Raw genomic sequence first — 113,084 nt, forward strand, 5'->3', positions numbered from 1 at the left:
CGATCTCGCTGAGAGAGAGTTGGTCGCGCAGCCTCATGCGCCTGACCTTGCCAATCATGTCCATGGTGATCACCTTGAATCCCTGCTGAAATTCTCAGCAGGTCAGTGGAACACCCTGGTCAATATTGGATTGGCACTTTGCGGTTTAGCTGGTCAAGATTGCATCGGCACTAACACGTCACCGTTGAGCAGTTCATTGAGGTGCTCGACGACTACATCCGTTGGTACAACGAGAAGCCGATCAAGATCTCCCTGGGGGCCCTCAGCCCGATCGAATACCGGGTGAGCCTTGGACTTGCGGCATAAAACCAGTCCAAGTTTTTATCCGCCCCCCCCGCAGGTGATGGGCGAGTTTGAGGACAGCGCCTTGCTCAAGACCTTTGCCGCTGCGGGCATGGGGGTGTTTCCGATGGCGGGCCTGGTGCACGACGATCTGACGGCCCGGTATGGCGTGAAGCGGGTAGGGGCCTGCGACGGGGTGGAGGAGCATTTCTTTGCGATAGGCGCGCACAAAAAGGTGCTGCATCCGTTGGTGGAGCGGTGGTTGTCGGCCAGGCGGTAGCGGCTGGCGCTGGTTTGCACGGTGCAGGGCCCATGGATGCCCATTGCTGATGATCGCTATTAAATGTGTAGCAAATAATTGATATGGGTCGAGCGGAAAGGCCGTTTTTTCTTTGAATTCTTGGCGCTGCGGGCGGCACTGAGGCTCGCACGGCGGGTTCACGGCGCCGCTGGCCCCGGCCGGTGACAATAGCGCCCCGTCTGCGACATGGCCCCGAATACATGACACATCCCCCCGCCAGGAGCTGGAACAGCCAGTGGTTCGTGCCCACCGGCGAACAACAGCAGGTACTCCAATCCAACGCACCGGCCATCGTCATCAGTGCGCTGGCAGGCACGGGCAAGACCACCACCCTGTGCATGAAGGCCTGCCAGCTGCTGGCAGGCCTGGGCCCCGAGGGGCGCATTCTGGTGCTGGCCTATTCCCGCGCGGGGGTGACGGCGCTGCGCGACCGGTTGCTCAAGCTGCACGGCGCGGTGCCTGCAAGCTTGGAGATCCTGACCATCGAGCAGCTCAGCGAGCAGGTGTTGCGCGCCCAGGGCGATCCGGTGGTCAAGCTCGACGACCCGGTGCAGCGGCGCTTTTTGATCCTGCAGGCCCAGCAGGCGCTGCGCCAGGAGCTGGCGCGCAGCCCGGACCCGGATGCCGATGCCGTGATGGCGCACGATGTGGACATCGACGCGTTTCTCGCGTTCGAGGCCCTGGCCAAGAAGCGGCGGCTGGACCATCAACGCGACGGCGAAGAGGGGAGCTTGCGGGACTTTTGTGCAGCGCAGGACCTGGACTACAGCCTGTACCGCCTGCTGCACCAGTACGAGCGCATGCGCGTGGGCCTGAACCATGAACCCCGCTTCTATGCAGAGGGCGACTGCAGCTTCGAGCTGAGCCGCCAGCTGGACCTGCTGGGCTGGGACCAGCCTTGCGAGCCGCTACAAGGGCGCTATGGCGCTGTGCTGTTTGACGAGCTGCACGACCTGGACGAAGGTGCTCTCACGATTCTGCGCAAGCTGGTGCAGAGCGACAACGGCGTGTTTGTGGGTGCGGGCGACTTCAACCAGCACATCCACGAAGGCGCGTTCTCGGTGTTTGGCGGGGCGTTGCAGCACCTGCGGGACAGCCTGCCTGCAGGCATGGAAGTCCTGCACATCAACACCACGCGCCGGTTCGGTGCGGAGATATGCGCAGCCCTCAACCCCTTGTTCGGGGTGGAGTTTGCGTGTGCGCCGCAGAATTCAGACTCGTTCGTGCACCAACGCTACGACACGGATGCGCAGTGTGCGCAGCAGCTGGTGGAGTTGCACGCCCAGATCGTCCAGGGCTGGGGTGGCTTGCGCGCAGTCCAGACCGCCAAGACCGACAGGATCACGCACAGCGCGCTCAACGTGGTGCTGCGCAATCCGCAGGACAGCATCCTGCTGGAATGGGTGTTTGGGCACGAAGGAGTGCACTACGGCTGCCAGGGGATGGGTGCCTTCTACCTGCGCCGCGAGGTGGCCCTGGTGCTGTGCCTGCTGTGGGCGCTGCAGGGCGACAGTGCCGCTGGGCGGACCTTGACCCCCGGGATCGTGGCGGCCGGCATCCAGGGGCTGTTGCACTACAGCCGCCGCAATGCCCGGCCCGATGCCGTGGACCCCGATGTGCTGGCCCAGGGCGAGTTTGACGATGCAGGCTGGACGCTGGGGCCGGGTGCCAGCGAAAGCCAGCAACTCGCGGCAACCCTGCATGGCAATGCGCCGCAGATGCAGCGCTACATCGTGCACGGCACCCTGGACCGCCAGGCCCCGCCGCTGGCAGATGCCTGCGCCCAGGCCATGGCGCTGCCGCCTGGCCTGCTGGCCGATGCGGGGGCTTTTTTCCGCCATGCCGACGTGCGCCGCATTTTTGAGGATGCCGCCATCCATGGCGTAGAGCGACAGGCCTGCCTGGCCAGCCTGGAGCAACTGGCGGGGCTGGCACAGGGCATGCCCGCGAGCGAGTTTTTGGGGCGCCTGACGCTCATGGCGACCACCAGCATTGCGATGTACCAACGCAAGGAGCCGGTCACCCTGCGCCTGCTGAGCGTTGAGGCGTGCAAGGGGCGCGAGTTCATGTTTGTCGCCGTGCCGTTTGTGGAGCGCGGGCGGTTTCCGGGGCCTGCCGCGCAAGCAGAGGCCTACCGGGAGCGCAACATGCTGTATGTGGCCATGACCCGCGCGCGCACGGCGCTGTGGCTGCTGGAGAGCGCTGCGCGGCCCGTGAGCCCGGGGCCAGTGTAGCCGTCTGCGACGGCGGCGGTGGCCAGATGCAGGCTCAGGCCTTGGAGCGCCCCTTGCGCGCGGGCCGGGCGGCAGGTGGTGCAGCCCGGGTGCCCGCCTGGTCGAGCCACAGCAAGCTGTCTACCTGTGACATGAAGCGCCGCAGGTAGTCGGGCGACAGCGAGCGCATCAGGCTCAGCGTACGCAGCATGAGCTTGTGTGCGTTAAGCGGCCCTGCGTTTTCGGGCCCACGGTGCAGGGCCTGCACCACCTGCTGCTCGGCCGAGATCTTGGACCAGACCTCACCAAACTGCTGCACGCTTTTCATGTCTGGCAAGTGGGTGCCGCTGTGGGGCAGCAGATCCGCCTCGGCGGCAGCGGTGTCGGCCGATGCCCGGGCCCGCAGCTCGCGGTTGAGCCGGGTCAGCGGGGATTCCGCAGTGGCCTGCAGGCAAGCCTTGGCGCCGGGTTTAACACCGGCTCGCGGCGTGGGCTGCACCCGCAGGGCGTAGGCGGCCACGGCCTGTTGCAGGCGCTGCGCCAGCACCCGCTGCACGGCCTCGGGCTGGCCCGGCAGGCGCTGGGCCAGCACCTCCAGGTAGTGAAAGCGGGCCGGGTCGTGGTGGTGCGCGCCCTGGGCCCGCAACGCGTCGAGCGTGGGCTCTCCAGGCAGCTCACTCATGGCGCCGGGGTGAGGTGTTCGATGCCTTGGGCACCGGGGCCATTTCCACGCGCCGGTTCTGTGCGCGGCCTTTTTCATCGGCGTTGTCGGCCACGGGCTGTTCGGCGCCAAAAGCGGCGGCAAACACCTGCGACGAAGGCATGCCTTCGTCGATGAGGGCGCGGGCCACGGTAAGGGCCCGCTGGGCCGACAGTTCCAGGTTGTCCGCAAAGCGCTGGTGCGGGCCGCGCAGCAGTGTGGTGTTGTCGGTGAAGCCGCTCACCATCAGCATCTCGTCGCGCTCGCGCAGGTACACCTGCAGGGGCTGCACCAGGCTCTTGAGCAGCTGGCGGCCTTCGGGGCGCAGCTCGTCGGAGCCCGTGGCAAACAGCACGCTGCCACTGATGCCGATGCGGCCGTTGTTCACCGTGACACGGCCACTGGCCAGCGGGATGGCCAGGGCTTTCTCCAGCGCCATGCGGCGTTGCTCCTCCTGCTGGCGCTTTTCCACTTCCTGCTTGAGGCTGGCCACCAGGTCGATCTGCACCACCAGCACCCCGGCCAGGATCAGCACAAACGCGCCCAGCAAACCCGCCATGAGGTCGCCAAACACCGCCCACACGGGGGCGGTGGGTTCGGCGTGGTCATCCAGGGTGTCGTCCAGGCCGGTCACGCGGCAGCTCCCTCAGAGGTTGCAGCCAGGCTGGCAGATCGGCCTGCGTTGCCGTGCAACCTGCGCAGGTCTTCCACAATGCCTTGTTGCGCGCTGATGCTCAGGTCGATCACCTCGCGGGCCTGGGCCACGTAGTAGGCCAGTTGCTCGTCGCTGCGGTTCATCGACTGGCTTATCGCGCCCTCGATGGTTTGCAGGCCCTCCATCAGCTTTTCATTGCTGGCGCTGAACAGGCCCACACCGTGGCCGAAGGCCTCGCCGAGGCTGGACAACTCCACCGCACTGGCGGCCACATGGGCGGCCACCTCGTCCACCTTGCCAGCCTGTGCGCCCAGCGCCTGGGCAAACTGCTCGCCCGCCTGTTCCAGCACCTGGGCGGCCGAACCGACCAGGGCATCGATGGCGGCGCGTTGCTGCACGGCGGCATCGTTGACGGCATGCAGCAGGGTGCCCAGCTGTTCCAGCATGGCGGTGCGCTCGGCCAGCGCGGTGTTGTCGCGTTCGCTCAGGCGCGTCATCTCCTGGCGCAGCTGGGTGATGACTTCGGCCGCTGCCTGCGGCACGTCAGACGCGGTCTGCAGCAGGCGCGTGAGCGGTGCCTCCAGTGCCGACCCGAGCGTGGCCAGGTGCTGGGCCACGGCCGCCTGCAGCGTGTCCAGGCGCTCCACGGCGGCCTGGCCGCGCTGGGCCTCGGCATCGCGCAGGGCCTGCAGCTCGGTGCGCCACACGCCGGTGAGTTCGTCCATGCGCTGGCCCTGGGTCTGCACCCACTGGGCCTCGGTGGCAAGGCGGGTGCGCAGCAGTGCGTCTGACTGCTCCATCAGCGCTGCCGTGCTGCCCAGGGTGCGCTCCACCTGCTCGGTCATGCGTTCTGTGACCTGCGTGGCGGTGGCCTCCAGCGCCTGGCACACGCCCTGCTGCTGTGTCACGGCCTGCTCACCCACGCGCTGCCATTCGGCCGTGAGGGCGCTGGCCATGCCGTCCATGGAGCGGCTCCAGGCCTCCAGGCGCTGCTGGTCGGTGGCGAGCTGGGTGGTGTGCGATTGGGCCACCGTCTCGTTCAGGGCATTCAGCCAGGCGCTGGAGCGCTGGTCCAGTGCCTCGCTGGCGCTGTGCAGGGTGTGCCCGATCTGTGTGGCTGTGCTTTCCAGTGCCTGGCAGGCCGCCTGCTGCTGCGCCACAGTCTGCGCCCCCACACGCTGCCATTCGGCGCTGAGGGTGCTGGCCAGGCCTTCCATGGTGCTGCTCCAGTTTTCCACGCGCTGCTGATCGGCGGCCAGTTGGGCCGTGTGCGATTGCGCCACGGTGTCCTGCAGGGCGGCCAGCAAGGCGCCAGAGCGCTGGTCAAACGCCTGGGTGGCGCTTTGCAGGGTGTGGTCGATCTGTGCCGCCGCGCTCTCCAGCGCACGGCCCACGCCCTGCTGCTGCGCCACTGTCTGGGCGCTTGCCTGCTGCCATTCGGCGGCGAGAGATTGGGCCATGCCGTTCAGGCTGTCGCGCCAGCCTTCCAGGCGCTGTGCATCGGCGGCGGCCTGGGCCTGCTGCGATTGCGCGGCCGACGCCTGCAGCGATGCCAGCAGGGTGGTGGAGCGCTGGTCAAACGCCTGGGTCACGGTCTGCAGTGCCTGGTCGAGCTGGGTGACCAGGGTGGACTGGGCCTGGCCCTGGCTTTGCAGGGCGGTGGTCCAGGTGTCGGCCACCTGGCGTGCCGTGCCCTCCCACTGGCCCGACAGCGCCTGCATCTGCGCATCGGTGGTGGCGCGCAGGCGTTCGTGCGAGCGCTGTGCTTCCTGGGCCAGGGTCGCCATGGCCTGCTCGACCACGGGGCGGATGGCTTCTCCGGCCTGGCGCGCGCTGGCGCTCAGACTGTCTTGCAGCGAGGTGCCCACGGTGCTGGCCAGCTGGGTGTAGGCGGTGGCCGCTTCTTGGTGAAACCCTTGTTGCTGCGCCAGCAGCTGGTTGCCCAGCTGCTCGCTGCGCCGCTCCAGCCCCTCCATCAGGGTCTGCAGGCGCTCTGCGATCAGGGGCATGGCCTGGGCCTGTGTCTGCAGGGCGTGCAGCATTTCGTCGCGCCGGTGGGCGGGCGAGAAGGGGCGGAACAGGGTGGGGATCTGCGCGTCCAGCAGGCGCACGGCCGAGAGCCGCTCGCGGCGACTCAACGCCGACAACAGGCCCAGCATGGCCGATGCGGCCACGCCGGCCACCGAGGTGCCGAACGACAGGCCCAGCCCCTTGATGGGGGCCGACAACGCGGCCCGGATCGACTCCAGGCTCGACGAGGTCTCCAGCGCAGACATGGTGCCGCTGAAGGTGATCACCATGCCGAGAAAGGTGCCCAGCATGCCCAGCATGACCAGCAGACCCACCAGGTAGGGCGTGAGGGCCGGGCCCGGCAGTGCCACGCGTTCGCCTTCGATGCGCTGGCGCACGGGGTGGCGCAGTGCCGGCGCCAGGCGGCCCAGCCAGTCGTTCAGGTCTGGCAGCGGCGCGGACTGTGCAGAGCCGGTGGCCAGTGCACTGGTCAATGACTGGGTGGCAGCGCGGAATTGCCGCAATTCATAAGCCCCCAGCACGTAGACCGCGCCAATCACCGCCGTCATGGCCAGCGCCAGGGGGCTGCTTCCGACGAAGCCCCAGCCCACCCAGCCCACGGCCGCAAGGCCCACGGCAAAGATGGAGGGCATCACACTCTTGTTCATTCCTGTTGTCCTGTTTTCTCGTTGTGGGCTGCTTCCAGCAGCCCCGTGATCGGTAGCATCCGCACTTGCATCTCGGCAAGCAGCAGCGCATGCATGTCCTGTTCAAACGCCCACAGCCAGCCGCCAGGCTGGCGCCAGCGGGGCGGTTCGTCGGCCTGGCCCCGGGCTTGCAGCGCCTGCTGGTGCATCTGGTGGCGGTAGGCCAGGCGCCGCTCCAGGTGGCCGGGCAGCGATGCCCACAGCCGCTGCTCGCGCGCGCCCAGCATCTGTTCCATGACGGCGTCCAGTGCAGCCAGCTGCCGCAGGGCGGGGTTGCCCTTGGCGACGGCGTGGCGCACTTGGGCCCGCAGGGCCATCAGCCGCGTGTCCATCTGCTTTTGCCGGTCCAGGTAGCGGGGGCCATGGGCTGCAAAGTCTGCATCGGCCTCGGGATCGGGCATCTCCACGGGCGTGTTGTCGGCCCGCGCGCGCAAGGGCTTGGGTGTAGCCGCCGGGGCTGTGAGCAGTGTGGACAGGTCAACCTGGGCCTTCTGGACAAAACGGTCCAGCGCAGCCAGGTCCATGGCGGGCCCCGGCGCTGCCCCCGCGCGCCCTGTCGTTTCTTGCAAGGATTCGATGGCATGCAGCGCCCGGCTGAGCTGCACGGCATCGACCGTGCCCAGCCATTGGCTCAGCGTCTGTGCCACGTCCTGCTGGGGCGCAGGCGCAGTCCGCGCACCGTCCTCCCGCGCCCATTGCTGGAGCAGGACAACAAGGCGCGAGCTGTTGAGTCGGTGGTGCAGATACATCCCGTGGGGGCCATTCACTGTGCTGGCACTGCGCCCCCGGATCGCTCCGGGCGCGGGTGCATCAGGGAACGGGTCCCCAGTGGGCAAAGCCCGCTATTTTCGCAGGAACGCCGAACGGGCCCGCCCGGGCCGGGAGGGCGTTGCAGGTGTTACATGTCCCGAACCCCCTCGGCGGGAGGAAAATGCCGTGCAACCTGGTTGGTGCGACGGGCCGCAGGAAGCGCCCCGCACCCAGTGTGGGGTGTGTTGCGTCCCGGGATGGAACGGGGCGCCGGTGTGGTGGCCAGCCCCGTCGATATGCCGGGATTCAGTAGGTTTCCAGGTGCAGACGGCCTTCGCGCTGGAGGGTGGCGCCCACGGTGTCCCAGTCCAGCCCGGCCTCGCTGGCAATGTCGCGCAGGGCCATCACCACACCTTCTTCCATGCTTTTCAGGCCGCACACGTAGAAATGGCTGTTGCCGTCACGCAGCAGCGCTGCCAGGTCGGCGGCGCGTTCGCGCATCAGGTCCTGCACATAGCGCCGGGGCTGCCCGGCCGTGCGCGAGAACGCAAGGTTGATGTCAATGAAATCCTTGGGCAGGTTTTGCAAGGGGCCGAAGTAGGGCAGTTCTTGCTGCGTGCGTGCGCCAAAGAACAGCATGAGCTTGCCGCCCTCGAACTTCCCGCTGCTGCGCAAGCGCCGGCGCCATTCGGTCATCGCACGCATGGGGGCGCTGCCGGTGCCGGTGCAGATCATCACGATGTGCGAGCGCGGGTGGTTGGGCATGAGGAAGGAGCTGCCAAACGGCCCCACCACCTGCACCCTGTCGCCCACTTTCAGGTCGCAAATGTAGTTGGAGGCGATTCCCTGCACGGGAAGGCCGTCATAGTCCTGCGTCACGCGTTTCACCGTCAGGGCCAGGTTGTTGTACCCGGGCCGCTCGCCGTTGCGCGGGCTCGCAATCGAGTACTGGCGCGCGTGGTGCGCCTTGCCCATTGCGTCAGTGCCCGGCGGGATGATGCCGATGGACTGTCCCTCTAGCACCGGGAACGGCATGCTGCCGAAGTCCAGCACCACGTGGTGGGTCTCGCTCTCGAAGCCCGCCTCGGTGCAGTTGAAGTTGCCAACCACCGTGGCCGTGGTGGGGCTTTTGGGCGGGAACAGGTTGGTATAGGGATGCGCGGCCGACCAGGGCGGCAGGGTGGCACCGTACTGCGCAGATCGGAACACCTGCGTGCCAGGCTCCCCGGAGGGGATGGAGGGCGATGGCGCCTCGGTCCCTTCGGCCGAAGGGACTGCGCCCTCGGTAGCAAGATCCTCTTGCGATAGTTCGGGCGGCAGCTCTTCCCAGGTGAGCTGTTCCTCGATCGTGTACGCGCGTGCCAGGGGCATGGTGCGCCAGTTGTCGATGGATCCTGTGGGGCAGGGCGAGATACAGGCCATGCAGGCGTTGCACACATCCGCCCGGACCACATAGTTGTTGTCGTCGTGGGTGATGGCGCCCACCGGGCAGGTGGCTTCACAGGTATTGCAGCGGATGCAGATTTCGGGGTCGATCAGGTGCTGCTTGATCACCGAGTGTGCGACGGCCTGGTCCATGGGGTTCTCCAGATGTCCCCCTGGCCTGCGGGCGCAGGGGGCGGTTGCTTGTGATCAACCGAAACGTACGTATTCAAAGTCCACGGGTTGGCGGTTGATGCCCATGACCGGCGGCGCGATCCAGCCCGCAAACTTGCCGGGCTCGACCACGCGCCCCATCAGCGACGCCACAAAGGCGAAGTCTTCTGGTGTGGGCAGCCATTCGGCCTTGCGGGCCGTCCATTCCGCCTCGCTCACCACGCGGCCATCGGGCGACATCTTGATGCCCGCGAGGGCGCCGATCTGGCGGTTGAAGGCCTTGTGGGGCACCGACAGGCGCGTGGGGATGCCCGCTTTTTCCAGCACCTTGTTCCAGCGTCCCACACCGGCCATGGAGTCCTTGATGAAGTCGTCGCGCAGCACCTCGTTCAAGGCATTGAGCATGGGCACATCTTTCTCCTGCAACTGGCCGTTCACCACTTCCAGCACCTTGTAGGTCTGGCCCTTGAGGATGTGGTCGTCAACCCTCTTGCCCTCTTCGTAGCGGCCTTTGAGGCCCGAGCTGTAGAAGGTGGCTGCGTTGCTCGACTGGTCGGCGCCGAACAGGTCGATGGTCACGCTGTAGTGGAAGTTCAGGTAGCGCTGGATGGTCCCAAGGTCGATGGCGCCTGCCGCGCGCACCTTGGCCGGGTCGTCGGTCTTGAGGTCGTTCATCACCTGCGCGGTGCGCGAGAGCACACGCGAGACACCGCTCTCGCCCACAAACATGTGGTGGGCTTCCTCAGTCAGCATGAACTTGGTGGTGCGTGCCAGCGGGTCGAACGCGCTTTCGGCCAGCGCCGAGAGCTGGAATTTACCGTCGCGGTCGGTGAAGTAGGTGAACATGAAGAACGCCAGCCAGTCGGGCGTCTTCTCGTTGAAGGCGCCCAGGATGCGGGGGTTGTCCTGGTCGCCGGAGGTACGCTGCAGCAGGGCCTCGGCCTCCTCGCGGCCGTCGCGGCCGAAGTGCTTGTGCAGCAGGTAGACCATGGCCCAGAGGTGGCGGCCTTCTTCCACGTTGATCTGGAAGAGGTTGCGCAGGTCGTACATGCTGGGCGCCGTGAGGCCCAGGTGGCGCTGCTGCTCGACCGAGGCGGGCTCGGTATCGCCCTGGGTCACGATGATGCGGCGCAGGTTGGCGCGGTGTTCGCCGGGCACGTCCTGCCAGGCCTTCTCGCCCTTGTGGTCGCCGAAGTGGATCTCGCGGTTGGCGTCACCGGGGTTCAAAAAGATGCCCCAGCGGTAGTCGCGCATCTTTACGTGGCCGAACTGGGCCCAGCCGTTCGGGTCCACGCTCACCGCAGTGCGCAGGTAGACCTCATGGTTGGTCGAGCCTTCGGGGCCCACGTCGTCCCACCAGTTGATGAAGTTGGGTTGCCAGCCTTCGAGCGCACGCTGCAGCGTGCGGTCTTCGCTCAGGTTGACGTTGTTGGGGATCTTCTCGCTGTAGTTGATGGTGCTCATGGTCGCGTGCTCCTTGTCGTGTTCTGGCGTTTCGGACGATGGTGTGGTTCAGACTCTGTTCAGGTCAAAGCCCGCTTTCTGGCCCGTACCGTAGACCTTGAGCGCGCCCTTGTCGCCCACGGCGTTGGGGCGGTTGAAGATCCAGTTCTGCCAGGCGGTCAGGCGGCCGAAGATGCGCGTGTTCATGTTTTCCTTGCTGGCAAAGCGCAGGTTGGCTTCCAGCCCGGTGAGCGAGTCGGGCGACATGGCGGCGCGTTCCTCGATGGCGATGCGGATTTCGTCGTCCCAGTCGATGTCGTCGGGTGCGGCGGTGACCAGGCCCAGGGCCAGAGCGGCATCCGCATCCAGCGGCTTGCCAGCGGCGGAGCGGGCCGCCTCCAAGGGGGCAGTTTCTTCATAGAAGCGGCGCTGCAGGCGGCTCTGGTCGTTCACCAGCGGCAGCAGGCCGAAGTTGAACTCGTTGAGCGTGAGCTTGGGCGCGCGTTCGGCATCGTCGGGCAGGGCCAGCATGTAGGTGCGGTCGGCCGCAAAGGCCAGCTCGGCCAGCGAGCCCGCAAAGGCCGAGCCGGGTTCCACCAGCGCGAACAGGCTGCGTGACGACACATCGAGCCGCGCGAAGGTACGGCGCAGCGCGCCGATGGTCTCGCGCACCAGCCAGTGGCCTTGGTGCGCTATCAGCGTGGAATCACTGGCCAGCACCGCCTGTGCGTCGCCTTCGGTCTTGAGCAGCCAGGTGCCGATGTCGAGTTCATTGGTGCGCAGGTTCAGGATGGCATCGTCCAGCTGGCGCGCCAGGGCCAGGGGCCACCAGGCGGCCCCTGCGGCCTCGATACCGGCGATGTCCGTGGGTTGGGCGCCGGTGGGCGCCTTCACCGTGATGGTGGCTGTGCGGCGGGTACGGTCGATGTCCACGCTCACATGCGCGTAGCGCAGGCCATCGGCCGTTTCCTCGCGCTCCACCCGGGTCAGGGCTACGCCCTGGGCGTTGGCGGGGCGGTGGCTGCCTTCGGCCAGGCGTGCAGCGGTCTCACTCACGGCGGCCGCGAACTGTGCAGGCTTGGCAATGCGGTCCACCAGGCGCCAGTCCAGCGCACGCTGGCCGCGCACGCCTTCCACGCTCGTGCAGAAGATGTCGGCCAGGTCGTGGCGTACATGGCGCTTGTCGGTTACGCGGGTCAGACCGCCGGTGCCGGGCAGAACGCCCAAGAGAGGCACTTCGGGCAGCGACACGGCGGACGAGCGGTCGTCCACCAGCACGATCTCGTCGCAGGCCAGGGCCAGCTCGTAGCCGCCGCCTGCGCATGCGCCATTCACGGCGGCCACGAACTTCAGGCCCGAGTGTTTGGACGAATCCTCGATACCGTTGCGCGTCTCGTTGGTGAACTTGCAGAAATTCACCTTCCATGCGTGGCTGGAGACACCCAGCATGAAGATGTTGGCACCCGAGCAAAAGATGCGGTCCTTGGCACTGGTGACGATGACAGTGCGCACCGTGGGGTGCTCGAAGCGGATGCGGTTGAGTGCGTCGTGCAGCTCGATGTCCACACCCAGGTCATAGCTGTTGAGCTTGAGCTTGTAGCCGGGGCGGATACCGCCGTCTTCGGCAATGTCGAGCGACAGGCGGGCGACCGTGCCGTCCACCGCCAGCTTCCAGTGGCGGTACTGCGTGGGGTCGGTGCGGTAGTCCACACGGGACGGGGGCTGCACGGTCAGGGTCATGGCGTCTCCTTGGAATGGGTTTGTGCAAAATAATGCATGCTTTGCCTGTTGATGTGCATCATGATGCATATCAACAGGCAAGTCAATGCATGTTTGTGCTGTGACCCGTCAGGAGGGCGTGCAGAGAGGGGTGGCGCTGGTACGCAGGGTCGAGCCCCTTGCTGGGGCTGCGTACCGTGGGGTTGGGGGGGGGCTAGAGGGCTCAGGCCGCCCGGGCCATGGTCTTGTGTACGCCTGCATGCAGGGCGGCCAGGCTTTGTTCGGGTGTCTGCCCGGAGGTGTCGATGGTGATGTCGGCCTTGGAATAGAAGGCGGCGCGCCCGTCCAGGATGCGCTTGAGGTCGTCCATGGCTTCCTTGCTGGCAGCCATGGGGCGCATGTCGCCCTGGGCTACCACGCGACCCATGTGTTCTTCAGGTGCGGCGCGCAGCCAGACGGTGGTGCAGTGCGCCAGCAGTTCGTTGAAGGTGGCCGGGTCTGACACAATGCCACCCGGTGTGGCGATCACGACCTCGCTGTGGATCTGGATGGTTTCCTCCAGTGCCCTGCGCTCATAGCGGCGATAGGCCGTGGTGCCATACAGGTCGTGGATCTCGCGCACGCTGCAGCCTGCCAGGCTTTCGATCTCGCGGCTCAATTCGATAAAAGGCACATCGAGCGCACGCGCCAGCAGGGGGCCCAGGGTGGACTTGCCAGCACCCCGCAGGCCGACCAGGGCAATGCGCCCATGCCGGGCCGTGTCATTGCCGCCGCCGCTCAGCAGCTCATGCAGGGCCAGGCGCACGCGGCGCAGCTCGGGCTCGCTGCGGTGCTCCAGCAGTTCGCGGATCAGCAGCCATTCGGGCGAGCCTGTCGTGAAATCGCCGGTCAGTTCCGCCAGCGAGCAGTGCAAGGCGCCCGCCACCTGCTGCAGCACCAGGATGGACGCATTGCCCGTGCCGTACTCCAGGTTGGCCAGGTGCCGCTCCGATACGTCGGCTGCCACAGCCACGGCTTTGCGGGTCAACCCCCGCTGCGCGCGCAGGTTGCGCACCCGCTCCCCCAGCGCCACCAGCACGGGGTTCTTGGGCTCCTCGGCCACGGTTGTGGTCGTCGCTGGCAAACCCATCCCTGCCTCTTCTTGTTCGTTCATACCCATCCTCGTGCGCCCATTGCCGCCCTGGCGTCTGCTCAGGGAATATACCGAATATGCACTATAGTGCTTGACGTTGGTGTGATCAGCAATTATTGTTCATGTGACGCAACATACTGCATGTTTTGGGGTGGCGCAAGGACATGGATCAACCCATTGCCTTTGCGCTTTTGCCCCTGACGCCTTCACCTGAGACGCCCATGTCCACCAAAGCCGTATTTCACCAGACCCTTGCCACGTTGACGGAGCAGATTGCCGGACGACCGCTGGACGCGGCGCTGGCGGACTGGCTCAACCAGGCCCATGGCCCTGAGAGCGATCTGTACCAGTGCCTCATGGAGGCCTGCGTGGTGGGGGTGCGCGAAGGCTGGTTGTGCGAGCGCGAGGGCGGTGGCATTCGCTACGGCCGGGTGTTCAAGCCCGAGGACGCCTTGCACCGTTTCTCGGTGGATGTGGTGGACATGCAGGACCTGGCGGGCCCGCACCACAGCCACCCGGGTGGCGAGATCGATCTGATCATGCCACTCACGCAGGGCGCAACTTTTGATGGCCACCCTGCCGGCTGGTGCGTCTACCCGCCCGGCAGTGCCCACCATCCCACGGTGGCGCAGGGCCGGGCCCTCGTGCTCTACCTCCTGCCCGAGGGGCAGATCCACTTCACCCGGTAGGCGCCACAGCGGCCTGGCCACTCCTTTTTCCCTTATTGAAGAAAGCCCCGCATGACTGAACTGCTCCCCAATTTCGCCGCAGGGCGTTGGCAACATGGAACCGGGCCGGGCGCTGAGTTGTGGGACCCGGTGCTGGGCACGGCGCTGGTGCGGGTGGATGCGGCGGGGCTGGATTTGGCCGAGGCATTTGCGTTTGCGCGCGACACCGGTGGCGCGGCCTTGCGTGCGGCCACTTACCGCGAGCGTGCCGCCATGCTGGCGGCCGTGATGAAGGTGCTGCAGACCCACCGCGACAGCTACTACGAGATCGCCACGGCCAATGCTGGCACGGTCAAGAACGACTCGGCCGTGGATATCGACGGCGCCATCTTCACGCTGGGCCAATACGCCAAATGGGGTGATGCTCTGGGCGACGTGCGTGCCCTGCGCGACGGAGGCGCGGTGAAGCTGGGCAAGGAGCCTGTGTTCCAGTCGCAGCACCTGCAGGTGCCCCGGCAGGGTGTGGCGCTGTTCATCAATGCGTTCAACTTCCCGGCCTGGGGGCTGTGGGAGAAGGCCGCACCGGCCCTGCTCTCGGGTATGCCCGTCATTGTTAAGCCAGCCACGGCCACGGCCTGGCTCACCCAGCGCATGGTGTGCGACGTGGTGGAGGCGGGCGTGCTGCCTGTGGGCGCGCTGTCGGTCATCGCCGGAAGTTCTGCGGGTCTTCTGGATTCGCTTCAGCCGTTCGATGTGGTGTCGTTCACCGGCTCGGCCGAGACGGCGGGCATCATCCGCGCGCACCCCGCCATCACCCACCGGTCGGTGCGCTGCGGCATCGAGGCCGACAGCCTCAACTCCGCCCTGCTGCTGCCGGGCGAGGCCCCGGGCAGCGAGGCTTTCAACCTGCTGGTGCGCGAAGTGGTGCGCGAGATGACCGTGAAGTCCGGTCAGAAGTGCACGGCGATCCGACGCATTCTGGTGCCCACCGAGGTGTACGACGCGGCGGCAGAAGCCATTGGCGCCAAGCTCGCAGGCATCACGGTGGGAAACCCGCGCAACGACAGCGTGCGCATGGGCTCGCTGGTCAGCCGGGCCCAGCTGGCTTCGGTGCGCGAAGGCCTGGCCACGCTGCAGGCCCACGCCACCGTGCTGCACGACGGGCGCGATCGACCGCTGGTGGATGCTGACCCTTCCGTGGCCGCCTGCATCGGCCCGGTGCTGCTGGGCGCGCGCGACGCCGACGCAGCACAGCCGGTGCACGATGTGGAGGTTTTTGGCCCCGTGGCCACGCTGCTGCCCTACCGTGACAGCGCGCATGCCATTGCGCTGGCACAGCGCGGCCAGGGCTCGCTGGTGACCTCGCTGTATGGCAGTGACGAGGCTGCACTGGCGCGCACCGCGCTGGCGGTGGCTGCCAGCCACGGCCGCGTGCATGTGGTGACGCCCGACGTGGCGCAGGCCCACAGTGGCCACGGCAATGTAATGCCCATGTCGCAGCATGGCGGCCCGGGCCGCGCGGGTGGTGGTGCCGAGCTGGGCGGGCTGCGTGCGCTGGACTTCTACCACCAGCGCAGCGCCGTGCAGGCCAGCCCTGCGGTGCTGGCGGCGCTGGGTTTGCACGATCTGGCGTAGCACTTTTTTTTGCGCAGGCCCTTTCCCTACAAGAACCACGGAGACATCCCCATGACCAGCCTGCCGGAGCATTTCAACTTTGCGGAGCACCTGTTTGCGCTGAACCGCGCGCGCGGCGACCGCATTGCCTACATTGACGACCACGAAACCCTGAGCTACAGCGCGCTGGAAGACCGCGCGCGCCGCCTGGCTGCGGTGCTGGTGGGGGCTGGTGTGCGGCGCGAGGAGCGCGTGCTGCTGCTGATGCTCGACACCTGCGACTGGCCCGTGGCCTTTCTGGGCTGCCTGTACGCCGGGGTGTTGCCCGTGGCCGTCAACACCTTGCTCAAGCCGGAAGACTATGCCTACATGCTCTCGCACTGCCGCGCGCAGGCCGTGCTGGTGTCGGGGGCTCTGCTGCCGGTGCTCAACGAGGCGATGGATCGGCAGCCGCACGAGGTGGCCCTGCAGCTGGTGTCGCAGCCGCAGGGGCCGCTGCCCGATGGGGCGCTGGACCTGCGAGCCGCCATCGCCGCTGCGACACCCCTTGCGGCGCCTGCTGCCACGGGGCCTGATGCGCCCGGTTTCTGGCTCTATTCATCGGGCTCTACAGGCAAACCCAAAGGCACGGTCCACACCCACGGCAACCTGTGGTGGACGGCCGAGCTGTATGGCAAGCCGGTGCTGGGCCTCACGGAGCAGGACAGGTGCTTCTCGGCCGCCAAGCTCTACTTTGCCTACGGCCTGGGCAACAGCCTCACCTTCCCGTTGTCGGTGGGGGCCACGGTGGTGCTGATGGCCGAACGCCCCACGCCCGACGCCACCTTCGAGCGCTGGACGCGGCACCAGCCTACGGTGTTCTTCGGGGCGCCCACCGGTTTTGCCGGCATGCTGGCCTCTCCCCGCCTGCCGCCGCGCAGCGCGGTGTCGCTGCGCATGTGCTCGTCGGCGGGGGAGGCCCTGCCCGCAGAGATCGCTCAGCGCTTCGAGGCCCACTTTGGCTGCGACATCGTTGACGGCATTGGCTCCACCGAGATGCTGCACATCTTCCTGTCCAACCGCCCGGGAGATGTGCGCTACGGCACCACCGGCAAGCCCGTGCCAGGGTACGAGGTCTCGCTGCGCGGTGAAGACGGGCGCGAGGTGCCGGATGGCGAGATTGGCGACCTGTACATCCAGGGCCCCAGCGCCGCGCTGCTGTACTGGAACAACCGCGAGAAGACGCGCGAAACTTTCCAGGGCGCATGGACCAAGAGCGGCGACAAGTATGTGCGCGATGCGGAGGGTTACTACACCTACGCCGGGCGCAGCGACGACATGCTCAAGGTCAGTGGCATCTACGTCTCGCCGTTCGAGGTGGAGGCCACGCTGATGCAGCACCCCGCCGTGCTGGAGGCCGCCGTGATCGGCACGCAGGACGCCGATGGCCTGACCAAGACCAAGGCTTTTGTGGTGCTCAAGGACGGACAGGCCGCCACGCCAGAAGACCTCAAGGCCTTTGTGAAAGAGCGCCTGGCCCCCTACAAATACCCACGCCTCATCGCGTTTGTGCCCGAGCTGCCCAAGACCGCAACGGGCAAGATCCAGCGCTTTCGGCTGCGCGAGCGCGAACAGGGGCAGCAGCCATGACAGCCGTGGCCGGTGCCCCGCGCAAGGTCTCCGTCGCATGGCGGCAGCGCACCGTGGAGGTGGAGTACACATGGATCGCGCCCGAGCGCGCAGCGGCGCCGCTGGTGGTGTTCCTGCATGAAGGCCTGGGGTCGGTCGCCATGTGGAAGGATTTTCCGCAGCGGCTGTGCGAGGCGGGGGGATTCCGGGGGCTGGTCTTCTCGCGCCCCGGATATGGCCAGTCCTCCCCGCGCGCGGCGGACGAGGTGTGGGGCGTGGACTTCATGCATCAGCAGGCGCACGAGGTGGTGCCAGCCTTTCTGGATGCCCTGGGCGTGCAGGGTGCCCCCTGGCTGTTCGGCCACAGCGACGGCGCGTCCATCGCGCTGCTGTTCGCTGCGCGGTTCCCAGAACGCGCGCGGGGCCTGGTGGTGCTGGCCCCGCATCTCTTTGTGGAAGACGTGACGGTGGAGAACATCGAGCGTGCGAAGGATGCCTACCTGCACACCGATCTGGCGCACAAGCTGGGTCGCTACCACGGCGACCCCGACTCGGCCTTCTGGGGCTGGAACCGCATCTGGCTGGACCCCGCCTTCCGCACCTGGAACATCGAGGCCGAGATCGCCGCCATCCGCGCGCCGGCGCTGGCCATCCAGGGGCTGGACGACGAATACGGCACGCTGGCGCAGATTCGCGGCATTGCACAGCAGGTGCCGGGCACCCAGCTGCTGGAGCTGCCCGCCTGCGCGCATTCGCCGCACCGCGATCAGCCAGAGGCCGTGATCGCAGCCACCGTGGCCTTCATTGCGGCCTGCGATCAGTGAAGCGCATTCCCCACGGCAGGCCGTTATAGCGGCACGGCTACTCCACCCGAAGGCGCAGCCCCTCCAGGTTGGTGACCGTGATGCCGCCGTATTCGATCTCCAGCAGGCCGGCTGCCTGCAGGCGTTTCAACGCAGCGTTGCAGCGCTGGCGCGACACCCCCGAGAGGTTGGCGATTTCCTCTTGCGAGACTTGCAGGTGCGTGTCGCTGCCCGGGTGCAGCCAGGGGTGGAACAGGCCCGCCAGCGCCCGCGCTACCTGGCTGTCGGTGTCGAGCAGGTGGTGGGCTGTGAAGTTGCCCAGGAACCAGTGCATGCGCTCGTTGATCTGGCGCAGCAGAAAGTGGTCGAAGCTGCGCTCCGTAGCGTGCAGCCATTCAAAGGTCTCCACGGGCATCAGCGCAACCCGGCTGGGGCGCAGCGCAATGATGTCTGCCGTGCGCGGGCTGCCGCGCAGCAGCGTGCCTTCGCCAAACCAGCTGCCTGCCGACAGCCCGCCCAGCGTGACCGAGCGGCCATCGCCCGAGGTTACGGTCCACTTGAGCAGGCCTTCGATGGCGCCGTACCAGTGCACGGGCGTGTCGCCAGTTCTGCACAGTGCGCCCCCCTGGGGGATATCCACCTCGCGCAGCTCGTCGCGCACACGCGCCTGCGCGCCGCTGTCCAGCAGCGGAAACCAGGCCGATGCTGCCAGCAGATCGGCCATGGTAGGGGGAGCCAGTTTGACCAACATGGTGAAGCGTTCTCCTGTGTGCTGCGCCGTTCAAAAACCGACCCACGTATACCCTGAGTCCAAATGTCGTCGGGATGACTGAGTGGACCGGGCCGGGAAAAAATAATCTGCAGCATTAGCATTTTCCGCCAGGCACCGTGATGACCCAACGCAAAGTCAGAGACAACACGTTCCCCGCTTGGGGGTGTGGTCTATCAGCCACCACCACCGCGTTGGTTCACACCTGAGCCGCGCACCTCTTTTCATCACCACGACCAACAAACCAGCAGGAGACACAGGATGATGTACACACGCCGCCACTTCATGAACCAACTGGGCAGCGCCGCAGCGCTGACTGCCTTGTCGCCCCTGGCTGCCCAGGCCCAGGCGCTGGAGCAGGTCAAGGTCTTCTACGGCTTTCCGGCAGGCAGTGCGGGCGACAGCGTGGCGCGCCGGGTGGGCGAGAAGCTGGCAGGGTCGGCCTACACTCGCAACGCCGCAGTGGTCGAGAACAAGCCTGGTGCGGGCGGGCGCATTGCGCTGGAGTCGCTCAAGGGGGCCCCTGCGGACGGCACGGTGCTCACGCTCTCGCCGTTCTCTTGCACATCGATCTACCCCCACATCTACAGCAAGCTGAGCTACGACCCCGTGAAGGACTTTGTGCCGGTGTCGATTGCTGCGGTGATGCACCACGGGCTGGCCGTGGGGCCGCTGGTGCCTGCGTCGGTCAAGACGGTGAAGGATTTCCTGGCCTGGGCCAAGGCCAACCCGGGGCAGGCCAACTATGGGTCCCCCGCAGCAGGCTCCACGCCACACTTCATTGGCGCCCTGCTGGGGCTCAACAACGGGGTGGATCTCAAGCATGTGCCTTACCGGGGCTCCATCCCCGGCGTGACGGATGTGGTGGGCGGCCAGATTGCCTCCATGGTCACGCCCAGCGGTGACTTCATCCCCAACCACAAGGCCGGCAAACTGCGGCTGATTGCAACGTCGGGCCAGGCGCGGTCCCCGTTCTCGCCCGAGGTACCCACGTTTGCCGAGCAGGGTTTTCCGGAACTCACGACCGAGGAATGGTTTGGCTTCTACGCCCCGGCCCGCACGCCCGCTGCCGTGGTGGCGGCCGCCAATGCGACCATCAACGTTGCCATCAAGGAAAAGGCCGTCATCGACAGCCTGGCTGTCGTGGGACTCATCGCCAAGGGCTCAACGCCTGGCGAGATGCAGGCATCCCAGCAGGCCGAGTTTGAGCGCTGGGGCCCGCTCGTCAAGAAGGTCGGTTTCACGGCCGAGTCCTGACTTTTCAAGGAATCCGTCGCATGGATCAGACCGTGAAGCGCGTGGCCGTGGTGGCCACCGGTGTCATTGGCGCGAGCTGGGCTGCCTATTTTCTGGCGCGGGGACTGGACGTGGATGCCTGGGACCCGTCACCGGGCGCGCAGGAGCGCCTGCGCACTGCCGTGGCAGCGCACTGGGAGGCTTTGTCGCGCCAGGGGTTGGCGGACGGTGCCCACCTGGATCGCCTGCGCTGGCATGACCGGCTGGAGGACGCGCTGGCGCAGGCCGACTTCGTGCAGGAGAGCGGCCCCGAGCGACTGGACTTCAAGGTGGATCTGTTTCGCCGCATGGATGCAGCCGCTCCGGCGCATGCCATCCTGGCGTCCAGCACATCGGGCCTGGCCATCACCGACATACAGCAGGCCTGCACGCGGCCTGAGCGGGTGGTGCTGGGCCACCCATTCAACCCGCCGCACCTGATCCCGCTGGTGGAAGTGGGCGGCGGCCAGCGCACCGCGCCCGAGGCCGTGGCGCAGGCGATGGCGTTCTACACCCACATTGGCAAGCGCCCCATTCATGTAAGGCGGGAGATCAAGGGGCACATCGCCAACCGCCTGCAGGCCGCGCTCTGGCGCGAAGCCTTTCATCTGGTGAACGAAGGGGTGGCCAGCGTCAGCGACATTGACACCGCCATTGCCCAGGGCCCTGGCCTGCGGTGGGCGCTGATGGGGCCGTTCATGAACCTGCACCTCTCCGGCGGTGAAGGCGGCATTGAACACTTGCTGGCCCATCTGGGCGGGCCCATCGAGGACTGGTGGCGCGATCTGGGCGCACCGTCCATGGATGCGGCCCTGCGGCACCGGGTGACCGAGGGCGTGGCGCAGGCGCTGGGCGCGCGGCGGGCGGGGGAGCTGGCCCGTGCGCGCGATGCACTGCTGATCGACCTGCTGCGCGCCAAACAAGCATCGGGCGCGCTGGAGTGACCAGCTCTGCCGCCCCACAAAAAAATCTGCGAGACAACAAACACCATGCACCCCGTATTTCTTGACGATGAAGACCAGATTGCGCCACCGCGCACGCTGCGCATGTCTTTTGATGATGGCTCGTTCACGCTGCGCTCGCCCGAGGCCCTGCGCCCCTATGCCCGCTGCGTGGGCGAGTGGCTGGAGCGCTGGGCCCGCGAGACCCCTGACACGTTGGCCCTGGCCGAGCGCGATGCAGGTGGTGAGCAATGGCGGGGCCTGAGCTACGCACAACTGCGCCGTGACGTGGGTGCGGTAGCCCAGTCGCTGCTGGACCTGAAGCTGCCTGCCGGGCGTCCCATTGCCATCCTGTCCGACAACGCGGTGGACCACGCGGTGCTCATGCTGGCGGCCATGCACGTGGGCATCACGCCTTGTTCCATGTCCAGTGCCTATGCACGCTCTCAGGACCCCAGCCGCCTGCACAGCATGCTGGCGGTGCTGGGGCCCAGCCTGGTCTATGCCTCCGATGCACGCGTCTACGCGCCCGCCCTGGCGGGCTATCGCGGCGAGGTGGTGAAAGTCTTCAGCCGCCATGCCGACAGCTGTGCAGGCGCGCTGGCGTTTGAGCAATTGCAGCGCGGGCAGGAGACGCCTGCCGTGCGCGAGGCGTTTGAAGCGCTGGAGGCCGATGGCCATGCCAAGTACTTGCTGACCTCCGGCTCCACGGGGCGGCCCAAGGTGGTCATCAACACGCACCGCATGCTGTGCGCCAACCAGCAGATGATGGCCCAGACCTGGCGCTTTCTGGCCCATGAAAAGCCGGTGCTGGTCGATTGGCTGCCCTGGAGTCACACGTTTGGCGGCAACCACAACCTGCACATGGTGCTGTGCCATGGCGGCACGCTGTACATCGACGAAGGCCGGCCGGTGCCGGGAATGATCGAAAAAACCGTGCGAAACCTGCGCGACGTGCAGCCCACCATGCTTTTCAATGTGCCCCGGGGTTTCGACATGCTGCTGCCGTTCCTGGAGGCCGATGACGCCCTGGCAGCGCAGGTGCTGGCGCGGGTGCGCCTGGCCTTTTATGCGGCAGCCGCGCTGGCCCCCTCCACCTGGCAGCGGCTGGAGGCGCTGGCCCACCGGGTGCGCCCCGCAAAGCCGCTGTGGCTGACCACCTCGTGGGGCGCAACCGAGACCGCCCCCGCCGTGACCACCGCCCACTGGCGCCTGGAAGGCGCGGGCTGCATCGGGGCGCCACTGCCGGGGGTGGAACTCAAGCTGGTGCCCAATGGCGGCAAGCTGGAGATGCGGGTCAAAGGCGTTTCGGTGTTTGCGGGCTACCGCCACGCGCCCAGCGAGACAGCCGCCGCCTTCGACAGCGAGGGCTTCTACCGCATTGGCGACGCAGGCTATCTGGCCGACGCCGAGCGACCCGAGCGGGGTGTGGTGTTCAACGGGCGTGTGGCCGAGGATTTCAAGCTGTCCAGCGGCAGCTGGGTGTCGGTGGGCACGCTGCGGGTGGAGCTGGTTTCGCAGCTTGCGCCGCTGGTGCAGGACATCGTGCTCACGGGCCACAACCGGGACGAGGTCGGGATGCTGGTGTTTCCGTCGGCAGCGGGTATGGCCGATGGATCCAGGTTGGAAGAGGCCTTGCGCGCACTCATGCGTGCGCGGCGCAATGCAGGCGCGGGGTCTTCACAATGCCCCACGCGGGCGCTGGTGATGCGGGAGCCGCCCGATGCCGATGCGGGTGAGATCACCGACAAGGGCTATATCAATCAGGGGGCTGTGCTGTCACGCCGCGCAGCAGCGGTGGCTGCGCTCTACGCCGAACCCGCTGCTGCGGGAGTGATTACCGGCTGATCGCCCGGGGCGAGGGGCGGGGTGTGTGCATGGGGCTGATGGCCCCATGCACGCAGGCCGGTAGGGCCTGCGAGAACCCAAGGCCTTATCAGGCCGTTGCGTCCTTGAGCTTCTTCAGCGCACGGGTCTTGATCTTGACCGATGCGGGCTTGGCAGGGAACCAGCGCTCTTCACCGGTGAAGGGATCCTTGCCGAAGCGCTTCTTCTTAGCAGCGACTTGCTGCAGGCCAATCTTCAGCACGCCGGGCAGCGTGAATTCGCCAGAGCCCTTCTTGTGCACCGAGCCCAGGATGGCGGCTTCGAGTGCTGCCAGCACGGCCTTGGCAGCCTTGGGTTCCACGCCCGACTGCTCGGACAGGTGGGCCACCAGCGTCGTCTTGTTGAAGGCCGTCTTGATGGGCTTGAGCACTGCGGGTGCCGCAGCTGCGGGCTTGGCAGCGGGTGCTGCAGCCTTCTTGGCTGGGGCTGCCTTTTTGGCGGCGGGTGCAGCGGCCTTGACGGCGGCTTTCTTTGCGGGTGCTGGAGCTTTTTTTGCAGTTGCCATGATTGTTTCTTCGTTGGTTTGGATTGCGATCGGCCCTCTTCAATTTGTCGAGCGCCTGCGTGATTTTAGGTGCGAGAACGCTTCGGCCGATAGAGGGCATGCCCTGCCAACGCCTGAGGCTTCTGTGTGGCCCGTGCAGAGGGGCCAACGGACGGGTTGCTGTGGGTGTGGAGTTGCCGGTGCCAAGCTGCCTTCGGGATGCGCGCAGGCCACTGTTCCGAGGGCTGCGCTGGCATGAGCAGCCTGACCGCAAAGGCCGGGCAACCGGTCGCCAGACACGCCTTCATACAATCCCCGCAGGCCGCAGCGCGCAGGGGTGGCCCTTTTTTGTGCCGCCTGGTGTGGCCTTCTTTCTTGGGCCTGGTTTCTGCAAAGCGTTTGTTTGTTCATGCAACTCAGTCGAATGCTCCACCTGCTGGGGGCCCTTGTTCTTGTGGCAACGATGGTGCTGGTGGGGCGCATGGCCACCACCGAATGGCAATCCGTGCACAAGGCATCGGCAAGCCTGCGCTTGCTGGAGCAATTGCAGCGGGGGCTGGTGGTGGTGGAGATGGTGTCGCGCGAACGCGGGCCCACCAACGGCGCATTGGGCGATGCCCTGCCCATGGCCCAGCCGCGAGCCCAGGCACTGCAAGAGGCGCGCGAGCGCACCAACCAGGCGTTCGAGGCTTTGCTGCAGTCCGTGGCGGGCGCGCCCCGTTCCACGGCAGACGGCATTCATCTGGTGCAGAGCCTGCAGACCGCGCGCGGTGCGCTGGCGCAGGCCCGTGCGGGCGTGGACCGGGTGCTGGCGCTGCCGCAGCCACAACGCTCGGCAGAGGCCATCCGCGACGCTGTCTATGGCATGGTGGCCGTGGTGCCCCTGCTGTCGCCTGTGACCAATGCCCTGGCCAGTGCGGCGCAGCAGGCCTACCCCGCGCTGGGCGACGATGTGCAGGGCGCACGGCTGGCGGCGGCGCTGCGGGAGTACGCGGGCCTGCTGGGCTCGCACTTCACGGCCGCCGTGGTCAAGGGCCAGCCGTTTTCCCCGGCAGAGCGCCGCGCCATCGATGAGACGCGGGGGCGCATTGCGCAGCTGCGCTCGCTGGTGGAGCTTCGGCTGCAGCTGCCTGACGAAGCCCACGAAGTGGCGCAGGCGTGGAGCACTGTCGAGGCGCGGTACTTTGGCGTGGCGCAGGCGCTGCTGGCCAAGGTGCTGGAAGAGGGCGATGGCGGCGGCCACTATGGCCTGTCGGCGGCCGAGTTCGCGGCCTTGTATGTGCCTGAGATGAACCCGATTCTGGGGCTGCGCGACGCGCTGCTGGCCCAGGCCCGCGAACGCGCGCAGAAGGAGCACCAGCGCGCGCTGCGTGTGCTGGTCTGGGCGCTGGCGGGCTCGGGGGCGCTGCTGCTGGTGCTGAGCAGCGCGCTGTATGTGATCCAGCACCGCGTGCTGCAGCCATTGGCCCAGACCACGCGGGCACTGAAGGCGCTGGCCAGCAACGATCTGCAGGCGCCTTTGCCCGTGCCCCTGGCGGACGATGAAATGGCGGCCGTCATCGGCGCGGTGCGCGCGTTGCAAAGCCAGACCCGGCGGCGCCAGGACCTGGAGCGTGAACGCGACCTGCTGATCGAACAGCTCAGGGAACAGTCCGAAACCGACTACCTCACCGGCCTGCCCAACCGCCGGGCCTTCATCACGCAGGCGCGCACCGCCCTCGCGCAGGCCACGCGCTACGACATCGACATGGCCCTGCTGGTGCTGGATGTGGACTGGTTCAAGCAACTCAATGACAGCCTGGGCCATGCAGCGGGCGACAAGGCGCTGCTGGCGGTGGCCGATGTGGTGCGCAGCGAGCTGCGCGAGGGGGACCTGGCAGCGCGTTTTGGCGGGGAGGAATTCGTGCTGCTGCTCAGCCACTGCACCCGCGAGCAGGGCCTGCAGTTTGCCGAGCGCCTGCGTGAGAAGGTGGCTGGGGCGCAGGTGCTGGGCTCGGCCGACCCGGGCGTGCGTGTGACGGTGAGCCTGGGGATTGCGGACTCGGCCCATTGGGGCTGGGGGCTCGATGCCCTGATCTCCGCCGCCGATGCGGCGATGTACCAGGCCAAGAACGCGGGGCGCAACCGCGCGGTGGTGGCGTCAGCGTCGGCAGATTGAGCCTAGGCCCGGCCTGTTCAGTGGTGGTGAATGGCGGTCTGCTGCCGCTGGCGCCACTGCTGAAAGCGCGAACGCTGCAGCGCCAGCAGCTCCACCAGACCCCAGGCCAGGGCGCACACCAGCATGCCCCGGCCCACGGCCCAGCGGTAGGCCTCAGTCCTGCGCGGCGGCCGGGGCATCGTCACAGGCCCATTCGTGGGTGCGGGGCAGGTCAAAGCTCAGCCAGCCCCCTTCGTCAAACAGCTCATCCAGCAGCCGTTGCAATCCGAGCAATTTCCAGAGCATGGTGCGCCTCTCTCGTGGTGGGGTGAAGGGAGATCGTGGCGATCTGCCGGGCAAGGTACCGCCTTTGTGTGACGGTTTTGCGTCGGTTCGCATGAACCCAACAGGTGCACCACCGCGTGCTCTGTGGGCCCACCTGGGGGCGCTGGCGGGCGCTATCCTCGTGCGTCGAGACCCCGGCATTTCCTTACAACCCTCTCACTCACACGCCCCGCAACATGCTGCCCGAGCTTCTGGCGCTGGAAAAAATCCTGGAGCAGGGCGCGCCCCACCTTGATGTGCAGGTGGTGCGACAGGTGCAGGTGGCCTCGGGCGAGCGGTTTCCGGTCTACGCCATTGGCGTGGGCAACCCGGCGCTGGATGTGCCTGCCGTGGGCTTCTTTGGCGGTGTGCACGGGCTGGAGCGCATCGGGGCCGAGGTGGTCATTGCCTACCTGCAGAACGTGGTGATGCGCCTGCAGTGGGACACCACCCTGCACCGGCAACTGGAGCAGGTGCGCCTGGTCTTCATGCCCATCGTCAACCCCGGCGGCATGTGGTCGGCCACGCGGGCCAACCCGCGTGGTGTGGACCTGATGCGCAACGCCCCGGTGGACGCCGTGGACCGGGTGCCCCTGTGGGTTGGCGGGCAGCGGGTGAGCGCGGGCCTGCCCTGGTACCGGGGGCGCCTGGGCGACCCCATGGAGGCTGAGAGCCAGGCGCTGTGCGAGGTGGCCACGGCCCAGTTGCTGGCGCGGCCCTTCAGCATGGCGCTGGACTGCCATTCGGGGTTTGGTGTGAAGGATCGGCTGTGGTTTCCGTTTGCACACACGCGCAAGCCCATTGCGCACCTGGCCGAGCTGCATGCGCTGCAGGAGATCTTCTGGCAGGCCCACAGCCACCACCAGTACATCATCGAACCGCAAAGCGCGCAGTACCTCGCGCATGGCGACCTGTGGGACCACCTGTACCTGTTGGCCTGCCAGACCCGGCCCACGCACACCTTCCTGCCGCTCACGCTGGAGATGGGCTCGTGGCTGTGGATCAAGAAGAACCCCCGGCAGCTGTTCTCGCGCAACGGCATCTTCAACCCGCTCATCAACCATCGCCAGCAGCGCGTGTTGCGGCGGCACCTGTCGCTGCTCGACTTTCTGGCGCGCGCGGCCTGCAGCCATGCGCGCTGGGCGCCCGCACCCGATCAGCGCGTGCAGCGCCGGGCCGACGCGCTGGCGGCCTGGTACTGAAATGGAACACCCCCTGAGTTGCTTCGCGCCTTCACTCTCTCTCATATTGCTTCGCAATCTGGGAGGGGGCGCTGGCCTTGACCGCGCCAGTTTCATCCGCTGCGGGTGGTGCGCAGCGCTATGGATAACGGAGAAGAAAGAGAAAGGCCCCTAGCACCATGCGCCAATGGATCCTGCTGCGCGGCCTGACCCGCGAAACCGCCCACTGGGGCGGCCTGGTGGCCGACCTGCAGCAGGCGCTGCCCGGGGATGCCGTGCTGGCGGTGGACCTGCCCGGCAACGGCCATTGGCATCACCGGCCATCGCCCGCCACGGTGCAGGGCATGGTGCAGGCCTGTCGTGCCGATCTGGCCGCGCGGGGACTGGCCCCGCCTTACCACCTGCTGGCCATGTCCCTCGGGGCCATGGTGGCGGTGGAGTGGGCGCGCGCGGCCCCCGATGAAATTGCCAGCGGCGTGCTGGTCAACACCAGCCTGCGCCCGTTCAGCCCGTACTATCACCGGCTGCGCCCGCACAACTACAGCGCCCTGCTGCGCCTGGTGCTGTGGCCCCGCGCGCCCGAAGTGATGGAGCAGCAGGTGCTGGCCATGACCAGCAACCTGGCTGCAGAGCGCGCCCCGGTGCTGGCGCACTGGGCGGCTGTGCGCCAGCAACGGCCGGTGTCGGCCCTGAATGCGCTGCGCCAGCTGCTGGCCGCCGCGCGCTACCGGGCACCGGCCATGGCGCCCCGGCCACCCCTGCTGCTGCTGGCCAGCCGTGACGACCCATTGGTGTCCAGCGCCTGCTCGCAAGCGCTGGCCGCTGCGTGGAACCTGCCCCTGGTGCTGCACCCCTTTGCAGGCCACGACCTGCCGCTGGACGACCCGGCCTGGGTGGTGGCGCAGGTGCAGCAATGGGCAACACGCCCACCGCTGCCGTCGCCCGGCGCGCCGGTTATGGCTGCTTGAACACCACGGCGTCCAGGGCCATGGCGCGGATGCTCTCGGCTGCCGCATCGGCCTGCGCGCGGCTGTCGTAAGGGCCCACGCGCACGCGGATGCGCCGCCCCTTGGCGTTGTTCAGCTCCTGGCGGAAGGCGGGCAGGCCCTCGTTGAGCAGCCGCGCCTGGGTCTTGCGCGCATTGGCCTCTTCAGCAAACAGGCCCACGTTGATGTAGTAGCCCGCCGCCGTGCCCACGGTGGGGGCTGGCGTGTCGCTGGCCGCCGTGGCCGGTGCCTTGGGTTTGGCGGGGGCGCTGGCGCGGCTGGCTGCCTCGCGCCGTGGGGCGGGCGTGCTGGCGGCAGGGGCTGTGGGGCTGGCGGTGGCTGATGCGCGGCTGGATGGTGTGGATGAGGCTGCCTTGCCTGGTGTGGGGCTGGGTGCGGCCGCCTTGCTGGCGGCGGTAGACGCGGGCCGTGCCGCAGTGGTGGGCTCGGCCGGTGGCGGCGCCGCCTTGGACGGCGCTGGTGCCGAGGCCTTGGAGGCACTGGGCGCCTGGGCCGGTGCTGCAGCCGCCTGCGCCGCTGCAGGGGCGGGCGCCGGGCTGGGCCGCGATGCGGCCACCAGTGGCGCTGCGGGTGTGGAGGCTGCCACAGGGGTGGGTTCGGGGGCGGGGGTGGGCGAAGGCTCTTCGGTCGCCGCAGGTTCCACCTGGCCCGTGGCTTGTGGGTTGGCCTGCGGGGGCGCTGCCGGGGTGGCTGCCGACGACGCTGCCGTGGCCGCCGCGGTGGCCTGGGCCACGGTCACGGCGGGCTCCAGCGCCAGGGGCTTGGTGTCGGACGGCGACCAGACCAGGTAGGCGATCAATGCGGCCACGCCCAGCGCCCCATTGGCCAGCACCACCATCTGCAGGCGCTTGCGCGAGCTGGCCTGCTTCTCTAGCAGGGCGCAGGCCTCGGGCACGGTGCGCGAGGCGGCCAGCGCACGGGCAATGCGCTTGCGGATGTCGGTATACAGGATGGCGTTGCCATACAGCCCCGGCACAGCAAAGGCCAGCACCGCAAACGCGCCCAGCACGCCCAGCTCCACGCCGGGCGGCCAGTTCAGAAAAGACCGGCCGATGCCAAACACGATCAGGGCCAGCCCCTCGGCCGCCGCCACATACACCAGTGCGGCGCTCCAGAGCTGGCGGAACACCATCCAGTTCAGCGTGGCCAGGCAGGCGGCCCAGTTCCAGGTGGTGGTCGTGCGGCCGGTGCTGTCAAAACGCTCGAAGACCGCCAGGTAGTAGTCGGTGTTGACGGGCCCCAGCGCCAGCCGGGACAGCGCGGTCATGGCGTTGTCGGACGGGGAGTCGAGCGACATGGCCGGAATGATGGAGGCGACAGGGTCCGTGTGGTCGAGCATGGGCCGATTCTGTCACGCGCCGCCGAGCGTGCCACTGGGGTTGGGCGCAAGGCGCCACGCTGTTGCGGCGTCGCCGCACAGGGCGCCCGCCACCTTACGCTGCCCACCCCGGGCGGTGGGCGTGCAGTCAGGGATTTCTACCCCGTTTCAGCGCCGGAATATTGAAAAATAGGCCGTATCCGCGCATCCAGTATCGATTGTTTGCTATCGAAAATATAGTAATTCAGCCGCAGGCACGGCCCCGCTCAGCCGCCCCGCACCATGGCCATGACCTTGGCTGCGTCCAGCGTGGCGGCCTTCTGCTGGATCTGCGGCAGGTACTGCGACTGCATCTGCTTGGCGGGCCCCAGCAGGCTCTGGAAGGTATCGCGCAGCATGGCCGTGCTCATCACGCGGCCCCCGGCGTAGTAGCGCTTGGCCACCTGGCCCAGCGCATAGGTGGTGGCAAACGAAAACGCCATGCCCGTGGCGGCGCCGCCCAGCCCACCGACCGTCCGGCCCGCCACCTTGCCCAGCAGGCCGCCCAGCAGCTTGCGGCCAAACTGCTCCAGGTACTGCGATGTCATGCCCACGCCCGCAGCGGCGATGAACTCCTTGATATGGCCCTGGTCCAGCTCCACCCCGTGCGCTTTGCCAATGCCGTACACCATCTTCACCTGCAGCGGGATGATGGCCATCGACGCCCAGGACTGGGGCAGCAGCTCCAGCGCGCCGTTGAGCAGCGCGTAGTTGAGGATGGATTTGTCCAGCTCGGCATCGGCCGGGCCGGGGGGCGCGGTCGTGGTCGGGGTGACGGCAGAGGCCGGTGCAGCGGCGGCATAGGCCGCAGCGCCCGCAGCCCCCCAGGGCGTGGCCGAGGGGGCGGATTTTTCCGCCACGTCCACCAGCGCATCGGCGTCGTGCTCAAACGCCGCTGTCTGCTGCGCACCCAGCTGCAGCGCGGCCTTGAGCGTGGCCAGAAACTGCGCCTCCGCCGGTGTCTGCCGCCCATCCACATCACACACGCACACGGCCATTTCATAGGCCAGCTGGCGGTGGGCCGGGTCGCTCAGCCCTGCGGCGGCGGCCTGCACGTTGGTGCGCTTGAGCAGCACGTCCTGGTAGATGCGCGGCAGATCGGCCATGCCACCGTCGCCCGCGAGTGACTGGGCGATGCGGCGAATTTCCTCGCGCTCGGCGTCGTCCTTGGTGCCGTCTGCAAAAGCGGCCAGCAAGGCAATGGTGAGGATGGATTTCTGCTGTTCGGTGTTCATGCGGTCGGGGCCCTGGGGCCGGTGGGGAGAAGCTGTTCCGCAGCAGTGCGCCAGGGCGGCTGCATGCTGCGGGGCGGGTGTGGGGTTCAGATGCAGTCTAGGCCGCAGGCTTTCAACGCCACAGCGTGTGGGGAATTGCCGGAATCTGGTAACCCGCTGTATCGTGTCCGCGCCGGAGGCCGCAGCCGATGCGGGTTTCTCCTTGCGTAGTTGATCGACTGTGCGCTGCCGCCAGGTTTGCATACAGTGGTTGCCTTGTTCCAAGAAGGAGACACGGCATGCGACAGGCAGTGACAGCAAGTGGGGCGGGCCACCGTGCCCCGGCGCGGGGCACACCATGAACATCGCCCACCTGCTGCGCCGCAGCGCGCAGCTCTACCCCACCCGGCCCGCCGTGCTGCAAGGCGATCAGCTGCTGCTCACCTACCAGGCGCTGGGCGCCCGCACCGCCGCGCTGGCGGCGTGCCTGTGCGAGCGCCACGGCGTGTTGCCCGGTGACCGCGTGGCCATCTACGCCGCCAATGCGCCCGAATACCTGGAGGCGCTGCACGCCATCCTGTGGGTGGGCGCCGTGTCCGTGCCCGTCAACTACAAGCTGCACGCCAAAGAGCTGGCCTATGTGCTGGCCGACTCGGGCGCACGCGTGGTGCTGGTGTCTGATGTGTTGTTGGCCGCCGCACACGAAGCCGGGGCCGACCTCGCCCACACGCTGGTGCTGGGCTCCGAGGCCTACCAGGCCGCAGTGTCGCACGCCCCCATGCCCGTGTGCGACCGCGCGCCGGGCGACCTGGCCTCGCTGTTCTACACATCAGGCACCACCGGCCGCCCCAAGGGCGTTATGCAGACCCACCGCAACCTGCTGGCCATGACGGCCTGCTACTTCACCGATGTGGACGACGTGCTGCCCGGCGACGCCATGGTCTACGCCGCACCCATGTCGCACGGCGCGGGCCTGTACAACTACGCCCAGGTGCTGCGCGGTGGTCGGCATGTGGTGCCGCTGTCCGGCGGCTTCGAGCCCGCCGAACTGGTACAGCTCGCGGCCAGCGTAGGCCAGCTCACGCTGTTTGCCGCGCCCACCATGGTGCACCGCCTGGTGGACCATGTGCGCGCCACGGGCGCCGACGTGTCGGGCTTCAAGACCATTGTCTACGGCGGAGGCCCCATGTACGCCGACGACCTGCGCAAGGCCCTGGCCGTGATGGGCAACCGCTTTGTACAGATCTACGGCCAGGGCGAAAGCCCCATGACCATCACCGCCCTGCAGCGCGCACAGCTGGCTGACCGCGACCACCCGCGCTGGGCCGAGCGCATGGTGTCCGTCGGCGTGGCGCAGTCGCTGGTGGAAGTGCGCGTGGTCGATGCTGCGGGCCAGCCCCTGCCCACCGGCGAAACCGGCGAGGTGGTGGTGCGCGGCGACACCGTGATGCCCGGCTACTGGAACAACCCCACCGCCACGGCGCAGACCCTGCGCGACGGCTGGCTCAACACCGGCGACATGGGCGCGCTGGATGCGGATGGCTTTCTCACGCTCAAGGACCGTTCCAAGGACGTGATCATCTCCGGCGGCAGCAACATCTACCCGCGCGAGGTGGAAGAGGTGCTGCTGCTCCACCCCCAGGTGCACGAGGTGGCCGTGGTGGGCCAGCGCGATGCGGAATGGGGCGAGGTGGTAGTCGCCTTCCTCGTCGCGGGCGAGGGCGGGGCGGTGGCGGATGCGGCGCTGGATGCGCTGTGCCTGGAACACATTGCGCGGTTCAAACGGCCCAAGGAATACCGGTGGGTGGAGGCGCTGCCGAAGAACAGTTATGGGAAGGTGTTGAAGACGGAGCTGCGGGGGATGGGGTGTTGAGCGCTTCTTGCTGCGGTTGCTTCTTCCTGCAATGTGCAGTAGGTGGAATGATTCGGTGGCGCCGAGTTACTGGGTCACCAAGGTAGAGACGCTCGAACGAGGCTGACAAGTGAACCAACGACAAGCGCCATAGCAAGTGCTGCGAAGCAGCCAAGAATAAGAGTCCCATCTATCCCAGGATGATCGGCTCGAAACTGTTTCAGACGGCCGAATAAGTTGTCAGGAGTTCCATCGACAGGTTTGCGTAAGACATATTTGCCTGGGCGCCAAGCTTCCAGAAAAAGAGGGGCGGTAAGGATGGCAGGAATGCATGCGCCAGCGGCTGCCTTGAACTCACCCTTGATGAGAAGAAAGAGAGCAAGACCTCCGAAAGCACTCACGACAACGAACACTAGCGCTCTGACCCAACTATGCACAGCCTTCTCCTGATGACGCAAAGCGCATACATACTGCGGAACGCAGGCATCACGCTTCGCCGCGATAGTAAACCCGCCATCCCCACGGTTAACTCACCCCGCCTACCATCCCCTCTTTGCCCGTAGGAACCCCTCCCATGCCCACTACCCTCAAAATCGATTTCGTCTCCGATGTCTCCTGCCCCTGGTGCATCATCGGCCTCAATGCGCTGGAGCAAGCAGCGGATCGGTTGAAAGGTGAGGTCGCTCTGGACCTGCACTTCCAGCCCTTCGAGCTGAACCCGCAGATGGCGCCCGAGGGCCAGGACATTGGCGAGCACCTGCAAGAGAAGTACGGCGCCACGCCCGAGCAGAGCCAGAAGAACCGCGAGGCCATCGCGGCGCGCGGGGCGGCGCTGGGGTTTACCTTCAGCATGGACAAGCGCAGCCGCATCTACAACACCTTTGATGCGCACCGGCTGCTGCACTGGGCCGAAGAAAAGGGCGTGCAGCCTGCGCTGAAGAAGGCGCTGTTCAAGGCGTATTTCACCGACGGGCAGGACCCGAGCAACCACGAAGTGCTGGTGCGTGTGGCGGGCGAGGTGGGGCTGGATGGGGCCGAGGCGCGTGCGCTGCTGGCTTCAGACCGTTACACAGACGAGGTGCGCGAGCGCGAGCAGTTCTATCTGCAAAACGGTATCCATTCGGTGCCCGCCATCATCATCAATGAGCGCCACCTGATCCAGGGCGGGCAGCCGGTGGAGGTGTTTGAGCAGGCGCTGCGTCAAATTGCCGCGCAGGGTTGATGCTATATATTTAATAGCTTATAAGGCATGATGGACGCGCGGTGAAGGCAATTTTTAGTCGTAAAAAAGGGGCCAATGGCCCCTTTTTTTGATGGTGAGTCCAGCCCCCGCCTCGCCTCGCCTCACTTGCGCAGCGGGATGGCGGTGGCGCGGTCCACTGGCACGGCGGTCACGCTGTTTTGCGGTGAGCCGTCGATGAGCTTTTCGGAGTAGGTGAGGTAGACCAGGGTGTTGCGTGGCGCGTCCACCATGCGCACGATGCGCAGGCGCTTGAACAAAATGGACATGCGTTCGCTGAACACTTCTTCCTGCTGCTTGAGTGGTGCAGGGATGTGGATGGGGCCGACCTGGCGGCAGGCAATCGATGCCTCGGCGCGGTCTTCAGCCAAACCCAGCGTGCCCTTGATGCCACCCACACGGGCGCGCGAGACATAGCAGGTCACGCCTTGCACGGCGGGGTCGTCGTAGGCCTCGACGATGATGTCGTGGTCGCGGCCGATCCACTGGAAGGCGGTGTCCACCGTGCCGATTTTTTCGCCCGTCGCTGCCTGCGCCGTGCCTGCTACGCCCACCCAGGCGCTGGTGGCGGCAAGGGCCAGCAGCGCCGAGGTGGCTGCTTGCTTGAGGGCCTTCACGCAGCGGCCCCGGCTTCGGTGCAGCGCTGGGCCAGGTGGGCCAGGGCTTCTTCGACCTGGTCCACCAGCACCAGGCACAGGTCGCCGGGTTGCAGGCGGGCCAGTGCGGTGTCGATGGCGATGAATTCGCCACGGATCTCTTCCACATGCGTGGTGCGGGGCGCACCTGCCAGGCCTTCGCGCAGCAGGGCCATCACTTCACCATCGGCGCGGCCACGCTGGGCGGCGTCCTGGTACAGGATCACGTCGTCAAATGCGGCGCCCAAAATCACGGTCTGCTCGCGGATGTCTTCATCGCGCCGGTCGCCCGCGCCGCTGATGACCACACTGCGGCGGTTGCCAGGCAGCGCGTCCACGGCCTGCACCAGGGCGCGCATGGCGTCGGGGTTGTGGCCGTAGTCGGCAATCACCGTGGCACCCCGGTAGTCCATGATGTTGAAGCGGCCGGGGGCGTTGTCGCTGTCGTTCACAAAGCCCGACAGGCCCCGGCGGATGGTCTGCCAGGGCATGCCCACGCCCCAGGCGGCGCCCACGGCAGCCATGACGTTCTCGACCTGGAAGCCGATCTTGCCGTTGCGGGTGATGGGCACGTCGCGCAGGTGGATGGTCTCGCGCCACGAGCCTTCGGAGGCCACGATGGAGTCACCATCCACGTACACGGTACGGTGGCCCTGGGCGCGGTGCGTGACCATCACGGGGTGGTGGCGGTCGCTGGCGAAATAGATCACCTTGCCGGGGCAGGCCGAGGCCATGGCGGCCACGATGGGGTCGGCGGCGTTGAGCACGGCGTAGCCCGTGGGGGCCACGTTCTGCACGATCACGCGCTTGAGCACGGCCAGGTCTTCCACCGTGGTGATGTAGTTCAGGCCCAGGTGGTCGCCCGCGCCGATGTTGGTGACCACGGCCACCTGGCAGCGGTCGAAGCCCAGGCCTTCGCGCAGGATGCCGCCCCGCGCGGTTTCGAACACGGCAGCGTCCACCTCAGGGTGCAGCAGCACGTTGCGGGCGCTCTTGGGGCCGCTGCAGTCGCCGCTGTCGATCTGGCGGCCGTTCACGTACACGCCGTCGGTGTTGGTCATGCCCACGCGCAGGCCCTGTGCAGTGAACAGGTGCGCCATCAGGCGGGCGGTGGTGGTTTTGCCGTTGGTGCCAGTCACGGCCACGGTGGGGATGCGGCCGTCGTCGCCATGGGCGTACAGCTTGTCCACCATGGCCTGGCCCACGTTGCGAGGCTTGCCGTAGCTGGGTGCCAAGTGCATGCGCAGGCCGGGGGCAGCGTTCACTTCGACAAAGCCGCCGCCTTGTTCTTCGAGCGGGCGCAGCACGGTCTCGGCGACCATGTCCACGCCGCAGATGTGCAGGCCCACCATCTGGGCGGCGGCCACAGCGCGGGCTGCGACTTCGGGGTGCACGTCGTCGGTCACGTCGGTGGCAGTGCCGCCGGTGGACAGGTTGGCGTTGTTGCGCAGGATCACGCGCTGGCCCTTGGGCGGCACGGAGTCGGGCGTCAGGTTCTGCATGGCCAGGCGGGCCACGGCGATGTCATCGAGGCGGATCTTGGTCAGCGAGGTGGCGTGGCCCTCGCCACGGCGCGGGTCCTGGTTGACCACCTCCACCAGCTGGCGCACGGTGTGCTCGCCATCGCCCAGCACCTGGGGCGGTTCGCGGCGCGCGGCGGCCACCAGCTGGTCGCCCACCACCAGCAAGCGGAAGTCGTGGCCGGGCAGAAAGCGCTCGACCATCACGGTGCCGTAGTCGGCGGCGTTCTTGTAGGCTTCTTCGAGCTGCGCGCGGTCGGTGATGTTGACCGTCACGCCCTTGCCCTGGTTGCCGTCCTGCGGCTTGACCACCACGGGCAGGCCGACCTTGAGGGCCACTTCCCAGGCTTCGTCCACGCTCTCGACTGGCTTGCCCAGCGGCACGGGCACACCGGCGGCGTGCAGCAGGCGCTTGGTCAGGTCCTTGTCCTGGCCGATAGATTCAGCCACGGCGCTGGTCGAATCGACCTCGGCCGCCTGGATGCGGCGCTGCTTGGAACCCCAGCCAAACTGCACCATGCTGCCGCGTGTGAGGCGGCGGTAGGGGATGCCCCGGGCCACGGCGGCCTCGACGATGGAGCCGGTGCTGGGGCCCAGGCGCTCGTCTTCGTCCAGCTCGCGCAGCTCGGCGATTACGGCGTTGGCGTCGAAGCTGCCGTTGCCCAGTGCGGCTTCGATGAGCTGCTGCGCGTATTCAAACGCCTTGCGGCCCACGGCTTCTTCGCTGTATTCGACGACCACCTGGTACACGCCCGCGTCGGTGGTGGCGGTGGTGCGCGCAAAGGTCACCGGGCAGCCTGCCTGCGCCTGCAGGGCGAGGGCGGCTGTCTGCAGCACATGGGCCAGCGACACATCGCCGCCGCCGGTTTCGGGGTGCAGTGCGCCGATGGCAGGGAACAGGGCGCGCAGCCGGGCTTCAAACCCTGCCATCTGGCCCACGGCACGCTCGGTTTCCGAACAGGCCACCACGGCCTCGATGGCCATGTGGCGGCTCCAGAGGTTGGGGCCACGCAGGGCCCGGGTGCGGGATACATCCATGGGATTTCTTTCAGTAGTCGTCGGGGCTCGTGGGCCGCGTTCCAGTCGAAGGCGTGTGTGGCTGTGCGGGGGAGGCGTCAGGCGGGCAGCTCGGGCTCGAAGGTCTTGATGCCTGCGCCGATCAGATCCGGCGCAATGTCCAGCGCCCAGGCGGTGCCCACAGCGGCCAGCAGGGCCTCGGTGTCGGGCACCACGGCGTTGCGGCCGAAGGTGAGGTCCGCCAGGGAGCCCAGCACATGTTCGGCACTGCCCGTGGCCAGTACCACGTGGCCGTTTTTCACGAACACGGCGCGGCCGTTGTCCTTGGCGCGGTGCTCGGCGATGGCGGGCAGCGTGCCGTCCTGCGCATACATCACCACGTCGCCGTCGGACAGCGGGGCCAGGTCGGCCACCTGGGCGATGGCGGCGTTGAGCACGGCAGCGCCTTCGGCCAGCACCACGTCCACCTGGGTGCGCATCACCTTGGTCATCTGGTCCTGCTCATGCACGTCGAATTCGGCCAGGGTTTCCACGCCGTCCATGTCGGTCACCACGCCCACCTGGCAGCGGTCGTAGGCCAGGCCGTCGCGCAGGATGGTGCGTGCGTCGCTTTCGATCACGGCGGCCTGCACCATCTTGTTCATCAGCAGGCGGTGAGCGGCTTCCCAGTGGGCGCAGTCGGTGGCTTCCACGCGGCGGCGGTCCAGGAACAGGCCGTCGCGGCAGGCCAGGCCGGTGTGGTGGCCGCTCAGGTGCAGCAGCCAGGCCACCACGCGCGAGATAGTGGCGGTGTTGCGGGTGCCTGCGACGCCCACCAGGGGGATGCGGCCTATGCCTGCAGATCGGCCTTCATCGTCGCCTTCGGAGGGAAACAGGTGCTCGGCAATCGCCTGGCCCACGGGGCGGGGCGCGCCCACGGCGGGCTTGAGGTGCATCAGCAGGCCGGGGCCTGCGTTCACTTCCACAATCGCGCCGCCCTGGGTGTGCAGGGGCTTGGAGATGTCGCGCGCCACCATGTCGATGCCCGCGATGTCCAGACCCACGACCTTGGCGGCCAGCTGGGCGATGTAGGCCACCTCGGGGTGCACGTCGTCCGTGCAGTCCACGGCCACGTTGCCATTGCGCTGCACCACCACCTGGCGGCCTGCAGCGGGCACCGAGTCGGCGCCCAGGTCCTGGCGCTTGAGTTCGAGCTGCACCTTGGTGTCGGTGGCCAGGTCGATGATCTCCAGCGGGTACTCTTCTTCGTAGCCCCGGCGCGGGTCGGAGTTGAGCTGGCTGTCGATGAGTTCCTTGACCGTGGAGCGGCCATTGCCGGTGATGCTGACCACCTCGCCGCGTGCGGCAGCCACCACCTTGCCGCCCACCACCAGGATGCGGTGTTCGTCGCCGGGGATGAAGCGCTCGACCATCACGTCGCTGCCCTCGGGGTAGGCCACGTGGTAGGCGGCCTCGATGTCTTCCTGCTTGCGCAGGTCCAGCGTCACGCCCCGGCCGTGGTTGCCGTCGGACGGCTTGACCACCACGGGCAGGCCGATGTCCTGCGCGGCTTCCCAGGCTTCTTCGGGGCTGTTGACCACCTGGCCTTCGGGGATGGGCACGCCGCAGGATTGGAGCAGGCCCTTGGTCAGGTCCTTGTCGCTGGCGATGCCTTCGGCGATGGCGCTGGTGAATTCGGTCTCGGCCGTCCAGATGCGGCGCTGGCTGGCGCCGTAGCCCAGCTGCACCAGGTTGCCGTCGTTCAGGCGGATGTGGGGGATGCCCCGGTCGGTGGCTGCGGAGACGATGCAGGCGGTGCTGGGGCCGAGGTACTGGTCGTCCACCTCGGTGCGCACGCGGGCCACGGCGGCGGCCACGTCGAAAGGCTCGTTGTTGATGGCCGCCATGATGAGCGCATGGCCCTGGGCCAGTGCCACGCGTGCCACGCTCTCGTCGCGGGCGCGGAACACCATGCGGTACACGCCGCGCTGGGGGGTGCTGCGTGTCTGGCCAAAGCCGGTGGGCATGCCCGCCAGGTTCAGCAGTTCAATGACGATGTGTTCCAGCACATGGCCGCACCAGGTGCCTTCCTGCAGGCGCTGTAGGAAGCCGCCGCGCTCGCCCACGCCGCAGTGGTGCTCGATCAAGGCAGGCAGCCAGGCAGTGAGGCGGTCATTGAAGCCGGGGATGGTGTTGGAGGGGTAGTCCTCCAGCTCGCCCAGGTCCAGCCAGACTTCCAGGACCGGCCGGTAGGTCCAGATATTGGGGCCCCGCAGGTAGTTGATGCGAAGCAGTTGGATGTCGTTGAGTTTCGCCATGGAGTGCAGCGGGTGTGTTTCCGGCCTGGTAAGGGCTTTGCGTGGAAAAAGGGACGAAAAGGGGGAAGGGAACTTTGCTGGACGATGATTGTGCGCCAGTCCGGGGGCTGTACGCAGTGTCAGCCAAATGGCCGCCGCAGACGTTACAGCTGGATGCCGTCGCACCGTGGCGTGCAGTATCGGTGAGAATTCTCGCTTTCGCGAGGTGGGCCAACACAGGCCGCCGGTGACGGAAAACCCAACCAAAAATGCAACATCACCATTCTGTGGACGCCTCGGGTGTCTTTTCTGGCCCTGTGGGGGCCGATCTGCGGGCCATGCTCGCTTCCAAAGAGAACGTGCTGGCTGCACTGCAGGTTGACCTGAGCACGGCACTGCGGTTTGCCACAGGGTGGGTGGTGGTGACTTCCGAACGGCTGCTGGCCTGCGACCCGGGCACCACGGCTTGGCGCAGCTGGCCCCTGGGTGAGGGCCTGGCGCTCAAGCTGCACGACCACGGCGGTGTGGGTTCCCTGGAGCTGCACAACCCCGGCGAGCGCCTGGCCTTGTGGCGATTTACCCTGGCGCACCATGCCCAGGCGCTGCGCCTGGTGCAGCGTTTCGAGCAGCAAAGCGCGCGGGGTGACAGCGGTGCGGCGGACGAAGCCGACGAGCCCGCCTGCCCCACCTGCCATACCCCGCTGCCGCCCGACACCGATGAATGCCCGGCTTGCGCCCGCGCCCAGCCGCCGCAGACTTCCACTTGGGTGCTGCTGCGCCTGTGGCGTTTTGCCCACCCCTACCGCAAGCAGCTGGCGGCCGGGTTTGGGCTGACGCTGGCGTCCACCGCCGCCACGCTGGTGCCGCCCTACCTCACCATCCCGCTGATGGACGACATCCTGATTCCGTTCCAGAACGGGCAGAAGATTGATCCAGGCCTGGTGATGCTGTATTTGGGCGGGCTGCTGCTGTCGGCGCTGCTGGCCTGGGGCCTCTCCTGGGCGCGCACTTACATATTGGCGCTGGTGTCCGAGCGCATTGGCGCCGACCTGCGCACCACCACGTATGAGCATTTGCTGCGCCTGTCGCTGGACTACTTTGGTGGCAAACGCACGGGCGACCTGATGGCGCGCATCGGGTCGGAAACCGACCGCATCAACGTGTTCCTGTCGCTGCACGCGCTCGACTTCATCACCGATGTGCTGATGATCGTGATGACGGCGGCGATTCTGTTCTCCATCAACCCGTGGCTGGCGCTGGTCACGCTGGTGCCGCTGCCCTTCATCGGCTGGATGATCCACACCGTGCGCGACCGCTTGCGCACCGGGTTCGAAAAGATCGACCGGGTGTGGTCTGAGGTCACCAACGTGCTGGCAGACACCATCCCCGGCATCCGCGTGGTGAAGGCATTCGCCCAGGAAAAGCGCGAAGCCCAGCGTTTCCGCGACGCCAACCAGCACAACCTGGAAGTGAACGACAAGCTCAACAAGACCTGGAGCCTGTTCACGCCCACGGTGTCGCTGCTGACCGAAATCGGCCTGCTGGTGGTGTGGGCGTTCGGCATCTGGCTGGTGTCGCGCAACCAGATCACGGTGGGCGTGCTCACGGCCTTCATCGCCTACATCGGGCGTTTCTATGGCCGGCTGGATTCGATGAGCCGCATCGTCTCGGTCACGCAAAAGGCCGCCGCTGGCGCCAAGCGCATTTTTGACATCCTGGACCACGTGAGCAACGTGCCCGACCCCGCCCAACCCGTCAAGGTGGACAAGGTGCAGGGCGCCATCAGCATGCAGGGCGTGGGCTTCCGCTACGGCAGCCGCGCGGTCATCAAGGGGCTGGATCTGGACATCCGCCCCGGCGAGATGATCGGCCTGGTGGGCCACAGCGGCTCGGGCAAGAGCACGCTGGTCAACCTGATCAGTCGTTTCTATGACGTGAGCGACGGCTCCATCCAGGTCGATGGCATCGACATCCGCCGCTTTGCCGTGGCCGACTACCGCCGCCACATCGGCCTGGTGCTGCAGGAGCCTTTTCTGTTCTTCGGCACCATTGCCGAGAACATCGCCTACGGCAAGCCCGAAGCCACGCGCGAGGAAATCGTGGCCGCGGCCCGCGCCGCCCATGCGCACGAGTTCATCCTGCGCCTGCCGCATGGCTACGACTCGCTGGTGGGCGAGCGCGGTCAGGGCCTGTCGGGCGGCGAGCGCCAGCGCATCAGCATTGCCCGCGCGCTGCTGATCGACCCGCGCATCCTGATCCTGGACGAGGCCACCTCGGCCGTGGACACCGAGACCGAAAAGGAAATCCAGAAGGCGCTCGACAACCTGGTGCAAGGCCGCACGACGATTGCCATTGCCCACCGCCTGTCCACCCTGCGCAAAGCCGATCGGCTGGTGGTGATGGACCGGGGCGAGGTGGTGGAAGTGGGCCCGCACGACGAACTGATGGAAAAACAGGGCGCCTACTGGCGGCTGTACGAAGCCCAGGCCCGCCGCGCCGAAGAAGACGCGCAGGCTGCGGGCGTGATCATCGACAGCAGCCTGCTGCACCCGGCCCACCCTGCGGGCAACCCCTGAGACACCGCGAGCGCCCTGCCATGAATGCATCCCTGACCCCATCGCCTGCCCCTTCTTTCCAGCTGGCCCGCAACCCGCATGGCCGCCTGGTTCTGACCCTGGCCGATGGCACGGCGCATGAAGGCGTGACGCCCGTGCGCGCCTTTCCCATCGCCGCGCCCGGCGAGGGCCTCTCGCTGGTGGGTGCGGACGGCCACGAACTGCTGTGGATTCCCCGGCTGGAGCAGGTGACAGGCCCGACCCGGCAGCTCATCGACGAGGAGCTGGCGGTGCGCGAGTTTGTGCCCACTATCGAAAAAATCATTGCGGTGTCTAGCTTTTCGACACCCAGCACCTGGCAGGTGGAGACCGACCGGGGCCCCGCCAGCCTGGTGCTCAAGGCCGAAGAGGACATCCGCCGCCTGGGCGGGCGCACCCGGCTGCTGATCGCTGGGGGAGACGGCATGCAGTTCCGCGTCAAGGACACCACCGCGCTGGACCGGCACTCGCGCAAGCTGCTGGAACGTTTCCTCTGACCGGCCCGGGCCCTGCAGATCCTCGGCAGCGGCCCCTTTTCCTCGCATTTCCCCTGCGCTGACAGCCTCCGGGCGTTCCGCGGGGCGTTGCCACAGAGCGTCAAAACCACAGGCACAGGCCGTGGTTGTGCTCGTTCGCGCGCTCAATCAGCAGTTTTGCTCTGGATCAGGCTGCTCCATGGTCCAAAGATCTGCTGAAAACTAAGTGAAAACCCTGAATTTGGGTCAATCGGTGAAAAAGACCTAAATTTCCCCTTCTTTTTGCCGTTATGAATTACGAAGACGTCGGAAAACCCTCTGCGCGTCGAAACACATTCATCCACCTTCGGGGCCACTGCCATGCAAATGCCACCTGTCGATCGATCGCCGAGTTGGCGTCCTCAGGGCGCTGATTTGTATTCCACTGGCGCCTCCGGTGCGCCGCCAGTGCGGCCTATCAATGCCCCCAATCCTGTCGAGTCCATGGACCGGATGGGCGAGGGCGCCATCGTGCGCGAGCCCGATAAGCCCTCTGCGCCGGATGTGACCAACCGGGACTGGACCGAGGTCAAGAAAAAAGAAACGGTGGAAGAGCCGCCCGAGCCACCCAAGGAGCCCATCTACAAGCAGCTGCTGGAACTCATCCAGTCGATGTGGCGGGCCAGCGGCACGGCGGTGGAGGTGGCACAGGACATCAACAAGATGACCCTGCAGGAGCGCATGGCGCAGCAGGTCAAGAATGAGCCGCTCACTTACTCAGACCCCAAGGTCAAGCGTACAGGCGGGCTGTGAGCGCGCTGTTATTTTGATAGCTATTTGCGCTTGATGGTCGCGCGGTAGCGGCTCATTTGTTCATATTCCCCCTCGGAATCACGGCCGGGGTGACGAGGCGGTAGCTGCCGCCTGGGCGGCGGCCCGCTGCTGGTCCCGCTGCTCCCGGTACTTGGCGGCGAAGACCCGCACTTCCTCATACGACACAAAACCGTCCTTGTCGGTGTCTGCGTCATCGAACGCGGCCGCGAGCCGGGGGAACAGCTGCACCTCGGTGCGGCTGAGCTTGCCGTCGCCGTTGAAGTCCAGCATCTTGAAGTCGCGCTGCGCCTTGGCTTCGCCTTTGCTGGGGGCGGGGTGGGGCGTGTCAGCGTCAGTTGTCTGGGCCCATGCGGCGCTGCAGGCGCCGATCCAGAGGGCGGCCACGCAGGCCGGGAGGGTGTTGGTGTGCAAAAGGGGGCTCCTTGGATGCGGACCCTGGCCCGCACCCAGACAGACCACGAACCGGGCGGTCAGTTCCCGGCGGCCTGTGGCGGCACGGTGTTGGAGATGCCGCTGCTCACATGCCCGGCCGGTACATGGCGCGCGGCCGAGGTCACATGGCCCGTCTGGTCGTCGAAGAAAAAGTCGGGCTCGAACTCGCGCAGGAACTCGCCTTTGGGCAGCCCGCCCAGGAACATGGCTTCGTCCACGTTGATGTCCCAGTCCATCAGCGTGCGGATGGCGCGCTCGTGGGCCGGCGCGCTGCGGGCCGTGACCAGGGCCGTGCGGATGCGCATTCCCGTGGTGCCGCCCGCCTCCCCGGCGGACTGCAGCCGGTGCAAGGCTGCCAGCAAGGGTTTGAAGGGGCCGTCGGGAAGGGGCAGGGCGGCCTTGTCGGTCTCGTGCCGCTGAAAGGCCGCCAGGCCCTCGGCCTGGTACACGCGCTCGGCCTCGTCCGAGAACAGCACGGCGTCGCCGTCAAAGGCAATGCGCACTTCGGTGGGGTTGGCGTCGCCCGCCTGCATGGATTCGGTCACCACCCGCGCTGCCGGGTAGCCCAGATGCAGGGCCTCGCGTACATCGGCTTCGTTGGCCGACAGGAACAGGTGGGCGCCCAGCGGCCGCAGGTAGCGGAACGGGTCGCGCCCCTGTGTGAACACGCCGCGCTGGATGGTGGGTAACCCATGGGCATGGCACGAACGGAACACGCGCATGCCACTCACCGGGTCATTGCGCGAGAGCAGAACTACCTCGACGCGCTGGTGCTCCGATGTGTTGAAGGCGAGCAGCTTGCGCACCAGCGAAAACGCCACGCCCGGCGCGGCGGGCACATCCAGCCGCTGACGCTGAAGGTCTACATAGGCGCGGTCGTTGTCTTTCTCGAAGACGCGGTTTTCTTCTTCAAAGTTGAACAGCGCGCGCGAGGAGATCGCCACCACCAGCTTGTCGTCCAGTGTTACAGCCATAAGGTCACTTCACAAACTGGTTGAGCTGGATGATGGGCAGCAGCACGGCCAGCACGATCAGCATCACGATGCCGCCCATGCCCACGATGAGCAGCGGCTCCAGGATGGTGGCGAGCGCCATCGCGCGGCGTTGCACTTCGGTCGAGAGCTGGCGTGCGGCGCGCTGCAGCATCACAGGCAGCTGGCCGGTTTGCTCGCCCAGGCGCGCAAACATCGACAGCAGGCCGGGAAAGCGTTTTTTCTGCGCCAGCGCCGAGGCCAGGGGCGCACCTTCGCGCACCAGCACCAGGGCATCCAGTGCGTCGGCGCGCAGGGCGCGGTTGCTCAGGGTTTCGGCTGCGGCCTGCAGGGATTTGAGGATGGGCACGCCCGCACCCGAGAGCATGGCCAGCGTGCCTGCAAACCGGGCCGCGTTGTAGCCCCGGGCGAGCTTGCCCACCAGAGGCAGCTTCAGCCAGGCGGCGTCAAATTTTTCGCGCACAGGGTCAATCGCAAGCGCCCACCGGGCTCCCACGGCGGCCAGCAAGATGGCTCCCAGCATTACCCAGCCATAGTTGCGCACAAATGCGCTCAGGCCCAGCATGGCCACCGTCAGGAACGGCAGCGCCCGTTTGGTGCCTGCAAACACGCTGGCCACCTGCGGCACCACATACCCCACCAGGAAGAGCACGATGGCAATGGCCACCAGCGTGACGATGGCCGGGTAGAGCGCTGCACCCACCAGCTTGGCCTTGAGCGCCTGGCGTTCTTCCAGGTCGTCGGCCAGCCGCTCCAGCACCAGGCCCAGGTTGCCGCTGTGCTCGCCCGCGCCAATCACGGCGCAGTAGATGTCCGAGAACTCGCGCGGGTGCTGCGACAAGGCCCGTGCAAAGGTCGATCCGGCATTGACCTCGGCCCGCAGCGCGGCCACCAGGTGGCGCTGGCGTTCGTCGTCGGCCTCTTCGGACAGCGCTGTGAGCGCCCGCTCCAGCGGCAGCCCCGAAGAGACCAGGCCCGCGATCTGCCGCGTCCAGATGGACAAGGCATTGGCGCTGAACACGGGCCGTGTGAACAGGCGCTGGCCCAGGCTGGCGGCGCGGCCGTCCTGCGACTGGCCGGTCTGCACCAGCTCCACCGCCAGCGGCACCAGGGCCTGGGCCCGCAGCAGGCTGCGCGCCGCCTTGGCGGTGTCGGCCTCCATGAGGCCCTTGCGGGTCTGGCCCTGGGCGTCCAGGGCTTCAAAGGAAAAAGCGGGCATGCGGGCGTGGGTGGTAAGGCAACAACAGCCCGCCATGGTAGCTGCTGGAGGTGCCCTGGCGCGCGGTCTGCCTGGTTTGGCGCGTGGTGCGTGCTTCTGGCATGTTTCTGGGCGAAGGGCTTTCTTGGCTCCCTCTAAGTAGCGTGGGTGAGACGGCAAACATCTGGCGTGCAATCCATTGCTGTTCTGCGTGTGGCACTGCGCTTAAGATGTGGCGGGAAATTAGGAGGGGGTTGGCGCCATGGCGCCAACCCCCGGGCATTCATTCACGAAGGAGAAGAAATGAACAAGATGACCACCCTGGGAGGGTTGTTTGCCGCTGTGGCCCTGTCTGCTTGCGGTGGGAGCGGAGATGATGCAGCCCCTCCACCGGCCAAACCGCCAGCAACCGTCGTCTCAGGTGCAGAGGGCCTTTGGACCGGACAGACCCCTGATGCTATCGCCATGAGTGTGCAAGGTGTCGTGCTGGAGAATGGCGAGGCTTGGAATATTGTGAGTGCCGTGGACGGTACGGTTGTGGGCTTCTCACAAGGCAACATCCAGGCGTCGGCACCAGATGCCATCACCGGTTCAGGCCGCTATCTCAACGTAGTGGATCAAGCCCATTTGACCGATCGCAAAATCGAGTCTGTGAGCTACTTTGGCCGGTATGCCGTGCGGGACTCGATCCAGGTCACCGCTTCCAATGGCTGGAAGTACTCTGGCAACTACGGTGTTCGGTATGAGCAACCTGCTGCCGTGAGTGAGTTGCTGGGTACATACGTGGGCACTGGCATCGGTAACCAGGTGAGCGCGCCCCTGATCTCGCTTTCCGTTACCACGGGTGGATTGGTTTCGACTACGTCCTACCCAGGGTGTTCTGTTCGTGGGACCCTCGTTCCGCGTGCCAGTGGCCGGAATGTGTTTGATTTGCCGATGACCTTTGACGGGACCACTTGCCCGGTGGCCAATGGTTCTGTGGTCAATCAGGTCGTTTTGTACAACAACACAAGCCGATCAATCCTGATCATGGGTCAGAGTGCGAGCAAAGAACAGACCTTCATCTACACAGGATTGAAGAGCTAGGTCTTTGATGTCTTTAGCCGCGCTCCCACGCCTTGGCATGGGCCTGCGCGGCAATGTCCAGCGACCTCAAGCGCAGCGCCGGGTCGTACACATCGCTCACCAGCATCAGCTCGTCAGCCCCGGTGGCTTCGCTGAGCTGCGCCAAACCTGCGCGCACCGTGTCCGGCCCGCCGATCACGGCAGCGGCCAGAAAGTCGCCGATGGCGGCACGCTCCTGCGGCTGCAGGCGCGCGGCGTAGTTCTCTATGGGGGGAAGCAGGCGGCGCCGGTCGCCCGTCAGGATGCCCTGCACCCGCTGGTAGGTGCTGCTGGCCAGAAACTCCGCTTCCTCATCGGTGGGCGCCGCGATCAGCGGCACGCCAATCGCCACATAGGGCTGGGGCCAGGCGGCAGAGGGGCGGTAGTGCTGGCGGTACAGGTCAATCGCCTGGTGCAGCAGGCGCGGCGCAAAGTGCGAGGCAAAGGCATAGGGCAGGCCGCGCTCGGCCGCGAGCTGCGCTGAAAACAGGCTGGAGCCCAGCAGCCAGATCGGTACATTGGTACCCGCACCGGGCATGGCGATCAGGCGCTGGCCGGGTTCGGCGGGGCCCAGCAGGCGCTGCAGTTCGGCCACGTCCTGCGGAAAATCGTCGGCAGTCTCCACCCGGCTGCGGCGCAGCGCGCGCATGGTGGCCGGGTCGGTGCCGGGCGCACGGCCCAGGCCCAGATCGATGCGGCCGGGGTAGAGCTCGGCCAGCGTGCCAAAGGCTTCTGCCACCACCAGCGGCGCGTGGTTGGGCAGCATCACACCACCCGAACCCACGCGGATGCGCGAGGTGCCACCCGCAATGTGCCCCACCAGCACGGCCGTGGCCGAGCTGGCAATGCCTGCCATGTTGTGGTGTTCGGCCAGCCAGTAGCGGGCAAAGCCCAGTTTCTCGGCGTGCTGTGCAGTACGCAATGCAATCTGCAGGGCATCGGCCACGGTGCCGCCTTCGCGGACGGCCACGAGGTCCAGCATCGACAGGGCGGGGCGGCGGGAGGTAGAAGTCATGGGCCGCATTGTCTGGCCGCTGGCGCCTTTGTGCTGGCGCCCGGGCAGAGCTGGCAAGGCCTGAAGGGTTGCCCGGCGCGTTTTTTACGGCCGGGACATTTTTTGGTAGCCAAAACGGCGATGGCGCCACAGAATGTTTCAAGACTTTTCCGCGCGGGCATGTTCCGGTGTGCGCGGACAGTGGCCGCAAAAGGGATGACGATGGGTTTTTTCAGCCGTTTGTTCAAGATCAAGGAGCAGGATCCGACCAGCCCCGACACCACCTGGGCGATGGAGGACAACGGCAGCGAACTGGTGCTGGACGCGGAATACGCGGCCACCCTCATGACCGAAATCGACATCGATGCCGCCATTGCCAGCCACGAGCGCTGGCGCCTGCAGCTGCAGGACATGGTCAACGGCCGCTCCGACGAGGTCATGCGGCCCGAGCGCATCTGCCACGATGACCGCTGCGACCTGGGCCGCTGGCTGTATGGCACGGGGCGCGTGCGGCTCGGGCACTATCCGGCGTTCGAGATGCTGGTGGCCCGCCACAAATACTTCCACCAGCAGGCCGCCGACGTGGTCACGCTGTTCCAGTCCGGCGAGCAGCAAAAGGCGGTGCAACTGCTCAACAGCAGCTGCCGCCATGCCTCCAACCAGGTGCTTCTGCTGCTCAAGGAACTCAAGCGCGGTCTGGGGCGCTGAGCCTCGCACACCGCGCATGGCCCGGCGCTTGTGCCGCTGGTCGCTCTGTCTTTGATAGCTATTAACGCTTGATGAAAAAGCGCAGGCACTGGTTTTAACCGGGCTTTTGCACGCACCGTGCTGAGTGCATAGTCCCCGCACCCACCGGTCTGGCCGCAGTCCGCCAGCATCGGCACACAGCTCTTACATCTGCAGACATGCCCCGGTGCCAGAAACCGCGGTGGCATGGCTATCCTTCGGCGCGCACTGCCCGCCAGGCATCGGCTTGGGCGCTGGCGTTGGTGCAGACACAAACCAGCACGATAAAGAGAGGGAATCCCGATGGACCGCCGTAAATTGTTGACGCTCGCCGCCCTGGCATCTGGCGTGAGCGCCGTATCTCCCGTGTGGGCGCAGTTCGACCTGGGCAAGGTGCTCGATGCAGGCAAGGACCTGGCCAAATCCGAGTCGCTGACCGACGAAGAAGTGAAGGTCGCCTTTGACCAGATGGCCGCCGAGAGCGACCGCCAGAACCGCATCGCCCCCGCAGGCAACCCCTATGCCTCGCGCCTGAACAAGCTCACGGCCGGTCTGGGCACCTACGACGGCCTGAAGATGAACTTCAAGGTCTACCTCACCCCCGACATCAACGCATTTGCCATGGCCAACGGCACCATCCGCGTGTACTCGGGCCTCATGGACAAGTTCACCGACGACGAAGTGCGCTACGTCATCGGCCACGAAATCGGCCACGTCAAAATGGGCCACAGCAAGGCCCGCATCCAGGCCGCCTTGCGCACCAGCGCGCTGCGCAACGCCGTGGCCTCCAGCAACAGCAAGGCCGGTGCGGTGGCCAGCTCGCAACTCGGCGACCTGTTTGAAAAAGTGGTGCGCGCCCAGCACTCCCAAAGCAACGAGCGCGAGGCCGACGACTACGCCATGGGATTCATGAAAGCCAAGCGCTACGACGGCAAGGCCTGCGTGACGGCGTTGGAGAAGCTGGCCGCGATGTCGGGTGGGGATTCGAGCAACTTCCTGTCCACCCACCCTTCGCCCAAGGAGCGGGCGGAACGGATGAAAACGCAGATGGCGTAAGCTTGCGCAACGGCTGACAACCCTGGTGGGCTGTACCGCGCCTTCGGGCGCGGTATTTTTTTGCCTGGCGGATGCACGCAGACCGGTGACATTGGGTGCGCAGGCGCATGGCCCGCCTTCCGCCTTCTGCCCTCTGGTCTCCGGTGTCAGTAGCTCCGCCCCCCCTTGTACATCGCATGCTGCCGCCGGTTCAGCGTGGCCGCTTCGCCCAGTCGCCCCATGGCCGCACCTGCGTGGGCGTGGGTGATGGCCATGCCCAGGCCATCGGCTGCGTCCGTGCCTGGCAGGCCCGGCAGCTGCAGCAGCCGACGCACCATTTCCTGCACCTGGCTCTTGGCCGCACGGCCGTGGCCGACCACGGCTTTTTTCATCTGCAGGGCGGTGTATTCGGCCACGGGCAGGTTGCTGGCCACCAGGGCGGTGATGGCGGCGCCGCGTGCCTGGCCCAGCAGCAGGGTGGACTGGGGGTTGACGTTGACAAACACGATTTCGACCGAGGCCACATCGGGCTCGTAGCGTGCCGCCACCTCGGTGATGCCGTCAAACAGGATCTTCAGGCGCCCGGGCAGGTCGCCCAGCGCGAGGGTGGTGGTGCGGATGGTGCCGCTGGCCACGTAGCTGAGCCGGTGTCCGTCCACGTCCACCACGCCAAAGCCGGTGGTCTGCAGGCCGGGGTCGATGCCAAGAATACGCATTGCTATAAATTCAATAGCTATTTGGGCAATGTGGTTGCGCGCAAACGGCCTTTTTTGATCAAAGTCCGAAGTACCAGCGCACCGAATGGAAGAACACGGGGGCGGCAAAACACAGCGCGTCCACCCGGTCGAGCAGGCCGCCCGCACCCGTGACTGACATGCCCTGCATGCCCCAGCTGGTGATGCCCCGGTCGCGCTTGAGCGCCTTCATCACCAGGTGCCCCAGGCTGCCCGCCACGCAGGCCAGCAGGGCCATGCCCAGCGCCTGGCCGGGCTTGAAGGGGGTGATGAAAGTGAGAAGCCCGCCCACCAGCCCGCCCACGGCCACGCCAGCCAGCCAGCTGGTCCACTGAAAGCTCTGGCTCACCTGCGGCGCCACGGGCTTGTGCGGAAAGCGCCGCCCCAGCAGGTGCTGTACCACCATGCAGGTCTGCACCACAAACACCAGGAAGAACACCAGGAACGCGCCCTTGTCGCGGTAGCCCGGGAAGTCGAGCAGCAGCAGCGCGGGCACATGGCTCATGCCATATACGCAGACCATGATGCCCCACTGCAGCTTGGCATTGCGTTCCAGAAAACGCTGCGGGTCATTGGCCAGCGCGCTCACCACAGGCAGTGCCAGGAACACGTAGACCGGGATGAACACCGTGAACAGGTCGAACATCTTGCTGCCCACGATCCAGAACTGCAGCGGCAGCACCACGAAGAACGCCAGCACCAGACTGCGGTGGTCTCCGCGCCGCGTGGGCGACAGCGTGATGAACTCGCGCAGCGCAAAAAAGCCCACGATGGCAAACAGCACCGTGGCCACGGTGTCGCCGAGCACCCAGCCCACCCAGAACACGGTGGCCATCATCCACGAGGTCTTGAGCAGGCCCCAGAAGCGTTTAGCCTCCAGCACGCGGGCTTCGGATTCGGGGTCGTCACTTGCGTGCTCGCGCAGATTGCGCACAAAGGCCCACACGGTGACGATGGACAGGATGCCGAACACGGCCAGGAAGAGGGCACCGATCTGCTGGGTGGCGGTGAGATTGCGAAGGAAGTTGTTCATGTCGTTGCCGCCCGGCCGCCCGAAGGCAATGACGCGCCCCCTCGGGGGGCAGCGATACGCGAAGCGATGAGCGTGGGGGCTTGTAATGCGGTTGCCGCCCGGCCGCCCGAAGGCAATGACGCGCCCCCCTGGGGGGCAGCGATACGCGAAGCGATGAGCGTGGGGGTCATATTCAGACTTCCCTCAAGGCAATCACCGCGCGGCGTGCGCGGTCGAGGAAGGGGCGGCGTTCTTCGCCCGCTTCCAGCTGGATCGGCGCACCAAACGTCACCGAGCACAGGATGGGCACGGGCACCACTTCGCCCTTGGGCATCACGCGCTGCACGTTGTTGATCCAGGCGGGCACCAACACCACCTGCGGGAACATCTGCGCCAGCTTGAACAGGCCGGATTTGAAGGACTGCGGCTCATCGCCATGGCCGCGTGTGCCTTCGGGGAAGATCACGATGGAGTCGCCACTGGCAAGGGCCCGCACCAGGGGCGCCAGCGGGTCGGATTCGGGCAGGGCAGCGCGCAGTTCTTCGGGTGTGGGCACGCGCGGCGGGGTTTCGGGGGACGGGTCCGGGCCGCCCGCCATCGCGGTGTCGGCTTCGGACGACGCGGCGGTCATGCCGTCGATCCCCCCCACGGGTTCTGCCGCCACCGGGGCGGGTGGGCGCGCGGGCGTGGCCTGGCGGTCCACATACACGGCGTTGAACACCGCTGTGGTGATCCACTGGCGAAAGGGCGTCTTGGTCCAGTAGTCCTTGGCCGCGATGGGCCGCGTGATGCTGCGCAGCTCCTCGGGCAGTGCGGCCCAGATCAGCACCATGTCGGCATGGCTCTGGTGGTTGGCGAAATAGATGCGCTGCTCGGCCTTGGGCGGGCAGCCATACCAGCGGGCCTGGGAGCCGGTCAGAAACCGCACGATCCCCAGCAGAAGGAAACTCATCAACTTGGCAAGCATGGCGCGGATCATACGGGGCCATGCGTGTCGCTCACACCCAGATGCGATACGCCCAGAACGCCTCGTCGCCATAGATGCCGTCGTACAGCGCCTGTGGCGCGTAGCCCGTGATGCGGCGCGTGACGCGGCACAGGTGCGACTGGTCCGAGAACCCGGCGCCCGCTGCCACATCGGCCCATTTGACCGAGCCCTGTGCAGCGTCGGCGGCGATGGTGTCGAAGAACGCCTGCTCTGCCTTGCCAAAGCCGCGCAGCTCGCGCAGGGGCAGCCCAGCCCAGCGCTTGATGCGCCGCTCCAGCTGGCGCAGGCTGCGGCCGGGGGCGGACAGGGCAGCGCGTTGTGCGAGGTGTGCAGCCCAGTCGCCGTATCGCTGTGTGGGCAGGGGCTGGGCGGGGCGGCAGGCCTGCCAGCGGGGCTCCAGGAAGTCTTCCAGGCACTGCATGCGGGCCGTGTTGTCGGGCAGGTTCTGCACCGCTGCACACAAGGCCAGCCAGTCGGGCGGCAACAGCGACTGCGCGTCCACCATGCGGTCGGTCAGGGCACCCGGGTCCACACCGGTGAGTTGGTGCAGCGCGTCGGGCATGAACATCACCATCATGGCGTGCGTGGGGCCTGCGCAGTAGCTGGAGGTGGGGCGGGTCTGCGGGCCCGCCAGCACCCAGCGGCCGGGGTAGGCCTCGCGCGGGCTGTGCTGCGTGGGCATGGTGTCGGGGCGCTCGGCCACCAGGGCCTCGCTGCGGCCTTCAAACCACCAGCTCAGGCTGCACAAGGGGGATGCCGGAAAGCGGTTGATGCGTTGCGCGTCACTGAGTGTGTGGCCCACCGTGCTGCGCGCCATGGCAGCACGCAGGCAGGCCGTGAGGCTGGCGCGCGGCAGCCACAGCTCGCCCGAGGGGATCAGCCCGGCGGGGTGCCGGGGGGAGAGGGGGGCCAAGCTTGCCATGGGGCGCGAGTGTAGGCGACGGGGGCTGTCGCAATCGTTCAATACGGCCCGGCTGCTGCGCTGCAGCATGCGCGGCATGAACTCGACCACCGCCAATGTGGCGCCTCCCGCCATTGCCTCTGCCTCTGCCGTTCCACCCACGCCCCTCCTGCCCAGCGGCCCGCGCAGCCGCTGGTGGGGCCTGCCGCTGCTGCGCGCCATGCGGGCCGACTACCTGGGTTTCGTGACCCAACTGCAGCGCGAGCATGGCGATCTCACCCGCATGCGCCTGGGCTATGAAGATGCGTGGGACCTGATGCACCCTGACCTGGTGCGCGAGGCACTCGTCACCCATGCCGACCAGCTCATCTGCTGGGAGCGTGGCATGGAGGTGTTCGAGGAAGTGTTTGGCCAGAGCGTGCTGGTGACTGAGGGCGCCACCTGGCAGCGCCAGCGCCGCATGCTGATGCCTGCCTTCACCCCCAAGCGGGTGGCAGGCTACGCGCAGCTGATGACCGATGCCGCCCGCAGCGCGCTCGACGCCGCCGTGCCCCCGGGCCAGCCCGGTGCACAAGTGGCGGTGGATGCGCTGTGGACGGACGTGACCATGGACGTGATCCTGCGTACGCTGTTCAGCACCTCGGCACAGGCCGATGCGCGCGAAGCCGCCTGGGCCACTCAGACGCTGTCGGAAACCGCCTTCCACGAAATGTTCATGCCCTTCACGCTGCCCGACTGGTTGCCCCTGCCGGGCAAGGCGGCCAAGCGGCGCGCGATCCGGTCGCTGAAAGGGCTGGTATGGAGCCACATCCATGCCCGCCAGGCCGAGGTGGCCGCACCCGGCGCCCCGGAGCGCTCAGACCTTCTGCACATGCTGCAGGCACTGCGCGACGAGCAAACCGGCGAGGCCTTGTCGGCGCAAGAGGTGTTCGACCAGTGCATCGTCAGCTTCCAGGCCGGGCACGAAACCAGCGCCACCACGCTGCTGTGGTGGACCCTGCTCATGGCCCAGCACCCCGAGGCTGCGCAGCGCGCCCAGTCCGAGGTCGATGCCGTGTTGCAGGGCGGCACCCCCGGCCCTGAGCACCTGGCCCAGCTGCCCTGGCTGGGCGCCACGCTCAAAGAGGCGCTGCGCCTCTACCCCCCGATCGCCGCGCTGATGAGCCGCCGCACCACCGCGCCCATCACGCTGGGCGGCGTGCCGGTGCCCCAAGGCGCCATGCTGCGCATCACTCCTTGGGTGCTGCACCGCGATGCGCGCTGGTTTGCCGAGCCGAACCGCTTTGCGCCCGAGCGGTTTCTGGACGGCGCGCCACCCATCCCCCGGGGCGCGTGGATCCCGTTCGGCCTGGGCCCGCGTGTGTGCATTGGCCAGCACTTTGCGATGCTGGAGATGACGCTGCTGGCCGCCATGCTGTTGCAGCGGTACACCGTGCGGTTGCCAGTCGGGGGCGTTGTGGGAGCGCCCCGGTTGCAGGTGACGCTGCGGCCGGACGGGGCGTCTGCGCTGTGGCTAGAGCGAAGGGGATAGACGCTTCAGGTCACGGGAACTTGCATCCCAACTCACTCCTAACTTCTTTACGGGCGGGCGCGTCGGTGATTTCTTAACAACCGATAAATGGCGATATAGGCACACCATTGCGGAAAACAAAGAGCAATCCACAACAGTTGTTTGAAGACAACGAAGGCGGTGAAGTCTTGGCCAAAAAGAGCTTTCGCGGCCAGAGCTGCGAGAAACCAGGAAGGGAGGGTTAGTGTTGCCAGTACAGCCTCGACATGGTCCGGGACGCTACAACACGCTGAAATTGCAATCCCACCATACGCGACTCCGATGCTCCAGGCGCTAAAGACCACGACCAACGTGATATTCGCGCCAATCAGCCACCGCTCGGTCTGCGTGAGTTTCATCACGGCAGTTCCGCGCCGCCCATGCGCCCCAGGATCGTGCGCGTGCGCCCCGCCAGATACGCTGACCCGGGCGTTTTCTCAAACCGCTTGGGCGCAGGCAGCATCACCGCCAGGCGGGCGGCTTCGGTGGTGCCCAGGCGGCTGGCGCTCTTGCGAAAGTAGTGCTGCGCAGCGGCCTCGGCGCCGAACACGCCTTCGCCCCATTCCACGTTGTTGAGGTAGATCTCCAGGATGCGCTGCTTGGAGAGCAATTGCTCCAGCGCCAGCGTGAGCACAAACTCCTGCCCCTTGCGCAGCAGCGTGCGTTCGCCCGAGAGCAGCAGGTTCTTGGCCAGTTGCTGGGTGATGGTGGAGCCGCCCCGGATCTTGGGCGCACGCACCGGGCGCTCGGGGGCGCGGGCCTGCGCCTTGCTGGCCTGGGCTTCGGCCTTGGCGTTGCGCTCCCAGGCTTTTTCGATGGCTGTCCAGTCCACGCCGTCGTGGTTCACAAAACCATCGTCTTCCGACGCGATCACCGCGCGCTTGAGGTGGTCAGAGATGTCCGCATACGGCACCCATTGCTGGCGCCAGGGCACATGGCCTTTGGTGGCCAGCAGCGCCCAGGCTTCGGAGCGCTGGAAGGTGGTGGATTCGGGGTTGATGACCACCATGGCGGCAATGCGCAGCACAAAAAACAGCTGCAGCGCCACGAAGGCGATCACCAGCAGTCCCAGCCAGCGCAACACGGCTTTCATGGTGGCTTCCCCGGGGTTCAGGCGGCAGCAGATTGCTGCATTTCACGCAGCACCTGGGCCGACGGCGGGCGCACGCCGCGCCACAGCAAGAAGGCTTCGGCGGCTTGCTCCACCAGCATGCCCAGGCCGTCACGGGGCACAGCGCCGTGCTGGCGCGCCCAGTCGAGGAAGCCTTGCGCCGCAGGGCCATACATCATGTCGTAGGCCAGTGCGCCCGGGCGCAGCACGGTGGCGGGCACGGGCACCCCGGCTCCGGCCAAGCTGCTGGCCGTGGCGTTGATGATCACATCAAAATTGGCCGTTACCGCGCGTGGTTCTAGTGCTTCTAGCTCTGCTTTTTGTAGCAATGCGAGGGCGCTGTGCGACTGCACCAGCGCCTCTGCCTTGGCCAGGGTGCGGTTGGCCACGGTGATGTGGCGGGCCCCCGCCAGCAGCAGCGGGCCCAGCACGCCTGCGGCGGCGCCCCCTGCGCCCACCAGCAGCACATTGCGCCCGGCCAGCGACACGCCCGCGTTGCGCGTGATGTCGGCCACCAGGCCCAGGCCGTCGGTGTTGTCGGCATACAGGCTGCCGTCGGCGCGAAAGGTGAGGGTGTTGGCCGCACCCGCCAGTTGCACGCGCTCGCTGCATTCGGTGGCAAGGCCCGGCGCTTCAGTCTTGAACGGTACGGTGACGTTGCAGCCTCGTCCGCCTTCGGCAGCGAACGCGCGCACGCCTTGGGCAAAACCGTCCAGGGGCACCAGGCGGCGTTCGTAGGCGATGGGCTCGCCCGTGAGTTCGGCAAAGCGGGCGTGGATGGCGGGCGAGCGGCTGTGCGCCACCGGGTTGCCCATCACGCAGTACAGGTCGGGGGTTTGGCTCATGACAAAAGCTTGTGCGGGTGGCCCCGCGTGGGGCCGCGCCGGGAACTACCGGACGGTGGTTTCGAGGGTCTGGTCGCGGGTGAACTTGAAGCGCGCCACCATGGCGATCTGGTCGGCCTTTTTGCGCATGTCGGCGCCGAAGGCACCAAAGGGCCCGGCGGCGCGGGCAATGGCCTCGGCGCGGCGGTCCAGGGTGCTGTTGCCTGAGCCTTGCACGATCTCGGTGCCGAGCACGCGGCCGTCGTGGTTGACGGTGACGATCATGGTCAGCTCGCCATACAGCTTGCGGCCGGCTTGTTCGGGGAAGTTCTCGGTGCCTTTGTCCTCGACCTTGCGGCGCAGCGCGTCGTAATAGACGGCGTAGGCCTCTTCGCGCGTGGCGGGGCTGATGTAGCGCTTCTTGGGGCGCGAGTTTTCTTCGTTGATGCGTTTCTCGATCTCGGCCAGCAGCTTGACCAGCTGGCGGCGCTTTTCCTGCTCGTTGGCCTGGTCGGCGCTCTGGCTGGGCTTGCGCGGGTCGGGCTCGGGCATGGTGGCGAGCTGCTTGCGCAGCTGGGCCAACAATTGCGCCTGCTGCTCCTGCATCGCATCCATCTTGCGCTGCGCTTCTTCGTAGTCGTCCCCCACGGCCGTGAGCGCCGTGTAGGGCAGGGGGCTGGTGGCCCGGCCCTTCTCTGCATCGCCACCGCCTGCCAGGTTGGCCTGGGCGATGGCCTGGGCCTTGTCGGGGCGCTCGTTGGACTTGGCGTTGACCAGGATGACTTCGAGCGGTGTGTCCTGGAACACGCGGTTGAAACCCTCGGGGTCGATGAAGCGCACGGAGATCAGCGCGGCGTGCACGGCAATGGACACGCCCAGCGCCAGCTGCAACGTGGTGATGGTGCGGAGGAAGGCGGGGAGTTTCATCGCCAGCAATTATCAGGGGGCGGGGTCAGGGGGCAGGGGCTGCCGCAGCGGCGTCGGCGGGTGCCTCGTTCACGTCCACTGCAATCGCAATCGGCCCGGCCACGGTGTCGTCGTCTTCCTCGGCGTCTTCCACCGGGCCGTCGTCGCTGGTGTCGGCCGGGTCGTCCAGGCGCTCGATCACGGTACCGTGGATGTCGAGGGTGATCTCGTCCACCTCACCGAGCTTGACCTTCAGGCGCGCGCCGCGCGGCAGGTTTTGCGCGCCCAGCACCGGGAAGACCAGCGGAATGTCGTCCGCCCGCACCAGAAAGCTGCCGCCCGGGCCTTCCTTGAACACGGTGGCGTTCAGCTCGGTGATGCCGTTCTGCTCCACATACTTCAGCGTCCAGAAGCGTTCCATGCCCGCCTGGTAGCCGTTGTAGGCACCATAGGCCGCGTCGAAGCTGCTGATGATGGAGAACAGGTCGGCGTCCTTGGGTTTGAAGGGCGCGGCCAGCGCGGCGGTCTTGCCGTGGCGGGCGCAGGCAATGATCTGCCACTGGTTGACCAGGTCGGTGTAGCGGCGCAGGGGCGAGGTGGCCCACGAGTAGGCTTTGACGCCGATGCCCGCATGCGGCAGCGCCTTGGTGCCCATGCGCACCTTCACGCCGGGCGCCATGCTGGCCTGGCTGCGGTAGATGCCGGGCACGCCCAGCTCGGCCATCCAGCTGCCCCAGGTGCTGTTGGCCACGATCATGGCCTCGGCCACGATCAGGTCGAGCGGTGCGCCGCGCTGACGCACGCTGATCTGCACCTGCTCGTCGCCGGTGGGCTCGGCGCCGTCGTTACCGACCAGGCGGAAGTTGTAGTCCGGCCGGTTGAAGTTTTCGGGCTTGCCACGCACCACTTCGCGACGGGCTTTGAGGTCTTTGGCGAGGCGGTGCAAAAATGATAGCTGCCCACGCAGATCAGACAGGCGGTGGGGGTCGTTTTGATGCTCAAACGCCGGGTTGGTCAGCCATTCTTCCGTCACCACGCTGTCGAGCTGGTCGTGGCGCAGGTTGGCGGCGATGTGCACGCGCTCCAGCTTGGTCTCCGAGTTTTTGAACTCCAGCGTGGCTTCGTCGATGGTTACGTACAGCGACACGGCCGGGTTGGCACGGCCTTCGTCCAGCGTGTAGGTCTGCACCACGTCGTCGGGCAGCATGGTGATCTTGTAGCCCGGCATGTAGACCGTGGACAGGCGCGCGCGGCCGAGCTGGTCAATCGCGCTGCCCGGCTGGATGGCCAGGCCGGGCGCGGCGATGTGGATGCCCAGCACCACGGTGCCCGTGCCCAGGCCCTGGACGGACAACGCATCGTCGATTTCGGTGGTCTGCGAGTCGTCGATGGAGTAGGCCTGCGCAGTGGACAGCGGTAGCTCGTCGGCAATGACCGGCGCCGTGACGGCTGGAAAGCCCGTGCCCTTGGGGAAGTTCTCGAACAAGAAGCGCTTCCAGTGGAACTGGTAGGCCGAGTCGATGGCGCCGGCCTTTTGCAGCAGGTCGAGCGGCGCGGTGTGCGTGGCGCGGCTGGCATCGACCACGGCCTTGTACTCGGGCGCGTTCTTGTCGGGCTTGAACAGGATCTTGTAAAGCTGGTCGCGGATGGGCTGCGGGCATTCGCCCCGGCCCAGTTGCGCGGCCCACTCGTCGATCTGCGCGAGGATGGCCTTCTTCTTCTCGATCGCGGCCAGCGCCTGCTGCAGGATCTCGGCCGATGCCTTCTTGAACCGGCCCTTGCCCGCGCGGCGGAAGTAGTGCGGTGCGTCGTACAGGCGGAACAGCGCACCGGCCTGCTGTGCCAGGGTGGCGTTGTCCGAGAAATAGTCGCGCGCTAGGTCGGCAAAGCCGAATTCGTCTTCGGGCGCGAATTCCCAGGCCAGGTCCAGCTCGATGGTCTCGGCCACGGCCTGGGCCTGGGCGATGAGTTCGGCCGGGGCGGGCTTTTCGAACTTCAGCAGGATGTGGGCGGCCTTGACCTTGACCCGTTTGCCCGAGTCCAGCTCGATCTGGGCGGATGTGTCGGCTTCGGACAGGATACGGCCGGCGAGGAATTTGCCAGCTTCTTCAAACAATGCGTGCATGGCGGGATTGTCCCATGGGCCTGAGCCGGCTCGCCCGGACACGGGGTGGCGGCCAGCCCCTATGATGCGCACCACCTCGCCGGCACCACCCCAGCGCTGAATCCTCTCTGAGTGAGCCCCATGCTTTTTGATGCTGTTGCCGCGCCCCTGTTTCTTCTGGCCCTGACGCTGCCCTTTGTGTTTGGCTACACCGAGGCTCCCATTTTCAATTTCTGGCCGGTTGTGGCCTCGTGGTCCTGCGGCCTGGTGCTTTTATTGCTGATGCTGGCGCGCTCCTGGCACGTGCGCGGCGCTGCCCGGGGGGGGGCGTCCCGTGCGGATGCGCGGACTTTCATGGCATCGCACCTGGCATTGGGGCTGGTGCTGGCGGGCGCACTGGGGGGGGGCATCGGGTTGGCGCAGTTCTTTGGCGGGGATCTGGGCCTTGCGCCCTGGGTGCAACCCTCTGCGCCAGGCCAGGCGATTGGCAACCTGCGCCAACGCAATCAACAGGCGTCGTTGCTGAGCCTGGGGGTGTGGTCGCTGCTGTGGCTGGTGGTCCAGCTTCAAGCGCGGCTGGAGGGCGGAAGCCATGCCAGCCCGGCGCAAAACGCCCTGCTAGGCGGCGGGCGGCCCTGGCCGTCCTGGCTGGTGGGGCTGCTGCTGGCCTGGGGGCTGGCATTGCTGGCCATGGCCAGTGCGGCGACCGCTTCGCGCACTGGCGCCCTGCAGTGGCTGATGGTGGTGGGCTTGCTGGTGTGGTGGCAGCGCCGTGGTGGCCGTGTGGCCGTGGGGCTGTCGGTGGTGGGTGTGCTGATGTACTTGGGGGCCGCCTGGCTGTTGCCGCGCCTGTTGCTGGAGTGGACCGGGTTCAGCACCGATGGCCTTTTTACGCGCATTCTGGGGGACGAACAGGGCTGCAGCAGCCGCCGCGCCCTGTGGGCCAATGTGCTGCACCTGATTGCGCAAAAGCCCTGGCTGGGCTGGGGCTGGGGTGAGCTGGACTACGCGCACTACATCACCTTGTTCCCGGGTGAGCGGTTCTGTGTGCTGCTAGACAACGCCCACAACCTGCCCTTGCAGCTGGCCGTGGAGTTGGGGGTGCCAGTGGCCGTGCTGGTGTGTGCCGCTGTGGCGGCCTGGGTGGTGCACGCACGGCCATGGGCCGAAACTGACCCGCTGCGCCAGCTGGCGTGGGGTGTGCTGGCCATTGTGGGCGTGCACAGCCTGCTGGAGTTTCCACTTTGGTATGGCCCTTTCCAGGTGGTCTCTGTGATGGCCGTGGCGCTGCTGTGGTGGCCGCAGGCAACCCCAAGCTGGGTTGCGGCGCGTGCGACCAAGGCTGCGGCCATGCTGGTGCTGGCGGGCGCCGCTGCTGTGGGTACCCTGGTGCTGTGGGAGCACTACCGGATCGGCATGTTGTACCGGCCGCTGCCGCAACGGCCAGCGGCGTACCAGGAAGACACCATGTCCAAAGTGTCCGACACGCTGTTCTTCTCGGACCAGGTGGACTTTGCCCTGTTGTCCACCATTGCGCTCACCCGCGAGACAGCCCCCCAAATCAACCTGCTGGCGGGGGAGTTGTTGCACTTCTCGCCCGAACCCCGTGTCATCCAGGCGCTGATTGAAAGTGCCGTGCTGCTGGGCAAAGACGACGAGGCTGCGTTCCACATGAAGCGCTACCGCATCGCCTACCCGGCGGAATACGAGCGCTGGAAGGGGCCGGGGGCTGCCAGGGCGTCGGGGGCTCGGTAGCGTAGCCTTTCGCCTCGGGGCGGGGTGGGGCTCAGGCCAGGTCCAGAAACTCCACCACCTGCGGCAGGTAATCGGTGAAGTTGCCCAGCGCGTGATCCCCGCCCTCTTGCACGATCTGCCGGGCCTTGGGGTAGCGCCCTGCCATTTCGCGCCAGTCGAGCACTTCATCGCCCTTTGCAATGATGGCCAGCTCCGGGCCTGCCGGGGGGCGACTGCGCATGTCCAGGGCCTCTAGCTCGGTGATGTACTCCGGCAGAAAGTAAAAGCGCTCTGCGGGGTTCTGCCAGGTGGTCTGTTCGCCGATGTAGCGCGCCAGGTCACGGGCGGGGTCCACGGCGGGGTTCAGCATCACGCTGCGGCAGCCCGCGTGCTGGGCCACCCAGCTGGCATAAAACCCACCCAGAGACGACCCCACCACCGCCATGGCCGCGCGGGGCCAATTGGCAATGCCCTGTGCAACCAGCGCCATGGCGGCCTTTGGCGAAGGCGGCAACTGCGGGCACCAGAAGGTGACAGCCGGGTGGTGCGCTGCCACATGCGCCGCCATCTGGCGGGCTTTGGCCGACTGGGGCGAGGAGCGGAAGCCGTGCAGGTACAGAAGGTGGGTGGTGGTCATCGGCAGACAGACAGGCAAGCAAGCAGGCAGGAAAAAATGCGGGGCAGGGGAATCACTGCTCCAGACAGGGCGGCGCAGGCATAAGATGGGAGGTATCAAATCGTAACCACGGGGCGCCATGCAGCGCGGCGCCTTGATTCGCTCCCTGCACCATGCCCGATTTTGCCCCGCTCTCCACCACCCGACGTTGGGCGCTGGGATCAGGCGACAAGCCCCCCGCGTCGCTGGGCCGGTTTGAGCTGAAAAAGCAGCTGGGCCGGGGTGCGCAGGCCACGGTGTGGCTGGCGGTGGACCCGCGCCTGCAGCGCGAGGTGGCCATCAAGCTCATGCGCCCCCTGCAGGACCAGGACCCGTCGGTGCTGGAGCAGTGGCTGCGCGAGGCGCGCCACGTGGGGCGCCTGGCCCACCCGTACATCGTGCCCGTGTTCGAAGCCGACGTGCAGGGCCTGCAGCCCTACATCGTGTTTGAGTATGTGCCCGGCCGCACGCTGGCCGAACACCTGGCCCAGCAGGGGCGGTGCACGCCGCACGATGCTGTGGCCCTGATGGTGGATGTGCTCGATGGCCTGCAGGCCGCGCACCAGGCGGGCATCGTGCACCGCGACCTCAAGCCCTCCAACGTCATGGTCGATGCCCAGCGGCACGCGCGGGTGATGGACTTTGGCATGGCCGCCCCGGTGCAGGCTGCGCCCGATGCACAACTGGCCAGCGGCACCCCGGCCTATATGGCCCCGGAGGCCGCCGCAGGCGCAGCGCCCGCCCCGGCCATGGATGTGTACTCCGCCGCCCTGGTGCTGGTCGAACTGCTCTCGGGCAAGCCGTTGATCCACCAGAAAGACACCTGGCAGGCGCTGTACCGCCTGGCCAATGAGGACCTGGCCTTGCCCGATGACCTGGGGCCGGGCGTGGACGACGGCTTGCGCGCCATCCTGCAGCGCGGTATGGCGCGCGACCCTGGCCAGCGCTACATGTCGGCGGCGGAGTTCCGCGACGCGCTGCGCGCCTGGGCGGCCCCGGCCAGCGCCCCTACAGCGGCGAGCAATGCTACGCTGGATTTTTTGCTGCGGCGCATGCGGCACAAGAGCGACTTCCCGGCGCTGTCGGATTCGGTGGCCCGCATCCAGCGCGTGGCAAACTCCGAAGACGACAGCATCAGCGACCTCACGCACGAGATCCTCAAGGACGTGGCGCTGACCAACAAGCTGCTGCGCCTGGTCAACAGCGTGCATTACGCCCATGCCAGCCGGGGCACCATCAGCACCGTGTCGCGCGCAGTGAGCCTGGTGGGCTTCAATGCGGTGCGCAACATGGCGCTGAGCCTGGTGCTGCTGGACCACATGCAGGACAAACAGCACGCCAGCCAGATGCGCGAAGAGTTCCTGCGCGCCATGATGGCGGGCTCGGTCGCTGCCGAGCTGTGTGGTGCCAGCCAGGCGGCCGAAGAGGCCTTTATCGGCGCCATGTTCCAGAACCTGGGGCGCATGCTGTGCGAGTTTTATTTTCCTGAAGAAGCCCGCCAGGTGCGCAGCCTGGTGGCCTCAGGGCGCGTGGAGGGCGGCGAGGAGTCGGCCGCTGTGCAAGTGCTGGGGCTGGGGTTTGAGGACCTGGGCGTGGGCGTGGCCCGCGTCTGGGGCCTGCCCGAGAGCCTGCAGCGCTGCATGCGCAAACCGATGGGGTCGCCCATGCAGCGTGCGCCCGAGCAGGGCGTCGAGCGCATGCGCTGGGCGGCCATGGCCGCCAACGAGGTGGCCAGCACGTTGTTGTTTGGCGACCCCGCCCAGATGGAAGCCCAGCTGGGCCAGGTCGGCACCCGGTACGCCCGCACCCTGGCCTTGTCGGCCGAATCCATTGCCGAGGCCACCTTGCGTGCGCGCCACAAGCTGGTGGCGCTGGCCGAGGCGCTGGACCTGCGGGTGGCGCCTGACACCCCCGCAGCCCGGCTGCTGCGGCTACCGCAGCCTGCTGGCGCTCAAACAGTGACCGAGGACGCCCTGGGCTCCCACGAGCTGCGCCCCAGCGAAACCCCGCCCTTGCCGGCCGTGCTCGAATCGCAGGCGGGCGGTGCGGTGTCGGTGGCGCAGGTCAATGAAGTGCTGGCGGCCGGCATCCAGGACATCACCAACGCCATGGTCGAGAGTTTTCAGCTCAACGACGTGCTGCGCATGATCCTGGAGACCATGTTCCGGGCGCTGGGCTTTCGGCGCATGGTGTTTTGCCTGCGCGATCCCAAGACGGAGGTGCTGACCGGCCGTTTTGGCCTGGGCGAGGGCAGTGAGGCCGCCGTGCGCGCCATGAAGGTGCCGCTCAAGGTGCAGGGCGACCTGTTTGCCGCCGTCTGCCTGCGCGGCGCCGATACGCTGATCAACGACGCCACCGAACCCCGCATGCAGGCCCGCCTGCCGCAGTGGTACCGCACGGGGCTCAACGCCCCCTCGTTCCTGCTGCTGCCGCTGCAGATCAAGGGCCAGACGTTTGCCCTCATCTACGCCGACCAGTCGGTGGCAGGGGGCATCGTGGTGGACGACAAGGCCCTGGGCCTGCTGCGCACGCTGCGCAACCAGGCGGTGATGGCCTTCCGGCAGGCGGGGTGACGGCGCAGGGGGCTTGTTCCACCTGGCTCCGGCCATCCGATAATCGGGGGATGGCCGTCGTATTTGAAAAGCCCACGCTCTCCCAGCGCCTTGTTCCCCTGTTCCGTGGGTTCGACCTTCCCCTCATTGTGGTGGTGACCCTGCTGACCTGCGCGGGCCTGACGGCCATGTACTCGTCCGGTTTCGACCATGGCACCCGTTTTGCCGACCATGGGCGCAACATGCTGATCGCGGGTGCTATTCTTTTTGTAGTGTCTCAGGTGCCACCGCAAAAGATCATGGCCTGCGCCGTGCCGCTGTACGTGGCGGGTGTGGCGCTGCTGATGGCCGTGGCGCTGTTCGGCATCACCAAGAAGGGTGCCACACGCTGGATCAATCTGGGCATCGTCATCCAGCCCAGCGAAATCCTCAAGATTGCCATGCCCCTGATGCTGGCCTGGTGGTTCCAGAAACGCGAAGGCGCACTGCGCCCGCTGGATTTTGTGGCCGCGGGCGCACTGCTGGCCGTGCCGGTGGGCCTGATCATGAAGCAGCCTGATCTGGGGACCTCGCTGCTGGTGCTGGCGGCGGGCCTGTCGGTGATTTTCTTTGCCGGTCTGTCCTGGAAGCTGGTGCTGCCGCCGGTGGTGATTGGCGGCGTGGGCATCTTCACCCTGGTACTGCTGGGCGACCAGCTTTGTGCCGAGGGCGTGCGCTGGGTGCTGCTGCACGACTACCAGCAGCAGCGCGTCTGCACCCTGCTGGACCCCACCCGCGACCCGCTGGGCAAGGGCTTCCACATCATTCAGGGCATGATCGCCATCGGCTCCGGGGGCATGTGGGGCAAGGGCTTCATGGCCGGCACACAGACCCACCTGGAATTCATCCCCGAGCGCACTACCGACTTCATCTTCGCCGCTTTTTCAGAAGAGTTCGGCCTCGCTGGCAACCTGTTCCTGATCGTCTGTTTCCTGTTGCTGGTCTGGCGCGGCCTGGCGATTGCTGTGGGCGCCACCAGCCTGTTCGGGCGCCTGATGGCGGGGGCCGTGTCGATGATCTTCTTCACCTATGCCTTCGTGAACATGGGCATGGTCAGCGGCATCCTGCCCGTGGTGGGCGTGCCGCTGCCCTTCATCAGCTATGGCGGCACGGCCATGGTCACGCTGGGGCTGGCGTTGGGCATTCTGATGTCGGTGGCGCGAGCGCAGAAGCAGGACACCAAAGATCCCCGGGCGGCGCTTTAGGGGCTGATTTCCATCCCCAGCAGGTCCGCAGGCGCGCTCATGGCCGGGTCTTGCGCAGGGGTTTGTGCGGCGTTGCGTGCGCCATGCCTTCCGGTTACAAAGCGGCTGCCAACCGTGTTTTGGCAACCTCTGGAGGTACTCCCATGGCGTCGAAGTTCGAGCTGAAGAAGTCCAAGAACGACAAGTTTGTGTTCAACCTTCTGGCGGGCAACGGGCAGGTCATCCTGACCAGCGAGATGTACGACTCCAAGGCCAGCGCGCTCAACGGTATCGAGTCCGTCAAGAAGAATGCGCCCAACGATGGCCGGTATGGACGGCTCTGTGCGAAGGACGGCTCCCCCTACTTCACGCTCAAGGCGGCCAACGGCCAGGTGATCGGCCAAAGCCAGATGTACTCCGGCGAAAAGGCGCGCGATGCGGGCATCGAGTCCGTCCAGCAGAACGCACCTGGCGCGCCAACCAGCGACCTGACTGCGGCGGACTGACGGGAGGGAGCCCCCAGGGGCTCCCGCTGCCGCCCGTGCCCCTGCGCCCCTACGGGCATGGCCGGGCGCCTAAAATGCCCCGATGACTTTCCGCACCCCCACTGCCGCCCCCCAGCGCGCGGCGACCAGCCAGCGCATCGATGTTGCCCGTGAACTGCTGCTGACTCCCTTCGGCCTCGACGAAAGCCACCTGGCCCGTGCCTTGTCCGAGATCCGTGCCCACCAGGTGGACGATGCCGACCTGTACTTCCAGTACACGCGCAGTGAGGGCTGGAGCCTGGAGGAGGGCATTGTCAAGACGGGCTCCTTCAGCATCGACCAGGGCGTGGGTGTGCGTGCCGTGAGCGGCGAGAAGACGGCCTTTGCGTACTCCGACGACATCTCAGAGGCATCGCTGCTGGATGCGGCCCGCACTGTGCGGTCTATTTCGGCCTCTGCGCGCGCTGGTAAAGAAAAGATTGCTCCTAAAAAAATAGCGTCGAGCCGCAGCCTGTACCCGGGTGTGGACCCGATCGCTTCCCTCGACAGCACGGCCAAGGTCGCGCTGCTGGAGCGGCTGGAACAGCGCGCCCGCGCCAAGGACCCGCGCGTGGCCCAGGTCATGGCGGGGCTGGCCAGCGAATATGACGTGGTGCTGGTGGCGCGTGCCGATGGCACCTTGGCCGCCGATGTGCGCCCGCTGGTGCGCCTGTCGGTCACGGTGATCGCCGAGCAGAACGGCCGCCGCGAAATGGGCTCGGCCGGTGGTGGCGGGCGTTTTGGCCTCGCGTATTTCGACGACGAGCAAATGGGCAAGTACGTGGACGAGGCTGTGAACGCGGCCCTGGTCAACCTCGAATCGCGCCCTGCACCGGCGGGTGAGATGACGGTGGTGCTGGGTTCGGGCTGGCCCGGCATCCTGCTGCACGAAGCAGTGGGTCATGGCCTGGAAGGCGATTTCAACCGCAAAGGCTCCAGCGCCTTCAGCGGCCGCATTGGCCAGCGGGTTGCAGCCAAGGGCGTGACCGTGCTGGACGACGGCACCATTGCCGACCGCCGGGGCTCGCTCAACGTGGACGACGAGGGCCATGCGACCCAGCGCAACGTGCTGATCGAGGACGGCATCCTGAAAGGCTACATCCAGGACAGCCTCAACGCGCGCCTGATGGGCGTGGCGCCCACCGGCAACGGCCGTCGCGAGAGCTACGCCCACATCCCCATGCCACGCATGACCAACACCTACATGCTGGGCGGCGACAAGGACCCGCAGGAAATCATCGCCAGCATCAAGAAGGGCCTGTACGCCAGCAACTTCGGAGGTGGCCAAGTAGACATTACCTCGGGCAAGTTCGTGTTCTCGGCCAGCGAGGCCTACTGGGTCGAAAACGGCAAGATCCAGTACCCCGTCAAGGGCGCCACCATCGTCGGAAGTGGCCCCGAGTCGCTCAAGAAGGTCACCATGATCGGCAACGACATGCGCCTGGACAGCGGCGTGGGCACCTGTGGCAAGGAAGGCCAGAGCGTGCCCGTGGGCGTGGGCCAGCCCACGCTGCGCATCGAGGGGTTGACGGTGGGTGGGACTGCCTGATTCTGGCCCTGAGGGCGCCCATGTGTTGCGCGCTCCCACCATCCTTGCCCTGCTGTGCATGCCCAGCGCTGCGCCGGCCCGCAGGCAGCGCAAAATGCAATCACCATGCCTGCCACGCGTCCCAGCCAACTGCTGACACTCCAGTCGTTTGGGGACATCAGCCGTTTTCTGCGGGAGGGCGTGGCCGACGAGGACTCACGCCAGCTGCGTGACAGCCTGGGGGCGTTGTCCATGCAGATCGACGAGGCGGTCCGCGCGCGCCGCACCAGCACCGACACGGCGGAGATCACGCGGCGTGTTGTCACCTTGTCGCACTGTGCGCGCGAGCACCAGCTGTTTCTGACCGGTCTGGGGTCTGCCTGGCATGCGCTGTATGAATTTGGCGCTTACCAGCGCGCATTGCGGGACTTGCGCAACGCCATTGCCGACTGGCAACAGATGCTGGAACGCCGCAGCACCCGCGAGAGCGCGAGTTTTGATCACTTTGAACTCCTGGCCTGGCGCACGCTGGGAGAAGCGCTCCTGCTGGTCGATATGTACGAACACCAGAGCGATCCCCCAAGCGACCTGCAGGATGCACCGCCGCGCAAGTTGTCAGCGCTGCAGCGTGCGCGCGTCTGGCTGAACGGCCTTTGGCGCTGAACCAGGTCTTGAGCCTCGGGCCCGAATTGGCGCTGTTTGTCGTGCAATCGCAACAGTCTAGGGTTGCTGCACTGCCGCACACCTGTGCTACATTGGCTGCCATGCAAGTTCGCAGCGCGTTTTATTTTTGGTTTTTTATCTCGGTCCCCGGCGGATGAGAGGAAAACGCGCAAGCACACACAACCTCCCCATACCAACCGCCGACGCTGCAAAGCCCGGCGGTTTTTGTTTTTCTGCCCTCCCGTTTTTCTTCATTCACCACAACTTTCACTCCACGAGGAAGCAACCATGACGGTCTCCAACACCCCCGCCAGCGATGCCTGGTACCGCAGCGTCGAAAAAACCAGCCAGACCGACGACGAACGTATCAAGGACATCACCGTGTTGCCTCCTCCCGAACATCTGATCCGCTTTTTCCCCATCGGCGGTACGCCGGTGGAGACGCTGATCACCCAGACCCGCAAGAACATCCACAACATCATGGCTGGCAAGGATGACCGCCTGCTGGTCATCATCGGTCCCTGTTCCATTCACGATCCCGCTGCCGCCGTGGACTACGCCCGCCGCCTGATGGCCGTGCGCACGCAGTACGCCGATACGCTGGAAATCGTGATGCGTGTGTACTTCGAGAAGCCACGCACCACGGTGGGCTGGAAGGGCCTGATCAACGACCCCTATCTGGACGAGAGCTACCGCATCGACGAAGGTCTGCGCATTGCGCGCCAGCTGCTCATCGAGATCAACCGCCTGGGCATGCCCGCCGGCAGCGAGTTCCTCGACGTGATCTCGCCCCAATACATCGGTGACCTCATCAGCTGGGGCGCGATTGGTGCCCGCACTACCGAAAGCCAGGTGCACCGCGAGCTGGCCTCCGGCATCTCGGCGCCGATCGGTTTCAAGAATGGCACGGACGGCAACATCCGCATCGCCACCGACGCCATCCAGTCGGCCAGCCGGGGCCACCACTTCCTGTCGGTGCACAAGAATGGCCAGGTCGCCATCGTGAACACCAAGGGCAACAAAGACTGCCACGTGATCCTGCGCGGCGGCAAGACGCCCAACTACGACGCCGCCAGTGTGGCCGCAGCCTGCAAGGACCTCGAAGCCGCCAAGCTGCCCGCCACGTTGATGGTGGACTGCAGCCACGCCAACAGCAGCAAACAGCACGAAAAACAGCTTGAGGTGGCGCGTGACGTGGCGGCGCAATTGGCCGGTGGCTCGCGCAGCGTGTTTGGCCTGATGATCGAAAGCCATCTCACGGCGGGCGCGCAGAAGTTCACTCCGGGCAAGGATCAGCCGGGTGCGCTGGAGTATGGCAAGAGCATCACCGACGCCTGCCTGGGCTGGGACGATTCGCTGCAGGCCCTGGCCGAGCTGTCCGATGCTGTGAAAGCCCGCCGCGCTCGCTGAGTTCCGGCGCCGCAACTGGCCCTAAACTGAGGCCCGTGAGGCTGCGCATTCCCGCGCAGTCCGGGCTTCAGCAGGCCTTCTGAATGGGCCTGTGGATTTCAGAAGAAAGGCAAACCACCATGCACAGCGAAGTGTCGGTCAAGCTGACCGGGAATCAAGAATTCCGTTTTGACCTCGCGGGCGCCGAGCCCATGGGGCATGAGGCCGGGCGACGCTGGCTGGATGAGCAGTTCATTTCGCTGGACTGCGAGCCCCTGCGCGCGAGCGGCAAGGTGCTGTTGGCCGACAAGGTGCTTACCGTGGCACGTGCCGCCGGGGCGCCGCTGATGCAAGACCCTGACTGGTCGCGCAACTTTGCACGCGCCGCCAGCGCCGCGCTCGCCAGACCCATCGTGCGCGTGGATGTGCCGGGCATGGCCGTGACATTTTGATTTTGCCGTTGCAGGCCGCCTGGGCTGTTGTGCTCTGAAGGTGTGGATGGGCGGTAGCTGCGGCTACTTTGGGAGCGCCTGCAGCAATTTGGCGTGGATGCCTCCAAATCCGCCGTTGCTCATGCACACCACATGATCCCCCGGCCGGGCTGACTGCATCACCTGGGCCACCAGGGTGTCGATGTCTGCGGCGGTTTGGGCACGCTGGCCCGGGCCCACGCCCAGGGGGGCCAAAGCCTGTGCGGCATCCCAGTCCAGCCCCGCTGTGTGGCAGAACGCCAGGTCGGCGGGCTCCAGGGCCCAGGGCAGCTGGCTTTTCATGGCGCCCAGCTTCATGGTGTTGCTGCGGGGCTCGAACACGGCCAGGATCCGCGCCTTGGCGCCAAGACTGCGGCGCAGCCCGTCCAGGGTGGTGCGCAATGCGGTGGGATGGTGCGCAAAGTCGTCGTACACGGCCACGCCGCCCACGGTGCCACGCAGTTCCATGCGCCGTTTGACGTTCTGGAAGGTGGCGAGGGCATTGGCTGCCTGCTCGGGGGGCACGCCGACATGGTGGGCAGCCGCGATGGCGGCCAGGGCGTTGAGCTGGTTGTGCACGCCGGTGAGTGTCCATTCCACGCGGGCCACCCGGCGGCCCTGGTGCATCACATCAAACGCCTGGGGGTCGCCCACGCCATAGAAATCGTTCACCGCTGCGCCGAAGCTGGTGACTTCGCTCCAGCACCCGGCGTGCAGCACCCGGGCGAGGCTCTCCTCCAGCCCGTTGGCAACCACACTGCCTGAAGGCGGCACGGTGCGCACGAGGTGGTGAAACTGGCGTTCGATGTCGGCCAGGTCGTCAAAGATGTCTGCGTGATCGAACTCGAGGTTGTTGAGCACGGCGGTGCGGGGCCGGTAGTGCACGAACTTGCTGCGCTTGTCGAAGAAAGCGGTGTCGTATTCGTCTGCCTCGATCACGAACAAGGGGGCCGAGCCCAGAGCTGTGGCGGCGGGCGTGGGGCGTCGGGCGGCACCCAATCGGGCCGACAGGCCGAAATTCAGCGGTACGCCGCCAATCAGGAAACCGGGCTGCTGGCCCGCGCTCTCCAGAATCCATGCCAGCATCGACGTGGTGGTGGTCTTGCCATGGGTGCCAGCCACGGCCATGACGTGGCGTCCCTGCAGCACATGTTCGGCCAGCCACTGTGGGCCGCTGGTGTAGGGCAGACCTGCGTCCAGAATGGCCTCCATGAGGGGGAACTTGGGCGTGCCGTCGGGCAGCCTTGCGCGGCTGACCACGTTGCCGATCACGAAAATATCGGGTCGCAACGCCATCTGGTCGGCGCCGAACCCCTCGATCAGGTCGATGCCCAGCGCCCGCAACTGGTCGCTCATGGGCGGGTAGACGCCCGCGTCGCAACCGGTCACCTTGTGGCCTGCCTCGCGGGCCAGCGCAGCAAGGCCTCCCATGAACGTGCCGCAGATGCCTAGTATGTGTATGTGCATGGGCGCTGATTCTAAAGCCGCCGCGATACTGAGAAATATTGGTAAAAATGCCTTTCTGCGCGCGCTAGGCATGCCCTAAAAGCTATAAAAAATATAGCAATTGGGTATTTCGCTTCCGGGGTGTTCGTGGGCCTTGTGCAGGGGGCGGAGCGGCCCGTCATGGATCGCGCGCACAATGCGGGCTCCTCCGCTGTCTTCCACTTTCATGCACACACCTTTGAGTGAAGAAATCGCCCACACCACGGCGCGCCTGGTGGTCGAGGAAGGTCTTGAATGGGGGCCTGCCAAGCGCCGGGCCCTGCGCCAGATGGGGCTGCCTGCCCGTACCCCGTTGCCCGACAACGATCTGGTGGAAATGGCGGTGCGGGAGTACATCGAGCTCTTCTGCGCCGACACGCAGCCGCGCGAGTTGCGGGCGCTGCGCCAGCTGGCACTGGTCTGGATGGAGCGGATGGCGGCGTTTCGTCCGCATCTGGCGGGGGCTGTCTGGCACGGCACTGCCACGCGCTTGTCGGATATTTATTTGCAGTTGTTCTGCGATGACCCCAAATCTGCCGAGATAGCGCTGATCGACCACCATGTGGACTATGAACCCCGCACGGTGACGGGTTTTCATGGTGAATCGGTCGAGGCCCTGAGTCTGGGCAGCAAGTCGCCGGAGCTCAATGAGATGATCGGGGTGCATCTGCTGATTTATGACCTCGATGATCTGCGAGGGGCCTTGAAGCCCGATGCCAAAGGCCGCACCCCGCGCGGCGACATGACGGCTGTGCGCCGCCTGCTCCAGGAAACCAGCACTCCATGACAGAAAAGACCCCTGCCGACCTGCCTGAACCTCTGCCTGAGTCCACGACTGCTGTGCCGCAAGCTCCGTCGCCTGGGCGCCGCCGCCTGCTGTATGCCGGTGTGGCCGGGGCTGCGGCCGTGGGGGGGGCGGGCCTGGCATGGTGGAAGTTTCAGCCTCATGCCATGGAGGCGGGGGCGGAGCAGGCGCTGTGGGGCATGGAGTTTGAGAAGCCGGAGGGCGGCGTGGTTGCGCTGAAGTCTTTCTCTGGCAAGCCACTGCTGCTCAACTTCTGGGCCACCTGGTGTCCTCCCTGTGTGGAGGAGTTGCCGATGCTCAACGCCTTCTATCGTGAACATGCCGCCAAAGGTTGGCAAGTTCTGGGTTTGGCCATTGACCAGCCTTCGGCTGTGCGCAAATTCCTGGCCCGCATTCCTCTGGAGTTCCCCGTGGGGCTGGCGGGATTGGGCGGGACAGACCTGGGGCGCTCGCTGGGCAACCTGACTGGTGGCTTGCCTTTCACCGTGGTGCTGGGCGGGGCGGGGCGGGTGCTGCATCGTAAAATGGGGCAGGTGACCCCCGATGATTTGCAGCTGTGGGCGTCCTTGCGTTGAGGCACTTGGCCTCTGCGCCTTCTCTGTAGGCGCCTATTCCTGAAGGGCGGGCCGACTATTTCCATGATGAAGTTCATGGAAAATGCATGTGGAAGACTGCGATAGGGGGAAATTGGAGTAAATTCGCGCCCTATTCAGTTTTATAGCCGTTGGAGCTTCCATGGATCTGCGAAAACTCAAAACCCTCATCGATCTCGTGTCCGAGTCGAATGTGTCCGAACTCGAAATCACGGAGGCCGAGGGCAAAGTCCGCATCGTCAAGAGCGGTGGCGCCGTGGTTCAGCAGTATGTCCCCGCCCCCATGCAGGCGCCTGTGGCCCCTGCACCTGCAGCCGCTGCCCCGGTGGCGGAGCTGCCAGCCCCGCCGGCAGCCCCCGCAGGCCACATCGTCAAATCGCCCATGGTCGGCACCTTCTACCGCTCGTCCAGCCCGGGCGCCAAGCCTTTTGTGGAAGTGGGCAGTCAGGTCAAGGAAGGCGAGACCATCTGCATCATCGAGGCTATGAAGATCCTCAACGAGATCGAGGCCGACAAGTCGGGCACGGTCACTCGCATCCTGGGTGAAAACGGCCAGGCCGTGGAATACGGACAACCTTTGTTCGTCATCGAATAAGGCGCGCATGTTCAAGAAAATCCTGGTCGCAAACCGAGGGGAGATTGCCCTTCGCATTCAGCGCGCCTGCAGCGAACTTGGGATCAAGGCCGTGATGGTCTACTCCGAGGCCGACCGCGACGCCAAGTACGTCAAGCTGGCCGAAGAGGCCGTCTGTATCGGCCCCGCTCCCTCGCCGCTGTCCTACCTCAACATGCCGGCCATCATTTCGGCGGCGGAAGTGACCGATGCCGAAGCCATCCATCCCGGCTACGGTTTCCTGTCCGAGAACGCCGACTTCGCCGAGCGCGTGGAAAAGAGCGGTTTCCAGTTCATCGGCCCCACGCCTGACAACATCCGCACGATGGGTGACAAGGTGTCGGCCAAGCAGGCGATGATCCGCGCGGGCGTTCCCTGTGTGCCGGGCTCCGAGGGCGAGTTGCCCGATGACCCGGTGCAGATCCGCCGCATCGCCAAGGCCATTGGCTACCCGGTCATCATCAAGGCCGCAGGCGGCGGCGGTGGCCGTGGCATGCGCGTGGTGCACACCGAGGCTGCCTTGGTTAATGCCGTGCAGATGACCAAGGCCGAAGCGGGCGCTGCGTTTGGCAATCCTGCGGTGTACATGGAGAAGTTCCTCCAGAACCCCCGCCACATCGAGATCCAGATCCTGGCCGACAAGCACCGCAACGCGGTGTACCTGGGCGAGCGCGACTGCTCCATGCAGCGCCGCCACCAGAAAGTGATCGAAGAGGCGCCGGCTCCCGGCATCCCGCGCAAGCTGATCGAGAAGATCGGCGAGCGCTGCGTCGCTGCCTGCAAGAAGATCGGCTACCGCGGTGCAGGCACGTTCGAGTTCCTGTACGAAAACGGCGAGTTCTACTTCATCGAGATGAACACCCGCGTGCAGGTGGAGCACCCGGTGACCGAATGGATCACGGGCGTGGACATTGTGAAGACGCAGATCATGGTGGCGGCTGGCGAGAAGCTGCCCTTCACCCAGCGCCAGATCGAGATCCGCGGTCATGCGATCGAATGCCGCGTGAACGCGGAAGACCCGTACAAGTTCATCCCATCGCCTGGGCGCATCACGACCTGGCACCCACCAGGCGGCCCTGGTGTGCGTGTTGATTCGCATGCGTACTCGAACTACTTCGTGCCGCCCAACTATGACTCGATGATTGGCAAGATCATTGTCCACGGCGACACGCGCGAGCAGGCCCTGGCCCGCATGCGCACGGCGTTGTCCGAGACCGTGATTGAAGGCATCAACACCAACGTGCCGCTGCACCGCGAATTGATGGTGGATGCCAAGTTCATGGCGGGCGGCACCAACATCCACTACCTGGAAGAGTGGCTGTCGCAGCACAAGCGCTGAAGACGGCACCTGGCAGTTTCACATGCTGGCCCTTGGCAACAGGGGTCAGCATTTCATTTTTCTGAGAGGCGTTCCATGTTTGAGCTGAGTCTGATGTGCCCCGAGGACTGTATCGAGCCGGTCAGCGACGCGCTGGATGCGCTCGATGCGCTGAGCGTGTCGGTAGAAGATGCCGACGCCCAGACAGATGCCGAGCAGGCGCTGTTTGGTGAGCCGGGCATGCCTCCACCCAAGGACGGCTGGCAGCGCAGCCGTGTGGTGGCGCTGTTCCCGTCCGAGGTGGCGGCGCGCGAAGCGCAGCAGCTGCTGGTGGTCCAGGACTTCTTTGTGGGTTGCCAGGTGCTGGGTGTGGCGCAGGTCGCCGAGCAGGACTGGGTGCGGCTCACACAGTCGCAGTTTGCCCCGGTGGACATCACGCCGGATTTCTGGATCGTTCCCACCTGGCACGAGCTGCCCGCGCAGGCCGTGCGCAGCATCCGCCTGGACCCGGGTCTGGCATTTGGTACCGGCACCCACCCCACCACACGCATGTGCCTGCGCTGGATTGCGCGCAATGGGGCAGTGCAGCCGGGGGCGGGCAACCCACTTGGCCGGGTGCTGGACTATGGCTGCGGCTCCGGCATTCTGGCCATTGGTGCGGCCAAGTTCGGCGCTACGGACATTGATGCGGTGGACATCGACCCCGCTGCCGTGGAGTCCGCCGCCCAGAACGCGCAGGCCAACGGCGTGCAGCTGAACACAGGCCTGCCCGACAAGGCGCGGGGCGAATACCAGACGGTGTTGGCCAACATCCTTGCTACCCCCTTGAGGGTGTTGGCGCCCTTGTTGTGTGCCCATGTGGCGCCGGGTGGGCACCTGGTGCTCGCAGGCATTCTGGAGCGCCAGGCAGACGAACTCAAGGAAGCCTATGCGCCATGGGTTCGGCTGGAAGTGGCAGATACCGAAGAGGGCTGGATCCTGATGACCGCCCAGCGCTGAGACGGTGTGGAGGAACCCGCCATGCCCGCTCATCCCGCCAAAACACACCCGTCCGCTGTTGCCAATGCTCGCCATAGCCCGCGCTATGGCTGTGCTTTGCCCCTGGATCGGGCACGGTTTGGCGGCCTGCTCGGGCTCGCCGGACTCATTCGCGCCTGCTGAGCCTGCGCGTGTTATGCCTGGGCCATAGCGATAACGCGGCCCCTACAATCCACCGCTGATGAGCCAGATCACTCGCTGCCCGTCCTGCGCCACCTCTTTCAAGGTCGTGGCGGACCAATTGCGCATCTCGGAGGGGTGGGTGCGGTGTGGGCAATGCAAGGAGGTGTTTGACGCCTCGGCGCATTTGTTGCCTGTGGCGCCGCCCGCACTTTTGCCGGACGTGTCGCTCACGGACGTGCGGCCAGCTCCAGCCTCTGCGGTTCGCAAAGCCGATGCAGGACGCGCCTGGGGAGGCGGTTCGGCCCCGCCGGTTCCTCCCGCGTTAGGTGGGGGTGTCCGGGAGGCTCCAGCGGTCGATGACGAGGCGCGCTTCATTGCGCGTGCCGACGACGGCAGGCGTCATGCCGTTACCACGCCGTCTGTGGCTGCTGCACCTCTGGCGCCGACGATGCCTGTGCTGGACATTCCGGCGCCCACCGTGCCCGCATTCTTGGCTGTAGGGGCAGAGGTGCCCGAGGAAAACGCCTTGGGCCTAGCGCCCACCGCGCCATTTGCGTGGCGGTCTAACTCGGTGCCCTTGCCGGAAAAGGTGCTCACTCCCACCATTGCGCCTTGGGTGCCGCCAATGTCGGAGGTTCCGCTTGCGGAGGATGCTGCGGCCAAGCCGATGCTGAATGCCGCTGCCGAAGATGGTGGGCCGTCTGTGCTGGTGCCGGGCGTCGATGCGCCCAAGGTTGCCGACGTTCCACACGGGGGATACGAGCTTCCGGCCGCTGATCCGCATGATTCCATCTGGCCTGTGGGTCAGGTGGTTCCTTATGAGCGCGGGGAAGACAGCGTTATGGCGGAGAGCGTCAAGATCCCGGCCCGTGAGGGTGAAGATTCTCTATCGCAGAAACCCGAACAGGCACCCGCCGAACCTCCTGCAGACTTGCGCGATGCTGTGCCCGATGCCTCGTCGGCAGTGCCTGTGCCTCCTGAGTTGGCACCGCAACCTCTGCCCTCGGTGGACTTTGTGCAGCTGCCTGTGGAGGAAGAGGCGCCCACCACCTTGGAGCTGGTGGCAGATGATTCCCCGGCCGCTGTGTTGCAGGCCCGCGTGCGCAAGCCTCTGCCCAGCCAAGCGGAAGAAAAGGAAGATGGCGAGGGGCATGATGCAGAGCCAGAGGTCAGCTTTGTGGTCGCCGCCCGGCGCAAGGCTTTCTGGCGCAAGCCTGCGGTGCGAGCGGCGCTGGTGCTTGTGTTGCTGGTCTTGGTGATGGGGTTGGTGCTGCAGGTTGCCATCCAGGAGCGTGACCGCATTGCTGCCATGGATGCACGTGCGAGACCGTGGCTGCTCCAGTTGTGCGAGCCCTTGCGGTGTGAGATTGCCCCGCAGCGCCAGATTGCCGATGTGGTGATCGACAGTTCTTCTTTCAACAAGGCCCGGGGAGACAGCTACCAGTTGGCACTGGCGATGAAAAGCAAAGCTGATATCCCGTTGGCCATGCCGGCCGTGGAGTTGACCTTGACCGATGCGCAGGACCAGCCCGTGTTGCGCCGGGTGCTGCTGCCGGCGGACATGGCCGCTCCGGCCGAGCTACCCGCACGCGGCGAGTGGAGCACATCGGTATCTGTGATCGTGACCACCGGTGGCGCGCGTGTTGCTGGGTACCGGCTGCTGGCGTTTTACCCCTGAATTTCTACCAACCTACTGACTGATTCATTTTTATGGCTGCCCTCATTTGTGGTTCCCTGGCGTTCGACACCATCATGACTTTCGAAGGGCGGTTTGCTGAACAGATCCTGCCCGACCAGTTGCACATTCTGAATGTGTCTTTCCTGGTGCCTTCGCTGCGCCGGGATTTCGGCGGGTGCGCGGGCAACATTGCCTACAGTCTCAAACTGCTCGGTGGTGAACCTTTGCCCATGGCCATGCTGGGCAGCGATGGGGCCGACTATCTGCAGCGGCTGGAAACGCTGGGCATCAGTTGCCGCCATGTGGGTCAGGTGCAAGATACCTATACCGCGCAGGCCATGATCATGACGGACCGCGACAACAACCAGATCACGGCCTTCCATCCGGGCGCCATGATGCAGGCGCATGAGAACCGCATTGGTGCAGACACTCGGGCGAGCGTGGGGATTGTTGCCCCGGATGGGCGCGATGCCATGCTTCAGCATGCTGCGCAGTTCGTGGCGGCGGGCATTCCTTTTGTGTTCGATCCAGGACAGGGTCTGCCCATGTTCAGCGGGGAAGAATTGGCGCAATTTATTGAGCAGGCATCCTGGGTAACGGTCAACGACTACGAGGGCAAGATGTTGTGCGAACGCACGGGTTGGACCTTGGCCGATATCTCGCGCAAGGTGAAGGGGCTGGTGGTGACTTTGGGGGCGGAAGGTTGTGAGGTGTGGGTCGAGGGAGTGAAGACCCATGTTCCTCCCGTGGTACCCGCACAGGTGGTGGACCCTACGGGGTGTGGCGATGCCTGGCGTGGCGCGCTGCTCTTTGGCCTGGAGAAGGGGTGGACGCTGGCGCGCTGTGCTGAGTTGGGTAACCGTGTCGGGGCCCTGAAAATCGCACAGCGTGGACCCCAGAACTACACGCTGGACTTTGTGGTGGAGTGATGGATGCTGGTATGGGCCGCTGACTGCTCAGGCTCGGTATGTCTTTTGGGGTCTGCTGCCACTGTTCGTTCCTGGTCGTTGGCCTCTTGTCCATCCATAGTCCAGTGCAGGCATAAAAAAACCCGGTGCACAGGCACCGGGTTGAGCGTGTGATACGCCAGGATCAGGGCTTGTTGCCCGTAGGGAACGGCCAAGCCGCCTGAGGATTCAGGGTGGTTTGTGCGGCTGGAGCGGCCGCAGGGGCAGGCGCCTTGGGGGCCTTCTTGGCCGGTGCAGCTTTCTTGGCGGGGGCCTTGGCGGTGGCCTTCTTGGCGGGCGCGGCTGCCTTTTTGGCAGGAGCGGCCTTCTTGGCGGGCGCTGCTGGCTTCTTTGCTGCTACAGCCTTTTTGGCGGGAGCGGCTTTCTTTGCCGGTGCTGCTGCCTTCTTGGTAGGTGCGGCCTTCTTCGCTGCTACGGCCTTCTTGGCGGGAGCGGCTTTCTTTGCCGGTGCTGCTGCCTTCTTGGCAGGTGCGGCCTTCTTCGCTGCTACGGCCTTCTTGGCGGGAGCGGCTTTCTTTGCCGGTGCTGCTGCCTTCTTGGCAGGCGCGGCCTTTTTCGCTGCTACGGCCTTCTTGGCGGGAGCGGCTTTCTTTGCCGGTGCTGCTGCCTTTTTGGCAGGTGCAGCTTTCTTCGCTGCTACAGGTTTTGCTGCCGCTGCAGCTTTTTTCGCGGGGGCTGCCTTCTTAGCGGCCGGTTTTTTCGCAGTTGCCATCATGTTCTCCTTGGGTCAATTTGCAAAGAGCACTCTCTGTCTGCTGTGGACAGAAAGCGATCCATGGAGATGGATGAAAACTCCATCTCCATGAACACGGGAACGCCCTCCACGGCGGCGCTCTGGGGCGCTTTCTGTGAGGAGCGTGGTGTAAAAATCCATGGTGGTGTGATGCGAACGGGTGCTAGTCCCAGGACAGCGCACCACCGGACTGGTATTCAATAACCCGGGTTTCGAAGAAGTTGCGCTCCTTCTTCAGGTCGATCATCTCGCTCATCCACGGGAACGGGTTTTCTTCGTTGGGGAACAGCGTCTCCAGTCCGATCTGCGTCGCGCGGCGGTTGGCGATGTAGCGCAGGTAGCCCTTGAACATGGAGGCGTTCATGCCCAGCACGCCACGTGGCATGGTGTCCTCGGCATAACGGTACTCCAGCTCCACGGCCTTGAGGAACAGCGCCTTGATCTCGGCCTTGAACTCTGCGGTCCACAGGTGAGGATTTTCGAGTTTGAGCTGGTTGATCAGGTCGATGCCAAAGTTGCAGTGCATCGATTCGTCGCGAAGGATGTACTGGTACTGTTCGGCGGCACCGGTCATCTTGTTCTGGCGGCCCAGCGCCAGGATCTGCGTAAAGCCGACGTAGAAGAACAGGCCTTCCATCAGGCAGGCAAACACAATCAGCGATTTGAGCAGCGTTTGATCCGTGTCGGGCGTGCCGGTGTGGAAGTTGGGGTCCATGATCGCCTCGATAAAGGGGATCAGGAACTCGTCCTTGTCACGGATCGACTGGACTTCGTTATAGGCGTTGAAGATCTCGCTTTCATCCAGACCCAGCGACTCCACGATGTACTGGTAGGCGTGCGTGTGGATCGCTTCCTCGAACGCTTGGCGCAGCAGGAACTGGCGGCACTCGGGCGCCGTGATGTGGCGGTAGGTGCCCAGCACGATGTTGTTGGCGGCCAGCGAGTCGGCGGTCACGAAGAAGCCGAGGTTGCGCTTGATGATGCGGCGCTCGTCTTCGGTCAGGCCGTTGGGGTCCTTCCACAACGCGATGTCGCGCGTCATGTTCACTTCCTGCGGCATCCAGTGGTTGGCGCAGGTGGCAAGGTACTTTTCCCACGCCCACTTGTACTTGAACGGCACCAGTTGATTGACGTCGGTCTGGCCGTTGATGATGCGCTTGTCGGCCGCATTGACGCGCCGATGTGTGGGGGCCGCCGCTGCAGTAGCCGGGGTGGTTGCAGAGGCAGTCATGGATGCGTGCACGGCCTGCAAGGTGGGGGTCTGGAAAGACAGGGGCGGCTGTTCCGCCGGGTGGCTCTTGTTCAGTCCACCGTCCAGTTGATTTTGCGATGAGGGCTTGACTTCTTCGTCCCAGGACAACATAGATTTTCCAGTGTTCGGATTATGAAAGCAGTGCTGCAAAAAGGAAAGCACTGCAGCGTTGTGCAGCAACGTTTTGTTGCTTCACAGCACAGGCACAACACCTCAGAGCAGTCCGAGGTGTTGTGCGCAAAGTCCTTATTGGCAGGCTTCGCAACCGGGATCGTCGATGGCGCAGAACTTCACGTCCGTAGCGGGCACTGCGACGGACTGCGCAGTGGCTGCTGCAGCCGCTGCTTCGAGTGCGCTAGGTTTTGCCTGTGTGGGGGCAGATGCTGCAGGCGCACCGCCTTCATTGCCGGAAGACACAGCGTTGAGCTGGCGTGTGTTCACGGTGCTCATCTCAACGTGCGTGGCGCTTTGTGTGCGCAGGTAGTAAGTGGTCTTGAGGCCACGGATCCAGGCCAGCTTGTAGGTGTCGTCGAGCTTCTTGCCCGATGCACCAGCCATGTAGATGTTCAGGCTCTGCGCCTGGTCGATCCACTTCTGGCGGCGCGATGCGGCCTCGACCAGCCACTGTGGCTCCACTTCGAAGGCTGTGGAGTACAGCGCCTTGATGTCGGCCGGCACACGGTCGATGGGGTGCAGCGAGCCCTTGAAGTGCTTGAGGTCCATGACCATCACGTCGTCCCACAGGCCCAGGCGTTTGAGGTCGCGCACCAGGCCGCCATTGATGACCGTGAACTCACCCGACAGATTGGACTTCACCGACAGGTTGCCGAACGAAGGCTCGATCGATGCGTCCACGCCAATGATGTTGGAGATGGTGGCTGTGGGGGCGATGGCCACGCAGTTGGAGTTGCGCATGCCGTCCTGCGCGATCTTCTTGCGCAGGGCATCCCAGTCCAGCGTGGACGAGCGGTCCACTTCCACATAACCGCCGCGGGCCTGCGAGAGCATGTCCAGCGTGTCGAAGGGCAGGATGCCGCGATCCCACAGCGAGCCCTTGTAGCTCGAGTACTTGCCGCGTTCCTTGGCCAGCTCGGTAGAGGCCCAGTAGGCGTAGTAGCAGATGGCTTCCATTGACTTGTCGGCAAACTCCACGGCCTCTTGCGACGCATAGGGGATGCGCAGTTCGTACAGGCTGTCCTGGAAGGCCATCACGCCCAGGCCCACGGGCCGGTGGCGCAGGTTGGAGTCGCGGGCCTTGGTGACGGCGTAGTAGTTGATGTCGATCACGTTGTCCAGCATGCGCATGGCCACGGTGATGGTCTTCTTGAGCTTGTCGTGGTCGATCTGCCCATTCTTCAGATGCTGCAGCAGGTTGACCGAACCCAGGTTGCACACGGCGGTTTCGGTGTCGCTGGTGTTGAGCGTGATCTCGGTGCACAGGTTGGACGAGTGCACCACGCCCGCGTGCTGCTGGGGCGAGCGCACGTTGCAGGCATCCTTGTACGTGATCCAGGGATGACCGGTCTCGAACAGCATGGTCAGCATCTTGCGCCACAGGTCGGTCGCCTGAACCGTCTTGGCAGGCTTGATCTCGCCGCGTGCAGCCTTTGCTTCGTAGGCCACGTAGGCCTTTTCGAAGTCTGCGCCGAACAGGTCGTGCAGATCGGGCACGTTAGATGGCGAGAACAGCGTCCAGGTGCCCTTTTCCATCACGCGGCGCATGAACAGGTCGGGGATCCAGTTGGCCGTGTTCATGTCGTGCGTGCGGCGGCGGTCATCGCCGGTGTTCTTGCGCAGTTCCAGGAACTCTTCGATGTCCAGGTGCCAGGTTTCCAGGTAGGTGCAGACGGCGCCCTTGCGCTTGCCGCCCTGGTTCACGGCCACGGCCGTGTCGTTCACCACCTTGAGGAACGGAACCACGCCTTGCGATTCGCCGTTCGTGCCCTTGATGTGCGAGCCCAGGGCGCGCACGCGGGTCCAGTCATTGCCCAGGCCGCCGGCAAATTTGGACAGCAGGGCGTTTTCCTTGATGGATTCGTAGATGCCGTCCAGGTCATCGGGCACCGTCGTCAGGTAGCACGAGGACAGCTGCGAGCGCAGCGTGCCGCTGTTGAACAGCGTGGGCGTGCTCGACATGAAATCGAAGGACGACAGCACTTCGTAAAACTCAATGGCGCGGGCTTCTCGGTCGGTCTCGTTCAGTGCCAGGCCCATGGCCACGCGCATGAAGAAGGCCTGGGGCAATTCGATGCGGGTCTTTTTGACGTGCAGGAAGTAGCGGTCGTACAGGGTCTGCAGGCCGAGGTAGTCGAACTTCAGGTCGCGGTCGGCCTTGAGGGCTGCGCCCAAGCGTTGCAGGTTGTACTGCAGCAGACGCTCGTCCAGCAGCTCGTTGTCCACGCCCTTCTTGATGAACTGGGGGAAGTATTCGAGGTAGGCCTGGCCCATCTCGGCCTGGGTCACTTCCTTGCCCAGCACCTCGCGCACGATGGTGTGCAGCAGCAGGCGGGCCGTGGCGTAGGTGTAGTCAGGGTCTTTTTCGATGAGTGTGCGTGCGGCCAGGATGGACGCCTTGTAGACCTCGTCCATGGGGACGCCGTCGTACAGGTTGCGCATTGTCTCTGCCACGATGGGGTCGGCCTTGACGTCCGCGCCCAGGTTCACACAGGCCGATTCGATGAGTGCCTGCAGCCGACCCAGATCCAGGGCAATGCGTGCGTCACCGTCCATCACATGCAGCACAGGGGCAGATGCCACAGGAGCCTGCTGTTCGCTCTGGCGGGCGCGTTCCTGGGTGCGGCGCTCGCGGTACAGCACATAGGCGCGGGCCACTTCGTGGTGGCCACCGCGCATCAGGCCCAGCTCCACATGGTCTTGCACGTCTTCAATATGGAAGGTGCCGCCACCAGGGCGCGAGCGCACCAGTGCCCGGGTAACGTTGTGGGTCAGCGTGTCAACTACTTCGCGGACGCTGGCGGATGCAGCACCCTGTGTTCCGTGGACTGCGAGGAATGCCTTCATCATGGCGACTGCAATTTTTTGAGGTTCGAACGGCACCACAGCGCCATTGCGGCGAATGATCTGGTGGTGCGCGAACGCATTGCTGGCCGTTGCCGCAGGGGTGGCTTGGGATTCGGGGGAATCTGATGTGCCGGGCTGGGCGGTGGAAGGCGTGTTCAAAGCAGCTTGCATGGGTGTCCTCTTCTGTGGGCTGTCTGGAGTGGGAGTGCGGCGTGAGTGCCGCCGCAATGGGAGAGTGGAGCGCCGGACTTTAGTCTGTCGCACACTATATATGGTGTGTCGTGTGTGTTCAAGACACTACCGGTAGTGTACCGCTTGAAGCGGGTCGAAAAAGGGAAACAAGCTGTGTTAGGCCTGTAGAGAGCCAGCAGCGCACCCGGCGCGAAGCCCTTGCGGGCGTTGCGATCGGTGCTGAAAACCCTGAAATGGTGGGCGCTGGCAGCGGATTTGACCTCCGAGGCCGCGCAATGCTTGGATGGAAAAAAATGTGCAAATGCACAAAGAAAAAAACCGCGCTGACGCTTCGCGGCGACAGTGCCAGTCAATGGGGCGGCGGTGTGCCGGACGGAGCGGCAGGGGGGAACTGGTGGCGCGGCCAGTCCAGTGCTTTTTGCAGGACGGCCCAGTCGAAGCCGCGGCCAGGGTCCTGCTTGCGCCCGGGGGCAATGTGTTCGTGCCCCGCCACATGGGCGATGGGATAGCGCTGCGCGATGTCCTGGCACAGCCGGGCCAGTGTCTGGTACTGGGCGGCCTCAAAGCCCAGGCCCTCCAGTCCCTCCAGCTCAATGCCGATGGAGTCGTCGTTGCACTGGGCGCGCCCCCGATAGAAAGACTGCCCCGCGTGCCAGGCACGCAGGTCGCAGTTCACAAACTGCCACGGCACACCCATGCGGTCGATAAAAAAATGGGCGGAAACCTGCAGGCCCCGGATGCCTTGGTAATAGGGATGCGCGTTCCAGTCCAGGGTGTTGGTGAACAGCTGTTGCACAGCCCCCGTCCCGAATTCGCCAGGCGGCAGGCTGATGGAGTGCACCACGATCAGATCGATCCCCCGGCCTCCCTCCGGACGCACACCATGGTTGGGAGACTCCAGCCGGTGCGCAGCGCAGTGCCAGCCGCCCTCCCAGGGATCGGCCGGCCAGGCGTCATCCAATGTCGTCATGCGGGTCCTGGTCGTTCGGGACGGCGATGTTCAGGCGGGCGATGCGATAGCGGATCTGGCGCAGGCTGATGCCCAGCCGTGCAGCGGTGGCGGTGCGGTTGAACCCGGCCTCTTTCAGGGCGCGGATCAGTATCTCGCGCTCCTGCTGGTCCAGCCATGCCTGCAGGTCGTTGGGCAGGGGCGGGGCGCAGGCGGTGCTGGCGTGATCCGGTGCGCTTGTCTCGGTGGGCTGCGCCAGTTGCGGGGCGGCGGGTGATGTTGCCAGTCGTACCGCTTGTGCGTCGGTGGTGCCAGTCGGCCCATCGACATGCAGTTCTTCACCATCGCTGAGTGCCACCGCGCGGTGCAGCAGGTTTTCCAGCTCCCGCACATTGCCTGTGAGGGGATGGGTGGCGATGGCGGCCAGTGCACGTTCGGTGAGGGCCGGTACGGGCATGCCGGACTCCTGGGCAATGCGCGCCAGCAACGCGGCGCAGAGCGCAGGCAGGTCCTCCCGCCGCTCTCGCAGGGGCGGGATCACGATCTCGATCACATTGAGCCGGTAGTACAGGTCCTGCCGGAAGCGGCCGGACTGCACATCGGCAGCCAGATCCCGGTGGGTGGCGCTCACGATGCGCACGTCCACGGTTTCTTCCTGGGTGGAGCCCAGGGGGCGCACGCTGCGCTCCTGGATGGAGCGCAGCAGCTTGGACTGCATGGCCAGGGGCAGGTCGCCGATTTCGTCCAGGAACAGGGTGCCGCCGCGTGCGGCCTGAAAGTACCCGTCCCTGTCCTGGGTGGCGCCGGTGTACGAGCCCTTGCGGGCGCCAAAAAATTCGGCTTCGAGCAGGTTCTCCGGGATGGCGCCGCAGTTCACGGCCACCAAGGGGCCGTCGGCGCGCTGGCTGCTGGCATGCAGCGCCTGCGCCACCAGCTCCTTGCCGGTGCCCGATTCGCCATGGATGAGCACCGGTGCCATGCCCCGCGAGACCTTGGCCACCCGCTGCTTGACATTGCGCATGGCCTCCGATGCGCCAACCAGCTTGTCCAGCGCCGCGTTGCCCGATGCATGCTCGGTCGCGGTTGCTGTTTGTCGCTGCTGCCCCGGGTTGCGTGCAGCCCGGGGGGGCGGAACCCCGCCGGTGCCTTGCACCGCAGATGCGACTACCGAGCGGAACTGTTTCAGGTCCACCGGTTTGGTCAGGTAGTCGAAGGCGCCCGAGCGCAGGGCCTCGACCGCGTTTTCTGCCGAGCCATAGGCGGTCATGACCACGCAGCGCTCCCGGCGTTGCTGGTCGCGCAGGTCTTGCAACAACTCCATGCCAAATCCATCAGGCAGCCGCATGTCGGTGATCACGGCATCGAAGCGGTGGGCCTTGAGCTGGTCGCGCGCTTCCTGCACGCTGGACGCAGTCTCCACGCGGTAACCCTCGCGCAGCAGCGTCAGTTCATACAGAGTGCGCAGATCGGGTTCGTCGTCAACGACAAGGATGGAGGCAGCAGGGGCGTTCATGGCAATCCGGTTCAGACCACGATGGTGTCAAACAGCGTCGCGGCGTCGGCAGGGCGGGTGGTACGGCGGAAGCCCACGGTGAACGCGTTGCCTCCGGTCTCGCCCCGCAGCGTGGTGCGGTTCAGCCGCTGGTAGCTGATGGACGCTCCATGGCGCTGGCACAGCTCGCGGCAAATATAAAGCCCCAGGCCGCTGGAGCGGCTCTCGGAAGAGAAGAAAGGCTCGAACAGGTGGCGTTCCACGGACTTGTCCATGGGAGCGCCGTCGCTCCACACCTGCAGGCTGATCTGGCCTGCTGGCGTAGCGCGTGTGGTGACACACAGGGAGTCGGGCTCCGGCCCCATGTAGCGCAGGGCATTGTCCAGCAGGTTCACCAGCACGCGGCGCAGGTGCTCGCCATCAAACTCCACCTGCGTGGACTGGGTGTCCAGCATGACCACCGCACGGCGCTGCACCGGGTCCTGGGCTTGCCAGTCGTGCCAGATCTGGGCAATGGCCTCGTCCAGTTGCAGGGTAGACGCGGGCGCGTGGCTGATCTGGTGCTGCACCCGGGCGATGTCGAGCACTTCTTCGGCAATGCGTGCCAGCCGGTCTGCGTTTTGCTGGACCATGTGGGCCAGGCGTTTTTGCGCGGGGTCGTGCAGGTCTTCTTCCAGCAGCGCATTGGCCTGCACGATGGCCGCCAGGGGGTTGCGGATTTCGTGGGCCACGGCCGCAGACATGCGGCCCATGGCTGCGAGTTTTTCGGTGCGCAGGCGGGCTTCCATTTCGCGCAGATCGTGCAGGAACATCACACACAGCCGTTCGGTGTGGGCTTCGCGGGCAGCCTCCCGGGTGGACGTGAGCCAGGTGCGCACATGCAGGCCAGTCGGGCTTTGGCCGGGGTGCAGCAGGTCCACATCTGCCGTCTGGGGCTGTTCGTGGCGAAAAGTGCGCCGGGCCAGTATGAGCAATGGCTTCCAGGGGGATTCGGCCTGCAGCGTCAGCGGCAGGTCGGGCAAGGCGCCGCTCGCCAGCAGCTGCAGCCCGGCCGGGTTGGCGACACGTACCACATCGTTCTCGTCCACCACCAGCACGCCGTCGGTCAGGTTCTGGATGACCAATGCGCTCACCTGGGTCTGCACGCGGGCCGCAACCTGGCTTTGTTGCGCCACTTCCTGCTCGCGCGTCAGCCGGGTCGCCAGCTGGTGCACCAGATAGCTCACGATGAAGTAGCCCGTGCCGGTGAGTGCGCTTTGCAGGTAGCGCTGCGCCTCGTCTTCGCCGGTGCGCGCGCCTGTCCACCAGGCCCAGCCCAGCAGCAGCAGCGTGACGCCTGCCGTGGTGCCCAGTGCCAGCGTGAGTGTGCCCAGCACCGCCGCCATCAGGATGGGCAGGCCGAACAGGGGCGTGTAGTTCATGGTGCCTGCATGCAGCAGCTGCAGGGCCGTGATCACAGCAAGGTCGATGCCGATGGACGGGAGCCACTGCGGCCCCGCGCCAGGCGAAGGCGGGCCCTGCCGGGCGAGCACGCGCAGGGCCACGGTGGCAACCAGATAGGCTACGCACAGTGTGAGCAATGTGGGGTCGGCGACCTGGTTGATGACCTGCCCCGCGCCTTGCAGGACCAGCAGGGCGAGCGCCACCATGACGCGGCCGGTGAGGAACCCACGCCACATGCGCACAAAAGGCGCATCCACCGTGGCCAGGTAGTTGCCAGCAGGCAGGGTTTGCATGGCTCAGGCCGGGCCCAGCTGCCGGTGTTCGGTGCTGCAGTAGGCCTGGTTGCCGAGCATCACGGCCTCTGCCTGGGGGATGTGTACGCCGCAATGCGCGCAGGCCAGCATGTCCTGCGGCAGCGCGCGTGGCGATGGGGAGGATGGCTTGGGCGCAGCATCGTCCGGTGCGCGGCGGCTGCGCCAGATACCGATGGCCACGGCCAGGACTACGAAAAGAACCAGGTATTTCATGCGCTGCGGCCCAGAACCACTTCCAGCACAAACCGCGAGCCCACATAAGCCAGCAGCAGCAGGGCCGCCCCGGCATACAGCACCCGAACCGCATTGCGCCCGCGCCAGCCAAAACGCGCACGGCCCAGCAGCAGGGTGGCAAACGTCAGCCACGACAGCAGGGAGAAGATGGCTTTGTGATCCCAGCGCCAGGCGCGGCCATACAGCGTCTCGCCAAACAGCCATCCGGCCAGCAGCGTGGCGGTGAGCAGCACAAAACCGGCGGTCACGAAGCGAAAGGTCAGCCGCTCCAGGGTGAGCAGCGGAATCCCGCTGTGCGGGTCTTCCGCCTGGCGGATGTGGCGCTCGGCGCGGGTCATGAGCCAGGCGTGCACCACGGCCGCCGCAAACAGGCCATAACAGGCGATGCCCAGGGCCAGGTGCAGCGGCAACCAGGCGGATGCCGCAACATGCAGGGGTTGGCCCGGGAAGACCATGGCCAGCACGATGGCGGCGGCACCCAGGCCCGCCAGCACCCAGCGGGACTGCATCTGCGGGAAAAGCTGCCGCTCCACCGCATACACCGTGAGCACCAGCCAGGCCGTCATCGACAAGGCGGGGGCAAAACCAAAACGCGGCGTGTCGCCCCACAGGCCCCACACCAGCACTGCGCCATGCAGCACCCAGGCCAACAGCAGGGCGTTGCGGGCCGCTGCGGCGCCCAGGCGCGGGGCTGCGGCGGCTGGGACGGCGTATGCCACCGCGGCGGCCAGGGCCAGCAGCCAGCTGATGGGGGAGCTACTCGCTAAAATCATGGGTCACAGTTTAGCCTTTTGCCCCCACTGCCAGCGCCCTGGCAGCCTGCCCGAGACAACCACCGCGTTGATCGCGCGCAGGCAACACCGGAACTTCCCCTATGGCCTCCGCACTTACCGACAAACTCTCGCGCCTCGTCAAGGAGATGCGCGGCCAGGCCCGCATCACCGAATCCAACGTGCAGGACATGCTGCGCGAGGTGCGCATGGCCCTGCTCGAAGCCGACGTGGCCCTGCCCGTGGTGCGCGACTTCATCGCCCGCGTGAAGGACAAGGCGCTGGGCCAGGAGGTACTGGGCTCGCTCAAGCCGGGGCAGACGCTGGTGTCCATCGTCAACCGCGAGCTGGCCGCCACTATGGGCGAGGGCATCTCCGACATCAACCTGGCCGCCCAGCCACCGGCCATCATCCTCATGGCGGGCCTGCAGGGTGCGGGCAAGACCACGACCACGGCCAAGCTGGCCAAGCACCTGATCGAGAAGCGCAAGAAGAAGGTGCTGACCGTCTCGGGCGACGTGTACCGCCCGGCGGCCATCGAGCAGCTCAAGACCGTCACGAAGCAGGCGGGCGCTGAATGGTTCCCCAGCACGCCCGACCAGAAGCCGCTCGACATCGCGCGCGCCGCACTCGACTACGCCAAGAAGCACTACTTCGACGTGCTGCTGGTCGATACGGCGGGCCGGCTGGCCATCGACGAAGCCTTGATGAAGGAAATCAAGGACCTGCACGCCACGCTGAACCCGGTGGAGACCCTGTTCGTGGTCGATGCCATGCAAGGCCAGGACGCGATTAACACCGCCAAGGCCTTCAAGGAGGCGCTGCCGCTCACCGGTATCGTGCTCACCAAGCTCGACGGTGATTCGCGCGGCGGTGCGGCGCTGTCGGTGCGGCAGGTCACCGGGGCGCCCATCAAGTTTGCCGGTGTCTCAGAGAAGATCGACGGGCTGGAGGTGTTCGATGCCGAGCGCCACGCAGGCCGCATCCTGGGCATGGGCGACATCGTGGCCCTGGTCGAGCAGGTCACGGCGGGCGTGGACATGGAGGCCGCCCAGAAGCTGGCCGCCAAGGTCAAGAGCGGTGACGGCTTTGATCTGAACGACTTCCTGTCCCAGATCCAGCAGATGAAGCAGATGGGGGGGTTGTCCAGCCTGATGGACAAGCTGCCCTCTCAGCTCACGGCCAAGGCCGGTGCGTTGGACATGGACAAGGCCGAAAAAGACATCAAGCGCAAGGAAGGCATCATCCAGAGCATGACGCCGTTGGAGCGCCGCAAGCCCGACCTCATCAAGGCCACGCGCAAGAAGCGCATTGCCAATGGGGCGGGCGTGCATGTGCAGGAGGTCAACCGCCTGCTCAAGGAGTTTGAGCAGATGCAGGGCATGATGAAGAAGATGAAGGGCGGCGGCCTCATGAAAATGATGAAGCGCATGGGCGGCATGAAGGGCATGGGCGGGGGCGGCATGCCCAAGATGCCTTTCTGAGCGCCCCGGCCCTGGCACCCCAAACCCTGAAGAGGCGTTGCTGCTTCTTCAGGGTTTTTGCTTTTTAGAGCGGCTAAAAAACTCTTCTGGCGTCGTTGTCGCGTCTTGTCGTACTGCCTGCTCTAGCCAGAACCGCTTCGCTGGATTTTGTTGGGGGCTCTTAGGGCGTTGGCGGCCCTCAGGGCGCCTGCAGCCAGTGCTTGAGCGGCTGATGCGCCCATGCCTTGGCATCGTCACCCACAAAAAGGCTGGGCTGGGAGGCAGGGAGCTTGCGGCGTTTTTCCTGTGTGGCGATGGACTTTTGTGCTTCGGCCAGCCAATCGGTCATCGAACGGCTGTCCGCGTCTGCCTGTCCAAACAGGGCTTCGGTAAAGGGCGTGTGGTTGCCGTTGTACTTGCACTGAAAGCTGGTGCGGCGTGCGTCCGTGGCTGTGATCACCACGCGGTTAGGGGCTTTCAGGGGCTCGATGAAGGCGCCGCTGTAGCAGGTGGACAGCACTACCAGTGTGGGCACCTTGTGGAGCGGTGCCAGCGCATCGCTCAATGCCTTGGGGGTGAGGGGCTGCAGGTTTTTTCCGCCCGCGCTGATGTTAAGCAGACCGGGGTTGCTGTGGGTGGAGATGAACAGCAGCACGCGGTCGCGCGGGCGGGCCACCTCGGCCGTCTTGGACATCACCAGTGCAAAATTTTCTGCCGTGGCCTGGGGCCAGTCGGTGGGCTGGTCGCGCGCGGGGTTGGCCAGCTTGAGCATCAGCGCATTGGGGTCGATGTCCTTGACCCACTTTTCGGCCAGCAGAACATCATTGCGGAACGCCTTGGACTGCGAGTGCATGGCAAAGCCCGCGAAGATGATGCGCCCGGGTGGTTCAGGGGGCGGAGGTGGGGGCGCCGGGGTGGCGATCGGGACCGGCTTGTGGGGCGGCGCCGGGGTGGGCTGGGCGCAGCCCACCAGGGCCAGGGTCAGGGCCAGCGCGCTGGCCTGGATCAGCCGCCAGCGGGCGGCAGGGAACAACAGAAGAGGTGGCATCGATAGCGGGGCCGCGCGGCGCCGCAGACCACCGTCAGGCAGAACGGTCTGGGCGCAGGGGCCAGGTGAAAAGGACACGCATCGTAACGACTTGCCAGGCGTGGGTTACAACGCCAGGAGGCCCTAGGTTTGAAGGTTGTTAAGGCCTCTGCGCGCGATGGTAAACACTTTATCGCTATCAAATATGTAGTAAATGAGAAAAAGCCGGTGTGGGTGCCAGCTTGTGGTTTGTACCTGATTTTTCACATTGTCACAAAGCTGCCAGCGGCGCGGGCCGGGCCAGGCGGCTGGCGTGCAGCCAGGCGCGGCGCAGCACCGGGGGTGACCAGGACTCCTCGGGGATCAGCAGCAGGCGCTGCGCGCGCAGTGCACGGCCCAGGGCGATCTGGCTGGTCCAGACCGCCAGAGGAATCGCCAGCGCCAGCGGCAGGCCCACCGGCATGAGCCACAGCAGGGCGCTGCTGTCGATCAGTGCCACGCCCAGTGCCAGCAGGCCGATCAGCCCGCTCATCGGGGCCAGCTGGCGCACGGCGTGGCGCCAGGGCACGGCATGGGCTTCGCGCGGGGGCGACTTCCATTCCAGCTTCAGCCCGGTCAGCGCGATCAACACAAACAGCGAATGCGCCAGCATGCGGATGGGGGCCTGCAGGATGGCCAGCACGCTCTCCAGCACGGCGCTCTTGAGCAGACTCAGGGCCCCGCCGTACTCCTTGTGCTCGCGCCGCATGAAGACGGCGGCCACGCCCAGGATGCGGGGCAGGAACAGCAGGCACAGCGTCCAGGCCCACAGCGCCAGTAGCTCGGCGGGAAGGATGTGCCAGTCGGCGACCAGCTTGGCGCCCGACAGCCACAGGGCCGTGCCCAGCGTGAGGAAGGCCAGCCACAGCGGCGCCGACAGGTAGGCCATGGCGCCGGTGATGAACATGGAGCGGTGCACGGGGTGGATGCCGGGCTCGGCCATCAGGCGCGCGTTCTGCAGGTTGCCCTGGCACCAGCGGCGGTCGCGCTGCAGCTCGGCCAGCAGGTCGGGTGGCTGCTGCTCATAGCTGCCAACCAGGTCGGCCACCAGCCACACGTGGTAGCCCGCGCGGCGCATCAGCGCGGCTTCGACAAAGTCGTGCGACATGATGCCGCCCGCCAGGCCGCCCTGGCCCTTGATGGGCGCCAGTGCGCAGTGCTGCATGAACGGCGCCACGCGGATGATGGCGTTGTGGCCCCAGTAGTGCGATTCGCCCAGCTGCCAGTACTGCATGCCCAGCGTGAACAGGCGGCCGGTGACGCGCGACGCAAACTGCTGCGCGCGGGCGTGCAGCGTGACGTGACCGATGGCCTGCGTGGCGGTCTGGATGATGCCCGCCGTGGGGTTGGCCTCCATCAGCTTGGCCATCGAGACAATGCAGTCGCCGCTCATCACGCTGTCGGCATCCAGCACCACCATGTAGCGGTAGTCCTTGCCCCAGCGGCGGCAAAAATCGGCCACGTTGCCCGCCTTGCGGTGGGTGCGGCGCGTGCGCAGGCGGTAGTACACCTGCACCTGGGGCTGTTGGCCGTGTTGGGCCAGGGCAGTGCGCAGTGCCTCCCATGCTGCGCGCTCGGCGGTGGCAATGGCGGGGTCGCTGCTGTCGGACAGCACGAACACGTCGAAGCTGGCGCCGTGGCCGGTGGAGGCCACCGACTCGCAGGTGGCGCGCAGCCCGGCAAACACCGTGGCCACATCCTCGTTGCAGATGGGCATGATGATGGCCGTGCGTGCCTCGGGGGCCAGCGCATGCCCCGCCACACTGCGCACGGACAGCGCGTGTTTGTCCCCGCGCAGCATCACCCAGAAGCCCATCAGCCCGGTCAGAAAACCGGTGACCACCCAGGCCGACAGCAGCGCAAACAACGCCACCTGCCCGTAGCCCAGCCAGGGGTTGTCATAGTCGGGCTGCACACCCGCAAACAGCACACTGGCCAAGGCCGTGGCCAGCGCGGTGAGCAGTGCAAAGGTCCAGCGGCGGCGTTGTGCCGCCTGTTCCCAAGCCTGTGTGGGGCGGTCGGCCTGCGCTGCGCGAGGGGTGCTGCGGCCCTGGCCGGTCAGCCGCAGCAGCAGCGCCGTGCCCAGGCTGTTCCAGAAGCCGCGCCAGGGCAGCGGCACCATGGAGCCTCGGTGCAGCGGAGGGGCGGTGACGGCATGCGGATGCCGTTCTTCGCGCAGGGGGCTGCGGGGCGGATGGGCGGGCACCGGCGGGCTTACTCGGGAAGAATGATGTGCGTCCATGTTTCACTCACAGCGTGGTTGTCGTGTTGGAGAAAAGCGCGCAGCTCGATGGGCCGGTCGGCCTGCTGGCGTTGAATGCGAACCGTCATGCGCCACTGGTCAGTGGCGGGGTTGCGGTAGACGATGTTTTCCAGCAACTGGCCGTTGGCATCGCTGGTCACCACGGCCTTCACCGTGGCGTTTGCAGGCAGGGCGCGGAGTGCCGGGCCGTCGAAATCGACCACGTACTGCACCTGCTGGGCCAGTGCCTCGGCGGGCTGCTTGGAGTAGCCCATGCCGCGCCGCGACTGCGTGGCCCAGGCGCCGGGTGGCCGTTGCTGCTCATCGCCCTGCCAGCTCAGCTCATAGGCAAACTCCATCGGCTGGCCGGGGGGCGGCATCTGGGCGGGCACCCAGTACGCCACGATGTTGTCGTGTGTTTCGTCGGGGGTGCTCAGCTGCACCAGTTCCACCCGGCCCGCGCCCCAGTCGTGCAGGGGGCGCACCCAGGCGCTGGGGCGGCGTTCGTAGCGTGCCTCGACGTCCTCATAGTTCGACCACTGGCGATCGCGCTGCATGAGGCCGAAGCCCTTGGGGTTCTTGGTGGCGAACGAGGTGACCAGCGTCTGCTGGGGGTTCTGCAAGGGGCGCCAGAGCCATTCACCCTCGCCGGTGGCCACCATCAGGCCGTCGGAGTCATGCACCTCGGGGCGGAAGTCGCCCTTGCGGGGCTGGTTCTCGCCAAAAAAGAACATGCTGGTCAGCGGTGCAACGCCCAATGTGGCGATGGGTTGGCCACTGCCGGGGCGCACAAAAATACGGCTGTGCACGGTGGTGGTGGTGCTCGTTCCCGGCTGGATGTCGAAGCGGAACGCACCGGTGGCGCGCGCTGAGTCCATCAGCGCATACACCGTGACTTGCGTGGCCGAGGGGTCGGGCCGCACCAGCCAGAACTCGGTGAATCGGGGGAACTCCTCGCCACTGCCCCCCACGGTGTCGATGGCCAGCCCCCGCGCCGACAGGCCGTATTGCTGGCCCTTGCCCAAGGCGCGGAAGTAGCTGGCGCCCTGGAAGACCACCAGCTCGTCCTTGTAGGCGCTGGAGTTGAGGTGGTTGTGCAGGCGAAAACCCGCAAAGCCCAGGTCGCCCCAGGCCTCGGGCCGCACCTGGTTCTTGCCGTAGTCGAAGTCTGCGCGGCGGTAGCTGAGGTGGCGCAGGCCCTGGGGCGTGACCTCGTTGATCAGCACAGGTTCTTTCTGGTACAGGCCCAGATGGAAGAACATGGCTTCGAACGGCAGCTGCTCGGCGCGCCACAGGGCGCGGTCGGGGCGCCAGCGGATGTCGCGCACCTGGTCGTAGTCGAGCTGTGCAAGGTCTGCGGGCAGCTTGTCGCTGGCTGCGCGGTAGGGCTTCTCGGCCCGCTCCCGGGCCAGGCGGGTAAGGCTGTCGAAATCGAAGGCCGGACCCGGTGTCTGTGCCTGGACAACCCCAGCCAGCAAGGTGGCGGTCAATGCCGCCGCAGCCCACAGGGTGCAGCGAAAGGCGGGTGATCGGTAAGAAAAAACAGCTTGCATGCCGACACTAGGGCAAACCCTGTGCCAGCTCGAAAAAACTGTTCTAAATCAGATGCTTAGGCGGTTATTCGCATGTAAGCATTTGTGCAGGGTGGCGGTGGCCCGCAAAACCCGGACTTTTTGTCGCCACCTGGCGACAGCATCGCTGGTGGCTGTAAAAAAGCGCTTGAAAATCAAGCGCTTACTCTTGTCGCTCATCAGCGACGCCGTCGGGGTCGGCTGCATCGCTCTTGAAGTTTCCGGGCGTGAGCGCGTGTTTTTGCAGCAGCCGGTAAAACTCGGTGCGGTTGCGCTGTGCCAGGCGCGCGGCGTCGGCCACGTTGCCATCGGTCATCTTCAGCAGGTCCACCAGATACTCGCGTTCAAAGCGCTGGCGGGCCTCGGCAAAGCTCAGCACCTGGGCCGACGGAATGCGCAGCGCCCGCTGCACCAGCGTCAGCGGCACCAGTGGTGTGGTGGACAAGGCGCACACCTGCTCGACCACGTTGTAGAGCTGGCGCACGTTGCCAGGCCAGGCGGCGGCTGTGAGGGCCTTGAGCGCTTCGGGCGCAAAGCCCGACAGGCGCTTGTCGTACTTGCGGGCCAGCTTGTCCAGAAAGTGGTTGGCCAGCAGCGCAATATCCTCGCGCCGCTCGCCCAGCGTGGGCAACTGCAGCGTCACCACGTTCAGGCGGTAGTAAAGGTCTTCACGGAACTGGCCCGCCGCCATGGCCGCCTCCAGGTCGCGGTGCGTGGCCGAGACAATGCGCACATTGACCTGGATGGACTGGCTCGCGCCCACAGGCCGCACGGCGCGCTCTTGCAGCACGCGCAGCAGCTTGACCTGCAGGGCGGGCGGCATGTCGCCAATCTCGTCCAGCAGCAGCGTGCCGCCCTCGGCCGCCTGGAACAGGCCCTTGTGGTTGCTCACGGCGTCGGTGAACGCACCTTTGACGTGGCCGAACAGTTCGGATTCGAGCAGCGCCTCAGGAATGGCGCCGCAGTTCACCGCCACAAAGGGCTTGCCCGCACGGGGGCTGGCGCGGTGGATGGCCTGGGCCAGCAGCTCCTTGCCCGCGCCGCTGTCGCCCAGCAGCAGCACGCTGGCGTCCGACTGGGCCACCAGGTAGGCCTCGGCTAGCAGGTCGGTCATGCGGGCCGAGCGGCTCACGATGTCGGCGCGCCAGGCCTCGTTGGCGTGGGCCTGGTGCACAGCGGGGGCGCTCAGGGCCAGGGCCTGGGCCACTTTTTCCAGCAGCTCTTTGCCGTCGTAGGGCTTGGTCAGGTAGGTGAACACGCCCCGCGATGTGGCCTCGACCGCGTCGGGGATGGTGCCGTGCGCCGTGAGCAAAATCACTGGCAGAGAGGGGTGGCGTGCATGCACCTCGTCAAACAGCGCCAGGCCATCCTTGCCGGGCAGACGCACGTCGCTCAGCACCAGCTGGGGCCGGGCCACGTCCAACTGCGCCAGCGCGGCTTCGGCCGAGCCTACGGCCACCACCTCGTGCCCGGCGGCTTTGAGGCGCAGCGACAGCAAGCGCAGCATGTCGGCATCGTCATCCACCACCAGGATGCGGTGGGCGTGGCTGTGGGCTGCCGGGCGTGTGGATGTGGGCATGGTGTGCGACCTCAGGGTTTGGCGGAGCCATTGCCGTTGTTGCTGCCTGCGCCGGGGCTTGCAGCAGCTGGCGCGGGGCGTGTGGTCAGGCTGCGTTCAATGGCACGCACGGCCTCCAGGCGGTCGGCCAGCTGTTCATTGCGGCGCTGGGCGTCGCGCAGTTGCTGGGCCTGGCGATCGAGTTGCTCCTCCAGGCGGCGCTGCTGGGTCAGGCGCGCCTCCAGCAGGCGGGCCAGCGGGTGCAGGTCTTGGGCGGCAGGGTTGGCCAGGGTGCGCTGCACTAGGCCCAAGGCGCGGGCGGTGTCCACGGGTTGGCGGGTCTGGGCCAGCACCAGTGCCAGGCGCAGGGCGCGCGAGGGCTTGCTCTCGTCCAGGTCCGACAGGCGCGCCGTCTCACGCGCCAGGTCGGAGGTGCTGGCGCTCAGGGTGCGGTCGGCATAGGCCAAGGTGTCGCGCAGCAGGTCTTTGGGCGGCGTAGTGGGCTCGTCGCTTTCAGCGGCCAGTGGTGTGGGCTGGGCCATGGTGGGCACTGCTGCTGCGTCTACCGCGTGGGGAGTAGTCACTGGGGCCACATCTGGCTGCGTGGGCGCCGTGGCGCAGCCTGCCAGCAAAGCCGTGCACACGCACAAGGCTGCGCACAGGCGCCAGGAAGTCGCCTGCGCAGGGCAGTAAGTCGGCAGGGCTTGAGGTTCAGGAGGCATCAGGCAATTCAATTCGGAAAAATGAGCGGGAGGCATCGCCCGGCATCGGCAGCACCTGCACCCGCCCGCCGTGGGCGTGGATGTATTCCTGCACGATGGACAGCCCAATGCCGGTGCCGCGCACCGCGTTTTCGGGCTGGCGCTCGCCCCGATAAAAAGGTTCAAACACATGGGCCCGGTCGGTGGGGGCCACGCCGGGGCCGTCGTCGGTCACGTCCACCTGCACCTGGCCAGGGGCGTGCGACACGGTCAGGCGCACGGTGGCTTGTTCGGGTGAGAAGCGGATGGCGTTGGACAGCAGGTTGCCCATGGCCGAGGTGATTTTCTCTGCATCCAGCAGCAGCACGGTGCGCTCGCCGACCACATCCACCCGCAGGCTGCGGGCCTGCCATTGCAGGCGCTGGGCCTCCACCAGGTCTTCCAGCAAGGCGACCAGATCGGTCTCGCGCCGCTGCAGCTGGCGGGCCTCGAAGGCGGCGGCGTTAAAGCGCAGCAGCGCCTCGATCTCGCTTTGCAGCACCAGGGTGTTCTGGTGCAGGATCTGCGTCACTTCTTTTTGGCCTTCGCTCAGCGCTCCGGTCACGCCGTCTTGCAGCAGGGCCACGCCCTCGCGCAGCGCGGCCAGCGGCGTTTTGAGCTCGTGCGAGACATGGCGCAGAAACCGCGCCTTGTCGGCGTCCAGCTCCAGCAGGCGCAGGCGCAACCATTCCAGCTGCTGGCCCACGCGGCGCACGTCGGCGGGGCCGGTGATGGCCACGGGTTGTTCCAGCTGGTTCTCGCCCAGGCGGCGAATGGCGCGCTCGAGCCGCTTGAAGGGGCGTGCCAGCCAGATGCCCAGCCACAGCGCCAGCACCAGCGCCAGCACAATCGCGCCCACCAGTTGGTGCATCACAGTGCTGCGGCTGGCGTCTACCCGCGCTTGCAGTTCGCTCGCCTGGCGGGCATTGAGTTCTTGTACCGATTGCGTGATGGCCGCGTGCAGCGTGTCGAGCGCCACAAACTCTTCGGCCACGCTGCGTTCGTTCTCCAGCGATTGCCAGGGCGGTGCGCGCAGCAAATCGCGCACGGTTTGCATGCGCGCTTGCCACTGCTGGGCCTGCGCGGGCGGCAGGCCCGCTTCGCTCAGCTGGCGCACGATGCCCTGGGCATCGGCGGCCAGGTCATCAAAGCTTTGGCGCAGCAGGGGGTCGTTCAGCACCAGCGATTGCCGGGCCGAGCGTTCCATGGCCTGGCCGCGCTGGTTCAGCGCCTGGGCCGCCACGTTCAGCGCGGCCGCCTGGGCGGCGCTGGCCTGGCTTTGGCCCATCAGCGCTTCGAGGGTGAACACAGCTCGCAGGGCGCTGGCGCCCAGCACCCCGGCAATCAGCAAGAAGGCGAGCAGCAGCAGTTGCTGAAACGATGGGCCGTGCGGGCGAGCCTGCGGAGGGCTCGTGGGGTGTGGGGCCATGCGCCGGAGGGTCAGGCGGTGAGGGCGGCGCCCTCGCGCACCAGCACTTCGCCGCGCAGGGTGTAGGCCTTGGCTTCGGTGATGGTCACATCCACCATCTGGCCCACCAGGCGGGGCTGGCCCACAAAGTTGACCACGCGGTTGCACTCGGTGCGGCCCATCAGCTCGGTGGCGTCGCGCTTGGAGGCGCCTTCCACCAGAATGCGCTGCACCGTGCCCACGCGGCTTTCGCTGATGGACTTGATGTTGGCGTTGATGACGCCTTGCAGGTGCTGCAGGCGGCGCAGCTTCACGTCGTGCGGCGTGTCGTCGTGCAGGCCCGCCGCAGGCGTGCCAGGGCGGGGGCTGAAGATGAAGCTGAAGCTGTTGTCGAAGTGGATGTCGTCGATCAGCTTCATCATCTTGTTGAAGTCGTCCTCGGTTTCGCCAGGGAAGCCCACGATGAAGTCACTGCTCATGGCCAGGTCGGGGCGGATGGCGCGCAGCTTGCGCACCGTGCTCTTGTATTCCATGGCGGTGTAGCCGCGTTTCATGGCCATCAAAATGCGGTCGCTGCCGTGCTGCACGGGCAGGTGCAGGTGGCTGGCCAGCTTGGGCAGCTTGGCATAGGCCTCGATCAGCCGGGGTGTGAACTCGTTGGGGTGGCTGGTGGTGTAGCGGATGCGCTCAATGCCGGGGATGTCCGACACGTATTCGAGCAGCAGTGCAAAGTCGGCAATCTCGGCCGTGCCACCCATCTTGCCCAGGTAGGCGTTCACGTTCTGGCCCAGCAGTGTGATTTCCTTCACGCCCTGGTCGGCCAAGCCCGCCACTTCCACCAGCACATCATCAAATGGGCGACTCACCTCTTCGCCACGGGTGTAGGGCACCACGCAGTAGCTGCAGTATTTGCTGCAGCCTTCCATGATCGACACAAAGGCGCTGGCACCTTCGACGCGCGCGGGCGGCAGGTGGTCGAACTTTTCAATCTCGGGGAAGCTGATGTCCACCTGCGGCTTATCGAGCTGCTCGCGCTGGTTGAGCATCTCGGGCAGGCGGTGCAGCGTTTGCGGGCCAAACACTACGTCCACATAGGGCGCGCGCTTGATGATCTCGGCGCCTTCCTGGCTGGCCACGCAGCCACCCACGCCAATCTTCACGCCGCGTGCCTTCAGGTGCTTGATGCGGCCCAGGTCGCTGAAGACCTTCTCTTGCGCTTTTTCGCGCACCGAACAGGTGTTGAAGAGGATGAGGTCGGCCTCGTCCACGTTCTGGGTGGGCTCGTAGCCTTGGGCGGCTTTGAGCACGTCGGCCATCTTGTCCGAGTCGTACTCGTTCATCTGGCAGCCGAAGGTTTTGATAAAGACTTTTTTGGCCATGGCAATGTCGCAAATAGCAGGTGGTCCCCGCCGCCAGCGAGGCGCGGAGAGGGCTTGGAGGTCGCAAGCACGCAGGCCCAGCGGCCCGTGCCAGGGGGAATTACTTCAGGACGGCGCCAGAGCCAGTCGTGATATTGCTGGTGGTGGTGTCGCTGCCCTTGCGAGGCTGCGCTGCCTCGCGCTCGGTCAGGATCCAGGCCGCGTGCAGCATGCCTGTGCTGGCTTCCAGCACGTAGTTGACCTTGAAGGTCTGCCCCAGCACCGTGTGCGCCATGACCAGGGTGTTCTGGGGGCTGAACAGCCGCATCCCGGGCGCCATGCGGATGGATTTGCCGTTGAGCACGGCTTCGGCGGTGGTCGAGAGGGTCAAGGTGCCGCGCAGTGCAGCTTCCGGGAAAGGGCGGTTCATGCCCAGCCCGGGTTCCACCTGGGCGACTGCGGGCATGGCTGCTGCCAGCAAGCCGCAGCAGGCCAAGGCTGCGAGCCATGCGTGCCGATGGCGGTAGATGGGAGCGGAGATGGGGGTGTTGCAGCGGTTCATGGTTTACATCCAGGGGCTGAAGTCGCGATTCTAGGGGGGTGCTGTTGGCACGGGAACCCACAGACGGTCTGTTGGGCCTGTGAAACAGGCGCCTCAAAGAAAAAACCCACAGTGAGTTGCCGCACTGTGGGTTTCTATATGGTGGTCGTAGGTGGACTTGAACCACCGACATCAGCATTATGAATGCTGCGCTCTAACCAACTGAGCTATACGACCGCAGACCAAGATTATAGAACAAAAATTATTGGTGTGTGAAGTTGGCTGCGCGTTTGTTCATGAACGCATCCATGCCTTCCTTCTGGTCCTGGGTGGCAAACAGCGCGTGGAAGAGGCGGCGCTCGAACATCACGCCGTCCGACAGCGTGCCTTCGAATGCCCGGTTCACGGATTCCTTGGCGGCCATCACGGCCAGCTGGGAGAAGCCTGCCACGATGATGGCGGCGCCCAGGGCCTCGTCCATGAGCTTGTCGTAAGGCACTACGCGGCTGACCAGGCCTGCGCGCTCGGCTTCGGCCGCATCCATCATGCGGCCCGTCAGAGCCATGTCCATGGCCTTGGACTTGCCCACAGCGCGGGGTAGGCGCTGTGTGCCGCCAGCGCCGGGAATCACGCCCAGCTTGATTTCAGGCTGGCCGAACCGGGCGTTGTCAGCCGCAATGATGAAGTCGCACATCATGGCCAGCTCGCAACCGCCGCCCAGCGCAAAGCCGCTCACGGCGGCGATCACGGGCTTGCGGATCGAGCGGATCGTCTCCCAGTTGCGCGTGATGTAGTCGCCCTTGTAGGTGTCGGCAAAGCTGTACTTGGCCATCGCGCCGATGTCGGCGCCGGCTGCAAAGGCTTTTTCGCTGCCCGTAACGATCATGCAGCCGATGTTGTCGTCCGCGTCAAAGGCCTTGAGGGCCGCGCCCAGCTCGTTCATCAACTGGTCGTTCAGCGCGTTGAGCTGCTTGGGGCGGTTCAGCGTGATGACGCCGACCTTGTCCGCTTCAATGCGGACTTCGATGGTTTCGTAGGCCATGAAATCTCCTGAGTGTGTGGTTTGTTATGTCAGCGCAGGGAATATACCCAACCCGGGCCGGGCCCGCGTGCGGGCGCGCAGGCCGTCAGGCCAGCCAGCGGCCCAGCGCTGCTGGGTCAGTGGGAGTCAGGCTGATGGTGTCTGCCGCAGGCCGTGCCAGCTGCGCGGGGGCAGTTTTGCTGCGCGCCTTGGCCGTGGCGGTCGCACCCGCCTTGCCGCCAGCGGTCAAGGGCAATGCCAGGGTCAGCCGCAGCAGGCGCCCGTCCCGGGCCACGATGGCGGTCAAGGCCGTCTCGGTGCCCGCGTAGAACGTGACGTCATCGAGTTTGCTGATGCGCCAGCCTTGTCCTTGCACCTCCAGGCCCAGCCACTCGTCGCCTGCCGCCATGCCCGCCTTTTCGGCGGCGCCGCCGCGCAGTACCGCCTTGATCTGCACGCTGTGGTTCTCTGCCACGCGCAGGCCCAGGCGCTGTGCCAGTTGGGGCGCCTCGGCTTTGAGCGTCACGCCGTGTGCGGCCAGCAGATCGGCCAGCGGAAACTCGGAGGTGCTGTGCACCCATTGCGCCAGCTCCGAGTCGAAGGAGCGGCCCGCCAGTTGTGCCAGCACCGTGCGCAGGTCGGTCTCGGTCATCGGGCCACCTGCTGTGCGGGCCCACAGGGCACGCATCACGGCGTCAAGGGTGGTTTTGCCTTCGCGGCGCAGGGCCAGGTCCAGGCACAGGGCCACCAGCGAGCCTTTGGTGTAGTAGCTCACCGTGGCATTGGGGGTGTTTTCGTCCTGGCGGTAGTACTTGACCCAGGCGTCAAAGCTGGCTTGCGCCACGGTTTGCACAGTCCGTCCAGGGGTCTGCAGCACCTGGTTGATGGTCTTGGTGATGAGCTTGAGATAGGTCGCGTCATCGATCAGCCCGGCGCGGCGCAGCAGCAGGTCGTCGTAGTAGCTGGTGAAGCCTTCGAAGAACCACAACAGCTCGGTGTAGTTCTCCCGGGTGTAGTCGTAGGTGGCGAACTCGGCGGGGCGCAGGCGCTTGACGTTCCAGGTGTGGAAATACTCGTGACTGATGAGCCCCAGCAGTGTGGTGTAGCCCTCACTGGCCCGGGGCTCGCCCTGTCGGGGGAGGTCGCGGCGGCCGCAGATCAGGGCCGTGGAGTTGCGGTGTTCCAACCCGCCGTAGCCGTCGGCCACGGCATTGAGCATGAACAGGTAACTCTTGAACGGAGCTTTGCCCTCCGCGCCATGCCAGAAACGGATGGCGGTCTCACAAATCTTCTGGGTGTCGGCGAGCAGCCGTTTGCCGTCAAAGGAAGGAGCTGCGCCGGCCACCACAAACTGGTGGGGAACACCGCAGGCCTTGAAGCGGCCCACCCAGAACGGGCCCAGTTCCACAGGGCAGTCCACCAGCTCGTCGTAGTCGGCCGCGCCGTACAGGCCAAAGCCCTGCTTGTCAGTGGCCAGGGCCTGGAGCCCCGTCGCAACAGACCATTGCGCAGTGGCGGAGGTGCGGACCATGTCCAGTGTGTGGCGCAGTTTCTCCTGGCCATGCACCTGCAGGCACAGGCTGGTGCCGTTGAAAAAGCCGCGCGTGGCATCCAGCCATGCCGTGCGCACCGAGCTGTCGTAGGCGCAGACGGTATAGGTCAGCTCCAGGGGCTTGCCCGGCGTGCATGCAATTTGCCAGCAGTGTTTGTCGAGCTGGGTCAGCGGAAGCGCTCGTTTGCCCTGCCGTGCGGCCAGTTCTTGCAGGTTTTTCGAGAACTCGCGCACCAGATAGCTGCCAGGTATCCAGACGGGCAGGGACACCTCCTGCACCGCCGCCGGGCGGGCAATCGTCAGCGACACCGTGAACAGGTGCGCATGCAGGTTGGACGGCTCGACGCGGTAGTGAACGTCTGCGGGCTGGGCGGCGCGTGGAGAAGGCATGGGCACTGGCAGGAGGGGCTGGGGCTGAGGTGGTGCGCGTGCGGGTCAGTTCGTGCCCGCGGTCTCGCTGCTGGCTTCTGCCAGGCGTTTTTCCACTTCTTGCGTGCCGATGGCGCCGGGCACGCGGGAACCATTGGCAAAGATCAGCGTCGGCGTACCAGTGATCTTGTGTTTCTTGCCGAACATCAGGTTGCGCTGCAGGGCGCTGGTGTCGCAGCTGGCCGAGGCGACGGGCTTGTCACGCACCATCATGTCCTGCCAGGCACCTGCCTGGTCTTTCGAGCACCAGATGTTGCGCGATTTTTCGGCAGAGTCGGGGCTCAGGATGGGATAAAGGAACAGGTACACCGTGACGTTGTCCACCTTCTGCATGTCGCGTTCGAAGCGCTTGCAGTAACCGCAGTTGGGGTCTTCGAAGACCGCCACCTTGCGCTTGCCGTCGCCACGCACGATGGTGAACGCATCCTTGAGCGGCAGCGCCGAGAAATCAACCGCAGTGAGCTTGGCGATACGGTCTTCCGTCAGATTGCGGCGGGCCTTGGCATCGATCAACTCACCCTGGATCACGTAGTTGCCCTTGGCGTCGGTGTAGAACAGGTCGGTGCCGATGCGCACTTCGAACAGTCCCGCCATGGGCGTGGGCCGGACCTCGTCAATCTTGTCCATCTGGGGGATGCGTTCGGCCAATGCCTTGCGGATGGCGGCCTCCTGCGCGGTCGCGCTCAGGCTCAAGGTCATGGCGGCGATGGCCAGCAGGCTGGTGGTCAGTTTCATGGTGTTCTCGTTCAATCAATACATTTGGTGCACAGGGCTCCGGGGCGCGTTCTCAGCGCATTCCCATGGCCCTGCGGGCCACGAAATCCTTCAGCGGGCCGCTGCTTTCAAAGCCCTTCATGCCCCAGTTGCGCAGCGCCTGCCAGGGGGCTTCCTGGCGGGCAAACAATTGCTGCAGCCCGTCCGTGGCCAAACCCATCGGCAGCAGGGCCGCCTTGCGCTCGCGTTCGTAGCGTCGCAGCAGGCGCTGATCAGCCACGCTGCGCCAGTAGTCGCGCGTGCGCAGCACTTCAGCCAGGGCCTGCACGTCGGCCAGTCCCAGGTTGAGCCCTTGTCCGGCCAGGGGATGCACGTTGTGGGCGGCATCGCCTGCCAGCACCCAGCTGCGGGGGCTGACGCCTGCTGCGGGTGTGCTGCCACACCAGCGGTCGGCTTTGGCCAGCTGCAAAGGCCAGGTGGCACGGTCTGCGCACAGGGTCAGGGTGCCCAGCGCCTGCTGGCTGGCGGTTTGCAGCGCCTGGGTGAACGCCTCGGGCGGCAGGGCCATCAAGGAAGTAACCTGCTCCTGCTGAACGGACCACACAACGGCCACAGAGTTCCCTGCGGGCCCGCCCAAAGGCAAAAAAGCCAGGATGCCATCGGGCAAGAACCATTGGCGCGCCACTTGGCCGTGGGGGTGTTCGCAGCGCACGCGGGTGGCAATGGCATGCTGGGCGTAGGGCGTGATATCAAAACGGGCACCGAACTCTGCCCGCGTGCTGCTGGCACGGCCCTCACAAACCACGGTCAGTGGCGCGGCCACCGGGGCGTCCATCACCTCGACTTGGGGTTGGAAGCGCACGGCCTCGGCAAGGCGGGCCTCAAGGGCGGGCACATCCACGATCCAGGCCAGCGCGTCCACGCCCTGCGGCTCCGCGTCAAACACCACGGCTCCGCCCTGGTCTCCTTGCACCTGCATTTGTCGCACCGCCGTCGCGTGTTCGGCATCCGGCCAGCTGCGCAGGGATTCGAGCAACTGGCGCGAAGCGGTGTTCAAGGCATAGGCCCGCACATCGGCCGCTGCGGTGCTGGAGGGGGCGGGTGCAGGCACCAGGGCCACTTTCAGCCGCTCGCGCGCCAGAAGCAAAGCCAGGGTCTTGCCCACAATCCCGGCACCGCGAATACAGATATCAAAGGTTTGGGCCATGCCAGCCATTGTAGGAGGGCAAAATTGGGGCCCCAGCCCTGTCGCCTAATTCCTGAGGAGTACCCTGGCGTGAGTTTCAACCCCGATTCCGATCTGTCCGGCACCATCGCGCGGCTGTTTGTGTACCCCATCAAATCCTGTGCCGGTATCGAGGTGCAGGAAGCCCTGCTTACGGAGACTGGGCTGGACCTGGACCGTGCCTGGATGGTGGTGGATGCCGACGGCATGTTCCTGACCCAGCGTGCTCTGCCCCGCATGGCGCTGATCCGGCCCCAGCTCAAGAGCGACGAAATGGTGCTGCGGGCACCCGGCATGCTGGCCTTGCATGTGGCGATTGATGCGGTAGAGACCCCGGCCACCGTGACCGTGTGGCGCGATACCGTGCCCGCCTGGGACATGGGGGCCGTCGCCGCTCAGTGGTTCACGGACTTCCTGGGGCAGCCCTGCCGATTGGTGCGGTTTGACCCCGAACACCGGCGTTTGTCCAGCCTGGACTGGACGGGCGGCGTGGAGGTACCCAACCAGTTTGCCGATGGTTTTCCCATCCTGGTGGCCAGCGAGACCTCGATGGAAGAACTCAATGGGCGGCTGGCCGCTGCAGGCCATGCCCCGGTGGGCATCGAGCGCTTTCGACCCAATGTGGTGCTGGCGGGTGTCGATGCCCACGACGAAGACCGGGTGGACCTGGTGCACGTGGATGGCGGTGCGGACGGCGAGATCCACCTGCAGCCAGTCAAGCCCTGTGAACGCTGCCCCATCCCCGACATTGACCCAGCCACGGCGGCATCCAGCCCGGAGGTGGGTGACACCCTGCGCACCTACCGCCAGGACCGGCGCGTGGACGGCGCTATCACCTTTGGCATGAACGCCATCGTGCGCCAGGGGGCGGGCCAGATGCTGCGTGTGGGGCAGCGTGTGGCGGCAGATTTGCGGTTCGAATGACGCGGTAACCCGGGCAGTGGAGAGGGCTGGCTGGCGGCCCCGTAAAATCGGCGGTTTGTCTCCGAATTCCAGAAAGCCCTGCCATGAGCCTCCAATGCGGCATCGTGGGCTTGCCCAATGTGGGCAAGTCCACCCTCTTCAACGCGCTGACCAAGGCCGGCATCGCCGCCGAAAACTACCCCTTCTGCACCATTGAGCCCAATACCGGCGTGGTCGAGGTGCCCGACCCGCGCCTGCAAAAGCTGGCCGAAGTTGTCTCCCCCGAGCGCGTGGTGCCCGCCATCGTCGAATTTGTGGACATTGCCGGCCTCGTGGCCGGTGCATCCAAGGGGGAAGGCCTGGGCAACCAGTTCTTGGCGCACATCCGCGAAACCGATGCGATCGTGAACGTGGTGCGCTGCTTCGAAGACCCGAACGTGATCCACGTGGCGGGCCGCGTGGACCCGATTGCCGACATCGAAGTCATCCAGACCGAGCTGTGCCTTGCCGACCTGGCCACGGTCGAGAAAGCGCTCAACCGCTACAGCAAGGCGGCCAAGTCCGGCAACGACAAGGAAGCCGCCAAGATTGTTTCGCTGCTCACGCCCATCCAGGCGGCGCTCGACCAAGGCAAGCCCGCGCGCAGCATTGCCGTGAGCAAGGAAGACGCTCCGTTGCTCAAGCAGTTCTGCCTGATCACGGCCAAGCCCGCCATGTTCGTGGGCAACGTGGCCGAAGACGGCTTCGAGAACAACCCGCTGCTGGACAAGCTCAAGGCCTATGCCGAAGCCCAGGGCGCGCCCGTGGTGGCCATCTGCGCCAAGATCGAAGCCGAAATGGCCGAGATGGAAGACGAAGACCGTGACATGTTCCTTCAGGAGCTGGGCCTGGAAGAGCCGGGCCTGAACCGCCTGATCCGCGCCGGCTTCAAGCTGCTGGGTCTGCAGACCTACTTCACGGCGGGTGTGAAGGAAGTGCGTGCCTGGACCATCCACGTGGGCGACACGGCACCCCAGGCGGCCGGCGTGATCCACGGCGACTTCGAGCGCGGCTTCATTCGTGCCCAGACTATCGCTTTCGATGACTACATCCACTACAAAGGCGAGCAAGGTGCCAAGGATGCGGGCAAGATGCGTGCCGAAGGCAAGGAGTATGTGGTCAAGGACGGTGATGTACTGAACTTCCTGTTCAACGTCTGACCCACACCTGACCTGCCTGTGGACCTGCGAAGGGGTCCACGGCCCCGTCCCTGTCCGGCTGCTTGGCTGGCAGGGATTTTTTTCGGCCTTCTTTTTCCTCTCCCCCTCTTTTCGCTTTTCTGCTGGTTTGCCCATGAACACCGGAATCCTCTACGCCGCGCTCGCCTATGTTGCTTGGGGCCTGTTTCCCCTTTACTTCCGGCAGGTTGCGGATGTGCCCTCGCTGGAGGTGGTGATGCATCGCACGCTCTGGTCACTGGTGGTGGTGCTGGGGCTCCTTGCCGTGCGCAGGCACTGGGCCTGGATGGCTGAAGTGGTGCGCCAGCCCCGCGTGCTGGGGGCCTTTGCGCTGTCGGCAGTGCTGTTGTCCGGCAACTGGTTGACCTATGTCTGGGCCGTGCAGAACCAGCATGTGGTGGATGCGAGCCTGGGCTATTTCATCCTGCCGCTGGTGAATGTGGCGCTGGGCTTTGTGTTTCTGCACGAGCGCCCGCGCCCGGGCCAGTGGCTGGCCGTGGCGGTGGCGGCGGCTGGGGTTCTCTGGCTCACGGTGCAGGCAGGGCGCCTGCCCTGGATCGCGCTGGTGTTGGCGCTCAGCTTTGGTTTCTACGGCCTGCTGCGCAAGGTGGCGGTGCAGGGGGCGCTCGAAGGGCTGACGCTTGAAACCCTGATGCTTGCGCCCGTGGCTGCCATGGTGCTGGGATGGTGGGCCTGGCAAGGCCAGGGGGCACTGGTCCAGGGCGACGGGGCCACCATTGGCTGGCTGTTGCTGGCCGGGCCCATGACGGCCGTGCCTTTGCTCTTGTTTGCTGCAGGCGCAAGGCTGATCCCGATGTCCACGCTGGGCATCCTGCAGTACATCTCGCCCAGCCTGCAGTTTGCCCTGGGTGTGTGGATTTTTCACGAGGCTTTCGAGCCCGCGCGCCTGGTGGGTTTTGTGCTGATCTGGGGGGCGCTGCTGGTCTACAGCCTGGAAGGGTGGTGGACGCGTCGGCGGGTGCTGGCCGCTTGAGAGTGGTGCGGTGCTACTGGAAAACGCGCAGTTTGTTTGTGTCAGTTCCACGTAAGATCGCGCGCGGCCCAGGGACTGCTCAGTGCAGTGCCTCTGCGCCTGAGCCCGTCGCCATCGGGCCCGCTGTCTTTCGAACAAACCCAGGCCTGTGCCTGCCCCCGCATGTTCTTTGCACGCAAAAACCTGTTCTCGGCGACGGACGCTTTCCCCCTGACGGACGCCGTGCTGGAGTTCGACGACTCGTCGTCTGCGGCCTCCACTGCCGTGCGGCCCGGGCGCCGGGCCCTGGACGGCCTGGGGCCTCGGGGGGACTGGCATGAGCGCAAGAAGTGGTGGGCCGTTGGTGGCTTGATCAGTCTCTACGCCCTGGCCCTGGTGGGCTTCTACGCCCTGGACATGGTGGCTGGCGATGCCCTGGCGGTGTTGGCGGTGATGGTGGTGGTGGGTTTTGTGGCCTTCTGGGCTGTGCTCCGCGCGGACGTGCACCAGAAGATCCGGCTGCGGCACCTCCAGCTGGCCATTGTGTCCGCCGCAACTGGCGGCATGCTGGTGGTTTTTTATCTGGCGCCTGTTACGCAGATTCTGTTCGCGCCCTTCATGTTTGTGGCGGTGGCATATGGCATTTTCACGGTGCCCCGCCGCACGCTGCTGGCCCTGACGGCCGTGGTGCTGGTGGGCTATGCGGTGGTGATCGGGCTGCACCACAGCCACCAGAACAATGCCGCGCTGCTGCGCCTGGAGCTGCTGCACCTGCTGGCACTGGCGGTGTCGGTGCCAGCGTTCATCGTGCTCATGGGGCGTGTGCAGCACCTGTACCGCAGCCTTTACCGGGCGAGCCGCAAGATCAAGAACATCCAGGAGGACGCGCAGCGCGACACGCTGCTGGGCTGCTTCAACCGCCGCTATATCCTGGCCGCCCTGGAGGAGCAGAAGCAGCTGGCCGACGAAAGCGGCATCCCGCTGTGTCTCGCCGTGCTCGACATCGACCATTTCAAGCGCATCAACGACGAGCTGGGCCACCTGGGCGGTGACGAGGTGCTGCGCACCTTTGCACGCATTGCACAGCAGGGGGTGCGGGGCGGCGATCTGTTCGGGCGCTATGGCGGCGAAGAGTTCTTGCTGATCTTTCCGGCGACCTCGCTGCTGCCTGCGCTCAACACCTGCGAGCGGATTCGCGCCCAGGTGGAAACCCATGCCTGGAGCGGCCTGCTCAAGGGCCGCGTGACGGTATCGATTGGCGTGACGCAGTACGTGCTGGGCGAGTCAGTGCTGGAGTTCTTTTCGCGCGCAGACACGGCGATGTACATGGCCAAGGAGGGCGGCCGCAACCAGGTGGTGGTGGAAGAGCCCATCGCCAAGGGGGACTCCCTGCTCTCAGAACACAGCGGTCACGCGTTTTTGTAGCCTGGCCGGGGACGGCACCCCAGCATTGCTACGCCCCCATGTGCCCCGGCATCAGGTACAGCAGCGCAGTGGTCATGACCAGGTAGCGCAGGAACTTGCCCACCGCCATGTAGGCCAGGCAGGGCCAGAAGGGCAGCTTGAGCCAGCCTGCCACGGCGCACAGCGGGTCGCCCACTACCGGCAGCCAGGAGAGCAGGCAGGCGCGGGGGCCAAAACGCTGGAGCCAGTTCAGCGCCCGCAGCTCGGTGGTGTTGCCACGCGCCCGGTCTACGGCCCGGTGTGCGCCCAGACCCATCCACCAGCTCACGCCGCCGCCTAGTGTGTTGCCCACCGTGGCTACCCCGATCGCGGGCCAGAACAGTTCGGGGTTGAGCGTGACAAGGCCAAACACGGCGGGCTCCGAGCCCAGGGGCAGCAGCGTGGCCGAGACAAACGACACGAGAAAGACCGTGCTGAGGCCGAACTGCGGCAGGGCCAGCCATGCGAGCAGTTGGTGCATCCAGATTTCCATGGGGGGAGTGTAGGGCGCGGCTCCTGGCCCATGGGGGCGCTGGGGCGCCGTCCTACAGCGGTCCGCGCCATCTGGGCATGGCTGGTGCTGCAGGGGTTTTGTAAGGTGCACCGTTATCACCCCTGAACCCCGCGACAGGAGGCCCCATGCCCGCCACTTCTGCATCTCACCCGACCCTGCGGCACCCGAACCAGCGTGCGCCGTGGCCCCGCGCGGCCGGCTGCGCAGGGGGTATTGCGGCCTTGTGGCTCGCGGCGTGTGTGCACCAGCCGCAGGCGGCGGTGCCTGCCGCCGGGGCCGTCGGGGCGGGCGGCCCTGCTCTGGCGGCCCGCGCAGGGCCGCAGAGGGCGCTGTGCCGGGACGACTCCGCCACACGCACCGGGATGGAGCGCATTGCCCACGAACTGCAGCCCCAGGGCCTGGCGCTGAAAGCGGCCTGCCAGGCCCCTGGCGGCGGCTGGGTGGTGCAGGTGCTGGTGGTGGATGGCATGAAGGCCCGCCAGGTGGTGCGCGGGCCGCTGGCCGATGGCCAGGCGGTGGACATGGGGACGCCGTCAGGCAGCGTCCAGACCGGAGCGTCGGCCAATGCGCCAGGTTATTCGCCCGATGTGGTGCACAACCGCCAGTGGCTGCACGCCCTCATGGCGCGCCACCAGTTCGACAACTTGCCGGATGCGTGGTGGCATTTTGCGCAGCGCCAGAGCGAATCTGTTCCGGGGCCAAACAGCAGCGCTGATCTCGCGGCCCGCTGAGGCGTTTTGTGCGTTGCCAATGGGGCATCACGCGGGGATAGTCAGTGTTGCTGGAGCATTTCATTTGCTGAAATTTTGAGCAGGTACAATCCCGCCTCCTTTTTCAGCATTCGCTGTCGCCCCCTCCCGCACCCCTCCCATGCAGATCGGCCACATTCCTTTGGCGAACCGGTTGTTCGTCGCCCCGATGGCGGGCGTCACCGATCGGCCGTTTCGCCAGCTGTGCAAGGCGCTGGGCGCGGGCTATGCGGTGAGCGAGATGGTGACCTCGCGCAAGGACCTGTGGAACAGCCTCAAGACCTCGCGCCGGGCCAACCACGAAGGGGAGCCGGGTCCCATTGCCGTGCAGATCGCCGGCACCGAGGCGCTGATGATGGCCGAGGCTGCGGTCTACAACGTGGAACGCGGCGCGCAGATCATCGACATCAACATGGGCTGCCCGGCCAAGAAGGTCTGCAACAAATGGGCGGGCTCTGCGCTGATGCAGAACGAAGCCCTGGCGGTGGAGATTGCCGCTGCCGTGGTGGAGGCCTGCGCGCCTTTCAACGTGCCCGTCACGCTGAAGATGCGCACCGGCTGGTGCCAGGAGCACAAGAACGCCGTTCAACTCGCGCGCCAGTTCGAGGCCGTGGGCATCCAGATGCTCACGGTGCACGGCCGCACACGCGAGCAGGGCTACAAGGGCCATGCGGAGTACAACACCATTGCCGCCGTGAAGGCTGCGGTGAAGGTGCCCGTGGTGGCCAACGGCGACATCACCTCGCCCGAGAAGGCGCGCGATGTGCTGGCCGCCACTGGCGCCGACGCGATCATGATCGGCCGCGCCGCCCAGGGCCGACCGTGGAT

General features: G+C 66.1%; 95 protein-coding genes, 1 tRNA gene and 2 pseudogenes (1 of these 98 running past the window's edge). 44 read left to right on the top strand and 54 right to left on the bottom strand.

The features are described 5' to 3' along the window. Nucleotides 1-180: 180 nt before the first annotated feature. The 3 genes and pseudogenes from AvAM_RS03440 to AvAM_RS03450 all read left to right on the top strand — a co-directional run. Nucleotides 181-306: pseudogene (locus AvAM_RS03440) on the top strand (IS3 family transposase); the annotation flags it as partial. A 28-nt stretch (nt 307-334) separates the two neighbouring features. Continuing rightward, nucleotides 335-562: pseudogene (locus AvAM_RS03445) on the top strand (LysR family transcriptional regulator); the annotation flags it as partial. A 221-nt stretch (nt 563-783) separates the two neighbouring features. Beyond that, entirely contained in the window at nt 784-2,817 is a 2,034-nt protein-coding gene (locus AvAM_RS03450) for a UvrD-helicase domain-containing protein (protein WP_137745774.1), read from the top strand. A 34-nt stretch (nt 2,818-2,851) separates the two neighbouring features. On the opposite strand, the gene AvAM_RS03455 is transcribed toward AvAM_RS03450, so the two are convergent. The 8 genes from AvAM_RS03455 to AvAM_RS03490 form a co-directional block, all read right to left on the bottom strand. Further along, on the bottom strand, nt 2,852-3,478 hold the full coding sequence (locus AvAM_RS03455) for a DUF2894 domain-containing protein (RefSeq protein WP_137745775.1): 627 nt from the start codon (nt 3,476-3,478) through the stop codon (nt 2,852-2,854). Next, nucleotides 3,471-4,130: an OmpA family protein gene (locus AvAM_RS03460; protein ID WP_137745776.1), complete on the bottom strand. Its 660-nt coding sequence runs from the start codon at nt 4,128-4,130 to the stop codon at nt 3,471-3,473. The genes AvAM_RS03455 and AvAM_RS03460 overlap by 8 nt, the downstream gene beginning before the upstream one ends. Continuing rightward, the gene (locus tag AvAM_RS03465) at nt 4,127-6,829 is read right to left on the bottom strand and encodes a DUF802 domain-containing protein (protein ID WP_137745777.1); all 2,703 of its coding nucleotides are present in this window, start codon (nt 6,827-6,829) and stop codon (nt 4,127-4,129) included. The genes AvAM_RS03460 and AvAM_RS03465 overlap by 4 nt, the downstream gene beginning before the upstream one ends. Further along, nucleotides 6,826-7,617 carry a DUF3348 family protein gene (locus AvAM_RS03470; RefSeq protein WP_137745778.1) on the bottom strand — a complete coding sequence of 264 codons (792 nt, stop codon included), beginning with the start codon at nt 7,615-7,617 and terminating at the stop codon, nt 6,826-6,828. The genes AvAM_RS03465 and AvAM_RS03470 overlap by 4 nt, the downstream gene beginning before the upstream one ends. 307 nt (nt 7,618-7,924) lie before the next feature. After that, nucleotides 7,925-9,196 carry a benzoyl-CoA 2,3-epoxidase subunit BoxA gene (boxA, locus tag AvAM_RS03475; RefSeq protein WP_137745779.1) on the bottom strand — a complete coding sequence of 424 codons (1,272 nt, stop codon included), beginning with the start codon at nt 9,194-9,196 and terminating at the stop codon, nt 7,925-7,927. Nucleotides 9,197-9,250: 54 nt separating this feature from the next. After that, nucleotides 9,251-10,678 (bottom strand): benzoyl-CoA 2,3-epoxidase subunit BoxB, encoded by a 1,428-nt coding sequence (boxB, locus tag AvAM_RS03480; RefSeq protein ID WP_137745780.1) that lies wholly within the window; start codon nt 10,676-10,678, stop codon nt 9,251-9,253. 48 nt (nt 10,679-10,726) lie between these two features. Then, complete coding sequence (boxC, locus tag AvAM_RS03485; protein WP_137745781.1) at nt 10,727-12,397, bottom strand: 2,3-epoxybenzoyl-CoA dihydrolase; 1,671 nt, start codon at nt 12,395-12,397, stop codon at nt 10,727-10,729. 202 nt (nt 12,398-12,599) lie between these two features. Then, nucleotides 12,600-13,529, bottom strand: coding sequence for a helix-turn-helix transcriptional regulator (locus AvAM_RS03490; protein ID WP_137745782.1), 930 nt, complete (start codon nt 13,527-13,529; stop codon nt 12,600-12,602). Nucleotides 13,530-13,729: 200 nt separating this feature from the next. Between AvAM_RS03490 and AvAM_RS03495 the strand changes: the two genes are divergently transcribed. From AvAM_RS03495 to AvAM_RS03510, 4 genes are read left to right on the top strand one after another with little or no spacing between them, the layout of a single operon-like run. After that, the gene (locus AvAM_RS03495) at nt 13,730-14,197 is read left to right on the top strand and encodes a DUF4863 family protein (RefSeq protein ID WP_137745783.1); all 468 of its coding nucleotides are present in this window, start codon (nt 13,730-13,732) and stop codon (nt 14,195-14,197) included. Nucleotides 14,198-14,248: 51 nt separating this feature from the next. Then, complete coding sequence (locus AvAM_RS03500) at nt 14,249-15,811, top strand: 3,4-dehydroadipyl-CoA semialdehyde dehydrogenase (protein WP_137745784.1); 1,563 nt, start codon at nt 14,249-14,251, stop codon at nt 15,809-15,811. A gap of 51 nt (nt 15,812-15,862) precedes the next feature. After that, on the top strand, nt 15,863-17,419 hold the full coding sequence (locus AvAM_RS03505) for a benzoate-CoA ligase family protein (protein ID WP_137745785.1): 1,557 nt from the start codon (nt 15,863-15,865) through the stop codon (nt 17,417-17,419). Continuing rightward, nucleotides 17,416-18,222, top strand: a complete 807-nt coding sequence (locus AvAM_RS03510) for an alpha/beta fold hydrolase (protein WP_137745786.1) — start codon at nt 17,416-17,418, stop codon at nt 18,220-18,222. The genes AvAM_RS03505 and AvAM_RS03510 overlap by 4 nt, the downstream gene beginning before the upstream one ends. A 37-nt stretch (nt 18,223-18,259) precedes the next feature. On the opposite strand, the gene AvAM_RS03515 is transcribed toward AvAM_RS03510, so the two are convergent. Beyond that, nucleotides 18,260-18,952 (bottom strand): Crp/Fnr family transcriptional regulator, encoded by a 693-nt coding sequence (locus AvAM_RS03515; protein WP_137745787.1) that lies wholly within the window; start codon nt 18,950-18,952, stop codon nt 18,260-18,262. A 282-nt stretch (nt 18,953-19,234) separates the two neighbouring features. Here AvAM_RS03515 and AvAM_RS03520 point away from each other — a divergent pair, with 282 nt between their 5' ends. From AvAM_RS03520 to AvAM_RS03530, 3 genes are read left to right on the top strand one after another with little or no spacing between them, the layout of a single operon-like run. After that, entirely contained in the window at nt 19,235-20,227 is a 993-nt protein-coding gene (locus AvAM_RS03520; RefSeq protein ID WP_137745940.1) for a Bug family tripartite tricarboxylate transporter substrate binding protein, read from the top strand. Nucleotides 20,228-20,247: 20 nt separating this feature from the next. Further along, the gene (locus AvAM_RS03525; RefSeq protein WP_137745788.1) at nt 20,248-21,189 is read left to right on the top strand and encodes a 3-hydroxyacyl-CoA dehydrogenase NAD-binding domain-containing protein; all 942 of its coding nucleotides are present in this window, start codon (nt 20,248-20,250) and stop codon (nt 21,187-21,189) included. A 45-nt stretch (nt 21,190-21,234) separates the two neighbouring features. Continuing rightward, nucleotides 21,235-23,034 (top strand): feruloyl-CoA synthase, encoded by a 1,800-nt coding sequence (locus tag AvAM_RS03530; RefSeq protein ID WP_137745789.1) that lies wholly within the window; start codon nt 21,235-21,237, stop codon nt 23,032-23,034. Nucleotides 23,035-23,122: 88 nt separating this feature from the next. Here the strand turns inward: AvAM_RS03530 and AvAM_RS03535 are convergent, their stop codons facing one another. After that, the gene (locus AvAM_RS03535; RefSeq protein WP_137745790.1) at nt 23,123-23,578 is read right to left on the bottom strand and encodes an HU family DNA-binding protein; all 456 of its coding nucleotides are present in this window, start codon (nt 23,576-23,578) and stop codon (nt 23,123-23,125) included. A 388-nt stretch (nt 23,579-23,966) separates the two neighbouring features. Between AvAM_RS03535 and AvAM_RS03540 the strand changes: the two genes are divergently transcribed. Continuing rightward, nucleotides 23,967-25,715 (top strand): diguanylate cyclase, encoded by a 1,749-nt coding sequence (locus AvAM_RS03540; protein ID WP_137745791.1) that lies wholly within the window; start codon nt 23,967-23,969, stop codon nt 25,713-25,715. Nucleotides 25,716-25,732: 17 nt separating this feature from the next. Here the strand turns inward: AvAM_RS03540 and AvAM_RS25595 are convergent, their stop codons facing one another. Continuing rightward, nucleotides 25,733-25,894 (bottom strand): hypothetical protein, encoded by a 162-nt coding sequence (locus AvAM_RS25595; protein ID WP_171012128.1) that lies wholly within the window; start codon nt 25,892-25,894, stop codon nt 25,733-25,735. Next, nucleotides 25,869-26,000, bottom strand: a complete 132-nt coding sequence (locus AvAM_RS26005; RefSeq protein WP_283202031.1) for a hypothetical protein — start codon at nt 25,998-26,000, stop codon at nt 25,869-25,871. Before AvAM_RS26005 ends, AvAM_RS25595 begins: the two co-directional genes overlap by 26 nt. Before the next feature lie 215 nt (nt 26,001-26,215). Between AvAM_RS26005 and AvAM_RS03545 the strand changes: the two genes are divergently transcribed. Further along, nucleotides 26,216-27,220, top strand: coding sequence for a M14 family zinc carboxypeptidase (locus AvAM_RS03545; protein WP_137745792.1), 1,005 nt, complete (start codon nt 26,216-26,218; stop codon nt 27,218-27,220). A 158-nt stretch (nt 27,221-27,378) separates the two neighbouring features. Further along, nucleotides 27,379-28,167 (top strand): alpha/beta fold hydrolase, encoded by a 789-nt coding sequence (locus tag AvAM_RS03550; RefSeq protein ID WP_137745793.1) that lies wholly within the window; start codon nt 27,379-27,381, stop codon nt 28,165-28,167. On the opposite strand, the gene AvAM_RS03555 is transcribed toward AvAM_RS03550, so the two are convergent. Together AvAM_RS03555 and AvAM_RS03560 are read right to left on the bottom strand one after the other, a co-directional pair. Continuing rightward, nucleotides 28,154-29,545 (bottom strand): SPOR domain-containing protein, encoded by a 1,392-nt coding sequence (locus AvAM_RS03555; protein ID WP_137745794.1) that lies wholly within the window; start codon nt 29,543-29,545, stop codon nt 28,154-28,156. The genes AvAM_RS03550 and AvAM_RS03555 overlap by 14 nt on opposite strands. A 245-nt stretch (nt 29,546-29,790) precedes the next feature. Next, nucleotides 29,791-31,143 (bottom strand): YcjF family protein, encoded by a 1,353-nt coding sequence (locus tag AvAM_RS03560; protein ID WP_307722876.1) that lies wholly within the window; start codon nt 31,141-31,143, stop codon nt 29,791-29,793. Between AvAM_RS03560 and AvAM_RS03565 the strand changes: the two genes are divergently transcribed. Continuing rightward, entirely contained in the window at nt 31,136-32,650 is a 1,515-nt protein-coding gene (locus AvAM_RS03565) for an AMP-binding protein (RefSeq protein WP_137745796.1), read from the top strand. The genes AvAM_RS03560 and AvAM_RS03565 overlap by 8 nt on opposite strands. Nucleotides 32,651-33,203: 553 nt before the next feature. Beyond that, entirely contained in the window at nt 33,204-33,851 is a 648-nt protein-coding gene (locus AvAM_RS03570; protein ID WP_137745797.1) for a DsbA family oxidoreductase, read from the top strand. A gap of 122 nt (nt 33,852-33,973) precedes the next feature. On the opposite strand, the gene AvAM_RS03575 is transcribed toward AvAM_RS03570, so the two are convergent. From AvAM_RS03575 to cphA (AvAM_RS03585), 3 genes are all read right to left on the bottom strand, one after another. Continuing rightward, nucleotides 33,974-34,453, bottom strand: coding sequence for a CreA family protein (locus AvAM_RS03575; RefSeq protein ID WP_137745941.1), 480 nt, complete (start codon nt 34,451-34,453; stop codon nt 33,974-33,976). A 29-nt stretch (nt 34,454-34,482) separates the two neighbouring features. After that, nucleotides 34,483-37,062 carry a cyanophycin synthetase gene (cphA, locus tag AvAM_RS03580; RefSeq protein WP_137745798.1) on the bottom strand — a complete coding sequence of 860 codons (2,580 nt, stop codon included), beginning with the start codon at nt 37,060-37,062 and terminating at the stop codon, nt 34,483-34,485. A gap of 77 nt (nt 37,063-37,139) precedes the next feature. After that, complete coding sequence (gene cphA, locus AvAM_RS03585) at nt 37,140-39,338, bottom strand: cyanophycin synthetase (RefSeq protein WP_137745799.1); 2,199 nt, start codon at nt 39,336-39,338, stop codon at nt 37,140-37,142. A gap of 248 nt (nt 39,339-39,586) precedes the next feature. On the opposite strand from cphA (AvAM_RS03585), the gene AvAM_RS03590 reads away from it, so the two are divergent. The 3 genes from AvAM_RS03590 (at nt 39,587) to AvAM_RS03600 (ending at nt 43,179) form a co-directional block, all read left to right on the top strand. Further along, nucleotides 39,587-41,893: an ABC transporter ATP-binding protein gene (locus AvAM_RS03590; protein WP_137745800.1), complete on the top strand. Its 2,307-nt coding sequence runs from the start codon at nt 39,587-39,589 to the stop codon at nt 41,891-41,893. A gap of 20 nt (nt 41,894-41,913) precedes the next feature. Further along, nucleotides 41,914-42,408 (top strand): DUF1854 domain-containing protein, encoded by a 495-nt coding sequence (locus AvAM_RS03595; protein ID WP_137745801.1) that lies wholly within the window; start codon nt 41,914-41,916, stop codon nt 42,406-42,408. Between the two features lie 339 nt (nt 42,409-42,747). Continuing rightward, entirely contained in the window at nt 42,748-43,179 is a 432-nt protein-coding gene (locus AvAM_RS03600; protein WP_137745802.1) for a hypothetical protein, read from the top strand. Between the two features lie 78 nt (nt 43,180-43,257). Here the strand turns inward: AvAM_RS03600 and AvAM_RS03605 are convergent, their stop codons facing one another. The 3 genes from AvAM_RS03605 to gspF are packed head-to-tail and all read right to left on the bottom strand — an operon-like array spanning nt 43,258 to nt 45,843. Continuing rightward, nucleotides 43,258-43,611: an EF-hand domain-containing protein gene (locus AvAM_RS03605; protein WP_375708137.1), complete on the bottom strand. Its 354-nt coding sequence runs from the start codon at nt 43,609-43,611 to the stop codon at nt 43,258-43,260. A 59-nt stretch (nt 43,612-43,670) separates the two neighbouring features. Then, nucleotides 43,671-44,606: a 5'-nucleotidase gene (locus AvAM_RS03610; RefSeq protein ID WP_137745804.1), complete on the bottom strand. Its 936-nt coding sequence runs from the start codon at nt 44,604-44,606 to the stop codon at nt 43,671-43,673. 4 nt (nt 44,607-44,610) lie between these two features. Continuing rightward, nucleotides 44,611-45,843 carry a type II secretion system inner membrane protein GspF gene (gspF, locus tag AvAM_RS03615; protein WP_137745805.1) on the bottom strand — a complete coding sequence of 411 codons (1,233 nt, stop codon included), beginning with the start codon at nt 45,841-45,843 and terminating at the stop codon, nt 44,611-44,613. 282 nt (nt 45,844-46,125) lie between these two features. Between gspF and AvAM_RS03620 the strand changes: the two genes are divergently transcribed. Continuing rightward, nucleotides 46,126-46,908: a hypothetical protein gene (locus AvAM_RS03620; protein WP_137745806.1), complete on the top strand. Its 783-nt coding sequence runs from the start codon at nt 46,126-46,128 to the stop codon at nt 46,906-46,908. A 13-nt stretch (nt 46,909-46,921) separates the two neighbouring features. Here AvAM_RS03620 and AvAM_RS03625 read toward each other — a convergent pair whose 3' ends face one another. Beyond that, nucleotides 46,922-47,941 (bottom strand): LLM class flavin-dependent oxidoreductase, encoded by a 1,020-nt coding sequence (locus tag AvAM_RS03625; RefSeq protein WP_137745807.1) that lies wholly within the window; start codon nt 47,939-47,941, stop codon nt 46,922-46,924. A 201-nt stretch (nt 47,942-48,142) separates the two neighbouring features. On the opposite strand from AvAM_RS03625, the gene AvAM_RS03630 reads away from it, so the two are divergent. After that, nucleotides 48,143-48,628 carry a CZB domain-containing protein gene (locus AvAM_RS03630; RefSeq protein WP_063459170.1) on the top strand — a complete coding sequence of 162 codons (486 nt, stop codon included), beginning with the start codon at nt 48,143-48,145 and terminating at the stop codon, nt 48,626-48,628. Between the two features lie 321 nt (nt 48,629-48,949). Further along, nucleotides 48,950-49,702 carry a M48 family metallopeptidase gene (locus AvAM_RS03635; protein WP_137745808.1) on the top strand — a complete coding sequence of 251 codons (753 nt, stop codon included), beginning with the start codon at nt 48,950-48,952 and terminating at the stop codon, nt 49,700-49,702. A gap of 146 nt (nt 49,703-49,848) precedes the next feature. On the opposite strand, the gene ruvC is transcribed toward AvAM_RS03635, so the two are convergent. From ruvC to AvAM_RS03655, 4 genes are all read right to left on the bottom strand, one after another. Next, entirely contained in the window at nt 49,849-50,397 is a 549-nt protein-coding gene (ruvC, locus tag AvAM_RS03640; protein ID WP_137745809.1) for a crossover junction endodeoxyribonuclease RuvC, read from the bottom strand. Between the two features lie 58 nt (nt 50,398-50,455). Further along, entirely contained in the window at nt 50,456-51,448 is a 993-nt protein-coding gene (locus tag AvAM_RS03645; protein ID WP_137745810.1) for a phosphatidate cytidylyltransferase, read from the bottom strand. Nucleotides 51,449-51,620: 172 nt separating this feature from the next. Continuing rightward, nucleotides 51,621-52,394, bottom strand: coding sequence for a 1-acyl-sn-glycerol-3-phosphate acyltransferase (locus AvAM_RS03650; RefSeq protein ID WP_137745811.1), 774 nt, complete (start codon nt 52,392-52,394; stop codon nt 51,621-51,623). Nucleotides 52,395-52,425: 31 nt separating this feature from the next. Then, a complete protein-coding gene (locus AvAM_RS03655; protein WP_249367917.1) occupies nt 52,426-53,337 on the bottom strand; it encodes an AraC family transcriptional regulator in 912 nt (303 codons plus the stop codon). 76 nt (nt 53,338-53,413) lie between these two features. On the opposite strand from AvAM_RS03655, the gene AvAM_RS03660 reads away from it, so the two are divergent. After that, nucleotides 53,414-54,847 carry a cytochrome P450 gene (locus tag AvAM_RS03660; RefSeq protein ID WP_249367919.1) on the top strand — a complete coding sequence of 478 codons (1,434 nt, stop codon included), beginning with the start codon at nt 53,414-53,416 and terminating at the stop codon, nt 54,845-54,847. 47 nt (nt 54,848-54,894) lie between these two features. Here AvAM_RS03660 and AvAM_RS03665 read toward each other — a convergent pair whose 3' ends face one another. The 5 genes from AvAM_RS03665 to AvAM_RS03685 are packed head-to-tail and all read right to left on the bottom strand — an operon-like array spanning nt 54,895 to nt 59,831. Continuing rightward, the gene (locus tag AvAM_RS03665) at nt 54,895-55,224 is read right to left on the bottom strand and encodes a hypothetical protein (RefSeq protein WP_137745812.1); all 330 of its coding nucleotides are present in this window, start codon (nt 55,222-55,224) and stop codon (nt 54,895-54,897) included. Next, a complete protein-coding gene (gene mtgA / locus AvAM_RS03670; protein ID WP_137745813.1) occupies nt 55,224-55,958 on the bottom strand; it encodes a monofunctional biosynthetic peptidoglycan transglycosylase in 735 nt (244 codons plus the stop codon). The genes AvAM_RS03665 and mtgA overlap by 1 nt, the downstream gene beginning before the upstream one ends. Nucleotides 55,959-55,975: 17 nt before the next feature. Continuing rightward, nucleotides 55,976-56,821, bottom strand: a complete 846-nt coding sequence (gene aroE, locus AvAM_RS03675) for a shikimate dehydrogenase (protein WP_137745814.1) — start codon at nt 56,819-56,821, stop codon at nt 55,976-55,978. 45 nt (nt 56,822-56,866) lie between these two features. Further along, on the bottom strand, nt 56,867-57,727 hold the full coding sequence (locus AvAM_RS03680) for an energy transducer TonB (RefSeq protein ID WP_137745815.1): 861 nt from the start codon (nt 57,725-57,727) through the stop codon (nt 56,867-56,869). Nucleotides 57,728-57,752: 25 nt separating this feature from the next. Then, complete coding sequence (locus AvAM_RS03685) at nt 57,753-59,831, bottom strand: ribonuclease catalytic domain-containing protein (RefSeq protein WP_137745816.1); 2,079 nt, start codon at nt 59,829-59,831, stop codon at nt 57,753-57,755. Nucleotides 59,832-59,951: 120 nt separating this feature from the next. On the opposite strand from AvAM_RS03685, the gene AvAM_RS03690 reads away from it, so the two are divergent. Next, a complete protein-coding gene (locus AvAM_RS03690; protein ID WP_137745817.1) occupies nt 59,952-61,565 on the top strand; it encodes a Wzy polymerase domain-containing protein in 1,614 nt (537 codons plus the stop codon). Between the two features lie 31 nt (nt 61,566-61,596). Here the strand turns inward: AvAM_RS03690 and AvAM_RS03695 are convergent, their stop codons facing one another. After that, on the bottom strand, nt 61,597-62,181 hold the full coding sequence (locus tag AvAM_RS03695; RefSeq protein WP_137745818.1) for a YqiA/YcfP family alpha/beta fold hydrolase: 585 nt from the start codon (nt 62,179-62,181) through the stop codon (nt 61,597-61,599). 152 nt (nt 62,182-62,333) lie between these two features. Here AvAM_RS03695 and AvAM_RS03700 point away from each other — a divergent pair, with 152 nt between their 5' ends. From AvAM_RS03700 to AvAM_RS03730, 7 genes are all read left to right on the top strand, one after another. Next, complete coding sequence (locus AvAM_RS03700) at nt 62,334-64,772, top strand: serine/threonine protein kinase (protein ID WP_137745819.1); 2,439 nt, start codon at nt 62,334-62,336, stop codon at nt 64,770-64,772. Between the two features lie 50 nt (nt 64,773-64,822). Next, nucleotides 64,823-65,995, top strand: a complete 1,173-nt coding sequence (gene rodA, locus AvAM_RS03705) for a rod shape-determining protein RodA (protein ID WP_137745820.1) — start codon at nt 64,823-64,825, stop codon at nt 65,993-65,995. 143 nt (nt 65,996-66,138) lie between these two features. Further along, on the top strand, nt 66,139-66,480 hold the full coding sequence (locus AvAM_RS03710; protein ID WP_137745821.1) for a YegP family protein: 342 nt from the start codon (nt 66,139-66,141) through the stop codon (nt 66,478-66,480). An 82-nt stretch (nt 66,481-66,562) separates the two neighbouring features. Then, nucleotides 66,563-68,047 (top strand): metalloprotease TldD, encoded by a 1,485-nt coding sequence (tldD, locus tag AvAM_RS03715; RefSeq protein ID WP_137745822.1) that lies wholly within the window; start codon nt 66,563-66,565, stop codon nt 68,045-68,047. A 105-nt stretch (nt 68,048-68,152) separates the two neighbouring features. Beyond that, the gene (locus AvAM_RS03720) at nt 68,153-68,689 is read left to right on the top strand and encodes a hypothetical protein (protein ID WP_137745823.1); all 537 of its coding nucleotides are present in this window, start codon (nt 68,153-68,155) and stop codon (nt 68,687-68,689) included. Between the two features lie 288 nt (nt 68,690-68,977). Next, nucleotides 68,978-70,099 carry a 3-deoxy-7-phosphoheptulonate synthase gene (locus AvAM_RS03725; protein ID WP_137745824.1) on the top strand — a complete coding sequence of 374 codons (1,122 nt, stop codon included), beginning with the start codon at nt 68,978-68,980 and terminating at the stop codon, nt 70,097-70,099. Between the two features lie 119 nt (nt 70,100-70,218). Beyond that, nucleotides 70,219-70,530, top strand: coding sequence for a hypothetical protein (locus AvAM_RS03730; protein WP_137745825.1), 312 nt, complete (start codon nt 70,219-70,221; stop codon nt 70,528-70,530). Nucleotides 70,531-70,593: 63 nt separating this feature from the next. On the opposite strand, the gene mpl is transcribed toward AvAM_RS03730, so the two are convergent. Further along, the gene (gene mpl, locus AvAM_RS03735; RefSeq protein ID WP_137745826.1) at nt 70,594-72,015 is read right to left on the bottom strand and encodes a UDP-N-acetylmuramate:L-alanyl-gamma-D-glutamyl-meso-diaminopimelate ligase; all 1,422 of its coding nucleotides are present in this window, start codon (nt 72,013-72,015) and stop codon (nt 70,594-70,596) included. Nucleotides 72,016-72,220: 205 nt separating this feature from the next. On the opposite strand from mpl, the gene AvAM_RS03740 reads away from it, so the two are divergent. From AvAM_RS03740 to AvAM_RS03770, 7 genes are all read left to right on the top strand, one after another. Then, nucleotides 72,221-72,820 carry a hypothetical protein gene (locus AvAM_RS03740; protein ID WP_137745827.1) on the top strand — a complete coding sequence of 200 codons (600 nt, stop codon included), beginning with the start codon at nt 72,221-72,223 and terminating at the stop codon, nt 72,818-72,820. Beyond that, nucleotides 72,817-73,413 (top strand): TlpA disulfide reductase family protein, encoded by a 597-nt coding sequence (locus AvAM_RS03745; protein WP_137745828.1) that lies wholly within the window; start codon nt 72,817-72,819, stop codon nt 73,411-73,413. The genes AvAM_RS03740 and AvAM_RS03745 overlap by 4 nt, the downstream gene beginning before the upstream one ends. A gap of 160 nt (nt 73,414-73,573) precedes the next feature. After that, nucleotides 73,574-74,026 carry an acetyl-CoA carboxylase biotin carboxyl carrier protein gene (gene accB, locus AvAM_RS03750; RefSeq protein ID WP_137745829.1) on the top strand — a complete coding sequence of 151 codons (453 nt, stop codon included), beginning with the start codon at nt 73,574-73,576 and terminating at the stop codon, nt 74,024-74,026. Nucleotides 74,027-74,033: 7 nt separating this feature from the next. Further along, nucleotides 74,034-75,383 (top strand): acetyl-CoA carboxylase biotin carboxylase subunit, encoded by a 1,350-nt coding sequence (gene accC, locus AvAM_RS03755; RefSeq protein WP_137745830.1) that lies wholly within the window; start codon nt 74,034-74,036, stop codon nt 75,381-75,383. A gap of 75 nt (nt 75,384-75,458) precedes the next feature. Beyond that, nucleotides 75,459-76,361 (top strand): 50S ribosomal protein L11 methyltransferase, encoded by a 903-nt coding sequence (gene prmA, locus AvAM_RS03760; RefSeq protein ID WP_137745831.1) that lies wholly within the window; start codon nt 75,459-75,461, stop codon nt 76,359-76,361. A gap of 220 nt (nt 76,362-76,581) precedes the next feature. Then, complete coding sequence (locus AvAM_RS03765; RefSeq protein ID WP_137745832.1) at nt 76,582-78,201, top strand: DUF3426 domain-containing protein; 1,620 nt, start codon at nt 76,582-76,584, stop codon at nt 78,199-78,201. Between the two features lie 32 nt (nt 78,202-78,233). Further along, nucleotides 78,234-79,130, top strand: coding sequence for a carbohydrate kinase family protein (locus tag AvAM_RS03770; RefSeq protein WP_137745833.1), 897 nt, complete (start codon nt 78,234-78,236; stop codon nt 79,128-79,130). A gap of 163 nt (nt 79,131-79,293) precedes the next feature. On the opposite strand, the gene AvAM_RS25845 is transcribed toward AvAM_RS03770, so the two are convergent. From AvAM_RS25845 to AvAM_RS03810, 8 genes are all read right to left on the bottom strand, one after another. Next, nucleotides 79,294-79,881: a histone gene (locus AvAM_RS25845; RefSeq protein ID WP_137745834.1), complete on the bottom strand. Its 588-nt coding sequence runs from the start codon at nt 79,879-79,881 to the stop codon at nt 79,294-79,296. Nucleotides 79,882-80,065: 184 nt separating this feature from the next. Next, on the bottom strand, nt 80,066-81,265 hold the full coding sequence (locus AvAM_RS03780) for a ribonucleotide-diphosphate reductase subunit beta (RefSeq protein ID WP_137745835.1): 1,200 nt from the start codon (nt 81,263-81,265) through the stop codon (nt 80,066-80,068). Between the two features lie 135 nt (nt 81,266-81,400). Next, entirely contained in the window at nt 81,401-84,346 is a 2,946-nt protein-coding gene (locus tag AvAM_RS03785; protein WP_137745836.1) for a ribonucleoside-diphosphate reductase subunit alpha, read from the bottom strand. A 370-nt stretch (nt 84,347-84,716) separates the two neighbouring features. Beyond that, a complete protein-coding gene (gene ampD, locus AvAM_RS03790) occupies nt 84,717-85,337 on the bottom strand; it encodes a 1,6-anhydro-N-acetylmuramyl-L-alanine amidase AmpD (protein WP_137745837.1) in 621 nt (206 codons plus the stop codon). Then, nucleotides 85,321-86,829, bottom strand: a complete 1,509-nt coding sequence (locus AvAM_RS03795; protein ID WP_137745838.1) for a sigma-54 dependent transcriptional regulator — start codon at nt 86,827-86,829, stop codon at nt 85,321-85,323. The genes ampD and AvAM_RS03795 overlap by 17 nt, the downstream gene beginning before the upstream one ends. A gap of 11 nt (nt 86,830-86,840) precedes the next feature. Next, nucleotides 86,841-88,544 (bottom strand): ATP-binding protein, encoded by a 1,704-nt coding sequence (locus AvAM_RS03800; protein WP_137745839.1) that lies wholly within the window; start codon nt 88,542-88,544, stop codon nt 86,841-86,843. Nucleotides 88,545-88,547: 3 nt separating this feature from the next. Next, the gene (locus tag AvAM_RS03805; protein ID WP_108617293.1) at nt 88,548-88,778 is read right to left on the bottom strand and encodes a PP0621 family protein; all 231 of its coding nucleotides are present in this window, start codon (nt 88,776-88,778) and stop codon (nt 88,548-88,550) included. Then, complete coding sequence (locus AvAM_RS03810) at nt 88,775-89,572, bottom strand: inner membrane protein YpjD (RefSeq protein ID WP_137745840.1); 798 nt, start codon at nt 89,570-89,572, stop codon at nt 88,775-88,777. Before AvAM_RS03810 ends, AvAM_RS03805 begins: the two co-directional genes overlap by 4 nt. Nucleotides 89,573-89,673: 101 nt before the next feature. Between AvAM_RS03810 and ffh the strand changes: the two genes are divergently transcribed. Continuing rightward, complete coding sequence (gene ffh, locus AvAM_RS03815; RefSeq protein ID WP_137745841.1) at nt 89,674-91,053, top strand: signal recognition particle protein; 1,380 nt, start codon at nt 89,674-89,676, stop codon at nt 91,051-91,053. Nucleotides 91,054-91,231: 178 nt separating this feature from the next. Here the strand turns inward: ffh and AvAM_RS03820 are convergent, their stop codons facing one another. From AvAM_RS03820 to AvAM_RS03880, 13 genes are all read right to left on the bottom strand, one after another. After that, complete coding sequence (locus tag AvAM_RS03820; protein WP_249367921.1) at nt 91,232-92,080, bottom strand: C13 family peptidase; 849 nt, start codon at nt 92,078-92,080, stop codon at nt 91,232-91,234. 250 nt (nt 92,081-92,330) lie between these two features. Further along, complete coding sequence (gene mdoH, locus AvAM_RS03825; RefSeq protein ID WP_137745842.1) at nt 92,331-94,340, bottom strand: glucans biosynthesis glucosyltransferase MdoH; 2,010 nt, start codon at nt 94,338-94,340, stop codon at nt 92,331-92,333. Further along, entirely contained in the window at nt 94,313-95,893 is a 1,581-nt protein-coding gene (locus AvAM_RS03830; protein WP_137745843.1) for a glucan biosynthesis protein G, read from the bottom strand. The genes mdoH and AvAM_RS03830 overlap by 28 nt, the downstream gene beginning before the upstream one ends. Nucleotides 95,894-96,074: 181 nt before the next feature. Beyond that, nucleotides 96,075-97,490: a sigma 54-interacting transcriptional regulator gene (locus AvAM_RS03835; RefSeq protein WP_137745844.1), complete on the bottom strand. Its 1,416-nt coding sequence runs from the start codon at nt 97,488-97,490 to the stop codon at nt 96,075-96,077. Between the two features lie 11 nt (nt 97,491-97,501). Then, nucleotides 97,502-98,191, bottom strand: a complete 690-nt coding sequence (locus tag AvAM_RS25850) for a hypothetical protein (RefSeq protein WP_249367923.1) — start codon at nt 98,189-98,191, stop codon at nt 97,502-97,504. Beyond that, the gene (locus tag AvAM_RS03845) at nt 98,181-99,638 is read right to left on the bottom strand and encodes a sensor histidine kinase KdpD (RefSeq protein ID WP_137745845.1); all 1,458 of its coding nucleotides are present in this window, start codon (nt 99,636-99,638) and stop codon (nt 98,181-98,183) included. The genes AvAM_RS25850 and AvAM_RS03845 overlap by 11 nt, the downstream gene beginning before the upstream one ends. A gap of 11 nt (nt 99,639-99,649) precedes the next feature. Next, nucleotides 99,650-100,996 carry a tRNA (N6-isopentenyl adenosine(37)-C2)-methylthiotransferase MiaB gene (gene miaB / locus AvAM_RS03850; protein ID WP_137745846.1) on the bottom strand — a complete coding sequence of 449 codons (1,347 nt, stop codon included), beginning with the start codon at nt 100,994-100,996 and terminating at the stop codon, nt 99,650-99,652. 100 nt (nt 100,997-101,096) lie between these two features. Then, the gene (locus tag AvAM_RS03855; protein WP_137745847.1) at nt 101,097-101,537 is read right to left on the bottom strand and encodes a hypothetical protein; all 441 of its coding nucleotides are present in this window, start codon (nt 101,535-101,537) and stop codon (nt 101,097-101,099) included. A 139-nt stretch (nt 101,538-101,676) separates the two neighbouring features. Then, nucleotides 101,677-101,753, bottom strand: a tRNA-Met gene (locus AvAM_RS03860). A gap of 25 nt (nt 101,754-101,778) precedes the next feature. Continuing rightward, complete coding sequence (locus AvAM_RS03865; RefSeq protein ID WP_137745848.1) at nt 101,779-102,558, bottom strand: enoyl-CoA hydratase; 780 nt, start codon at nt 102,556-102,558, stop codon at nt 101,779-101,781. Between the two features lie 85 nt (nt 102,559-102,643). After that, nucleotides 102,644-104,479 carry a M61 family metallopeptidase gene (locus AvAM_RS03870; RefSeq protein ID WP_137745849.1) on the bottom strand — a complete coding sequence of 612 codons (1,836 nt, stop codon included), beginning with the start codon at nt 104,477-104,479 and terminating at the stop codon, nt 102,644-102,646. A gap of 45 nt (nt 104,480-104,524) precedes the next feature. After that, entirely contained in the window at nt 104,525-105,253 is a 729-nt protein-coding gene (locus tag AvAM_RS03875) for a DsbC family protein (RefSeq protein WP_137745850.1), read from the bottom strand. A gap of 52 nt (nt 105,254-105,305) precedes the next feature. Continuing rightward, a complete protein-coding gene (locus AvAM_RS03880) occupies nt 105,306-106,439 on the bottom strand; it encodes an FAD-dependent monooxygenase (protein ID WP_137745851.1) in 1,134 nt (377 codons plus the stop codon). A 69-nt stretch (nt 106,440-106,508) separates the two neighbouring features. Here AvAM_RS03880 and AvAM_RS03885 point away from each other — a divergent pair, with 69 nt between their 5' ends. The 4 genes from AvAM_RS03885 to AvAM_RS03900 all read left to right on the top strand — a co-directional run bounded on the left by AvAM_RS03885 (nt 106,509) and on the right by AvAM_RS03900 (nt 110,975). Then, nucleotides 106,509-107,381 (top strand): MOSC domain-containing protein, encoded by an 873-nt coding sequence (locus AvAM_RS03885; RefSeq protein WP_137745852.1) that lies wholly within the window; start codon nt 106,509-106,511, stop codon nt 107,379-107,381. Nucleotides 107,382-107,464: 83 nt separating this feature from the next. Further along, nucleotides 107,465-108,559, top strand: coding sequence for a redox-regulated ATPase YchF (gene ychF / locus AvAM_RS03890; protein WP_137745853.1), 1,095 nt, complete (start codon nt 107,465-107,467; stop codon nt 108,557-108,559). 133 nt (nt 108,560-108,692) lie between these two features. Further along, nucleotides 108,693-109,571 carry an EamA family transporter RarD gene (gene rarD, locus AvAM_RS03895; protein ID WP_137745854.1) on the top strand — a complete coding sequence of 293 codons (879 nt, stop codon included), beginning with the start codon at nt 108,693-108,695 and terminating at the stop codon, nt 109,569-109,571. A gap of 162 nt (nt 109,572-109,733) precedes the next feature. After that, nucleotides 109,734-110,975 (top strand): diguanylate cyclase, encoded by a 1,242-nt coding sequence (locus AvAM_RS03900; RefSeq protein ID WP_137745855.1) that lies wholly within the window; start codon nt 109,734-109,736, stop codon nt 110,973-110,975. 28 nt (nt 110,976-111,003) lie between these two features. On the opposite strand, the gene AvAM_RS03905 is transcribed toward AvAM_RS03900, so the two are convergent. After that, nucleotides 111,004-111,474 (bottom strand): YqaA family protein, encoded by a 471-nt coding sequence (locus AvAM_RS03905; RefSeq protein WP_171012129.1) that lies wholly within the window; start codon nt 111,472-111,474, stop codon nt 111,004-111,006. 158 nt (nt 111,475-111,632) lie between these two features. Here AvAM_RS03905 and AvAM_RS03910 point away from each other — a divergent pair, with 158 nt between their 5' ends. After that, nucleotides 111,633-112,238: a M15 family metallopeptidase gene (locus AvAM_RS03910; RefSeq protein ID WP_137745857.1), complete on the top strand. Its 606-nt coding sequence runs from the start codon at nt 111,633-111,635 to the stop codon at nt 112,236-112,238. Between the two features lie 139 nt (nt 112,239-112,377). Then, nucleotides 112,378-113,084 carry the 5' portion of a tRNA dihydrouridine synthase DusB gene (dusB, locus tag AvAM_RS03915; RefSeq protein ID WP_137745858.1) on the top strand. The gene runs 340 nt beyond the window's last position, so 707 of the gene's 1,047 nt are visible here — the first part of the coding sequence; its start codon is at nt 112,378-112,380; its stop codon lies beyond the right edge, outside the window.

It is taken from the genome of Acidovorax sp. NB1, assembly GCF_005405905.1.
Taxonomy (GTDB): Bacteria; Pseudomonadota; Gammaproteobacteria; order Burkholderiales; family Burkholderiaceae_C; genus Acidovorax.

Excerpts from the sequence above, each read along its gene's own strand:
- AvAM_RS03805 (WP_108617293.1), bottom strand. The coding sequence starts at position 88,778 with ATGAAATACCTGGTTCTTTTCGTAGTCCTGGCCGTGGCCATCGGTATC.
- rodA (WP_137745820.1), top strand. The coding sequence starts at position 64,823 with ATGGCCGTCGTATTTGAAAAGCCCACGCTCTCCCAGCGCCTTGTTCCC.
- AvAM_RS03450 (WP_137745774.1), top strand. The coding sequence starts at position 784 with ATGACACATCCCCCCGCCAGGAGCTGGAACAGCCAGTGGTTCGTGCCC.
- AvAM_RS03855 (WP_137745847.1), bottom strand. The coding sequence starts at position 101,537 with ATGAACCGCTGCAACACCCCCATCTCCGCTCCCATCTACCGCCATCGG.
- AvAM_RS03870 (WP_137745849.1), bottom strand. The coding sequence starts at position 104,479 with ATGCCTTCTCCACGCGCCGCCCAGCCCGCAGACGTTCACTACCGCGTC.
- boxC (WP_137745781.1), bottom strand. The coding sequence starts at position 12,397 with ATGACCCTGACCGTGCAGCCCCCGTCCCGTGTGGACTACCGCACCGAC.
- cphA (WP_137745798.1), bottom strand. The coding sequence starts at position 37,062 with ATGGATGTATCCCGCACCCGGGCCCTGCGTGGCCCCAACCTCTGGAGC.
- AvAM_RS03520 (WP_137745940.1), top strand. The coding sequence starts at position 19,235 with ATGTACACACGCCGCCACTTCATGAACCAACTGGGCAGCGCCGCAGCG.
- AvAM_RS03820 (WP_249367921.1), bottom strand. The coding sequence starts at position 92,080 with ATGCCACCTCTTCTGTTGTTCCCTGCCGCCCGCTGGCGGCTGATCCAG.
- AvAM_RS03745 (WP_137745828.1), top strand. The coding sequence starts at position 72,817 with ATGACAGAAAAGACCCCTGCCGACCTGCCTGAACCTCTGCCTGAGTCC.
- mdoH (WP_137745842.1), bottom strand. The coding sequence starts at position 94,340 with ATGGACGCACATCATTCTTCCCGAGTAAGCCCGCCGGTGCCCGCCCAT.
- AvAM_RS03765 (WP_137745832.1), top strand. The coding sequence starts at position 76,582 with ATGAGCCAGATCACTCGCTGCCCGTCCTGCGCCACCTCTTTCAAGGTC.
- AvAM_RS03625 (WP_137745807.1), bottom strand. The coding sequence starts at position 47,941 with ATGACTTCTACCTCCCGCCGCCCCGCCCTGTCGATGCTGGACCTCGTG.
- AvAM_RS03660 (WP_249367919.1), top strand. The coding sequence starts at position 53,414 with ATGAACTCGACCACCGCCAATGTGGCGCCTCCCGCCATTGCCTCTGCC.
- AvAM_RS03555 (WP_137745794.1), bottom strand. The coding sequence starts at position 29,545 with ATGCTCGACCACACGGACCCTGTCGCCTCCATCATTCCGGCCATGTCG.
- AvAM_RS03515 (WP_137745787.1), bottom strand. The coding sequence starts at position 18,952 with ATGTTGGTCAAACTGGCTCCCCCTACCATGGCCGATCTGCTGGCAGCA.
- accC (WP_137745830.1), top strand. The coding sequence starts at position 74,034 with ATGTTCAAGAAAATCCTGGTCGCAAACCGAGGGGAGATTGCCCTTCGC.
- AvAM_RS25595 (WP_171012128.1), bottom strand. The coding sequence starts at position 25,894 with ATGCCCCGGCCGCCGCGCAGGACTGAGGCCTACCGCTGGGCCGTGGGC.
- AvAM_RS03535 (WP_137745790.1), bottom strand. The coding sequence starts at position 23,578 with ATGGCAACTGCAAAAAAAGCTCCAGCACCCGCAAAGAAAGCCGCCGTC.
- AvAM_RS03880 (WP_137745851.1), bottom strand. The coding sequence starts at position 106,439 with ATGGCCCAAACCTTTGATATCTGTATTCGCGGTGCCGGGATTGTGGGC.
- AvAM_RS03795 (WP_137745838.1), bottom strand. The coding sequence starts at position 86,829 with ATGAACGCCCCTGCTGCCTCCATCCTTGTCGTTGACGACGAACCCGAT.
- mpl (WP_137745826.1), bottom strand. The coding sequence starts at position 72,015 with ATGCACATACACATACTAGGCATCTGCGGCACGTTCATGGGAGGCCTT.
- aroE (WP_137745814.1), bottom strand. The coding sequence starts at position 56,821 with ATGAGCCAAACCCCCGACCTGTACTGCGTGATGGGCAACCCGGTGGCG.
- prmA (WP_137745831.1), top strand. The coding sequence starts at position 75,459 with ATGTTTGAGCTGAGTCTGATGTGCCCCGAGGACTGTATCGAGCCGGTC.
- AvAM_RS03730 (WP_137745825.1), top strand. The coding sequence starts at position 70,219 with ATGCACAGCGAAGTGTCGGTCAAGCTGACCGGGAATCAAGAATTCCGT.
- AvAM_RS03710 (WP_137745821.1), top strand. The coding sequence starts at position 66,139 with ATGGCGTCGAAGTTCGAGCTGAAGAAGTCCAAGAACGACAAGTTTGTG.
- AvAM_RS03540 (WP_137745791.1), top strand. The coding sequence starts at position 23,967 with ATGCAACTCAGTCGAATGCTCCACCTGCTGGGGGCCCTTGTTCTTGTG.
- mtgA (WP_137745813.1), bottom strand. The coding sequence starts at position 55,958 with ATGAAAGCCGTGTTGCGCTGGCTGGGACTGCTGGTGATCGCCTTCGTG.
- AvAM_RS03665 (WP_137745812.1), bottom strand. The coding sequence starts at position 55,224 with ATGAAACTCACGCAGACCGAGCGGTGGCTGATTGGCGCGAATATCACG.
- AvAM_RS03800 (WP_137745839.1), bottom strand. The coding sequence starts at position 88,544 with ATGCAAACCCTGCCTGCTGGCAACTACCTGGCCACGGTGGATGCGCCT.
- AvAM_RS03680 (WP_137745815.1), bottom strand. The coding sequence starts at position 57,727 with ATGAAACTCCCCGCCTTCCTCCGCACCATCACCACGTTGCAGCTGGCG.
- cphA (WP_137745799.1), bottom strand. The coding sequence starts at position 39,338 with ATGGCGAAACTCAACGACATCCAACTGCTTCGCATCAACTACCTGCGG.
- AvAM_RS03910 (WP_137745857.1), top strand. The coding sequence starts at position 111,633 with ATGCCCGCCACTTCTGCATCTCACCCGACCCTGCGGCACCCGAACCAG.
- ruvC (WP_137745809.1), bottom strand. The coding sequence starts at position 50,397 with ATGCGTATTCTTGGCATCGACCCCGGCCTGCAGACCACCGGCTTTGGC.
- AvAM_RS03560 (WP_307722876.1), bottom strand. The coding sequence starts at position 31,143 with ATGTTCATGGTGTGCCCCGCGCCGGGGCACGGTGGCCCGCCCCACTTG.
- AvAM_RS25850 (WP_249367923.1), bottom strand. The coding sequence starts at position 98,191 with ATGCCTCCTGAACCTCAAGCCCTGCCGACTTACTGCCCTGCGCAGGCG.
- AvAM_RS03565 (WP_137745796.1), top strand. The coding sequence starts at position 31,136 with ATGAACATCGCCCACCTGCTGCGCCGCAGCGCGCAGCTCTACCCCACC.
- AvAM_RS26005 (WP_283202031.1), bottom strand. The coding sequence starts at position 26,000 with ATGCTCTGGAAATTGCTCGGATTGCAACGGCTGCTGGATGAGCTGTTT.
- AvAM_RS03525 (WP_137745788.1), top strand. The coding sequence starts at position 20,248 with ATGGATCAGACCGTGAAGCGCGTGGCCGTGGTGGCCACCGGTGTCATT.
- AvAM_RS03690 (WP_137745817.1), top strand. The coding sequence starts at position 59,952 with ATGCTTTTTGATGCTGTTGCCGCGCCCCTGTTTCTTCTGGCCCTGACG.
- boxB (WP_137745780.1), bottom strand. The coding sequence starts at position 10,678 with ATGAGCACCATCAACTACAGCGAGAAGATCCCCAACAACGTCAACCTG.
- AvAM_RS03900 (WP_137745855.1), top strand. The coding sequence starts at position 109,734 with ATGTTCTTTGCACGCAAAAACCTGTTCTCGGCGACGGACGCTTTCCCC.
- AvAM_RS03635 (WP_137745808.1), top strand. The coding sequence starts at position 48,950 with ATGGACCGCCGTAAATTGTTGACGCTCGCCGCCCTGGCATCTGGCGTG.
- accB (WP_137745829.1), top strand. The coding sequence starts at position 73,574 with ATGGATCTGCGAAAACTCAAAACCCTCATCGATCTCGTGTCCGAGTCG.
- AvAM_RS03645 (WP_137745810.1), bottom strand. The coding sequence starts at position 51,448 with ATGAACAACTTCCTTCGCAATCTCACCGCCACCCAGCAGATCGGTGCC.
- AvAM_RS03875 (WP_137745850.1), bottom strand. The coding sequence starts at position 105,253 with ATGAAACTGACCACCAGCCTGCTGGCCATCGCCGCCATGACCTTGAGC.
- AvAM_RS03845 (WP_137745845.1), bottom strand. The coding sequence starts at position 99,638 with ATGGCCCCACACCCCACGAGCCCTCCGCAGGCTCGCCCGCACGGCCCA.
- AvAM_RS03455 (WP_137745775.1), bottom strand. The coding sequence starts at position 3,478 with ATGAGTGAGCTGCCTGGAGAGCCCACGCTCGACGCGTTGCGGGCCCAG.
- ffh (WP_137745841.1), top strand. The coding sequence starts at position 89,674 with ATGGCCTCCGCACTTACCGACAAACTCTCGCGCCTCGTCAAGGAGATG.
- AvAM_RS03470 (WP_137745778.1), bottom strand. The coding sequence starts at position 7,617 with ATGTATCTGCACCACCGACTCAACAGCTCGCGCCTTGTTGTCCTGCTC.
- AvAM_RS25845 (WP_137745834.1), bottom strand. The coding sequence starts at position 79,881 with ATGGCAACTGCGAAAAAACCGGCCGCTAAGAAGGCAGCCCCCGCGAAA.
- gspF (WP_137745805.1), bottom strand. The coding sequence starts at position 45,843 with ATGCCCGCTTTTTCCTTTGAAGCCCTGGACGCCCAGGGCCAGACCCGC.
- AvAM_RS03595 (WP_137745801.1), top strand. The coding sequence starts at position 41,914 with ATGAATGCATCCCTGACCCCATCGCCTGCCCCTTCTTTCCAGCTGGCC.
- AvAM_RS03780 (WP_137745835.1), bottom strand. The coding sequence starts at position 81,265 with ATGTTGTCCTGGGACGAAGAAGTCAAGCCCTCATCGCAAAATCAACTG.
- AvAM_RS03695 (WP_137745818.1), bottom strand. The coding sequence starts at position 62,181 with ATGACCACCACCCACCTTCTGTACCTGCACGGCTTCCGCTCCTCGCCC.
- AvAM_RS03510 (WP_137745786.1), top strand. The coding sequence starts at position 17,416 with ATGACAGCCGTGGCCGGTGCCCCGCGCAAGGTCTCCGTCGCATGGCGG.
- AvAM_RS03830 (WP_137745843.1), bottom strand. The coding sequence starts at position 95,893 with ATGCAAGCTGTTTTTTCTTACCGATCACCCGCCTTTCGCTGCACCCTG.
- AvAM_RS03685 (WP_137745816.1), bottom strand. The coding sequence starts at position 59,831 with ATGCACGCATTGTTTGAAGAAGCTGGCAAATTCCTCGCCGGCCGTATC.
- tldD (WP_137745822.1), top strand. The coding sequence starts at position 66,563 with ATGACTTTCCGCACCCCCACTGCCGCCCCCCAGCGCGCGGCGACCAGC.
- AvAM_RS03600 (WP_137745802.1), top strand. The coding sequence starts at position 42,748 with ATGCAAATGCCACCTGTCGATCGATCGCCGAGTTGGCGTCCTCAGGGC.
- AvAM_RS03465 (WP_137745777.1), bottom strand. The coding sequence starts at position 6,829 with ATGAACAAGAGTGTGATGCCCTCCATCTTTGCCGTGGGCCTTGCGGCC.
- AvAM_RS03570 (WP_137745797.1), top strand. The coding sequence starts at position 33,204 with ATGCCCACTACCCTCAAAATCGATTTCGTCTCCGATGTCTCCTGCCCC.
- AvAM_RS03495 (WP_137745783.1), top strand. The coding sequence starts at position 13,730 with ATGTCCACCAAAGCCGTATTTCACCAGACCCTTGCCACGTTGACGGAG.
- AvAM_RS03650 (WP_137745811.1), bottom strand. The coding sequence starts at position 52,394 with ATGCTTGCCAAGTTGATGAGTTTCCTTCTGCTGGGGATCGTGCGGTTT.
- AvAM_RS03700 (WP_137745819.1), top strand. The coding sequence starts at position 62,334 with ATGCCCGATTTTGCCCCGCTCTCCACCACCCGACGTTGGGCGCTGGGA.
- ampD (WP_137745837.1), bottom strand. The coding sequence starts at position 85,337 with ATGACGACATTGGATGACGCCTGGCCGGCCGATCCCTGGGAGGGCGGC.
- miaB (WP_137745846.1), bottom strand. The coding sequence starts at position 100,996 with ATGGCCAAAAAAGTCTTTATCAAAACCTTCGGCTGCCAGATGAACGAG.
- AvAM_RS03835 (WP_137745844.1), bottom strand. The coding sequence starts at position 97,490 with ATGCCCACATCCACACGCCCGGCAGCCCACAGCCACGCCCACCGCATC.
- AvAM_RS03810 (WP_137745840.1), bottom strand. The coding sequence starts at position 89,572 with ATGATTTTAGCGAGTAGCTCCCCCATCAGCTGGCTGCTGGCCCTGGCC.
- AvAM_RS03550 (WP_137745793.1), top strand. The coding sequence starts at position 27,379 with ATGCGCCAATGGATCCTGCTGCGCGGCCTGACCCGCGAAACCGCCCAC.
- AvAM_RS03620 (WP_137745806.1), top strand. The coding sequence starts at position 46,126 with ATGAACAAGATGACCACCCTGGGAGGGTTGTTTGCCGCTGTGGCCCTG.
- AvAM_RS03505 (WP_137745785.1), top strand. The coding sequence starts at position 15,863 with ATGACCAGCCTGCCGGAGCATTTCAACTTTGCGGAGCACCTGTTTGCG.
- AvAM_RS03785 (WP_137745836.1), bottom strand. The coding sequence starts at position 84,346 with ATGCAAGCTGCTTTGAACACGCCTTCCACCGCCCAGCCCGGCACATCA.
- AvAM_RS03500 (WP_137745784.1), top strand. The coding sequence starts at position 14,249 with ATGACTGAACTGCTCCCCAATTTCGCCGCAGGGCGTTGGCAACATGGA.
- AvAM_RS03905 (WP_171012129.1), bottom strand. The coding sequence starts at position 111,474 with ATGCACCAACTGCTCGCATGGCTGGCCCTGCCGCAGTTCGGCCTCAGC.
- AvAM_RS03630 (WP_063459170.1), top strand. The coding sequence starts at position 48,143 with ATGGGTTTTTTCAGCCGTTTGTTCAAGATCAAGGAGCAGGATCCGACC.
- rarD (WP_137745854.1), top strand. The coding sequence starts at position 108,693 with ATGAACACCGGAATCCTCTACGCCGCGCTCGCCTATGTTGCTTGGGGC.
- boxA (WP_137745779.1), bottom strand. The coding sequence starts at position 9,196 with ATGGACCAGGCCGTCGCACACTCGGTGATCAAGCAGCACCTGATCGAC.
- AvAM_RS03530 (WP_137745789.1), top strand. The coding sequence starts at position 21,235 with ATGCACCCCGTATTTCTTGACGATGAAGACCAGATTGCGCCACCGCGC.
- AvAM_RS03490 (WP_137745782.1), bottom strand. The coding sequence starts at position 13,529 with ATGAACGAACAAGAAGAGGCAGGGATGGGTTTGCCAGCGACGACCACA.
- AvAM_RS03610 (WP_137745804.1), bottom strand. The coding sequence starts at position 44,606 with ATGGCTGTAACACTGGACGACAAGCTGGTGGTGGCGATCTCCTCGCGC.
- AvAM_RS03655 (WP_249367917.1), bottom strand. The coding sequence starts at position 53,337 with ATGGCAAGCTTGGCCCCCCTCTCCCCCCGGCACCCCGCCGGGCTGATC.
- AvAM_RS03740 (WP_137745827.1), top strand. The coding sequence starts at position 72,221 with ATGCACACACCTTTGAGTGAAGAAATCGCCCACACCACGGCGCGCCTG.
- AvAM_RS03590 (WP_137745800.1), top strand. The coding sequence starts at position 39,587 with ATGCAACATCACCATTCTGTGGACGCCTCGGGTGTCTTTTCTGGCCCT.
- AvAM_RS03865 (WP_137745848.1), bottom strand. The coding sequence starts at position 102,558 with ATGGCCTACGAAACCATCGAAGTCCGCATTGAAGCGGACAAGGTCGGC.
- AvAM_RS03545 (WP_137745792.1), top strand. The coding sequence starts at position 26,216 with ATGCTGCCCGAGCTTCTGGCGCTGGAAAAAATCCTGGAGCAGGGCGCG.
- AvAM_RS03720 (WP_137745823.1), top strand. The coding sequence starts at position 68,153 with ATGCCTGCCACGCGTCCCAGCCAACTGCTGACACTCCAGTCGTTTGGG.
- AvAM_RS03725 (WP_137745824.1), top strand. The coding sequence starts at position 68,978 with ATGACGGTCTCCAACACCCCCGCCAGCGATGCCTGGTACCGCAGCGTC.
- ychF (WP_137745853.1), top strand. The coding sequence starts at position 107,465 with ATGAGCCTCCAATGCGGCATCGTGGGCTTGCCCAATGTGGGCAAGTCC.
- AvAM_RS03770 (WP_137745833.1), top strand. The coding sequence starts at position 78,234 with ATGGCTGCCCTCATTTGTGGTTCCCTGGCGTTCGACACCATCATGACT.